This is a genomic window from Bradyrhizobium erythrophlei, assembly GCF_900129425.1.
GTDB classification, from domain to species: domain Bacteria; phylum Pseudomonadota; class Alphaproteobacteria; order Rhizobiales; family Xanthobacteraceae; genus Bradyrhizobium; species Bradyrhizobium erythrophlei_C.
Window position 1 is genome coordinate 8995489 of record NZ_LT670817.1, and the last position, 96548, is coordinate 9092036.

The window sequence follows — 96548 nt, forward strand, 5'->3', positions numbered from 1 at the left end:
CTCGCCGTTTACGATCTGCTCGACGGCGACCGAAGCAGCCTTTCCCGAGGAGACGCCATTCCTTTCGGAAAACGACACGGCGGTGAACAAGATGATGTCCGGGATGGTGATCAAGCCGACCGGCGACGTCGACCGCGATTTCGTTTCGATGATGACGCCGCACCATCAGGGCGCGATCAACATGGCGCAAGCGGTGCTGCGCAACGGCCACAACGAGCAGATCAGGCGGCTGGCGCAAGAGATCATCGTCACGCAACAGCAGGAGATCGCGGCGATGCGGCTGGCGATCGGCGACCCGTTGCCGCCATCGGTGCCGTCCCCGACGCAAGTATCGGGTTCCTCCCCACGTTCTTCCACAGTGCCTTTCTTGGCGTCATTTCGAAAAGCCGGAGAGCCTCAATGAAGCGCAGCTCTTTGAATTTAGGTATTCTCGCGGGTGTCTGCCTCATCGGGCCAACGGCAGCCTGGGCCGGCCAGGCGCCTGGAGCGGCATTCGATCCGGACATTCCGGTCAGCCATCGCGACCGCGTCTATTCCGCGGACCAGTTTTCCAACACGGTCTCGGTCACCGATCCCGTCGACAACAAGCTTGTCGGCGTCATCCGCCTCGGCGATCCGCAGCCGGGCAATTTCAGCCCGCTCTATAAAGGACAGGTTCTTGTGCACGGCATGGGGTTCTCGCCGGACCACAAGACCATTGCGGTGGTTTCGATCGGCAGCAACTCGGTGACCTTCATCGATACCGCGACCAACGCGGTCAAGCACACCACCTATGTCGGCCGCTCGCCGCACGAAGCGTTCTTTACGCCCGATGGCAACGAGGTCTGGGTCACCGTCCGCGGCGAGGACTATGTCGCCGTGCTCGACGGCCAGAATTTCGCGGAGAAGTCCCGTATCAAGGTGCCGGCCGGACCGGGCATGCAGATTTTCTCGCCCGACGGCAAATACGGCTATGTCTGCTCCTCTTTCAATCCGGAGGCGGTCGTCATTACCGTTGCCGATCATCAGATCGTCGGCCACGTCAGGCAGGACAGCCCGTTCTGTCCGAACATCGCCGCCACGCCCGACGGCAAGCAGGTCTGGATGACGCTCAAGGACACCGGCCGGACCATGGTGTTCGACGCGCAGCAGCCGTTTTCAGTGCTGAAGTCGATCGATACCGGTCCGATCACCAACCACGTCAATTTCGCCCGCAATGCCGGCGGCACCTTCGCCTATGTAACGGTCGGCGGACTTAACGAGGTCAAGGTGTTTCGCACCGACGACTTCTCGCAGGTGGCGACGATCCCGGTCGGCAAGCTGCCCCATGCGGTCTGGCCATCCGGCGACGGCAGCCGGGTTTACGTCGGACTGGAAAATGCCGACGGAATCGCGGCGATCGATACCGCCACCAACAAGCTGATCGCGACCAGCCAGATCGGCCAGGCGCCGCAAGCCATCACCTATGTTCCCAATGCCGTTCCGGAAGGCGATGGCACCCAGGGGCTGCAGCCGCTCGAATTGGCGGGCCGCGCCACGCATCTCGTGCTTTCCCCTGTTACCGGCGGAAAGGCGGAGGGAAACGCGGACAATGCTCCGACCAGCGTGTCGCTGTTCGATCAGGGATTGACCCAGATATTCCAGGCATCCGCCACGGGCTTGCAGCCGAAGATGCCTTACGTGCTGGCGCTTTCGAGCGAACCCAACGGGAAAGGCAGGCTGGAAGTGATCGCTTCCTTCATGACCAATCCGGCGGGTTCGGCAATCGTAAATACCGTGGGACCGATCCGGCAGATCGTGCAGGGAGAAGGGCAGATGCCGCGGCGTTATCTGGCGATCGCGGAAGGTAGTCCAGACAAGCCCGGTCCCGTCGTGCAGGTTCAGTTGAAATAGCGAACGCCGGCCATGGCGCAAATCGCCGGGCCGGTGCGAGTGTGGAGGATAGATACAGATTATGGGCATTGTCCGTTTTGCGTTGCGATTTCCGCACACGTTCTACGTGGTCGCCGCCCTGATCCTGTTTCTGGGCATCGCCGCCATCCGGTCGATGCCGACGGATATCTTTCCGGAAATCCGCATTCCGGTGGTGACGGTCATCTGGCAATACACCGGCCTCACCACGCCGGAAATGGAACAGCGCGTCAGCACCTACAGCCAATATTCCATCAGCGCCAACGTCAGCGGCATCAAGAACATGGAAGCCCAGACCTTGGACGGTCTGTCGGTCCAGAAGCTCTACTTCCAGCCCGACGTCAATCTCGACCTCGCGATTGCGCAAGTCGTGTCCGCGACCAATTCGATTCGCGCGCTGATGCCACCCGGGATCGAGCCGCCGATCATCGTGCAGTACAATGCGTCGAGCGTTCCCGTGCTGCAGCTCAGCCTCAGTTCGGACAGCCTGAACGAGCAGGAGCTCTACGATTTCGGCATTTACCACATTCGCCAGGAACTGGCGCCGGTTCCCGGCGTCACGCTGCCGACGCCGGCCGGTGGCAAGTATCGGCAGATCATGGTCGATATTGACCCCGACAAGCTGCTGTCCCGGGGACTGACGCCGCTCGACATCGTGAATGCGGTCAATACCCAGAACCTGACGCTGCCGTCGGGAACCGCGAAGATCGGAAACACACAATACACGGTGCGAACCAACGCCACTCCGGCGACGATCGATGATCTCAACAAGATACCCGTCAAGTTCGTCAACGGCGCCACGGTCCTTTTGAAGGACGTGGCGCAGGTACGCGACGGAGCGATGGTGCAGCAGAACATCGTGCGCGAGAACGGCCACCGCTCGGTCTTGCTCAGCGTGATCAAGAACGGCAACGCCTCCACGCTGGCGGTCGTCAACGGCGTGAAGCAGGCCCTGGAGGCGTTCCGCCCCGCCGCGCCGGCAGGCATGCAGATCAACGAGTTGTTCGACCAGTCGGTTTTCGTGACCAGCTCGGTCAACGGCGTGCTGCGCGAAGGCGCCATCGCGGCTGCCCTCACCGCGCTGATGATCCTGATCTTTCTCGGTTCCTGGCGCTCGACGCTGGTGGTCATGATTTCAATCCCGCTGGCGATCCTGTCGTCGCTCGTCGCTCTGTACTTTCTCGGCGAGACGCTGAACACCATGACGCTCGGAGGCCTTGCGCTGGCGGTCGGCATATTGGTCGACGATTCGACCGTCACCATCGAGAACACCCACCGTCTGTGGACCGAAGAGCACATGCCGCTTCCCGAGGCGACGCTGCACGGCGCCGCCGAGATCGCAGTGCCGACGCTGGTTTCGACTCTCGCCATCAGTTGCGTGTTCACGTCGGTGGTATTCCTCGATGGGCCGGCCAAGTACCTGTTCACGCCACTTGGACTTGCCGTCGTATTTGCGATGCTGGCTTCCTACGGATTGTCGCGGACCCTGACGCCGATTACGATCGGCCTGCTGCTCAAGAGTGAGCGTCACGGCACTGATGACGGGACCCCGGCAGGCTTCTTCTCGCGGATCTCCGCCGGTTTCGACCGCGGCTTCGAGCGTCTGCGGGATGGATATAAGAAAGTCCTCACCACGCTGCTTCGGCGACGGGCCATCGTGCCTGTCGTCGCCGTGTTGATACTTAGTCTCGGCGCAGTGATGTTGATGCTCGTCGGTCGGGATTTTTTCCCGCTCATCGACGGCGGCCAAATCCAGCTTCACGTTCGCGCTCCCGCCGGGACCCGCATCGAAAGCACCGAGGCGATATTCCAGAAGGTCGAGGACAAGATCCGCGAAGTCATTCCGGACAAGGATCGCGCGCTCATTATCGACAATATCGGGCTGCCGGCGCGAGCCTACAATCTGGCATTCGCTGACGGTTCCACGATCGGAATCAACGACGGTGTCATCCAGGTCCAGCTGAAGGAGGGCCACAAGCCGACCGCCGGTTATGTCAAGACATTGCGTCAGGTGCTGCCCGCCGCGTTTCCCGAAGACACGTTCTACTTCCAGGCGGCCGACATGGTAACGCAGATCCTGAACTTCGGACTGCCGTCGCAGATCGACGTCCGGACAGTGGGCTCCGATCCGAATAACCTGCCATTGGCAAAGAAACTCCGTCAGCGCCTTGCCGCGATTCCCGGCATTGTCGACGCGCACCTGCAGCAGGAAGTCGATGGTCCGGCTTTCTACGCCGACATCGACCGGACCCGCGCCGCACAGCTTGGCCTCAATGCCAGTACGGTGGCCACCAACATCAATGTCAGCCTGAGTTCGTCGGTGCAGGTGTCGCCCAATTTCTGGACCGATCTTAGTTCGGGCATTCCGTATTATCTTGCCGTGCAAACCCCGGAATACAGAGTCAACTCGCTGAATGCGCTCAAGAACACGCCGGTTTCGACCTCGCTGGCGGTCAGCGGCCAAGTCGTCCCGGGCATGCTAAGCAATGTCGCGACGTTCAAGCGGGACAAGGTTCCAACCAATTCCAACCAGACCAATATTCAGGAGGTTTATGACGTCTATGCCAGCGTGCAGGGCCGCGATCTCGGTGGTGTCGCAGCCGACATCAAGAAGGTGACGACGGAGCTGCAGAAGGAACTGAAGGCCGGCAATTCAATTCAGGTGGTCGGCCAGATCCAGAGCATGAATGACTCCTTCCGGAACCTGGGCATCGGGCTCTTGTTCGCCGCCGTCTTCGTCTATCTGCTGATGGTGGTGAACTACCAGACCTTTGGCGACCCGTTCGTCGTGATCCTGGCGCTGCCGGTGACGCTCTGCGGGATCGTCACGATGCTGTTCATCACCGGCACCACGCTGAACGTGCCGTCGCTGATGGGGGCGATCATGGCGGTTGGCGTCGCTTCCGCGAACTCGATTCTGCTGGTGACCTTCGCGCGCGAGCAGCAATTGAAAGGACATTCCGCCTTCGAGGCCGCGATCAGCGCCGGTCACACCAGGATCCGTCCCGTGCTGATGACGGCGGCGGCGATGATCGTCGGCATGATCCCGATGGCGATCGGCGGCGCCGGCGAGGAGCAGAACGCCGCGCTTGCCCGCGCTGTCATCGGCGGCCTGCTTTTCGCGACGCCGACAACATTGCTGATCGTGCCTTACCTGTTCGCCATGCTGCGCAAAGGCAACGACGGAAAGCCTCACCATGGCGTATTCGAGGAAGTTCCACAATGACCGAGACCAGTGTACGGCCGGAGAGAGAAGCTGTTAAAGGCCGGGATAATCCCGGCACCGATCGCGTCGTTGAGCTACCGAACACGACGCCCCCCAAGCGGCGACGTCGTTACGGCGGCGCGCTGCTCGGCGCAAGCGCGCTGCTGTTGCTGGTGGGCGCCCTTGGAATAGGCGGCTGGCGCCATTACCAGGCCGAACTTGCCGTCGCTGCCACCACCCACCAGATCCAGACCGCTGTTCCCGACGTTCAGGTGGCTGCCGTCCGCGCCGGCGACGACAAGATCACCGTCACCTTGCCCGCGACGACCACGGCGTTTGAGGCGGCGAATATTTTCGCGCGCACCAGCGGCTATATCGAAAAGCGCTATGTCGATATCGGCGATCGGGTCAAGGCTGGCGCGCTGCTGGCGGACATCACCGCTCCCGAGCTCGACCACCAGATCACGCAAGCCCAGGCGACGCTGGCCCAGAACCAGGCTACATTGCAGCAAACACAGGCGAGCCGTGATCTCGCCCAGGTCACCAACTCGCGCGACAGCAATCTCGTCAAGCAGGGTTGGCTCACGCTGCAGCAGGGCGACAATGATCGCCTGACCCTGCAGGCCCAGCAGGCGGCGGTCGGAGTGGCCCAGTCGAACATTGCTGCCCAGGAGGCCCAGATTCGAGTCCTCGGGCAGGAGAAGGCCTACCAGCGTGTCGTAGCGCCGTTCGACGGCGTAATCACCCAGCGCAATATCGACAATGGCAGCCTGGTAACGTCCGGATCGACTTTCATGTTCACGCTGATGCATCCCGACGTCATCCGCACCCAGGTGTTTATTCCGCAGGACGAGGCTTTCGGAGTTGGGCCCGGCGTGGATGCGGTGGTCCGCGTTCCCGAGATTCCGGATCGCAGCTTTCCAGGCAAGGTCACGCGGATCGCGAGCGCCCTGCAGCCCGGCAGCCGGACGTTGTTGACCGAGATCGACGTTCCCAATCCGGATGGCGCACTTAGTCCCGGGATTTACTGTACGGTCGAGCTGTATATTCCGCGCAAGACGCCATCGATGATCATACCGGCCGACGCCGTGGTGTTCGATCAGAATGGCCTGCATGTCGCGGTGGTCGAGAACGGCACCGCCCACCTGCAGAAAATCACGATCGCGCGTGACTTCGGCAAGGAAGTTGAGGTGCACGACGGTGTCAAGCCGGGCGATCAGGTCATCCTTAATCCGATGGTGGACCTGGCGGATGGCGCCAAGGTAACGGTGCGCTCGGTGCGCAAAGAGCGGACGAGCTAGATCGGCGCAAAGAAAGGAATTGCGATGCGACGCGTGCTGCTTGCAACGGCCACCTTGCTGCTGGGCGCCCATGCCTGCCTGGCGCAGATCTCCACCATGGGCACCACAGCCATGGGCCTTCCATCGACGCCGGCGGCGATCCAGTCCTCTCCGCTCAATGGCCCGAGCCCGTTCTCGGCGACGACCCAGCCGGGCGCTCCCGGCACCACGCTGGCGCCGGTGCCGCTGGCTTTGAACCCTACGACGCCGGGAACTGTCGTGACCTGTGCCACCCCGTCAGGGCTAATCACGCCGGGAACCCCGGTCGTGGTTACGTCGATGTCCGCAGCGGGCGGCACAGCCGGGACGGCGCCATCGGGATCTGCGACATCGACGATATCAGCATCGCCGCCTGTCTCCCCCGGGTCCACGACCGGCAGTGCGACCGCGCCAACGCCGTTTTTTCTGTCGGCCCAACCAGCTACATCTTTCCTGTCCACAATTCCGGGCTCGACGATCCCGATTCCCCCGACGTTGGCAGTAGCAGCGCCGGTGCTCGCACCACCACCGACGTCTTCCGCGTCCACAAGCACGCCGACGCCATCGACGGCCACGATACCAAGCACGGTTCCGCCATTCATGGCAGGCGGCACAACGACGATGACGACGATGCCATCGACCGCAACGACGCCAGCGGCGTTGGGGACCATTCCCACTCCAATCGTTGCCAGCACGACCGGGATCACTTCGCCAACGGTCCCACTCGGCACCTCATCAACCGTCGTCTGCAGTTCCACGCCGGGAGGTCCGCCGACCAATGGCGCGGCATTGCCACTCTCGACGCCGGAAATTCCGGCGAACCCGCCACCCGGCACCATCCAGCCGGACACAACGGGCGGTGGCGGCACCAGCATCGATCCGACCATGGCCGTGATGCCGACGCCGAATACCTCGGCATGCGCCGAGAGCGTGACAATGAATCTGTCAACGCCCGGCATGATGGCGCCGGCCAACGCCACGGGTGCCGCGGCGACCCCCGGCGTATCGCCCCAACCGGGCTGCTGAGGGGGGAACTCGTTTCGCTACAGACCTCCTGACGCACGCGACGTTCCCGGCCGGTGCGTCAACTCTAAAATGCTATTTAGTGGTGCGGCCGATCTATCAAGCATATCTTTTTAATGAGCGGCCCCACCGCCCTTGCCCCCAAAGGCGGTGGCCGGTTTGGCCGCAGAGCAGACGGCGCCGCCTTGTCTTGTGCCCCCTGAATAAGATGGGCGGCGCCGTCCGGCTCTTAAAGCAACATCCACGATTTGCAGGTCGGTGATATCATGGCATCGGTTTTGGGCAAGCGTACGGTTCCAGGAATGCCGAGTGCGGGCACCGCGAATGTTTTCGCGGCAGTCGAGAATGAGCTGATGGCAAAAGTGCTTTTGATCGAGGATGACGGCGAAACGGCCGAGGAAATTACGGCCGAACTGGCTGATCGCGGTTTTGACGTCGAATGGTCGGCCAATGGAATCGATGGTCTCGACAAGGCGCGGTCATTGCGGCCCGACGCCATGATCGTCGATCGGTTGCTGCCCGGAATGGATGGGCTGACGATCATCGAAGCGCTGCGCAAGGAACAGGTGCGCACGCCGGTGCTGGTGCTGAGCGCGCTCGGTGCGGTGGACGATCGCGTACGTGGGTTGCGGATGGGGGGCGACGACTATCTTACCAAACCTTTCGCGGTGGTGGAACTCATTGCCAGGCTGGAAGCGTTGCTGCGCCGGCCGGTAGAATCGCGCGAGACAACGCTGCGGGTGGGGCAGCTGGAACTCGATCTGATCGAGCGCACCGCCAAACGCGGCGATCGCGAGATCGATTTGCTGCCGCGCGAGTTTCGCCTGCTTGAGTACATGATGCAGCGCAGCGATCAGTTACTGACCCGAGCCATGCTGCTCGAGGAGGTCTGGAACTACAAATTCGTTCCGGCAACCAATCTTGTTGACGTGCATATGGGCCGTCTGCGCCACAAGGTAGACGGGCCCGGCGAGACCCCCATGATCCACAATGTCCGCGGAGCGGGGTTCATTCTTCGCGCCGGGCCATAACATCCAGGTGGCCGGGGGCGATAGGCTGCGGTTGACCTTGAGCAGAGATATCGGGTGACGAAATCCGATGCGTCAACCGCAGTTCATGCGCTCGAACACCTTCCACTGGGCCTTTATCGTCGCCGGGGTGTTCGCGGTCTTCGTCACCGTGCTGTTCGGATTTATCTCCTGGAAGATCGACGACTATCTCACGGCGCGATCCGATCGCGTGATCACAGCGCAAATGGACGGCATTGCCGGCCTGCCGCCCCACCGGCGGCTCGAGGCAATCGATGAGCGCCTGAGGCAGGATCCCCGGGGCGTGCAGCTCGCGGCGATATTTGCCGCCGACGGTCACCGCATCACCGGCAATCTCGAGAGCCTGCCGCCGCATCTGCGGATCGACGGCCCGGCCCAACGCACCGACATCGTCAGGACGGATCGAAACGGCGGAGAGCGCCAGATCGTCCGCGCGATCGGCCGACGCATGCAAAACGGCGACGTGCTGGTGATCGGGCGAAACGTCGATGAAGCCCGCGAAATCTCGCGCGTCGTCGACGAGGCGCTGTCGCTCGGTCTGCTGCCGGCCTTTTTCCTTTGCCTGTTGGCCGGCGCGTGGCTGAGCGTGCGTGCCCAGCGGCGGGTCGAGGAGGTCAACCAGCGGGTCCAGCGCATCATCGCCGGCGATCTGCGCGAGCGGCTGCCGCACCGGACCGTCGACGAGCCGTTCTCGAGACTCGCGATCATCGTCAACGGCATGCTCGACGAAATGGAAGCGATGATCCATGCGCTTGCCAACGTCGGCAACGACATCGCCCATGACCTGCGAACGCCGTTGACACGCGTGCGGCTCGCGCTCGAGCGCGGCCGCAACAACGCAACGACGCCGGAGCAGATTCAGGCCGTCGCGGACAAGGCGATCGGGGGTATCGATCAGTCGCTGGCCATCATCACGGCCTTGCTGCGTCTGGCGGAGATCGAGAACAGCCGGCGGTCCGCGGCCTTCGGCAGCGTTCCGCTGCATGAGATGCTGCGGGAGGTATGCGACATTTACGAACCGATCGCCGAAAACAAAAATATCGCCTTGCGTGTCCGGGCGACGCACCGGCTGACAGTGCGCGGCGACCGGGATCTGTTGATCGAAGCGGTCGCCAACCTGGTCGACAACGCCATCAAGTTTACGCCGGAAGGCGGCAAGGTGGACATCGAACTTCTACGCAGGAATGGCGAGACCGTCGTGCGCGTGACCGATACCGGCCCCGGCATCATCGAACAGGAGCGCGAGGCGGTGCTGCGGCGTTTCTACCGCTCCGACAAGATGCGCAATACGCCGGGCGTGGGTCTTGGACTGAGTTTGGTGGCCGCGATCGTAAAATTGCACGGCTTTCGGCTGGCGATTTCCCCCGGCCCGGGTTGCCGGGTCGAGATCATTTGTCCAGGCCGAGAGGGTGAGAAGGGGCAATTGGCTCGGCTCGCGAAGGACCTGGACGCAAGCTGATCGTTACTATCCGCCGTTCGAACCGGGAATGCGCGCGCGCTGACGATGCTGATCGCGACGATCATCGAATTGTACGCAGCGCCGCGGCGTGCATTCGAGACCCGACCCCGTGCCATTCAACGTGGCGCCCGTATCAACCGGGCGTGAAGAGAATGAAATCGTATTTAATGGAAACCGGTATCGTCCGGCTTATAGTTGTCGCGGATGCACCACCGGGAGCGAGTCATTATCGCTTCATTGTCGATGTGGCGTCCATGCGCTCAATTTCAGTGGAGTGAATCCATGCGCGCACCTTTTCTCGCCATAGCAGTCCTAGGCAGCGCCCTCGTTTCGGGCAATGCCTTCGGCAATGATACTCCGATCAGAGGCCCCGGCTTCACGGTGTACGGTAACGCGCCAATTGGTCATCTGCAGCCTCGCGCCCAGCAGTTTTCTCCGAATTCGCCGGCGGCAGAAACCGAACAAGAGCTGTTGTCGAGGTTCAATGCCCAGCAGCAGAAGCAGGACCAAGAACTCGACAAGAGTTTGAACATCTGCCGCTGCTGATCGCCGTTTCTACAAAACGATGACACATATGAGCTGATCATCCCGACGAACGCCGCGACCCATAATTTTTGCGAGCGGGATAGAAACCCATCGAACGTTGACGGATCTGAATTTGATCGCAGGGGGTTGCCGGACTTACGTCGGCAGGGATGCACCCGAATATCAAGAGCAATCCGGGATTGGCATTTTCTGATTTTTCGAAGCGTGAATCCCAGAGAAGGATCAATGGAGAACCCAGATTATGACCATATCTAAAATCCTCCGGGCGGCGGTATTCCTGTCCATGATGACGGCGACGCCGGTGTTCGCGCAGGCGGCTATCCAGGAGCCCGGCGCGTTCGCATTTTACCATCCCGACGCCGACGTTCTGCACGCCGGCCGGCCCACGCCGGCCGAAACCGGCGGCGCCATGGCGTCGGCGCCGTTCGGCGGCAGCAACGCCTATGCCTCCATGGATAGCGGCGCCGGCTCATCCTCATGCGCCCGGCGTTACCGTTCCTACGATCCGGCATCGGGCACGTTCCTGGGCTATGATGGCAAGCGGCATCCCTGCCAGTGATGCGGCACCGGGAGACGGGAAAGGCGGCAAAATGGGCCGTCTTTTCGCCGTGTAGGCCCAATTATCAGGTTTTTGGGCCCGTCGGACCCGTGGCGGGCGGTATCGCCTGGCGGTGCCACCGCCCCGAGGCCGCCCTCTGAGACATGGGTTGACCCATGTGATGTGTTGCCTTGCCGGGCGGTTGCGATTAAAAGCCCTTCTTCCAATGGAAAGATCAGGCGATGGCCCATAATTTCGCTATCAATGACGACGTTCATCACCAGCTTCAGGGGCCGCAGGGACGCGCCGTCGTCAAGCAGCGCAGCATCTATACCATCGTCACATGCCTGCCGATCGAAGCCGATGGACGCCCGCGCTACCGCATCAAGAGCAAGACCGAGAATATCGAGCGCGTGGTGACCGAGGAGCAGATCAGCCGGCTGGATTGATCCGGCCCCTGTTCGCTTTTGACGTTATCGACATCGGATAGCTTATCCCTTGCTATATCGGGATTAGTGGTGTAGACGCCTCTCATTCGAATAGTCGATTTGCTTGTTGATCGCGCCGAACCGGCCCTACTCCCCAAGACATCGCTGAAATCGGATCAAGCCCGCGCGAAGGTCGTGCGGGCACAGCGCGCGTTTGCGCATCTTGGAGAAACTAAAATGGCTACCGGAACAGTTAAGTGGTTCAACGCGACCAAGGGCTTCGGCTTCATTCAGCCGGACGATGGCGGCAACGACGTGTTCGTGCACATCAGCGCCGTCGAGCGTGCAGGCATGGGCTCGCTCAACGAAGGCCAGAAGCTTTCGTACGAGTCGAAGCTCGACAGCGCGCGCGGCAAGACCAGCGCGGAAAACCTTCGCGCCATGTAAGGCCAGTCGATCAGGAGATTTCCGCGGATGTACCGGGATCTCTCATTCGACAGCGCCCCCGTTTGCCCGGGGTAAGATAAGATGATTGAAGCCCATCGGCGAAAGCCGGCGGGCTTTTTTCGTGGACGGCAGCATGTTTTCCAGGTGGCTTAACGCGGCCGGCGAGCAATCGCTTGCTCCTGGAAGGCGAAGTTGCTGTCCGTTTTACTTCGCCACACGCACCGGATGGGCCAGAGCCGAGCGCGCGAATTTCTTGAGCCCCATCGGCTTCCCGAACAGATAGCCCTGGACCATGTCGAAGCCCATTTCGTTCGCCGTGACAAAATCGGCGCGGGTCTCGACCCCCTCCGCAACGACCCGGGTGCTGTACCCCCTGGCGAGTTCGATGATGTGACGGCAGACCGTCTGTTTCAGCCGGTCGTTGGCGCAGCCGGTGACGAACTGCCGATCGACCTTCAGTTCGGCAAAGGGGAAGGCGTCGAGCCCCATCAGCGCCGGCCAGTCGGCGCCGAGATTGTCGATCGAGACCGCGACATTGTGAAAGCGCAGTTCCTTGGCGGCATCGATCACCAGATCCAGATCTTGAATGGCCTCGGCGCTGCTAATCTCGACGAGCAGTCCGCCGAATGCCGGATGCGCCGGCATCTTCCGGCAGAGATCGCGCACGATTTGCCGGTCCTTGAGAAACGAGACCGGCAGGTTGATCGAAATATCGGTCGCGCTTTGTTGTTGGAGCAGGTAGCGCCAATCCTCCCCAACGCGGTCGATCACGAAATCCGACAGGCGCAGCAAATGCGGATCGTCGTCCGCCGGGATGAAATAGGCGGGCGGGACGACGCCCCAGGTCGGATGCCGTATCCGCACCAGCGCCTCGGCGCCGCTGCGAACGAGGGAACGGGCGTCAATCTTCTGCTGATACCACAATTCGAGCCAGCCGGCGTGCAACGCCTCGGACACGTGGACCGCCGGGCTGGGGGCCGGCTCCCCCGGAAGAAGCGTGGTGACCCGCTCGCGCAAGGTCCCGGCGGCGAATGGCGTGGTTAGCGGGGGCAGCATGGCGAGGCCGTATTCCGCGCCGACCTGCTGCACGGCCCTAACGATGACCGACTCCCGGGCGCCTATGGCAAGAATCTTGCCGCCGAATTTCCGGCGCACCAGTATTTCGAGGATTTTGCCGGCTTCGATCCCATCGACCGATAGTCCGAGGACGATGAGATCCGGAAGCTGAGTCTCGAGAATCATGCCCAGTTCATCGGCCTTTGCGCACTCGCTGGTGACGAAGCCGAGATCTTCGAGCACGTCGGTAAGGAAGGCCCGAAGATGCTTCTTGCTGTCCGCAACGCAGGCCCGAGGTGTCACCTTTCGGCGTCCGAAGGTTTTGCTTTCCGCTGGATCGTCGCCGAATATCTCGCTCGCCATCGCTAATCTCCGCCCCGATGAGACGTTCTTAGCGGCGCGCATGGTTTCAAATATGGAGATTTTAGGCGCAGAGTTGAATTATTCGGGTAACGTTAAACCGCGCAGGAAGAATAAAATTGCTGCAGATTTTGTCTAAAATTGAAATAATCAGATCAAGTCTGGCAGACTTGGGCGACCGTCCGACGGCCGTCGGTTGCGCAAATTGCCTGCCGCCCGTGCTTCGCGGGCGGCAGCGACTAGGATCGAGTTCACGCCCAACAGCGCGCATGAGGCAATGGGCTTTGGGGTTTGATTCGACGCGGCGGTGACGGCGACCGCGGTGTCGCCTATTGCGCCTTCTCGTGCTGCGCGATGCCGACCGCCTTGTAGTCGTAGGTGGGATAGAATTCGGTGTGATAGCTGCCCCAGGCGGTGTTCTCGAAGATGCGGTTGACCTCGCGAAGCCGGGACGCCGGAAGCCGCAGCGTGACGACCTGTCCGATCCCCATCATCACGTACCAGCTAACGACCTCGATGCCGGGCGGCGGAAAGGCTTTGTAATAGCCTTGCTTCTCGAGTTGCGCGTTGAGTTCGCTTAACGGGCGCGACTGGTCGTGCTTCAGGAATATCGTGACCATCACGGCGTTGTCCGCTGTCGGTGCCGCGTTCTCGGTCGGCGGTGTTGCGGTCTGGGCTCCGGCGCCCGAAACGAACGCCAACACGCCAGCCAGCGCCGCCGCGGCTATCAGTAATCGCACCGGCACTGATCCGATCCCTCGACCCATCGCCATCTCCTTTTTGAACGTCTGATTACGTTTGCGGGACAAATTCAGACCGCGATTATCGCAGACCGGCGACACACGTGAACCTGATATCATCGTGATTGATATTCGCCGGAGATGTCCCTGCCGGTGTAGTCGGTCATCAGGGCGGTCGCCGCCAGCGTAATCACCGCGCAGATCGCGATATAGATCGCAATGGCCAGCGACGAGTGAAAGGTGCCGTACAGCCATGTCGCGATCAGCGGCGCGGGGCCTCCCGCGATGATGGATGCGAGTTGATAGCCGAGCGAGGCGCCGCTGTAGCGCAAGCTCCCGGTGAAACTTTCGGCGATCAGGGCGGCCTGCGGACCGTACAGCATGTCGTGCGGCACCAGCGACAGGATCACCGCGAGAAAGATCACCGTTTCCGATCCGGTATTCAGCATACCGAAATAGATGAAACCGAACACGCCGGTCGCCACCGCGCCGATCATGTACATGTTCTTGCGGCCGATGTGATCGGACAGATGACCGAACAGGGGAATCGAGACGAACGACAACATGGCGGCCGCGAGCACCGCCGACAGCAGGAAGTTGCGGGAGACGTGCAATGTCTCGATGCCGTAGGAAAAGATGAAGGCAGTAAAGATGTAGAACGGCGCCTGCTCGGCCATGCGCGCCAGCGCGGAGAGCAGGATTTCCTTGGGATGACGTTTGATGACCGTCAGCATCGGGGTGCGCTCGATCTTGCGTTCGGCGATTAGCTTGCTGAACACCGGCGTTTCCAGAATGCCCAACCGGATGTAGAGGCCGACGCCGACCAGTACGATGCTCAGAGCGAACGGGATGCGCCAGCCCCAGGCCAGGAATTGCTCGCCGGACATTTGACTGAAGGCCAGCACGGCGAGATTCGCCATGAACAATCCGCAGGGCACCCCGAATTGCGGCCAGGAAGCGATCAGCCCGCGCGAGCGATCGTCGCGCGCCCATTCCATCGACATCAGCACCGAGCCACCCCATTCGCCGCCGACGCCGACGCCCTGGATGAAGCGCAGCACGGTCAGGATCACCGCGCCCCAGATGCCGATGCTCGCATAGGTCGGGACTAGCGCCACCGCGGCCGTCGCCAGTCCCATCAGCAGCAGCGTCGCGATCAGCGTCGACTTGCGGCCGATGCGGTCGCCGTAATGTCCGAAAATCGCGGCCCCAATCGGGCGCGCGATAAAGCCGACGGCGTAGATCGCGAACGCCTCGAGGGTCCCGACCCAGGGGTCGGAGTGCGGAAAAAACAGCTTGGCGAAGACCAGGCCGGTGACCGTGCTGTAGAGGAAAAAATCGTACCACTCGATCGCGGTGCCGATAGTCGACGCGACCACCGCGCGCCGAAGCTGGACCTGGTGTTCGCTGGAGGTGAGGGAAATGGCCCTGTCGGCGTTGGATGTTGCCATGAACGTTCCCTCCGGCAGCGGCGCCCCCAATGCCCTGTGAATGGTTTGGCTAGGGAACTTGCGACCACGCATCCGGGTTCCAGGCGGCGGCGCGGGAATCGCAAAAATACCGGCGCCGGCCGGGCTCGGGCGCGGCCAGGCTGCAGCGATCCCGGCAGCGTTTACGCCGCCGAATGTGAAACATGTCACATCCGGCCGGAGGGTTCGGCGCTATCCATCAAGCGGCCGGGGCCTCTTGGCATTGAGGACAGGACACATGACAACGCGGCGGATGGTGTATTGGTGGTTCAGGTTCGTCGTCTCAGGACGATTTATCGAGACATTTCTGAACTCGCGGCGCGCGAAGCGCTCGTGAAGATTTTACAGCGGAGCTTCGATCGAACGATCGCCTCTTGCGGATGACGATCGCAGGTTCGCTTGCCACGCGCGAGAATTCCCGGGCTGGCCGCAGCTTCTCGCATTAGCCGCTCCCCCGCTGAGGGCGCCGTGTCATCCCGAAGCGCGGCTGGGCTCGAAAAATCGCAGAAATCGACCGGTCCGGCGATAAAACCGATCAAAGGGTGGGCTTGCCCCGCAGGGACGGGCTGTGAGATGACCCTTGGGGATCTCACACAGGTGCTTTCATGACAACAAAGAAAACTCCGGAAACGCTCCGCAGCGCGCGCTGGTTCGCGCCCGACGACCTTCGCGCCTTCGGCCATCGCTCGCGCGCGATGCAGATGGGCTATGCGCCGGAGGAGTGGAAGGACCGGCCGGTGATCGCGATCCTCAACACCTGGTCGGACGCGCAGCCGTGCCATATGCATTTCAAATCGCGGGTCGATGACGTCAAGCGCGGCGTCCTGATGGCCGGCGGCTTTCCGATGGAATTGCCGGCGCTGTCGCTGTCGGAATCGTTCCTGAAGCCGACCACCATGCTCTACCGCAACATGCTGGCGATGGACGCCGAGGAATTGCTGCGCGGCCACCCCGTCGACGGTGTGGTGCTGATGGGCGGCTGCGACAAGACCACGCCGGGCCTGCTGCTCGGCGCGACCAGCATGAATCTCCCCGCCATATATTTGCCGGCAGGCCCGATGCTGCGCGGCAACTGGAAGGGCAAGACCTTGGGCTCGGGCTCCGACGCCTGGAAATACTGGGATGAGCGGCGGGCCGGGAAAATCTCCGGCAAGGACTGGGTCGACGTCGAGGCCGGCATCGCCCGCAGCTACGGCACTTGCATGACCATGGGCACGGCCTCGACCATGACCGCGATTGCCGAATCGATCGGCATGACGCTGCCGGGGGCTTCCTCGATCCCGGCCGCGGACGCCGGCCACATCCGTATGGCGTCGGAATGCGGTCGCAGGATTGTGGACATGGTGTGGGAGGACCTGACGCCGAAGAAGATCCAGAGCCGGAAAGCCTTCGAGAACGCGATTACGGTGGCGATGGCGATGGGCTGCTCGACCAACGCGATCATTCATCTGATCGCGCAGGCGCGCCGCGCCGGCCAGGACATCGGGCTCGACGATTTCGAGATCGCCAGCCGCAAGGTACCTGTCATCGCCAACGTCCGGCCGAGCGGCGACAAATATCTGATGGAGGATTTCTTCTATGCTGGAGGATTGCCGGGGTTGATGAGCCGGATCAGGGATCATCTGCATCTCGATGCCATGACGGTGACCGGCAAGACGCTCGGCGAGAACATCGCGGGCGCCGAAGTCTATGACGACGACGTGATCCGCACCGTGGCCGACCCGATCTACGCCGAGGGCGCGCTGGCAGTGCTCAGGGGCAACCTCGCGCCCGACGGCTGCGTCATCAAACCCTCGGCCTGTGAGCCGCGCTTTTTAAGGCACACCGGCCCGGCGCTGGTGTTCGACGATTATCCGGCGATGAAAAAGGCGATCGACGATCCCGAGCTTGACGTCACAGCCGATCATGTCCTGATCTTGCGCAATGCGGGTCCGCAAGGCGGGCCCGGGATGCCGGAATGGGGCATGCTGCCGATCCCGACCAAACTGGTGAAGCAGGGCGTGCGCGACATGGTGCGGCTGTCGGATGCGCGCATGAGCGGCACCAGCTACGGCGCCTGCATCCTGCATGTCTCGCCGGAATCGTTTGTCGGCGGCCCATTGGCGTTGGTGCGGAACGGCGACAAGATTACCCTCGACGTCGATGCCCGCACCATCAATCTCGACGTGCCGGAAGCCGAGCTGGCAAAACGCCGCGCCGCATGGAAAAAGCCTGAGCCACGTTACGAGCGCGGCTATGGCTGGATGTTCAGCAAGCACATCAAGCAGGCCAATGAAGGCTGCGATTTCGATTTCCTCGAAACCGGATTCGGCGCGCCGGTGGACGAACCGTTGATTTATTGAGCCCGATCGTCGTTCCGGGGCGCGCGCCAGCGCGAACCCGGAACCTCGAGATTCCGGGTCTGGTGCTAACGCACCATCCCGGAATGACAAGACCCTGGGATAGAAAAGCCATGACAAAACTTTCCGACGCGACCCGCGATAATTCAAAACCGTCAGCACCGCCACAGTCGCCACCGCGCTCTACAAGCGCGGCTACCGGATCCAGATGATTCAGGACGTGCATCCGCTGGGTCCCGATCAGCCGACGCTGGTCGGCGAGGCGTTTACGCTGCGCTACATGCCCGCGCGCGAGGACCTCAACAAGGTCGAGGTGTTTTGCGACCGCTCGCACCCGCAGCGCAAGGCCATCGAGGATTGCCCCGTGGGCGCGGTGCTGGTCATGGACAGCCGCAAGGATGCCCGCGCCGCGTCGGCAGGCGCCATTCTGGTGACGCGGCTGATGCAGCGCGGCGTCGCCGGCGTGGTCACCGACGGCGGCTTTCGCGATTCCGCCGAAATCGCCAAGCTCGGTTTTCCTGCTTATCATCACAGGCCGAGCGCGCCGACCAACCTGACGCTGCATCAGGCGATCGAGATCAACGTGCCGATCGGCTGCGGCGACGCGCCGGTATTTCCCGGCGACGTCATCCTCGGCGACAGCGACGGCGTGATCGTGATTCCCGCGCATCTCGCCGACGAAATCGCCAACGAGGCTTTCGAAATGACCGCGTTCGAGGATTTCGTCACCGAAGAGGTCCGCAAGGGCCGCTCGATCTTCGGGCTTTATCCCGCGACCGACGAGCAGACGCTCGTGGGGTTCGCCGCGTGGCGGAAGAAGACGGGAAGGTAGTTTCTCTCAGCAGGTCGTCCCGGCGAACGCCGGGACGACGACAGATTTTTGAGCGGGCTACGAAGCGGCCATCCCCACCGCCCACAATGCAAAGGCATAGGCGATGGCGACTTCGTCGAGGCGGTGGAAGCGGCCGGAGGCGCCGCCGTGGCCGGCGCCCATATTGGTACGCAACAGCACCGGGCCGCCTGACGTCATGGTGGCGCGTAGCCGCGCGATCCATTTCGCCGGCTCCCAATAGGTGACGCGCGGATCGGTTAGCCCGGCCATCGCCAGGATCGCCGGATAGTGCTTCGCCGCGACATTGTCGTAGGGAGAGTATGATAAAATGGTGTTGAAGTCGGCTTCGCTTTCGATCGGGTTGCCCCATTCCGGCCACTCCGGCGGCGTCAGCGGCAGGGTGTCGTCGAGCATGGTATTGAGCACGTCGACGAACGGCACCTCGGCGACGATGCCGGCAAACAATCCGCCGGCGCGGTTGGCGACCGCGCCCATCAGCATGCCGCCGGCGCTGCCGCCATGGCCGACGATGCGTTTGGCGCTGGTGTAGCGCGCATCGATCAGCGCCCGGCCGCAGCTTGCGAAATCGTCGAAGCTGTTGGTCTTCTTGTCGCGCTTGCCGTCGAGATACCAGCCCCAGCCCTTGTCCGAACCGCCGCGGATATGCGCGATCGCATAGACAAAGCCGCGATCGACCAGCGACAGCCGGTTGGCGGAAAACGACGCCGGCATCGCCATCCCGTAGGAGCCGTAGCCGTACAGCAACAGCGGCGCGGTGCCGTCGCGCACGAGATCCCGGCGGTGCAGAATCGAAACCGGCACCCTGGCGCCGTCATGCGAGGTCGCTGTGATCCGTGTGGTGACGTAGTCGGCCGGGTTGTGGCCGGAGGGAATTTCCTGCCGCTTGCGCAAAATGCGCGTGCGGCTGGCCATGTCGTAATCATAGACTTCCGACGGCGTCGTCATCGACGAATAGGAGAAGCGCAGATTGGTCGTGTCGAATTCGTAGCCGCCCATGGTGTCCAGCGAATAGGCCGCTTCGGCGAACGCGATGTCGTGCTCCTTGCCGGTCGCGAGGTCGCGGATAATGATCGCGGGCAGCGCGTTGGCGCGCTCCAGCCGCACCAGATGACCGGCGTAAAGCTCGATGTCGATGACATAGACGCCTTCGCGGTACGGGATCAGGTCGCGCCAGTTGGCGCGCGCGGGCGCGTCCAGCGGCGCGGTGACGATCTTGAAGTCGATGGCGCCATCGGCATTGGTGAGAATGAACAGCTCATCGCCACGGTCGGCGACCGAATATTGCACGCCCTGTTCGCGCGCGGCGACAAGGCGCGGCGGCGCATCGAGATCGGCAATATCGATCAGCCGCTGCTCGGAGGTTTCGTGGTCGCCGCCGGCGATCACGCAGAAGCGGCCGCTCGAGCTTTCATGGATATGCGTGAACCAGCCGGCGTCCTGCTCTTCGTAGACCAGGACATCGTCCGCCTGCGGCGTGCCCAGGCGATGACGCCAGACCTGCATCGGCCGGTGGTTGTCGTCGAGTTTTACGTAGAAGAACGCCGTGGCGTCCGCGCTCCACACCACGGCGCCGTCGGTTTCCTCGACCAGATCGTCGCGGTCCGCGCCATCAGCCCAGTCGCGCACCCGGATCGAGAAATATTCCGAGCCCTTGATGTCCGCGCTCCACGCCTCGAGCCGGTGATCCGGCGAATGCCGCGCGCCGCCGAATCTGAAATATTCCTGATTTTCCGCAAGCTGGTCGCCATCGAGGATGATCTCGGTCTCGCCGCCGTCGCGCGCGGAGCGGCCGAACAATTCATGCTGGCCGCCGTCGCGGAATCGCCGGAAATACGCGAAAGGGCCGTCCGGCGCCGGCACGCTGGAATCGTCTTCCTTGATCCGCCCGCGCATTTCCGCAACCAGCGTCTTTTGCAGGGAAGCGGTGTGGCCGAGCAGGCTTTCGGTGTAATCGTTTTCGGATTCGAGATAGTTTCGGATATCCGCGTCCAGCACCGAGGGATCGCGCAGCACTTCCTGCCAGTTTGGGTCCTTCAGCCAAGCATAGTCGTCGACCACGGTGATGCCGTGCCGCGTGAATGAATGCGGCCGGCGCGGCGCCACCGGTGCCGGCTGGGAAATCTTTGGGTTTAACGTTGGTGTCACTCGGTCCTCATTCACTCTTCGGAAAACGCCGCCACTTTGCATATTGGGTCCCAAGGCACGGATTGCCAGAACCGCCGCCCATGCGCCAGAGGCGCGCGCGGCTTGTTGACCCGCGGGTTGTATGGTTAGGCTTTCCGGCCAGCGCGAGGGTCTGACGCCAACGCAGCCCACGGAATCGGGCTTTGCAGGGGAAGCCCGTCATGCCCGGCCTTATGCCGGGCATCCACGTCTTCCCTTCAATGGCGCAAAGGACGTGGATGGCCGGGACGAAGCCCGGCCATGACGGGAAAGCTGAGACTGGGAACCGATGCTCTTCAATTCCTACGCGTTCATTTTTCTGTTCCTGCCGATCGCCTTGCTCGGCTATTTCGTGCTCGGCCGGGTCGGCAATCTGGCGCCAGTAATATGGCTGGCGCTGGCGTCGCTGGCGTTTTACTCGGTCAGCAACTGGCAGTTCGTGGCTCTGCTGCTGGCGTCGATCGCGTTCAATTATGTCATCGGCTGGCTGTTGATTTCAAAGCATCTGCGCCCCGGCCCACGATTTGCGGTGCTGACGGTCGGGGTCGCGGGGGATCTTCTGGTGCTCGGCTATTTCAAATATGCCGGCTTCCTGGCCGCCAACCTCAACGCGCTGTTCTCGACCGGCCTTACCGTCAACATTCTGCTCCCTGTGGGGATCTCGTTCTACACATTCACCCAGATCGCGTTCCTGGTCGATGCCTACCGGGGCCAGGTCGCGCATTACGCGCTGCCGCATTACGCGCTGTTCGTCAGCTATTTTCCGCATCTGATCGCGGGGCCGATCCTGCACCACAAGGACATGATCCCGCAGTTCGAGCGCGCGGAATCAAAGCGGCCGGATCCGCATCTGATCTTGTGCGGCCTGATCATTTTCGCGATCGGCCTGTTCAAGAAGACCTGCCTCGCCGACGGCATCCAGCCGCTGGTCACGCTCGCCTTCGGCCCGGCGCCCCCCTCTTTCGATCAGGCCTGGATCGGCGCGCTGGCCTATACCTTCCAGCTTTATTTCGATTTCTCCGGCTATTCGGACATGGCGATCGGAATTTCCCTGATGTTCGGCATCTTCCTGCCGCTCAATTTCAATTCGCCCTACAAGGCCCAAAACATCATCGATTTCTGGCGGCGCTGGCACATGACGCTGTCGCAGTTCCTGCGCGACTACCTCTATATCCCGCTCGGCGGCAACCGGCGTGGCCGCGTGTTGCGCTACGTCAATTTGATGGTGACGATGGCGCTTGGCGGCCTCTGGCACGGCGCGGCCTGGACCTTTGTCGCCTGGGGCGTGCTGCATGGCGTCTACCTCTGCATCAATCACGCGTGGAACAATTACGGCCCGGCGGTGGCGCCACGCTTCACGCGGCTCGCTAACCTGGCCGCGTTCGCTCTGACGTTTTTGGCGGTTGTCGTGGCCTGGGTATTGTTTCGCGCCGACAGCATGGCGTCGGCGATCTCGATCCTGACGAAGATGGCCAGCCCCTCGCAGATCGTGCTCGGCCGCGTCGAAATGGCTTACAGCGTATTCATTGTCGCCTATGCCGCGCTCGCCTGGCTGGCGCCGAACACGCAAACCATCATGGGCTACGACCACACCAATCGAACCGTCGGCGAGGCGCTCGGCCGATGGCAGAAGCGCCCGGCCTTCCTCTATGCCACCGCCGCCGTGCTGGCTTTCGGGATTCTCGGAATCCAGCAGCACAGCGAATTCATCTATTTCAGGTTCTGATGACGGGTCCGGCCAAGAATCTGCTGCGGTTCCTGGGCGCCAGTGCGCTGGTCATGCTGGCGGCGGCCGCGCTCAATTTTGTCGTTGATCCGCTGCAGCTGTTTCGGCCGGCGCGGCTGTTTGCCGCGATGTATTCGCCCGACAGCCGGATGCAGGACGCCGGACTGATCCGCAGCCAGGACTTCGACACGGTATTCATGGGCACCTCGCTGGCGATTCACTTTCGGCAGAGCGATATCGATCGCGTGCTCGGCGTCCACTCGCTGAAGCTGGCGATGACCGGCTCGGACTCCCACGAGCAAAGTTTTGTCGTTGCCGCAGCGCTGCAGCGACATCCCAGGCGCGTGATCTGGCAAATCGACGACTGGATCTTCCGTGATGCGCCGGAGATCGACAGCGACGTCTATATTCCCGCCGATCTCTACCGGAGAAATATCAGGGGCGTCGCGGGATATCTTTTCAGCGGCGCGATGGCGCGGGAGTCGGCGTGGATCCTGGCTCGGTCGATTCCGCCGCTGGAGCCGGTGGTGGCGCGGCTGACCAACGGCGTCATGTTCAAATTCCCGATCTCCCGCGTCGACGACATCAACACCCTTCGGCCCAATGTCGACGTCGCCGAGGCCTATAACGCCAGGAGAGCGATGACTTCGTTTTCGAACGTCACCGCGCTTTCGCACCGCGGTTTTCTGGCCGACGGATACGATTACGACGCGATGGTCCGAAACTTCGAGCGCGATGCCGTTGCCCTGGTCGAAAAATATCCGGACGTCAAATTCGACTTTTATTTTCCGCCCTATTCGATCCTGCAATGGGCGGCGATGCGGGACGCGTCGCCGGCGACGCTGAAGATCGTGTACGACTTTTCAGGCTATATCAGCCGGCGGCTGGCGCAATTTCCCAATGCCAGCCTGCATGATTTCCGCGAGGCCGAGGAAACCACGCACGACCTGAACAATTATGCCGACGTGGTTCATCATTCGCCGGTGGTCGACCTGAGAATTCTGGGCTGGCTCGCGGACGGAAAATACCTCGTCGACCGCGCGGCGCCGACGGCCCCGCTCGACCGGCTCAAGGCGCAGGTCGAAGCGTATCGGGTGGGTGACGTTGGGCGGTAGCGATCCTGCATCTCTTCGTTCAAAGCGAAGTGGTGCGAATGGATTATTTCGTCATGGCCGGGCTGCGCGCGAAGCGCGTCTTCGCGCAGATGTCCCGGCCATCCACGTCTTTTCCGCGGGCTGCACCGTCAAGACGTGGATGCCCGGCACAAGGCCGGGCATGACGAGATTCTTCAGAGCGGTAGCCCGATTACCTCATCCTGAGGAGCGCGCGCTGGCGCGCGTCTCGAAGGATGAGAGGGCTCCGGCCTTCATGGTTCGAGACGCGCAAGATGCGCTCCTCACCATGAGGAACGAACGGCGGCGCTAGCCTAATTCCTCAACCTTGTCCCGGTATTGGCGCCGAACATCGGGATCTGGTTGACGGCGAGCACCACCGCGAAGGTGATGACCAGCATGGCGATACCCAGCACCGAAATCGCGGCGAGATCGCCGCTTTCGTTGAGATCGTAAATCAGCACGGACAGCACCTTGGTCTGCGAGGTGAACAGTATGATCGCCGCCGACAATTCGCGCATCACGCCGATGAAGATGAAGCACCAGGTCGCAATCACGCCGGTGCGCAACAGCGGGGCTGTGATCTGGCGCAGCGACTGCAGCCGCGTCGCGCCGAGAATGCGGCTGGCGTCCTCCAGTTCGGGATGGATGGTGGCGAACGCCGCCTGCAATTGCTGATAGGCCGACGGCAGATTGATGGTCAGGAACGCGATCAGGAGGATCCAGAGCGTGCCGTAGAGCACGAAGGGCGGCCTGGTGTAGCTGAGGAACAGCCCGACGCCGAGCACGATGCCGGGCACGGCGACCGGGGCGGTGGCGAGAAAGCCGAGGATCCGCGAGCCTGCGATCACGCGCCGCGTGGTGACATAGGCAATGACCAGCGCGAGCAGGGTGCCGATGGTCGCGGTCGCGGTGCCCAGGATCACGGTGTTCTTGAGCGCGAGTTGCGTCGAGGACAATTCGGTGAACACGAACACGACGTTGTGCAGCGTCAACGTCGACGGCGTCACCAGCGTGGTCGCGTTCGGCGAGAACGCGGCGTTGAGGAGTGCGAAATACGGCAGGAACACCGGGCTGAGCAGGATCGCGAGGCAAAACGCCAACGCCGGCCAGCGCCACCCGCCCATCTCGACGCGGCGCGGCGCGCCATATTTGCCGCCGACCACCGAATAGCCGCGGCGGCCCAGAATGAACTTCTGTGCCTGCAGCAGCAGGATGGTCAAAACCAAAAGCGGCACCGCGGCGGCGGCGGCCAGATCGAGTTTCGGCGGGTACTGGAACAGGCTCCAGATTTTTGTGGTCATGGTGTGGAAGCCGGCGGGCAGTGCCAGGATGGCCGGGGAGCCGAACAGGGTCATGGCCTGCAGAAACGCGATCAGGGCGCCGGCGACCAGCGCCGGCAGCGCCAAGGGAATGGTGACGCGCCGCGCCGTGGTCCAGGCCTTGCCGCCGAGGATGGCGGAGGCGTCTTCGAGTTCGCCGGGCATATTGTCGAGCGCATTGGCGACCAGCACGAACACGAAGGGGAAGGTGTAGCAGGAGATCACAAAGATGATCCCGGTCATCGAATAGATGTTGAACAGATGCTCGTCCGACTCGGCGCCGGTCACGAACCGAAACAGCTGATTGAGCAATCCGCTGTTGGGCGCCGCCAGCAATTCCCAGGCGATGGCGCCGAGAAACGGCGGCGTCACGAACGAGGCGGTGACCAGCGCGCGGATGAACTGCCGCCCCGGCATGTCGGTGCGCGACACCAGCCATCCCATCGGCGCCGCGACCAGGCAGCACAGGAAGGCGGACGTGGTTGCGATGATGGCGGTGGTCATCAGCGGATCGAGGAAATCCGGATCGGTGAACAGCGTGACGAAATTCTGCAGCGTCAGGTGATTGGCCTTGTCGGTGACGCTGTAGACCGCAAGCCAGGACAGCGGCAGTACGATCAGCGCGATCAGACACGCCGCGAACAGCCACAGCACCGGCTTGGTCCAGTCGAACTTGCCGCGCGTGCCGTCGATGGTGGTCGTGATGGTCATGCTGTTCTCAATCTTTGATTTTGCGCGCACCGCTTGGGGTGTTCTCCTTCCCCCGCCGATGATGCGTTCCCTCCCCCCTTGTGGGGGAGGGTTAGGGAGGGGGGTGAGCCGCACACACCGAATTCGCGGCTACCCCCCTCTCCAGCTCTCCCCCACAAGGGGGGAGAGGGCAGAGCACGCCTGATGGCTGCCATTCGATGTCCAATCGACGAGTACACTCGCTTCTTGGCCGCGGGTGTTGTCGTCATTCCGGGGCGCACGAAGTGCGAACCCGGAATCTCGAGATTCCGGGTCTGGTCCTTTGGACCATCCCGGAATGACGAGCAAGGCTCACACCCGAAACAGCTTGGCATAGCGGGTCTTGATCTCTTCGGTCATTTTCTCGACGCCGGCGGCGTCTTCTTTCATCAGCTTGATGTCGGAGATCTTGCGGCGGCCCGGTTTCGACTGCACCTGCGCATGCACCGAATACTGCGCCGTGAAGTCGATGAAGAATTGCTGGGTCTCCCTGGTGTGCAGCCAGGCCTGGAACAGCCGGGCGGCGTTGGGATGCGGCGCGCTCACGAATATGCCGGTCGGACCCGAGATCGTCGGTGTTCCCTCCGTCGGGTACACCGGTTCGACCGGCTGGCCGGCTTCCTTCAGCAGCACGATGCCGTAATCGTTGCCGTCGGCCATGACAGCGCGCTCGCCCAGCGAAAGCTTCTTCGGTGGATCGGTCGACGACTGCACCTGCATCACGCGCTGCTTCGACAGCTTCTCCAGATAATCCCAGCCGAATTCGCGGACCAACTGGAAGGTCGCCGTCATGATGGTGCCGCTATAGGCCGGATGGCCCTTGACCATCTTGCCGGCCCAGCGGGGGTCGAGCAGGTCGGCGAAGCTTTTGGGGGCGTCGTCGGGCTTCACGAGATTGGTGTTATAGGCAATCGATGACAGCCAGATCCGGGACGTTGCGGACATCCCGTCGGGATCGCGATATTCCGGCATGAAATGCTGCGCGATATCCTCCGATACGAACGGCGCCAGCCAGCCGTTTCTCTTCCACGTAATGAAGTGCGAAGCGTCAGAGCTGTTGATCACGTCGGCGGCGTGGATGTTGCTCGCGAATTCCTGGTCGACCCGCTGAAACAGCCGTTCCGAGCCTGAGCGCTCGACCTGCACCTGGATATCCGGATATTTCGCCTCGAAGGCCTTGCCGAGCTTCTCGCCGACCGGCAGGTCCATCGCGGAATACAGGATCACCTTGCCTTCCTTGCGCGCCGCGTCGATCAGCGCGGGCGTGATCGCCGTCGGCTCCGGCGCGGCGGCTTTCAGCGGGGCGGCGAATACCGTAAGCCCAAGCGCGGCCGAGCCTTTGACCAGGTCACGTCGGCTTATGGTCTTTCGCATCGTGCAGGCTCCCTGAGTCTGTGTTGAATTGGAATCATTACCGCTCATGGTTCGAGACGCGCGGCGTCGCCGCGCTCCTCACCATGAGGATCCGGAGCTCGCCGTGAGTACCTCCGGACCTCATCCTGAGGAGCGGCCACCTGGCCGCGTCTCGAAGGATGGCCGCGAGTCCGCACGTTGCGTCCATCCTTCGAGACGCTTGCTTCGCAAGCTCCTCAGGATGAGGTCCGAATCCTTCACACGCTCTGAGGCGCGCTCGGCGGCGCAATTGCGCCGCTGGCTCGCGCGCGTCTCGAAGGATGACGCCGCCCGACGAGAAACGCCTATCGGCTCGCCTATTACACATGAAAAATCTTCTGATAGCGCGCCTTGATCTGTTCGCTCTGCTTTTCCGCGCCTTCGGCGTCTTCCCGCATCAGCTTGATGTCGGCGAGCGGCTTGCGGCCCGGCTTCTCCTTGACCTGCGCATGCAGCGAGCGCAGGCCGCCGGCCTCGATCACGATCGCCTGCGCTTCCGGGCTGAAGCAGTAATTCTGGAACAGTTTTGCCGCGTTGGGATTCGGCGCCGCCTTGAAGATGCCGTTGGGACCGATGATGAAAGGCGTGCCCTCGGCAGGATAGATTGTCTCGACCGGCTGGCCGGATTCCTTGAGCAGGAAGACATTGTATTCGGTACCGTCGGCCATCACGCTGCGCTCGCCGAGCGAAAGCTTCTTCGGCGGGTCGGTCGCCGACTGAACCTGCATGATGTTTTGTTTGGCGAGATTCTCGTAGAAATCCCAGCCGATGTCGCGGACCATCTCGAACGTCGCGGTCAGGATCGTTCCGCTGTAGCCGGGGTGCGCCTTGACGATCTTGCCCTTCCATTTGGGGTCGAGCAGTTCCTTGAAGCTCGCCGGCGCCGCTTCGGCCTTCACCAGTTTGGTGTTGTAGGCCATTGGGCTCAACGTGGCGCGAAAGCCGGCATAGGTGCCGTCGGCGTCGCGGTGCTCGGGCTTGTAATGCTTCGCCACGTCCTCGGGCACGTAGGGCAGCAGCATGCCCTGCTTCTTCCAGGTCAGCAAATGGGAGGCGTCGGACGAATTGACGACGTCGACCGCGTGGACATTGCTGGCGTATTCCTGGCCGATGCGCTGAAACACCCGCTCGGCGCCGGTCCGCTCGACCCGGACCTCGACGCCGCCGAATTTCTCCTTGAAGGAGCCGGCGATTTTTTCCGCGACCGCAAGATCGATCGCGGTGTACCAGACCACCTTGCCTTCCTTCTTCGCCGCCTCGATCAGTTGCGGCGTGATTGCCTCGGCCGGCGGCGCCTCGGCGCGAACCGGAGACGCGAACACGGTGCCGAGCGCAAGCGCGGTCGAGCTCCTGAGAATGTCGCGTCTGGAAAGTCCTTGTCTCCGCATCGCGTGCTCTTCCTTCGTTTGTTGCTATCGGCTCAGCGCGCGGCAGCGTTCCGGCGGCAAAGTGAGCCAGACTTGGGTGCCCCGGGGAACCGGGCTCTCGGTCGATGTAACGATGCGCAAGGTCGTACCATCAGGCGTTTCCACCATGTAGTCGCGGCTGGCGCCGAGAAAGACCTGGCGCGTCACGGTGGCCTTGATGGTGTTCTCCCGGTTTTGCGGCGCTTGCGTTGAAAGCTGGATGTCGTGCTGGCGGATGGCCACCGCCGTATCCTGGCCCGGTGTGAGCTTCGCGCCCACCACCCGCAAGGTCGCGTCGGCAAACGCGACGTGATTGTCGTCGCGGGCGGTGCCCTTGATCACATTGCTGGCGCCGATGAAGCGGGCGACGAATTCCGATTGCGGCCGGTCGTAGATATCCTCGGGCGTGCCGAGCTGATCGATCTTGCCCGAATTCATCACCGCGATCAGGTCGGCGGTGGTCATCGCCTCGGACTGGTCGTGGGTGACGTAAACCGTGGTGTAGCGGTATTCGTCATGCAGCCGTCGAATTTCAAAACGCATCTCCTCGCGCAGATTGGCGTCGAGGTTGGACAAGGGTTCGTCGAGCAGCAGCGTCTCCGGTTCCACGATCAGCGCGCGGGCCAGCGCCACGCGCTGCTGCTGTCCGCCGGACAATTCGCCGGGATAGCGCTGCGCCAGGATTTCGAGTTTTGTGGCTTTCAGGATCACGTCGAGCTTTTTTGCGATGGTCGCGCGGTCGATTTTGCGCAAACGAAGCCCGTAAACGATATTTTCCGCGACCGTCATGTGCGGCCACAGCGCGTAGCTCTGGAAAATCATCGACATCTTGCGCTGTTCGGGCGGCAGGGTGCGCGCTTTCGACGACACCAGGCGGTCGCCGACATGGATCTCGCCGTCGGAGGGCTCGAGGAAGCCGGCGAGCAGCCGCAGCGTCGTGGTTTTGCCGCAGCCCGAGGGGCCTAACAGGCAGACCAGCTGCCCGTGATCAATCCGCAGCGAGACATCATCAACGACCGCCAACGATCCAAATCGCCTGGTCAGGCCGCGCAAATCAACGGACGCCAATCAAATTCCTCCCTAAACTTGCGCCGTTGTCGGCCTTCTTATTTATCGCTGGATCAATATGCACGAATAAAGCGGCGCCGAAAAGGCTGGCACGCCTAAAGTCTGATGCGCTTGAGCCTGCCACATTCTCCAGCAAGAGAAGAATGTAAAGAAGCGGTGCCAGTCGCAACGCCCTCTCCCCTTGCGGGAGAGGGCATCACAAGCGCCAACCACAAATTCAGTGGGGTGAGGGGTTGGCTCAGCGGACAAATAGCCCGCGGATAGAACCCCTCATCCGGCAGCCTTCGGCTGCCACCTTCTCCCGCAAGGGGAGAAGGGAACAAGCACTGCTTATGCCCCCACATTTTCGCCGAGCCAGTCGATAAGAGAAGAATGTAAAGAAGCGGTGCCAGTCGCAATGCCCTCTCCCCTTGCGGGAGAGGGCATCACAAGCGCCAACCACAAATTCAGTGGGGTGAGGGGTTGGCTCAGCGGACAAATAGCCCGCGGATAGAACCCCTCATCCGGCAGCCTTCGGCTGCCACCTTCTCCCGCAAGGGGAGAAGGGAACAAGCACTGCTTATGCCCCCACACTTTCGCCGAGCCAGTCGATAAGAGAAGAATGTAAGGAAGCGGTGCCGGTCGCAACGCCCTCTCCCCTTGCGGGAGAGGGCATCACAAGCGCCAACCACAAATTCAGTGGGGTGAGGGGTTGGCTCAGCGGACAAATAGCCCGCGGATAGAACCCCTCATCCGGCAGCCTTCGGCTGCCACCTTCTCCCACACGGGGAGAAGGGAACAAGCACTGCTTACGCCCCCACACTCTCGCCTAGCCAATCGATAGCGGCCTCGATGCCGCCCTTGCCGTGCGGGATATTGAGCGCATTGAGGGCGACTTCGATGACGCCGAGGGTTCCCAGGATCATCGGCGCGTTGACGTGGCCCATATGGGCGATCCGGAACGCCTGGCCCTGCAGTTCGCCGATCCCGACGCCGAGCACCACGCCGCATTTCTCCTTGCAATAGCGATGCAGCGCCACCGGATCGTGGCCGTTGGACATGACGACGGTCGTGACCGTGTTCGACCGTTCGGCGGGTTCGGCGATGTTGAAGCCGAGCACCTGGCCCTCGGCCCAGACCGCGACCGCGCGCCGCACCGCTTCGGCCAGCAGGCGATGGCGCAGGAATACGTTTTCGAGTTTTTCATCGAACAGCATGTCGATCGCCTGGCGCAGCGCGAACAACAGATGCACCGGTGCGGTACCGGAATATTTTCGGTAATGCTCGGCGCCTTCGCGTTCGCTCCAGTCCCAGTAGGGTGTGCGCAGTCCTGCCGTCTTGTGCACTTCGCGGGCGCGCGCGTTGGCGGCGACGAAGCCGAGGCCGGGCGGCGCCATCAGGCCCTTCTGCGATCCGGACATCGCGACATCGATGCCCCAGGCATCCATCTCTAACGGCATGCAGCCGAGCGAAGCCACAGCATCGACCATGAACAGCGCCGGATGGCCCGAAGCCTTGATCGCCTTGCCGATCGCTTCGATGTCGTTGATGGCGCCGGAAGCCGTATCGACCTGCACGGCAAGGATCGCCTTGATGGTGTGGTCCTTGTCCAGCCGTAGCCGGGCCTCGACTTCGGCGGGGCGTATCGCGCGGCGCCAGTCGCCCTTCAGCACTTCGACCTCGACACCCATCGCGGTCGCGGCGTGGCCCCAGCCGATCGCGAACCGGCCGCTTTCCAGCACCAGGATCTTGTCGCCGCGCGACAGCACATTGCTGAGCACCGCTTCCCAGGCGCCGTGGCCATTGGCGATATAGATGTAGGAGTGACCCTTGGTCGCGAACAATCTGGAGAGATCGCGCAACAGGCTGTCGGTCATCTCGATCATCTGGTCGGAATAGATGTCGAGCGCCGGGCGGTGCATCGCCCGCAGCACCTCGTCGGGCATGGTGGTGGGTCCGGGGATTGCCAGGAATTCCCGGCCGGCGCGAACGGCCATTTTCGTTATTCCTTGTGGATAGGCTCCGGGAAGGGATGCCGGGGAATGGCGGGAAATTCAAGCCAAGTCTTCGTCATTCCGGGGCGATGCCGACGGGTCCGCGCGCAGCGCGGCGCCGTTGGCATCGAACCCGGAATCTCGAGATTCCCCGATGTGCAATTGCACATCTGAGGTCTGGTCCTTTCGGACCATCCCGGAATGACGGCATGCGCCGGCCTATTTCCTCAGCGCCTCGGCGATTTCCTGCCAGATCTGATCCTTGACCTCGGTCGCGGGCGGACTGGGGAGTACGTCGGCCGGAGTTGTCCGCTTTTGGCACGCCTCGACCAGCCGCAGAATCCACACCTCGCCGTCGGTGTAATAGAGATCGCCGCCGCCATTGCGCCCCGCCACCGTCGGTCCGATGCCGGTCACCTGGTATTTGGCCTCCACCATTCCGGCGGCCTCGAGGTCGGCGGCGAACTGTTTTCGTTCGGCGTCGATATCGGCATCGATATGGTGGGTGATGGCGCCGGTATAGCGGCTGACGCCGACGCTGCGGTCGAAGGTCGCGGCGCCGAGCCAGACCGGCCGTTTTTCCTCGCCCTCGTCGAGCGCCTGCCAGAACCGGACGTGATGGCGCTGATCGGCGCTGCGGCCATCAGGCTTTTCGAACGCGAGATCCTCGCGGCGGCCGCGATAATAGAGATTGCTGACCGGCGCGTCGCGATAGGGACGGTCCAGCACCACGCTGCCGACGATTTCGATCGAGGAGCGAAGCGTCACCGGATCGGCGGGATACCAGCCGGCGGCGTGCATGGCGCACAGCACGTCCCTTTTGTCGCCGACCATGCCGACATTGATCGGATCGCCGGGAATGCCCTGCGCGGTGTAGGTCAGCATCGGCAGCGTCGCGAGGCCCTTCTGGTGTTCGTAATGGCTCCACAATGCCGGCAGCAGCAGATAGGCGCCGGCGGTGTAGATGCCGACGACCAACAGCGTCAGCAGCAAAAACCGCTCCAGCCGCGAACGATCGCGCGGCGGCGCGGAGTGCAGTTGTTCTCCAAGGTCGGCCACGACGCCCCATGCTCACAGATTCACTGGCGAAGTTAGCACATCGAAAAAGCGGCTATCGTCTGGTCTCGCGGCAGCCGGCCGCTTCGGCCTCGTCGACCGAGCAGAACCAGCGCGTGCCCTTGCTGATCTGCATCTTGATCTGCGCGTACCAGCGGCTGGTCGGCTTGTGATAGATGCATTCGCCCGAACTATTGACGTTGCCCTTGATGGTGCAGTCGGGTGAGGGCGCGACCGGTCCCGACGCCGATGCCAGCAGGATGGCGTGGGCGTTCTCGGGCGGCTTGGCGAAACCGAGAATGACGGTCTTCTTGTTGCGGATGCGCCAGTCCCACGGCGCGATGAAGGCGCCCTGCCACATCCCGGCCTTGGCCTCGCGCGCGGCTTTTTCGTCGGCATCGTAGTCGTGGGAGAACCGCACATAGGACAGCGCCCAGCCGTTCTTCACCATCCATTTCTGGATGTCCTCGCCGTCGACCTCGCAGCGCGCCACCGCGCGGCCGCGGCGATCGGTGCGGATGACGTGGCAGGTCCAGGGCTTGTTGTCGGCGTGCTTGATCAGTTCGTCGCGCGCGGCGACGCCGCAGGTCCAGCGCTCGCCCTTGGTGTTGAGGCAAAGCTGATCCACCGACGGCGCGTCGATGCCGCCGAGCCGGATACGGCTGTTGCCGATCTGGACGGTGTCGCCCTCGCGGACCTTGGCGATGCCGGTGATGTCGGCGGCTTGTGCAATGGCCGGCATCAGAAGCGCCAATAGCGCCAGCAGGAATTTCATGAACATGAGAAAGCGGCCGCATTCAATGTGAGGTAGTATCATCATGCCGAGGGATTGTGGTGCGGATTGGGCCACAGCGCCAGCGCTTTGGCGCGGCGCCCGCTTTCAACTTAACGCGATGCCGATAAGGTTCAACCGGCATGATTGTCGACACTTTGGACCGGCATGATCCCCGACAGTTTGGGTTGAGCGGCCTGTTCACCCGGGTCGCGGAGCCGCTCACGAAGCGGAGCGAACCGGGTGAACAGGCCGCGGCGATCGATGAGGCCGATGTCCAGATCGCAGAAGCGCACGATGTGGTCACCGGTCTGGAGCTCAGCAACGCCAACAAGTTCATCCACCAGCGCTTCACCGATGAATACAAACTCGCCTTTCCATTTGATCTCGCCGTTGCCGCGGACGCGACGGACCTGATGATCGGCGTCGTACCAGGGATCTTCCGCGCGCGGCGGCATGGTGCGCGGGGAGCGGCTGTAGAACTCTGCCGGCGGCCGTTGGTCCAGCGCTTCGTGCGGACGTTCCTCGTTGTAATGCTTTCGGAACATGTCAAAGCGGGCCTGCTGCTCGGGTGCGTTGCTGGCTGGCGGGACCGAGGTCTGTGCCTTCAGCGTGCGGTGCATGCGCTCGTGTCGGCCATTCTCCTGCGGCGAGGCGGGATGGATGAAGTGCGGTGTGATGCCGAGCTTCATCCACCAGGCCGACAGCCGGGTGAGACCGCCCGGGCCACGCGAGCCGAACGGCGAACCATTGTCGCAGCGGATCGCAAGCGGCAGGCCATGCTCACGGAAAGCCCGTTCAAAACAGGGGCGAACGCCCTCAATAGTGGGGGCGACAATGCGGAGTTCGATCAGAAAACGGCTGTGACTGTCTGCTACCGTCAAGGGATCGATCCGCCGCTGGTCGCGGGTGCGAAACCAGCCCTTGAAGTCCGTACTCCACTCATCATTGGCGCTCGTCACCGGCGTGCAGGGCCGCCGCTGGTCGAGCGGGCGACGGCGCCGCTTCACCGGCGAGACCAAGCCTGCGCGCTTGAGAATGTCCCCGATCGTCGAGGCGGCAGGCCAGGCGATCTCGGGGGCATCCCGATCAAGCACCGCCAACAGCTTGCGCGGCCCCAGATACGGAAATCGCCGCCGCGCCGCGATCACCTTCTCTGCAATCGCACCGTTCGTGGTCTGCCAACACTGCAAGGGCGCATGCGAGCGGTCCTGAAACCAGGCCGGATCGCCGCTCTCTTTCCGCTTGCGCCATTCGTAAAACGTGTCGCGGCAAATCCCGTAGCGCCGGCACACCTCCGATACGCTCCAGTTCCCGCTCTCGTACTCCAAAAACATCCGAATACGCTCTTCCATCCGACCGGTCTCACTAAATGGCATCGAAGGGTCCTCCCTCCGGCGCATTCTGAAACCTGTCGGGAATCATCCCGGTCTAAAATGTCGGGAATCTATCCGGTCCGTACCTAACTTTTGCTTCTCCCGTCCCCCCCCCCCCCCCCCGCGAAGCGGTGGGGTCGAGACGAGCGAAGCTCGCTTTTAGGGGTCGGGGGTGGGGGTGGTGCGGCATATACTGAAGCAGATATTCCCGCTGACAGACCCCCCACCCCCGACCCCTCCCCGCCACTCGCTGCGCTCGCGGGAGGAGGGGAGTGGCGCTGGATGTCTCCAGTCTCACGGCAGCGGCGGTGAGCTCTCGGGTAAAGGAAACGCAGCCGTTGCTACGTCCCCATCCCTCGCGTCATCGCCCTTCGCGCCAGGGCGAGGCCCATCAGCACGAAGGCGGAGGTGACTTCGGGACCGCCGACCAAAATCCGCGTCGGGGTCTTCATCTTGTTCCATTCATAGGCCTTGAACGGTCCGCGGCGGCCGCCTTCGCCGGTCTGGCTGACGATGCAATGCAGCGCCGGCGTGAAGCTCGCGACGGGCGCGCCGAGATGGCCGAGCGCGATCAGCGCCAGCGCGGCGTCAAACACGTTCATCTCGCCGGTGATCAATTCGTCCTGCACATAGGCCAGCACCCGCGTGCGGATCAGGCCGAACGCGCCGTCGGGGTCGATCGCCTGCTGCGCCGCTATCGGCAGTGCGATGAACGCGGCGTAGCAGCGGCCGAAATAGGCGCAGTACAATTCCGGCAGATAATAGATGTGCGAGCGGGGAAGGCTGAACGCGCCGCTGAGCACCAGCCGCTTCTGAAAGCCGATGATGCGATGCACGGTGTCGAGCCGCTGCGGCGTCTCGATGATCTTCCATCGCACCAGGTTGCGGAAACTGACCTCGAGGATATCGAGGTTGAGCGTCGGATCGAGGTCGTTGCCGAACGGGCGCTCGCCGCCGAGGTTGTCGATCCAGGTGGCGACGCCGCCTTCGTAGTCGATGTTGTCGTTGAGCGGCACCGTCACCAGCGGCTCGTTGACGCCGCCGCGGACCTGGTAGCCGGCGTAGAAATCCAGCAGCGGCTGCTCGAGGATCGGATCGTCGGAGCCGGCCTGGGTCGCCGCCGAAAACGCGCAGGCCGTGGTGTCGCAATCCGGCACGTAGACGCCGAAGCCGAGGTCCTGCTTGATCTGGGCAAAGAAGCGCGAAAACCTGGGATGCGGCAGCGGCGCCAGCGCGGTGACCACGTGCACCGCCGAGCCGTCCTGCGCGCGCACCTCTTCGCGGCTGGTGACCAGGCAAAACTCGACCATCTCCGCGATGGCGCGGCGCGATGTCGCGGCCTGGTCCGGCGAGGCCAGCCCGGTTTCGATGAATCCCAGCAGCGCCTCGGTGAAGAACGCGTCGTAATAGGCCGAGCGATGCCGGATCTGCATCGGCTCCCACATCGGCTCGGCGATCCCCTTCCAGGGCGGATTGATCAGCGCGCGGGCCGGCGAGCGCGCGATGAACACCCGCGCCAGGCTGAACAGCAAAGTCGAGTTCTTGTAGCCGCGCGAATTCAGCCCGGTCAGCGCCATCAAGAGTTCGCGGCCGCCCATGTCGGCGTCGCCGATCAAATTGAACGCGGCATAGGTCGGGATGAAGCCGTTGTCGCCGAACGCGCGCAACAGATGCGAACCGCAGCGGCGGATCACGGCTTCGATCTCGGCCGGCTCAGGCGGCCGCGCGGGCGCTTCACCCGGCTTCGGCTGCGGATGCGACAGCTCGATCGTATCCACGAGATCCGCCACCGGCTGGCCGATCGCGGCCCAGTCGGGAGCCTCGTCGTCGCGCGCATGAATCAGCGCCTCGCGCAGGCGTTCCAGCCGCGACGCGTCGTTGAGCTCGGCGAGCCCGGTCCGGCGCAGCAGCGGGCGCAGCGCCGGATTGCCGAGCGCGGTCCGATAAAACTTGGCCAGATGCTGGTCGCCGCCATGGTGCCTGCGCAGCAGGGGATCGCAGACCTCGTACAGCGACGGGCCGTCCTTGCGGGCCGTCAGCGCGCTACAGGCGGCGCCGGCAAAATACTGAAACCCCATGAAATGTCTTTCCGCGCGACGGGATCGCGCGTTCCCCCGGCGGCCAGAACCGCGCCCCCGCGGCGGCCGCCCGCTCCCCCATAACCAGCAAGTGCTTGAAAAACTACACGGATAGCCGGGAAATACAAATGGGACGGGGATCACGGCGGCGGCGAAAGGAAATAAAGGGAACAATCGGGGCGCTGGCGGCTGGGCCAACTGTCCCTAACTACTAAAGAAATCATGAATCCGGCCTGCGGGGCGCCATTCGCCAAACCGGGTTGCCGGACGGACGCCGGCGGGTTAAGGCTTCCTTTGTTGCGATGCCGCAATTTGAGCATAATTGAACGACAAACCACCGGGGCCCCCCAAAACCCTAAGTAGCGTAGGCGCGACTAATGTCCGCGTCGTTGACAGTGAACCAGGATTGACCTTCGATGAATGTCAGGCAGTTCAGTATCTCCCGCCGCCCGATCGCCGTCGCTGCGGTTCTTATCGGCATGGTGTCGCTGGCGATCGGCGCCCATGCGGCGCTGAACAAGCGATCGCTCGATGCCGCCAGGGCGGTCGCGACCGCGCAGACCGCCGATGCAAGCAAGCCGGCCTCGCGGATCGCGCTGGTGATCGGTAACGGCCATTATCCCGACGCCAACGCGCCGCTCGGCCAGCCGATCAACGATGCCCGCGCGCTGACGGTGGCGCTGCGCCATCACGGCTTCGACGTCGATGTGATCGAGGACGCCAGCCGGGACGACATCACCCGCGCGGTCGCCCGGCTGAAAGACAAGCTGCGGCCGGATTCCGTGGTGATGCTGTTCTTCGGCGGCTACGGCATCCAGGCCGGCGGCGAGAGCTACATGATCCCGGTCGACGCCGCCATCTGGAAGGAAGCCGACGTGCGGCGCGAGGGCGTCAGCATTGAATCCGTGCTCGACGTGATGAAGGAGCAGGGCGCCTGCGCCAAGCTCGTCATCATCGACGCCTCCAGGCGCAACCCCTATGAGCGCCGCTTCCGCGCCTTCTCCCATGGCCTCGCCCCGATCACCGCGCCCGACAACGCGCTGATCCTGACCTCGGCGACGCCGGGCAAGGTCGCCGACGATTCCAGCGGCGCGACCAGCGTGCTGGTGACCGAGCTGCTGAACAACGTCAAAGAGCAGGCAGCGATCGAAGCTGTCTTCAACAAGACCCGCACCGCCATCTCCCGCGCCTCCGACGGCGAGCAGGTCCCCACCGTCTCCTCCTCGCTCTTGGAAGACGTCCGCTTCGGCACCGACGAAAAGGCCGGCGGGTAGGCCACCCGATAGTTTTGAGATTGCCCGGCGCCACTTGTTCAGTGCCACCTCTCCCCTTGTGGGAGAGGTCGGATTGCATCGTCAGATGCAATCCGGGTGAGGGGTTACGGACTATCGATAGACCTGAACCCCTCTCCCCAACCCTCCCCCACAAGGGGGGAGGGAGCTCACTGCCGTTGCCGCGCGGGGAGCGTTTCACCAGTCCCTGGACAAGCGCGCTGCAGACTACGCTCTGCACATCCACTCCCGCGCTCTCTCGCTTCCGCACCCCGCGCTCTCTCGCTCCCTCCCCCCTTGTGGGGTCGAGACGAGCGAAGCTCGCTCTCTAGGGTCGGGGAGGGGGGTAGCCGCGGGCGACGCTCTCGCGATTGGCCGCGCAGCTCGCCGCAATTCACCTCGCAGCAAACCGCCCCCCGCTACTTCGGCTCCGCGCTCGCCGTCACCGGCCGCACCGGATCGCCTTCGCGCAGCAGCGCGCCGGCGCGGGCGACCACGACGTCGCCTTCGACCAGGCCGTCGCGGATTTCGATCTGGCCGCCGGACATCAGCCCGACCTCGACCCGCCGCGTCTCGACCCGGTGCCGCCGCACCACCTGGACCACGGTGCCGGCGGTGCCGTAGAGCACCGCGGTGAGCGGCACCGCGATGTTGCAGCTTTGCCCGGTCTTGATCATCGCGCGCCCCGACGAATTCACCAGCAGGCGCCGGTTGGTCGTCACGCCGATGATGACCTGGCCGAGCTGGCTGTTGGGCTCGACCGTCGGCGCGATCCGGCGCACCGTGCCGTCGACTTCGCCGGCGCCGACGATCCTGATCCGTGCCGGCTGGTTGACCGCGAGTTTCGGCAGGTCCTCGGTCGGCACCAGCCCGATCAGGTCGAATTCGCTGCGCGCGATGATGGAAAACAGCGCCTCGCCCTTGGCCGAGGCCATCGCGCCGAGCACGGCCGAGGAGGAGGCGATCAGCCCGGCCACCGGCGCCTGCACCTGCACCGTGCCGCCTTCTGGCAGCGTCAGCCGGGCCAGCGTCTGCCCGGCCGTAACGGTGTCGCCGGCATCGGCCAGGATTTCCGCGACCTTGAGGCCCGGCCGCTCCGGCCGCACCATGGTCTCTTCCCGCGCCATGACGATGCCGGAAACCTCGGCGATCGCCGCAAAGCACGCCTTCGCCGCCGTCAGCACCGTGACCGTCGCGCCCTTCGGCGCATCGGCCTCGTCGGCGGCGAGCGCGGGGGAGCAGGCGAGGCAGAGCAGGGCTGCGGTGAGGGGGGCGAGCAGGCTTCGCGAGGGGCCGAGCGGGGGGAGAAGGGGCATCGGAAGTCCTGAGCGGGTGATGCGGGTATGGATAGCAGAAGGGGGGCTGGAGAACCAAGCGGCTTCCGTACGTTTAGGTCACCTCTCCGCTTGTGGGAGAGGATCGGTGTCAGGGAGAGCAGCAAAGATCAGGTTTGCGGGTACAGCGACATCGTCTATCAGCCATTTGAAGTCGGTTTCACTGTCAAGTCTGTCGCCCGCCTCTTGTAAGACTGTTCGACTCTCATTTAATCCATCGGATGCTGCTTTTGAGCGGAGATATGTGCTGGACTTGATGCTTGTGAATCCATGGCTTTTGATAAGCGTATTCGCTACACCCGATTTCCCAACTGCTACTGGGCCACTGAGCAAAAGCAGAAGCTTCATTTTGGCTTTAGCCTATCGAATTCGAGACCATTGCCACGCCAATCCGGATCACTTTCTGCTTTCTGTATAAAGTCGATCACTGCACCAACGTGCGTATTGTCACGTGGATATGGCCCCGGCGGCTTCTCCCCTGTCACTCTCCATTTACACTTAAGAGAACTCAGCATCCGTCTTGCGATGCTTGCATCTTCGTCTGAAAAACAGGAGACGAATGTTTCGTCCGGCAAGTTAAAATCGCCATGCACGAGGACTTCGATCATAGTATTTTCGTGAAGGTGTTTCTGAAGCATCGCGGACTTATCAGCATCAGTGCGGGCAATCGGAATCTGATGCCCTGCGTAATAGCGGCCGTTCGTTCTGGATTCCGGGAAACCCTCTTTGCCGCCGCGCCGCAATTGACGCGTCATTGCTACGTTGAACCGGCACAAGCTGAACGGCACAGCGTCTATTTCGGATGCGGGAATGTTAATCGCGATATGGGGAAAGCCTGCCGCCAGCTTTGCCCGCAAAATGCGTGGTCGGGCGTCGATCGTAAGATGTGAGTAACTGCCGAAGCCTCGGGCTATGTCCTGTCCGTGCGACATAGATCTTAGATGGCGGGTGGTAAAGCCAGCTTTGTGAAGGGACGGCTTGCTCAATATCGACCGCGACCTCGCAATGAAGATCAAGTAATGGAGCGGTGCGTAGTGATGAACGGTCTCGATTCGGTGATCGGCAAGTACAGGCATTCTTCCTCCCTAACGGTGGTAGCATGGTAACGCTAATGCACGCAAGCGTTGGGTAGCCGCCGCCCGCCACCCAGGTATTGATTTTACCAAGCGGTATTGCATGTGGCGGCGTCATGCATTTTGCCCGCCCTACTCTTGCGGGCTGCTTCGACCTCAGGCCCGATCATGCCGCAGACCTCCGGCTGACCGCGATCTGGCTCTTTTATCGTCTTCCGATTTTCCGAAATTCCTCTTGACCGAATCAGTACCCCTGGAATATATCCACGCCGTCCCACCCCTCAGAGGGGCGTATCCGGATCGTCAGAGACGCGGGGTGGGATGCGGTGGACGCGGCAGCGTTAGGCACGCACGTGATGGCAGGGCGGACTTCGGTCTGTGAGCGATCGGCGGCGGGCTGACGAACGGCGCTGATGCGGACAGTGAAGTCGTGTGGTCCTGACGCCTCGACGCCGGCGTCAAGTTTGCGGTGGCATGTCGGCCCGACCGGGCGCGGACACGCGTTGATCCGCAGATGACGGTGACAAGAAAGCCGATCACCGGGGAGAGCGCGATATAAACTGTTAAAACCATTGCGTGCGGGAATGTCGGGTGATTTCCGATGGCTCGCTGTGAATACTCGTGTGCATACTTACTACCCTAGCGCACACGAGGCTGCGGGTGCATCGGGCGCCCGGCATTCCCCACGCCCTCTGATCTCTTCAGGGGCGGAACGTTCCCAGCATGACTCGGGCCTGCGCCGCGAGATCGCGGAGGTGTGCCTGGATTGGCGTCATTGCGAGGAGCGATAGCGACAAAGCAATCCAGCTTTCTTTGTTGCTGCTCCATGGATTGCTTCGCTGGCGCTCGCAATGACGGGTGCTGCAGCGGCTGTTTGAAAATCCGTCGCCATTCGCTCGGTGCCACCTCTCCCCTTGCGGGAGAGGTCGGATCGCATCGCCAGATGCGATCCGGGTGAGGGGTTACGGACTATCGATAGAGGTTCAACCGGCATGATTGTCGACACTTTGGACCGGCATGATCCCCGACAGTTTGGGTTGAGCGGCTTGTTCACCCCGGCCGCCGGAGCCCTCACGAGGCGGAGCGAACCGGGTGAACAGGCCGTGCCGGTTGACGTGCGCGTCAGCCGGCGTTCACCGATTAAACAGCTGCCGCAGCAGGTCGTTCATTGGCTGACTGTCCTGCGATGGCGGCGGGGGCGGGTCGCTTTGCGGCGCGGGCGGTGGGTTAGGCTGGGTCTGCGACGGAAGGCTGCGGCTCTGTCCAAGACCCTGCTGCAGCAAGTTGCCCAGGGTCTCGCCGAGCGTGCCGCCGAGCGGTTGATCGGACTGCCCGCCACCGCCGAACAGGCCCTTGCCCATTTCCTTGAGCTTGGCGTAGGCGGCGTCGGGATTGTCCGTTATCCCGGCGATATCCGGATAGATCCGCGGATCGGCCCACGGGCCGTCGATCATCACGGGGATGCCGAGCCCGACCGGATCGGACGAGCGGCCCTGGCCTTCCGTGGTCATCACGAGCTTCGGCTCGACCTGGAACGCCAGCGTCTGCGCGGCCAGATCCACCGTGCCGGTCCCGGTCACCCGCACCAGCGGTCCGACCAGGTTGAGATCGCTGGTCGTGGCCTGGCCCTTGTCGATCCGGAACGAGGCCGACAACTGGGTCAGGTCGGTCGCCTGCTCCTTGGCCTCCGGCCATCCCGACAGGGGGCTCGCAGCCAGCGAGCGGATCATCTGCACGACGTTGAGGCCGCGGATGGCGCCGTCCTTGAACACCGCGAATACGGTGCCGGACAGGTTCGACATGACAGCGCGCTGGCTGGAGCCCGCCGAACGCACCGCCAGTTTCGCCTGCAGCTTGCCGTCGAGCTTGTCGAAATCGGCGACGCTGCGCAGCAGCGGCAGCGCGCGCACCCCGATGAGGTCACTGGTCAGCGCATAGGTCGGGTTGCCGCCGGACACATCGACGATCAACTGGCCGTTGGCCTGGCCGCCATAGGCGCCGAGATTGGAGAATGCGATCCGGGCGACGCCTTGGGCCAGCGCCGAGTCGATCGCGACCGGCGCCAGATGCGCCTCGCCGATGTTGAGTTCGGCCGCGGAAACCCTGGCCTGGACGTCGACATAGTTCAGTCCCCTCAGGTCGATGGTTTCGTTGCTCCAGGGATGCGGCTCCGATGAAGCCTGTGTATTCGGCGAACCCTGCGAACCCTGCGCGCCGGAACCGGCCGGCGTCTGGGCGGTCGCGACGTCGAGCCGCTGGAAGTCGAGATCGAGTTTCACCAGCGGCTTGCTGGCGAGATCGACCGAGGCCCAGCCGTTGAACGCGCCGTCGCCGAACGTCCCGGTCACGCCGTTGATCATCACCGCCGTGCCGTTGAGCCGGGCCTCGGCCTTGGCCGTCAGCGGCGCCTGCAGCAGGCCGGCGGCCTCGAGCGTAAGTTCGACCGGTATGTTCTGCCGCTCCACCGGCGGAGCCGGCGCGGTCGCCTTGATCTGGAATTTCAGCGGATGCTCGCCGGCGCGCGCACTGCCGTTGACCTTGATGTCGCGGTCGGCGCCGACAGACGCGACGGCGTTGATGCCGTCGATGCGGGTGTCGAAGCGGTCGCGCAGGTTGGAAAATTCGATCGCGCCGTCGGTGACGGTCACCCGATCGATCGCGAGCGCATGGGCGCCGGACTCGCCGGCGGACGTCGGCGGCCTGGGAGATGATGGCGTGGGCTCCCGAACGCGTTCGCGCAGCAGCGGCACCGACAGCACCGGGCGCGCGATCGCAAGTTCAGTGATCTGCGGATGGCCCGACCACACGCTGGACAACGTCATGTCGGCCCGGACGCTGCCGACCGTCACGCGGCTGGACGTATCGCGGTCCTTCGGCGCTTCGAGCGTGACGTCGTTCAGCGTCACGTTCAGCGACGGCCAAAGGCCGATCCTGGTCGCGCCGGCAATGTTCAACTGGTACCCGGTCTCGCGCTCGACGCGCTCCCGGATCGCCGAAGTCAGGAAGCCGGAGGGGATCCCGATGATCAGGAGCAGGGCTGCGATAACGATGACGGCAGCGACGGCGGCGCCGGCGATTTTCAGTGCTCTCATGACGACTTTCCAAAGCGGGCACGCGGCATCAGGCCAGGTCGGGCGCTCAAGGCAGCGGCCTTTGCTTGAGCTTATCCCGGAAGCGGAAACGGCTCAAAGCCGCCCGCATCATCCAGGGGTGCTGCAAAGTTATGTGACTTATGACACACTTCGAAGGCGGCCTGAATTTTGCGAACCGCTCCTTTGACGAATTAGCTCTGGAAGGCATTGCAATGAGCAAAGCGGCCGAATTTGCGGTCATTCTGAAGATGAATCCGATGTTCGCCGACCTGGGAACCGACGAACTGGCGCGGATCTCCGGCCTTTGCCACACCGAGCATCTCGGCTCGGGCGAGCTGTTGTTCCAGAAAGGCGATGCCGGCGACGCCCTGTTCGGGGTCCGCCGCGGCCAGATCCGGATCGAGACCGGCGCCTCCGACGGCAGCCGCCTGACCCTGAATTTCATGGGTCCCGGCGATCTCTTTGGCGAGGTCGCGGTGCTCGACGGCCAGAGATGCACCGCCGATGCCACCGCCGGCGAGCCCACCGAATTGTTCGTGCTGCGGCGCGAGGATTTTCTGGGCCATCTCGAACGCGAGCCGAAGGTCGCGATCAAGATCATCCAGCTATTGTGCCAGCGGATCCGCTGCCAGAGCGAACGGATGGAGGAATCCGTGCTGCAGCCGCTGCCGGTTCGGCTGGCGCGACGGCTCTGCGCGCTGGCATCCGATTTCGGCTCGGAAGTTCGCATCTCGCAGGAGCAGCTCGGCGTCTTCGTCGGCGCCGCCCGCGAAAGCGTCAACCGTCAGCTGCAGCTCTGGCGCAGGGACGGCATTCTGGACCTTCAGCGCGGCCGGATTTTGCTCCTGAACACGAACCGGCTGACGGCGGTGGCGCGGAACGAGTAGGGGCAGAGGCGCCATCCATGTCGGGGACAATTATGATACAAATCACTGCTGCATGCTGCGGCAAGCAGCGCGACTTCCTCATGTCAGGGTTGCACAGGGTCCTAACCAGGGAGGATGACCATGGTAACTTATGTCGTGCTTGCGAATTTCACCGACCAGGGAATCCGCAATGCCAAGGATTCTCCGAAGCGGGCAGATGCCTTCAAGCAAATGGCGAAGACGTTTGGAGTGACCGTGAAAGAAATCTTCTGGACGCAGGGAAGGTATGACATCGTGACAATCCTCGAAGCGCCGGACGAGGCTTCCGCCCTGTCGCTTAACCTGAGCCTTGGCGCGCTCGGCAACGTCCGCACCGAATCGTTGCGAGCTTTCTCGGCAGCGGAGATGGCGACGGCTGTCGGCAAGATGATCTGACAACGGCTGACGCCGGCGATTACTGGATCATCCGCTTTCGCGGAGGATGACAGCAGTGAATGTGTGAGAGCCCCACCCCTCACTCCGCCGCGGGCGAACGCACGATGGTCGGCGGTGGCGGTTTGTGATCGGCGGAATGATCGGCCGGCGGGTGCTCGGTATCGCCGCTTTGGGCCAACAGCTTCTTGCCGAAGCGCCAGAACAGCGTGCCGATGTCGTCCATCATCATGAACATCGCCGGCACGAACACCAGCGACAAGACCGTGGAGAACAACAGTCCGCCGATCACGGCGAGTGCCATCGGCGAGCGGAATTCGCCGCCGGCGCCGAACGCCAGCGCCGAGGGCATCATGCCGGCGACCATCGCGATCGTGGTCATGACGATGGGACGGGCGCGCTTCATGCCGGCGTCGATGATCGCCGCGTCGCGCGCCACGCCTTCGCGCATCGATTCCACCGCGAACTCCACCAGCATGATGGCGTTCTTGGTGACGATGCCCATCAGCATCAGGATGCCGATCCACACCGGCGTCGTCAGCTGCTTGCCGGTCAGCAGCAGCGCCATGATCGCGCCGCCGATCGAGAGCGGCAGCGAGAACAGGATGGTGATCGGCTGCAGGAAGGTACCGAACAGCAGCACCAGCACCGCATAGACCATCATCAGCCCGGCGGTGATCGCGGTGGCAAAGCCCTCCGACAATTCGTTGAGGCTTTCGGCATCGCCCGACGGGCTCACCTTCACGCCTTTGGGCAGGGTTTTCATGACCGGCAGGTCGTAGATCTTCTTGGTGGCGTCGCCGAGCGCTGCGGTGCCGACGAGGTCGGCCGCGACGGTGGCCTGACGTTCCCGATCATAACGGTTGATGCTGGTCGGGCCCTGATCGAGCTTGATGTCGGCGACGACCGACAGCGGCACGCCGCCCTTCTCGCCACGCACGCCGAGCGGCACCCGCAACTGCTCGAGCAGGGGCAGGTCACCGCGCGCGGAGTCCTCGAGCTGCACCCGGATCGGCACCAGCCGGTCGCCGGCGTCGAATTTTGCCAGCGCCGGACCGACGTCGCCGATCGTGGCCACACGGATCGTCTGTGACAGGCTTTCGGTGGAAACGCCAAGCCGGGCGGCGAGATCGGCCCGTGGCTGGATCCGCAATTCGGGCCGGTCCAGCGAGGTTTCGGAAATAACATCCGAGATCAGCGGAATCCGCTTCATCTGGTTGGCGAGTTCGCTGGCGACGTTGGCGACGATGTTGCTGTCCGCGCCCGTTACCACCAGCGACACCGCGCGCAAACCGTTTTCGTCGAGGAACCAGTAGCGGATATCAGGGACGTTTTCGAGCTCGCGGCCGATCTCGAGTTCGAGTTCGCGCTGCGTGATCTTGCGCTGGGTTTTCGGGGTGTAGTTGATGATCAGCGCGGCGCGGCGCACCTCGAACGTGCCCGGCGGCACCCGGCCGCCGTCGACGAACACGCTCTCGACTTCGGGCCGCTTGCGCAGCCGCGCGACGATTTCCTCGGTCACCTTCTCGGTATAGGCGAGCTGGGATCCCGGCGGCAGTTCCATCGCCAGCAGTGAGCGCGCCGTATCCTGTGCCGGCAGGAAGCCCTGCGGCAACAGCGTGATGCTCCAGATCGAGGCGGCGAAGATGCCGAAGCCGATCAGCACGGTGATGAAGTGATGTCGGACCGACCAGGTCACGAGCCGGGTGTAGGCGTGGAATGCGCGTCCCGGCGACGGATCGTCATGTTCGTGATGCTTCAGGAAATAGGCGGCCAGCATCGGCGTGACGAAACGCGCGGCCAGCAGCGAGAAGAACACCTGCACCGAAACCGTGATGCCGAACTGCTTGAAGAATTGCCCGGCGATCCCCGACATGAAGCTTGCCGGGGCGAAGATCGCGATGATGGTCAGCGAGATCGCGATCACGGCGAGGCCGATTTCGTCGGCGGCCTCCAGCGCGGCGCGATAGGGCGACTTGCCCATCCGCATATGGCGCACGATGTTCTCGATCTCGACGATGGCGTCGTCGACAAGAATACCGGTCGACAGCGTGATCGCGAGGAAGCTGACCAGGTTCAGCGAGAATCCCAAAATGTCCATCGCCCAGAACGCCGGGAAGATCGACAGCGGCAGCGAGATCGCGGCGATCATGGTCGCCCTGATATCGCGCAGGAACAACAGCACAATGATGACGGCGAGAATGGCGCCTTCGAACAGGGTCGAGATCGCGGCCTCGTAATTGCCTTTTGTAAACTCCACCGAGGTGTCGATCAGTTTCAGGTCGACGTCGGGATAGGCGATTTTCAGCGCGTCGATGCGCTTCTGCACGGCGGCCGCGACCACGACGTCGCTGGCGCCTTTGGAACGCTTGATACCGAGCGCCACCACCGGTTCGCCATTGAAGCGCGCAAACGTCCGGCGGTCGGCGATGGTGTCGGTGACGGTGCCGAGATCGTCGAGCCGCACCTCGCCGCCGCCGAACAGCGGGATCATGGTTCCCGCCAGATCGTTTAGCGTCTTGGCGCCGGCCAGGGTCCGGATCGCCTGATCGTTCTTGCCGATTTCGGCCCGGCCGCCGGCGAGGTCGACATTGGTGCCGCGCAGGCTTTGGCTGACATTGACCGCGGTCAGGCCCGCGGCCTGCAGCCGGTCGGGGTCGAGCGAGACCAGAATCTCGCGCTCGACACCGCCGATACGCTCGACCTGGGCGACGTTGCGCACGCCCTGCAAAGCGCGTTTGACGACGTCGTCGACGAAATAGGACAGCTGTTCGGGAGTCTTGCCGGGCGAGATCGCGGCATAGGTGACGATCGGCAGGCCGATGACGTCGACGCGCTGGATCAGCGGCTCGGTGACATTTTGCGGCAGGTTTGAGCGCACGCGGGTAACGGCGTCCTTGACGTCGTTCAGCGCGCGGTCGGTGTTGGTCTCAAGCGCGAACTGGATCGTCGTCAGCGACAGCCCGTCGGTGATCGACGATGAAATGTGCCGCACGCCCTCGACGCCCGACACGCCGTCTTCGATCGTCTTGGTGACCTGCGATTCAAGTTCGGCCGGGGCGGCGCCGAATTGCGAGACCGCGACCGAGATCACGGGGATGTCGGCGCTGGGCAGTCGCGTCACCGCCAGCTTGGTGAAGCTGACCCAGCCCAGCACCAGCAGGATGATCGAAAATACGATGGAGGGCAGTGGATTTCGGATCGACCATGCCGAGATATTCAGAGCCATCAGCGTACCCGCGTTCGATCGAGGTCCTCGGCGAACGTGGTCTTGATCTGGTCGCCGTCATGCAGCGAGGAGCCAGCGTCGGCCACGACGGTTTCGCCGACGTCGAGGCCTTCAAGAATTTCCGTCGAGGTGTCGGACACCAGCCCGACCTTTACCTTCCGCGTCTCAACCGTATTCCCTTTGACCACCTGGACCGTCAGATGGTCAATGGCGGTGCGCGGAATCGCCACGCCGCAACTGCGCTTGGCGTCGATATTGGCGCGGGCGAACATGCCGACCTTGAGCGAGGGGTTATTGGTGAGCGTGATCCTGACATGGCCGAGCTGGGTGGTGCGATCGATCTGCGGTGAGATCAGCCGCACGCGCCCCACCAGATCCGGCGCATTGTCCCGGCTGATCCGCACCGTGGCGCCTGGATTGAGCTTCAGCACGTGGACGGCGGGCACTTCCGCATCCAGCTCGATTTCGTTATTGACGGAAATGCGGAACATCGGCCCGGCCTGCGGCGAGGCCGGTGCGCCCACCACGGTCCTGACCTCGGTGACGAGGCCCGCGGCCGGCGCGCGCAACGACACCGGCCCCGGCGACGATCTTCCGGGCTGCGCCGGCGGCGCCGTCAGCCGGGCCAGTTCCTGATTGTCGGTGACCATGTCGCCTTCGCGGACCAAGACATCGGTAACCTTGGAGCCCTCCTGGTCAACCCCGACCACCGCCTCCCGGCGCGGCACGATAAATCCGGTGACCCGCACCAGGTCGGAGAAACAGGCATTGGTGGCTTTGGTCACGACGACCAGGGCGGTGCTCGGCGTTTCCTTTTCCTCGACGCGCGGACGATGCTCAATCCAATACCATCCGCTCCCCAGCACGGCCACGAAGACCACCGCTAACGCAGGCTTGAGGTATTCGGAGAGGTTCATCGCCGGATCAATCCAGGGCTAGCGTCGGGTGGAACGTTGAGGCGTCATTGCGAGCGAAGCGAGGCAATCCAGACGGCGTCATTCCGGGATGGTGCGCTAGCACCAGACCCGGAATCTCGAGATTCCGGGTTCGATCCTTCGCGTCGCCCCGGAATGACTAAAGTCCGGATAGCTTCGTCACGTCGCTCCCCGCGATGACGAGAAAACGTCCCGCAGGGGTGCGGGACGCAGTGTAGCGGCAAAACTCTCAGCGCCACAACCGGTACACTTCACCGTTCACTTCGACGCGGTGGCCTTGTTCGCCATGTTGACGACCTGCACGCGGCGGTTGACTTCCGCCATCGGATTGCTGGGGTCCTTGAGCTTGCTCTTGCCGTATCCGACGGTCACGAGGTCGGTGCCGGCAATGCCGAATTTGTCGGTCAGATAACGCTTGATCGAGTCGGCGCGGCGCTCGGAGAGGTCCTGGTTGTAAGCCTCGCCGCCGGCGGCGTCGGTATGACCGGCGACGATGAAGGTCGAGCCCTTCAGATCGGGATTGGTCAGCGCGCGGCCCAGCGCCTGGACCGCGGGCAGCGATTTCGCGCTGATGTCGGCCGAATTGTAATCGAAGGTGATTTCCAGGTCGATATTCGGCTTGTCCTTGGCGATCGTGGCGATCTCTTCGCGCTCGGTGACCGAGAGCGAACGCGTGGTCCGGTTGCGGATGGTCTGAACGAAACGGCCCTCGGCCGCGGTGGCCGCCGGATTGGTCTCGGTCTGCGGGACCACCGACAGGCCCCGCGTCAGGGGCTTCTTGGCCGGAGGCGCTAGCGCCTTGACGATCTGATCCTCGGTGACGTCATCGGCGGCGACCGCTTTGGCCATGCCAAAGGAAAGTGCGGCGCCGATGGTCAGAAGCGAAACGATCGCGGCAAGACCTCTCCTTCCAGAAATTTTCGACATTGCCAGTCCCTCCTGCGCTGCCCGCGCAATTCCAATGGATTTTGCAAACAAGCCGCCGACAAAATGGTCGCGGCGCCCTACTCGTAGGTATCTGGCGCCGGCTCGGGGGTTCAGGCCGCCGCCCGCCTTCACCCCAAATTACCGTCAATGCACCCCGTAATCGGCGAATTCCTTGACAATATTCGGATCCATGGCCTTGGCATTGGATATATCCAATTCGCCCTCTGAAATTGAGCCGTTGCGCTGCTTGGCAAGGCCGCGCCCGTACAGCGACGAGGTCAATCTCGGATTGATCCTGAGCGCGGCGTCAAAATCGGCGATCGCGTTTTTTGCGAGCCCGCTCTTCAGGTTAACCAGGCCACGGCTGTCCAGCGCGTCGACGAAATTGGGGCGCAGCCGCAGCGCCTCGTTGCAATCCTTCAAGGCCGCCTGCAGATCGCCAATGACCGCGCGCGCCCAGCAGCGGTTGTTGAAGGCTTCGACGTCCTTGGGGTTCAGCCTGATCGAGTCGTCGAAATCCCGGATCGCGAGGCTGTACGCCCCCTTGCTGGCATAGACCTGTCCGCGCCGATAAAGCGCGTTGGCGTCGTCGGGATTGTCGGCAAGCTTGGCGGTCAGTGTTTTGATGGTCGGGTCATCGGCGAGCACTACCGCTGTCGATCCGTCGTTGTTGTCGGCGGGCTTTTCAACGGGAGCAGCGGGGACGTCGACCGGCTTTAGTGGTGGAGGGTTGTAGCGCGGCGGCGGCGGAAGCACGGGGTCGGGGATCGGCTGAACCGGCTGCGGCAGCGTCGCCACCGCCGGACCGGGCGGCCGCCCCGTCGCGCCGGGGATAAAGGAAAAGTCCTCGGCCAGGGAGGAGGAAATCCACGGCACCTGCTCGCTGCGGGAGGCGCGGGTGACGCCGACGCGGGTCCGATTCAGCGTCTCCTCGGCCATCAGATCGGGAACGCGGATTTCCTTGAGCAGCTCCTGCACGAACAGGCTGTGATCGCCGCCATTGTCGGAGACGACCGAACTCAGCGCCGCCGAATACATCACCAGCGTTCCGTTCGGCGCAATCACCGGGGCGAGGCCGGCGGAAAAACTTCGGAACCGGCGCTCGAACGGATTGCGCCTGGACGCATCGATCAGCGCAATCTTGACGCCAGCGCCGCGGTTGTTGATTTCGCCCAGCACGGTTTCCAGGCTTATGCCGTCGCGGCGCACATCCGGTTCGGTCCAGATCTGGGCATCGACCGGGATCATGTAGCTCTGGCGGGAGGACTGAACGCCAAACCCGCTGAAGAAAATCAGCGCGACCGAGCCGGGCTTGATGCGGCCATAAAGCTTGTCGAAGGCGCGACGCATCGCCTCGCCGGTCAGATTTTCTCCGACCTCGACGCTGAAGCCGTAGCGCTTGAGCTCATCGGCGACGTCGCGGGCGTCGTTGATGGGTTCCTTGAGCGGCGCATCGGCGTCGGGATATTTGGCGTTGCCGATCACCAGCGCATACCGTTCCGTTGCGAAGGACGGAGCAATCGGCGCGACCGACAAAATCAATCCCACCAGCAATGCGAGGCGAATTCTCATGAAATAGCGGTCCAACCGACAAGGCGCCGACACCAGCTCGCGCCTCGGCGACCTTACTCTACGCAAACCGCATTATCAAACCGGGCTCGCAAGCCCTGTCAACTGTTCGAAAGGCCGCCACCGATCCCGTCAATTAACCGTTCCATCGCCCGGCGCTAACCGCGAAGTTTGACCTTTCGACATGATGATGGCTTGGTGCGGAGATCGGCTGATCGCAACCAACAAAAGTGGAACCGATGGGAAACGCCTACGAAATCTACGCGCTGCGCTATGCGACGATGTCGCCGCGCACACCCCACCTCAACTATCTCGTGCCGGATCCGCATGAGACCACCGGTGCGGACCTCGACTATTTCGTCTGGCTGATCAGAGGCGGCGGCCGCGAGATTCTGGTCGATACCGGCTTCAACGCCGCCGAGGCACAGTTGCGAAATCGCAAGCTCACGCTCAATCCGGTTGAGGCGCTGGCGCGGTTTGGGGTTAGGGCCGACGACCTCAAGGACGTCGTCGTCACCCATCTGCATTACGACCACGCCGGCAATCTCGATCTGTTTCCGAACGCGCGATTTCATCTGCAGGACCGCGAGATGAGCTTTGCGACCGGGCGCTGCATGTGCTTCGGGGCGCTGCGCCATCCGTTTTCGGTCGAGCATGTGACGCTGATGGTCCGCCATGTCTTCAGCGAGCGCGTCACGTTTCACTCGGGGGATGGCGAAGTCGCGCCCGGCGTGACGCTGCATCGGGTCGGTGGCCATTCCGACGGCCTGCAGGTGGTGCGGGTCGAGACCGCGCGCGGGCCGGTGGTGCTGGCATCCGATGCCGCGCATTACTACGGCAATCTGCACCGTCGCAGTCCGTTTCCGATCGTCTACAACATCGGCGACATGTGCGTGGGCTGGGAAACCGTCGAGCGGCTCGCAGGCCACCCCGACCGCATCATCCCCGGTCACGATCCTGTTGTCAGCGAGATCTATCCGCGCGCCAGCGACAAGGTCGATGCCTTTGCCCTGCATTTGCCGCCGTCGCGCTCGTTCGCGGGCAAGCCGTGATCAGCCGCTTTCCCGGACTTACGCCGACCCGCAGCCGCGCGGTCGTTCACGACGGCCTTGTGTTCACAGTGGCGGTCGCGCCCGATCCGGTTACCTCCTCGATGTACGAGCAGACCGCAAAGGCTCTCGCCCGCATCGACGAAAGCCTCGCGCTGTGCGGCTCGGACAAGAGCAGGATCCTCTCGGCCATCGTCTACGTCACCGACATCAAGCGGAAAGACGAGATGAACCGCGCCTGGGATGAATGGGTCGATGCCAGCAATCCGCCGATGCGGGCCTGCATCGGCGTCGATCTTGAACCGCCGCATATTGTGGAGATCGTGGTGACGGCTGCGCAGTGAGCGATGGTGCTTGCCCTCATCCTGAGGAGCGGCGTCTTCGCCGCGTCTCGAAGGATGGCGACATAAACGCTGCTCATGGTTCGAGACGCGCGCAAGAGCGCGCTCCTCACCATGAGGGAGCACGTGTCAATACGCCTCCGTCTTGCTCGCCTCCTCGCTGGTCTGCACCAGATCGAGACCTTTCTCGATCTTGCCGAGCAAGCGCTCAAAATCCTTGCGCTCCTGCGCGGAGAGGCAGGACAGGATGTCCTGCTCCTTGCGCTTCAGGAGCGGGATCAGTTCGTGGTACAGCGCCTTGCCCTTCCGCGTCATGCGCAGCGCGAACTCGCGGCGGTCGTCTTCATTCTCGACGCGTTCGACCAGTTGCCGCGTCATCAACGCGGTGACGGCGCGGCTGATGGTGGATTTGTGGGTCCGGGTGCAATGCGCAATGTATTGGGCGCTGCACGCATCGTCGCGGAAGCCTAGTGTCGCCAGCACCCGCCATTCCGGAATGTCCAGTCCATAGCGCGCGTGATATTCGGTCGACAGCGCGGCCGAAACCTCGGCCGCCAGCCGATTCAGCCGGAACGGCACAAATCGGAACAGGTCGAGCGTGGGGCTTCCTTTGGACGCGTTTTCCTGGCGCGAACCGGCATCCACTTCGCTTGAAAACGCTTTTGGCAAAAACCGCTCCAATGGGAGTTGACGTGGAAACGCCGGAGGCGTTTAGATAGTTGCAGATGCGACTATCTTAAGCCGGGCGCCGTCCCTTGGCCAGAGCAACGTTAAGCGCATGACGCAGCAGTCCAGAGCCCAGTTCGGTTATCGCCGCCACGTCGACCAGGACCGGGCCGGCGCCAATACGGCTGAACACCCTGTTGTGGTGGTCGGCGCCGGGCCGGTCGGGTTGTCGCTTGCGATTGATCTGGCGCAGCGCGGTCAGCCCGTGGTGCTGCTCGACGATGCCGACCGGATCGGCGAGGGTTCGCGCGCGATCTGCTTTTCCAAGCGCTCGCTGGAATACTGGGACCGGCTCGGCGTCGGCGGCCGCATGGTCGACAAGGGCGTGGTGTGGAGCGTCGGCAAGATCTTTCACGGCGCCTCGCAGCTTTATCAATTCAATCTGTTGCCGGAGCAGGGCCACAAGCGGCCCGCCTTCATCAACCTCCAGCAATTCTACGCCGAAGCCTATCTCGTCGATCGCGTCCAGGAGCTTGCCGCGATCGATTTGCGCTGGCGCAATAGGGTGTGCGGGCTGGAACAACGTAACGACCATGTGGTGCTGACGGTGGAGACGCCGGACGGCCCCTATCGGCTGCGCGCGAACTATGTCGTCGCCTGCGACGGCGCGCGGTCGTCGTTGCGGCAAATGGTCGGCGCGGAATTTGCCGGGAAGGTGTTCGAGGATCAATTCCTGATTGCCGACGTCCGGATGACCGCGGAATTTCCGACCGAGCGCTGGTTCTGGTTCGACCCGCCGTTTCACACGGGACGTTCGGCACTGTTGCACAAGCAGCCGGACGACATCTGGCGGATCGACCTGCAACTCAACCCCGACGCGGATCCCGCGGTGGAGAAGGCGCCCGAGAATGTGCGGCCACGGATCGCGCGCATGCTCGGGCACGAGAAATTCGAGTTCGAATGGATCTCGCTGTACAAATTCCAGTGCCGGCGGATGGAGAGATTCATCCACGGCCGCGTGATCTTTGCCGGTGACGCCGCGCATCAGGTCTCGCCGTTCGGCGCGCGCGGCGCCAATTCCGGGCTGGAGGACGCCGAGAACCTGGCCTGGAAACTGGACCGCGTGCTGCGGAAGAGTTCGCCGGAAATCCTGCTCGAGAGCTATCACAGCGAGCGCAGTGCGGCGGCCGACGAGAACATCCGGGAGTCGACCCGCTCGACCGATTTCATGGCGCCGACCTCTCGCCAGGAAGCGCGCTTGCGAAGGGCGGTACTGTCGTTGGCGCGGGAGACCGAATTCGGCAAGCGCATGATCAATGGCGGACGGCTCTCGGTGCCCTCGGTCTATGATTCGCCGCTATCGACCGAGGATGGCGATGCGTGGCGCAGTGGGCCGCGGCCTGGCGCTTCCATCCCCGACGCGCCGGTCGGTGGGAGCAGCGGCAAGCTGGCGTTTCTGACCGAAGCCTTCATCCAAACGGGCACGCGGTTCACGCTGCTCGAGTTCAGCAACGGCGCAGCGGTTGATTTGCCTGATGGCGTCGGCGTGATCCGCATTGGCGGCGATGACGGGCTTTCCGATCCCACGGGGTTGCTCGGGGCACGTTACGATGCCGAGCCCGGCACCGCCTATCTGTTGCGGCCCGACGGTTACGTCGCCGCGCGCTTCCGTCACCCGACCCGTGCTGCGCTGGACGCCGCGCTGGTGCGTGCCGCCGGCATCAACTGAGGCTTAGATCATGGCATTGTCGACCAGTTCGAATTTCGCCAGGCCCGACGACGCATTTCGCGCGGTCGTCGAGGCGCACCGCGGATTGACCGACGAACAGAGCGCCGATCTCGATACGGCGCTGGTTCTGATCCTTGCCAACCACATCGGCGATCTCGTCGTGCTGCGCGAAGCGATTGCGCTGGCGCAACGCCGCATGGTCGAGGCGAGCCAGCAGCAACAACAGCAACAATAATCGTATGAACATGGTTAAAAGCGTCATTGCGAGCGAAGCGAAGCAATCCATCCAGCCAGGACAAAGCTGGATTGCTTCGTCGCTTCGCTCCTCGCAATGACGGGGATAGACTCAGCGTTGTCACACAGGGAATTGAATCGATGGCCAAGGGTTTTGCTTCCACGACCGACATGGCGGAGAAGAAAGTCACCTTCTCCGAAATCGGCACCGATCTCTACGCCTTCACCGCCGAGGGCGATCCCAATTCCGCTGTGATCGTCGGCGACGACGGCTGCATCGTGTTCGACGCCCAGGCGACGCCGGCGATGGCCAATAAGGTGATCGAGCGGGTCCGCACGGTCACCGACAAGCCGATCAAGTATGTGGTGCTGTCGCATTATCATGCGGTGCGGGTGCTCGGCGCGTCCGCCTACAAGGCGCAGGCGGTGATTGCGTCTGCGGAAACCCATCGGCTGGTCGAGGAGCGCGGCCAGCAGGACTGGGATTCCGAATACGGCCGCTTTCCGCGGCTGTTCCAGGATGCCGAAAGCATCCCCGGCCTGACTTGGCCGACGCTGACGTTCGAAACCGACATGTCGATCTATCTCGGCAAACGCGAAGTGCGTTTGATGTCGCTCGGCGCGGGACATACCTCCGGCGATATCGTGGCGTGGGTGCCTGATGCGGAAGTGATGTTTTCGGGCGACCTGATCGAATATCATTCGGCGTGTTATTGCGGCGACGCGCATTTGCGCGAGTGGCCGGCGACGCTGAACGAAATCCGCGCGTTCAATCCCAAGGCGATCGCGCCGGGACGCGGCGACGCCCTCAAGGGTGTGGCCACCGGTCGCGACGCCATCGCGATGACGCGCGATTTCGTCACCTCGCTCTATGGTGCTGCGGAAACCGCGGTGGCCAGGGGCCGCAACCTCAAGGAGACGATGGCGGCAGCGCGCGAGGTGATGGATCCGAAGTTTTCGAGCTTTGCGATCTACGAACACTGCCTGCCGTTCAATGTCTCGCGCGCCTTCGACGAAGCATCAGGAATTGACGACCCCGTGATCTGGACCGCTGAACGCGACCGGGAAATGTGGGCCAGCTTGCAAGGAGGATGACCATGAACATCAATACCTCGCCTGACGTAGTCAGCCGCAGTTCGGTCAACATTACGCCGGGCTACATGTCCGGCTTCGGCAACAGTTTTGAGACCGAGGCACTGCCCGGCGCGCTGCCGATCGGGCGCAATTCGCCGCAGCGCTGCGCCTACGGGCTTTACGCCGAACAGCTGTCGGGCTCGCCGTTCACGGCGCCGCGCGGCAGCAATGAACGCTCATGGCTGTATCGAATCCGGCCGTCGGTGCGGCACTCCGGCCGCTTCAGCAAGGTCGATGCCGGGCTGTGGCGTAGCGCGCCTTGCTTTGAGGCCGATCTGCCGATCGCGCAATTGCGCTGGGATCCGACGCCGATCCCCAGGGAAGACATGACGTTCCTGCAGGGTGTGCAGACCATGACCACGGCGGGCGATGCCAACACCCAGGCCGGCATGGCCGCGCACGTGTTTCTGATTACAAAGTCGATGGTCGATCAGCATTTCTATAATGCCGACGGCGAGATGCTGTTCGTGCCGCAGCAGGGCAATTTGCGTTTCGTCACCGAATTCGGCCGGATCGATGCCGAGCCCGGCGAAATCGTGGTGATCCCGCGCGGCGTCAAGTTCCGCGTCGAGATCACAGGCGTTCCGGCGCGCGGTTATCTCTGCGAAAATTACGGCGGCGCCTTCACGCTGCCGGAGCGCGGGCCGATCGGCGCCAACTGCCTTGCCAATGCGCGCGACTTCCTCACGCCGGTGGCGGCCTATGAGGACAAGGACACGCCGACCGAATTGTTCGTCAAATGGGGCGGACAGCTGTTTTCGACTCAATTGCCGCATTCACCTATCGATGTGGTGGCGTGGCACGGCAATTACGCGCCGTACAAATACGATCTGCGGACCTTCGCGCCTGTCGGCGCCATCAGCTTCGACCATCCCGACCCCTCGATCTTCACGGTGCTGACGTCGCCGTCGGAAACCGCGGGTACTGCCAATATCGACTTTGTGATTTTCCCGGAGCGCTGGGCGGTGGCGGAGAACACCTTCCGTCCGCCGTGGTATCACATGAACATCATGTCGGAATTCATGGGGCTGATCTACGGCGTCTACGACGCCAAGCCGCAGGGCTTCACGCCCGGCGGCATCAGCCTGCATAACATGATGCTGCCGCACGGCCCGGACCGCCAGGCCTTCGATCACGCCAGCAATTCGGAATTGAAGCCGGTCAAGCTGACCGGCACCATGGCCTTCATGTTCGAGACGCGCTATCCGCAGCACGTTACCGCGCATGCGGCGAACTCGTCGACGCTGCAGGATGATTATGCGGACTGCTGGAAGGGGCTGGAAAAGCGGTTCGATCCGAACCGGCCGTGAAGTTTCGCTTACCCTCCCCCTCCAGGGGAGGGTGAAACACAAACTCAAATTTGGAAAACCATGCCCCACCCCAACGATCCCACCCTTCGCTCTTTCGTACCAGTCGATCCGGCGTCGGACTTTCCGATCCAGAATCTGCCCTACGGCGTGTTTTCGACCACGGACGGACTAGCCCCTCGCGTGGGCGTCGCGATCGGCGATCATGTGCTCGATCTGTGGGAGCTCGAGCAGGACTGCCGATTGGAAGTCGGCGACCTCGGGGTCTTTGCGGCGTCGACGCTGAATCCCTTCATGGCGCTGGGCCCGAAGGTGTGGTCGCGCACCCGCGCGCGGATCAGCGAGTTGTTGCGTCACGACAATCCCGAACTTCGCGACAATCCGCATCTGCGCCAACGCGCGCTGGTGCCGATGGCGCAGGTGAAACTGCATTTGCCGATCGCGGTCGCCGGCTACACCGATTTCTATTCGTCAAAAGAGCATGCCACCAATGTCGGCGTCATGTTCCGCGGCAAGGACAACGCCTTGCAGCCGAACTGGCTGCATATGCCGATCGGCTACAACGGCCGCGCCTCGACCGTCGTGGTGTCCGGCACCAAAGTGCGCCGGCCGCGCGGTCAGTTGAAGCCACCGAGCGCGGAGCAGCCGAGTTTCAGGCCCTGCAGGCGGCTCGATTTCGAGCTGGAAATGGGCGTCGTGATCGGACAATCCTCGCCGATCGGCGAGAGGCTCAGCGAGCGGCAGGCGGAGGACATGATCTTCGGCTTTGTGCTGTTGAACGACTGGAGCGCGCGCGATATCCAGCAGTGGGAATACGTGCCGCTGGGGCCGTTCCAGGCCAAGGCGTTTGCGACCTCGATCAGCCCGTGGATCGTTACTCGCGAGGCGCTGGAGCCGTTTCGCGTCCATGGCCCCGCACAGGAGCCGGTGCCGCTGCCGTATTTGCAGCAAAAGCAGCCGAACAATTACGACCTGGAACTCGATGTCGCCCTGCGCGCCGAGCAGATGAATACGCCGGTGCGGATCTGCCGCACCAATTTCAAATACATGTACTGGTCGTCGGTGCAGCAACTGGTGCATCACGCCTCGTCCGGCTGCGCCATGAATATCGGCGATCTCCTCGGCAGCGGCACCATCAGCGGCCCGGAGAAGCAGCAGCGCGGCAGCCTGCTGGAAATCTCCTGGAACGGCACCGACCCGCTGGAGCTGGCGCGCGGCATAAATCGGACGTTTCTCGAAGACGGCGATTCCCTCAGCATCGGCGGCCGCTGCCAAGGCAACGGCTACCGGATCGGCTTTGGCGAAGTCGAAGGCACGATTCTGCCGGCGACATGATTCGTCGACAACAACTTCATTCCGTCATTGCGAGCGCCAGCGAAGCAATCCATGGGGCGGCAAGATGGATTGCTTCGTCGCGTCACTCCTCGCAATGACGGTGATCATCATTCAGCGCTCTTCCGGCGGAATATCCATGATTCCTGCGGAGAAGGCCGCAACCTCATCGGGGCCAAACGACAGATGCACGCGCTTGTCCGACGGGGGACGCTTGGCGACCGATAATCCCGGCCGCCACTCCGTTGCCGGCCGGATCGGCCGCGGGGCAAAACCGCCGCCGCAGTTCGGGCACACATTGTGAAGCTTGTGCTCGGCGCAGTCCGCGCAGAAGGTGCATTCATAGCTGCAGATGCGCGCGTCCGTCGCGCGCGGCGGCAGGTCCTTGTCGCAATATTCGCAGTTCGGCCGAAGTTGCAGCGCCATGGTGGCCTCGTAGGTTAGAGCCCGAGTCTGAACGAATTTCCTGTCAGATGCCGCCACAAATTCGGCCCACCTCTCCCCTTGTGGGAGAGGTCGGATCGCATCGTCAGATGCGATCCGGGTGAGGGGTTAGGACTATCGATGGACCTGAACCCCTCACCCCCACCCTCTCCCGCAGGGGGAGAGGGAGCTCACCGCCATCGCTGCGACATACAGCCATTCAACGTGATAGAGAATGGGCAAACAGCATCGCAAACCGGAATCCAAATTCGAATGGCGAATCTCCCTCGATTTCAGCCATGCGCGCTATCGCGTCAACTCCTTGAGCGGCAGCTTTGAGCTTTCCTTCAATCGATCCAGCACGATCGACGAGCGCACATGGGCCACGCTCTGGTGCGGCATCAGCACGTTGTTGACGATGTCGGACAGGCTTTTCAGGTCGCGCAGCACGGCCTTCAGCAGATAATCGGCATCGCCCGTGAGCGAATAGGCCTCCTGAATATCGTCGACGCGATTGACCAGCGCGCGAAACCGTTTGGCGTTGTCGGGCGAATGGGTCGCCAGCGTAATGTGGATAAAGGCGATGACGCCAAAGCCGAGCGCTTCGCTCGCGAGGTCGGCGTGATAGCCCGAGATCACCTTGTCTTCCTCCAGCCGCATCCGCCGCCGCGAGCATTGCGATGCCGACAGGCCGGCGATGTCGGCCAATTGCTGATTGGTCAACCGGCCGTCATCCTGCAAGGCGCCGAGTATTTTGAGGTCGAAGGCGTCAACAGATATCATGCAATAATCTCTCACTGATGCACGGATCATGCGCAATATAGCGGAAAAGCCATTCCTTTGCACACACATTGCGGCTTCGGCGACCGAATATCTATCGCCCTCTAGAAATCAAAGGAGACCAGCCATGGGTCCATTTCCGCACGACGCGCCGCCGGCGACCGTTAGCGCCGACAATCCGATGGGAACCGATGGTTTTGAATTCGTCGAATACGCCCATCCCAAGCCGGCAGAACTGCACGCGCTGTTCAAGCTGATGGGCTATGTGGCGGTCGCGCGCCACCGGACCAGGAAGATCACGGTCTATCGCCAGGGCGATATCAATTATCTGGTCAATGAAGAGCCCGGCAGCCACGGCTTTGCCTTCGTCGCCGCGCACGGCCCGTGCGCGCCATCGATGGCGTTTCGCGTGGTCGATGCGAAGCGCGCATATGAACGCGCGCTGGCACTCGGCGCGGAAGCCGCCGATATTCCCGCCGCGCAAAAGGCGCTCGATGTTCCCGCCATCAAAGGCATCGGCGGTAGTCTGCTTTATTTCGTCGATCGCTACGGCGCCAGGGGTTCGGCCTACGACGCCGAGTTCGAATGGTTCGGCGCCAAAAATCCGAGGCCGGAAGGCGCGGGGCTGTTTTATCTCGACCACCTCACCCACAACGTCCATCGCGGCCGGATGGATGTCTGGACCGGCTTCTATGAAAGGCTGTTCAACTTCCGGCAGATTCGCTTCTTCGATATCGAAGGCCGCGCGTCGGGCCTGTTCTCGCGGGCGCTGACCAGCCCTGACGGCAAGATCCGGATCCCGATCAACGAGGACGCCGGCGATTCCGGTCAGATCGAAGAATATCTCAATGTCTATCGCGGCGAGGGCATTCAGCACATCGCCTGCGGCGCCAAGGATATCTACCGGACGGTCGAGGGTTTGCGCGAGGCCGGCCTGCCGTTCATGCCCGCGCCGCCGGAGACCTATTTCGAGAAGATCGATGCGCGGCTACCCGGCCACGGCGAGGACGTCGCCCGGTTGAAGCGCGACGGCATCCTGATCGACGGCGAAGGGGTGGTCGACGGCGGCCACACCAAGGTGCTGCTGCAGATTTTTTCCGCCAACGCGATCGGACCGATATTCTTCGAGTTCATCCAACGCAAGGGTGACGACGGTTTCGGCGAGGGCAATTTCAAGGCGCTGTTCGAATCGATCGAGGAAGACCAAATCCGCCGCGGCGTGCTGAAGGTGGACGACGCGGCGTAGATCAGTGTCATTCCGGGGCGACGCGAAGCGTCGAACCCGGAAGCTCGAGATTCCGGGTCTGGTCCTTCGGACCATCCCGGAATGACGACGGAGTTTTACCTTCGCGCCCGCCACTCTTCCGTGAGTTTGCCGATATCCGCCGTTGCCGCGTCCCTGATCGCTGACGGCGTGCGCGAGAAACGCGGTGCCGGTGCGGGCTGGGTGACGCCGTGGCGGCTGACAAAAGTCTCGCGGGCCGCCATGTGGGGATGCTCGGGCGCTTCCGACATAGTCAGGACCGGCGCGAAGCAGATGTCGGTGCCCTCCATGATCGCGCACCAATCGTCGCGGGTCTTGCTCTTGAATACCCCCACCAGTCTTTGCTTGAGCGCGGGCCACGCCTTGCGATCCATCTGGGAATCGAAGTCGGCATCCGTCAGCCCGGCGTGCTGGCGCAACAGCGTGTAGAATTGCGGCTCGATCGAGCCGATCGAGATGAACCGGCCGCAGGCGCATTCATAGACGCCGTAGAAGTGCGCGCCGCCGTCGAGGAAATTGCTCTCGCGCTGCTCGGTCCAGCGGCCGGCGGCCGCCATGTCGAAGAACATCGACATCAGCGACGCCGCGCCGTCGCACATCGCGGCATCGACCACCTGTCCCTTGCCCGATTTCTGCGCTTCGAGCAGTGCCGCGAGCACGCCGACTACGAGGTAGAGCGCGCCGCCGCCGAAATCACCGACCAGATTGAGCGGCAGTACCGGCTTTTCCGCGGTGCCGATCGCGGCCAGCGCGCCGGTCACCGAGATATAGTTGATGTCATGGCCGGCCGCCTGCGCCAGCGGGCCTTGCTGTCCCCATCCGGTCATCCGGCCAAAGACGAGACGCGGGTTGCGCGCCAGCACCACGTCCGGCCCGAGCCCCAGCCGCTCCATCACGCCGGGACGAAAGCCCTCGATCAGGGCGTCGGCGTTGGCCAGGAGATCCATGACCTGCGCGATCGAAGCCTTGTCCTTGAGGTCGAGTTCGACGACCTTTCGCCCGCGCCCGGCCACCGATTTCAAATTCTTCCTGGCGCCGACACGATCGAGCGTGACCACCTCCGCGCCCATGTCCGCCAGCATCATGCAGGCAAACGGGCCGGGTCCGATGCCGGCGAACTCGACAATGCGGAAGCCGGTCAGCGGCCCGCCGGCGCGCGCCGGTGCAGCCTGGGTCTGGGCGGAAGAGGTCATTGTACCGGTCACGTCAGATCCATTTCGCATTGTCTTGTCGAATGCCGTGCTGGCGAAAATTGTCAGCCCTTGCGGGGAGAGTAGCAAGCGCCGTTTGACCCAAATGTGGCCAAATGCAGTGCGGCGCGCATTGCTGCGCGCCGCTCGCGTTGATCCAGTGCGAAGCGCGATCAGCCGGCCTCGGTCACCGCGCGCTGCGCCATCACCTTGATCAGATTGGCGCGGTAGGCCGACGAGCCATGGATATCCGTCAGCAGGCCGTCGGCGGAAATCGTGACGCTGTCGAGCGCGCTTGGCGACCAGTTGGCCTTCAGCGCCGCTTCGATGGCGGGCACTCGCATGACGCCGTTTTGCGATGCGCCGGTGGCGGCTACTCTGATATCGCCGGCCTTGGTCTTGACCACGAATACCCCGGTCAGCGCGAAACGCGAGGCGGGATGGCGCATTTTCGAATAGCCCGCCTTGGCCGGAATCGGAAACACGACCTGGGTGATGATCTCGCCGTCCTCGAGCGCGGTGCTGAACAGGCCCTTGAAGAAATCGTCAGCCGGGATCGAGCGCTTGTTGGTCTTGACGGTGGCGCCGAGGGCCACCACGGCGGCGGGAAAATCCGCCGCCGGATCGTTGTTGGCGATCGAGCCGCCGATGGTGCCGCGGTAACGCACCTGGGGATCGCCGAGCACCGAAGTGAGGTGCACGATCGCCGGGATCGCCTTCTTGGCGTCGGCGCTCTCAAGAATGTCGAAATAGGTCGTCGCGGCCTTGATCGTCAGCGCGTCGGCCGACAGCTCGATACCGACCAGTTCCTTGATCTTGCCGAGATCGATCACGTCCGACGGCGAGGCCAGTCGCTGCTTCATGACCGGGATCAGGGTGTGGCCGCCGGCGAGATATTTCGAGTCCGAGCCCTTGCCGAACAGCGCGACGGCTTCGTCGACGCTGGAGGGGCGATGATAGGTTGTCTCGTACATGACGTTGCTCCCTGTTTTCCTTTTGGCCCTCTGCGTCATTCCGGGATGCGCGCCGCTTGCGCGCAGACCCGGAATCTCGAGGAGTTCAACCGTGTTTCAGATCCCGGGTTCGACGCTTCGCGTCGCCCCGGAATGACGAATCATCACCCGTGAATGGCTTGCCACACCCGATCGGGCGTCGCCGGCATTGCCAGTTTGTTGTTGCCGATCGCATCCGTGATGGCGTTGATGACGGCGGCGGATGCGCCGATCGCGCCGGCCTCGCCGCAGCCCTTGACGCCGAGCGGATTGCCCGGGCACAGCGTCGTGGTGTGCGACAGTTTGAACGACGGCAGGTCGTCGGCGCGCGGCATGGTGTAATCCATGAACGACGCGGTCACGAGCTGGCCCGAGCTATCGTAAACCGCGCCCTCGAGCAGCGCCTGGCCGATGCCCTGGGCGAGGCCGCCATGGACCTGGCCCTCGACGATCATCGGATTGATCAGCCGGCCGAAATCGTCAGCGGCGACGAAATTGACAAAGCTGGTCTTGCCGGTGCCGGAATCGACTTCGAGCTCGCAGATATAGGCGCCGGCCGGGAAGGTGAAGTTGGTCGGATCGTAGAATGCCGTCTCCTTGAGGCCGGGCTCCATGCCGTCAGGCAGGTTGTGCGCGGTGTAGGCGGCGAGCGCGACCATCGGCAGCGCGATCGACTTGTCGGTGCCGGTAACCTTGAACTCGCCGTTTTCGATCACGATGTCATCTTCGGAGGCCTCAAGCTGATGCGCGGCGATTTTCTTGGCCTTGGCTTCGACTTTCTCCATCGCCTTGATAATGGCGGTACCGCCGACTGCGATCGAGCGCGAGCCATAGGTGCCCATGCCGAACTGCACCTTGTCGGTGTCGCCGTGGACAATCTGCACCTGGCTGATCGGAACGCCCAAGCGTTCTGCAATCAGCTGCGCGAAGGTGGTTTCGTGACCCTGGCCGTGGCTGTGCGAACCGGTGAGGATTTCGATGGTGCCGACCGGGTTGACACGGATTTCCGCTGACTCCCACAAGCCAACGCCGGCGCCGAGGCTGCCGACCGCCTTGGATGGCGCGATGCCGCAGGCCTCGATGTAGCAGGAGAAGCCGATGCCGCGGAGCTTGCCGTCCTTTTTGGCCTTCTCCTTGCGCGCCGGGAAGCCGGCGTAATCGATCGCCTTCAGCGCGGCGTCGAGCGAGGCGCCGAAATCGCCGACGTCATAAGCCATGATAACGGGAGTCTGGTGCGGGAAGCTGGTGATGAAATTCTTGCGGCGCAATTCAGCCGGATCGACCTTCAACTGCCGCGCCGCGGTTTCCATCATGCGTTCGACCAGAAAACTGGCCTCCGGGCGGCCCGCGCCCCGGTAGGCATCGACTGGGGTAGTGTTGGTATAGACGCCCATCACCTCGGCATAGATCGCCGGGATATTGTACTGGCCCGACAGCAGTGTCGCGTAGAGATAAGTCGGCACCGACGACGAGAACAGCGACATGTAGGCGCCGAAATTGGCGTGGGTTTTGACCCGCAAGGCCAGGATCTTGTTGTCCTTGTCGAACGCCATCTCCGCCTTCGAGACGTGGTCGCGCCCGTGAGCGTCGGTGAGGAAGGCTTCGGAGCGGTCACCGGTCCACTTCACCGGGCGCCGCACCTTCTTGGAGGCCCACAGCGCCACCATCTCTTCCGGATAGATGAAGATCTTGGAGCCGAAACCGCCGCCGACGTCAGGCGCGATCACCCGCAGCTTGTGCTCCGGCGCGATATTGTAGAATGCCGACAGCACCAGCCGCGCCACATGCGGATTCTGCGACGTGGTGTAGAGCGTGAAATGTTCCTCGGCGTCATTGTATTCCGCGATCGCCGCGCGCGGCTCCATCGCATTCGGCACCAGGCGATTGTTGGTGAGGTCGAGCGACACCACATTGGCGGCCTTGCCGAAGGCGTCCTTGACCGCGGCCTCGTCGCCGATATGCCAGTCGTAGACCACGTTGCCCGGAGCCTCCGGATGCAGCTGCGGCGCGCCCGGCTTGATCGCCGCGGCAATATCGGCCGCAGCCGGGAGTTCTTCGTAGGTTACCACGACGGCTTCCGCCGCATCCCTGGCCTGGTTCTTGGTCTCGGCGATCACGACCGCGACCGCCTGGCCGACGAAGCGCACCGTTTCCGGCGCCATCGCCGGCCACGCACCCATCTTCATCGGGGTGCCGTCCTTGGAGGAAATGGCCCAGCCGCAAATCAGATTGCCGACCTTGTCATCGACGATCTCCTGTCCCGTCAGCACGCCGACCACGCCGGGCATTTTCATCGCCGCGGAGGAGTCGATGCTCTTCACTTTTGCATGGGCATGCGGGCTGCGGATGAAATGGGCATGGGTCATGCCCTGCAGCTTGATGTCATCGACGTAGCGGCCCTTGCCGGTGATGAAACGCCGGTCTTCCTTGCGCACCACGCTGGCGCCAATACCTTCAACACCCATCGTATTTCTCCCTGCCGGAGTTTTGTTTTCCGCCATTTCCATCGAAATTCGGCGGTCTCGAATAGAGCAGTCGGTCGTCTGGCGCAGCTATTCCGCCGCTTGCGCGACACTCATGCGGGCGGCGGCGTCGAGCACCGATTTCACGATATTGTGGTAGCCGGTGCAGCGGCAGATATTGCCCTCGAGCTCGCTGCGGACGGTGTCCTCGTCGAGCTTGCCACCGTAGCGGGTGACGATATCGATCGCCGACATGATCATGCCCGGCGTGCAGTAACCGCACTGCAGCCCGTGATTGTCGCGAAACGCGGCCTGCATCGGGTGCAACTCGTCGCCCTTCGAAATGCCCTCGATGGTGGTGACATTGGCGCCGCTGGCCTGTCCGACCAGCACCGTGCATGATTTGACCGCCCGGCCATCGATATGCACGACGCAGGCGCCGCATTGGCTGGTATCGCAGCCGACATGGGTGCCGGTCAGGTTCAGATGATCGCGCAGGAGATGGACAAGGAGGGTCCGGTCCTCGACGTCAGCCGAGACCGCCTTGCCGTTCACCGTCAATTTGACTGTAGACACGCCTGGTACCTCCCGATTGCTTTTGATTGGTCTGATTAGAAGCACGGGGACGGGACTTTGCAACTGGGAAATTGGTCGCGGAAGTCATTGTGATGTCGTCCGGGGGAGGGGCGAGGTCCACCACGCCGACGCGTTCCTGATGATTCGCGGTGGTCATCTCGACGTCAGTCTGCTCGGCGCCTCCCGTAGGTCCCGAGGCCAGGGCGGCGTAGGTGTTCCTTTTGCTCGTCATGCCCGGTTGTGCCGGGCATGCACGACTATGGGACCAAAGAACAAGAAAGACGTGAATGGCCGGCAAAAGCCCGGGCATGACGGTGATTTGTCCGCGCTCCGAGCGGCCTCTCAGGGACCCACCGTAAATTTACTGCCTCTTATCCATTCTGCCATAGGTTCCCGCACCGGAGCCGGGGCTCACGTCCCCGGTTCTCTTGTTTTTCTGAAAGAAGACGGGGGTTCGGGGTGGAATTGTCGACGCGTGCCAAGCCACTATCGAGATTGCCAAGACTCCCGACCCTGCGCTTTCGCACCAAAGTCATGCTCGGCTTTACCATCGTGCTCGGCATCTCGGCTGCCAGCATGGGCATCGCCTATCTCGGATTTGAGCGCGTCTCCGCCGGCGTCGCGACTTACCGGAACAGCGTCTCGGAGGCTGATCTCGCCCGCAATATCGACCGGGAGCTGATTTCGTACCGGGCGCTGGCGCAATATTACGTGGTCACCGGAAAGGAAAACGATGCCAAGGCGGCGCTGAGCGCCGAGAGAAGCCTGAAAGACGCCATCGATCAATCGATGAAGGGCACTACAAATCCGGCGCGGCTTGATCAGATCACGCGGCTGGCCCGGGAATTCCGTACCTTCACCAAGATTTTTGCCGATATTCTCGGCGTCAAGCGCGACAACGCGCTGGTGGCGCAAAATGCGCTGACGCGCAGCGGCAACATGCTCCGTTACAAGCTCGACGATCTCCCCAGCAGCGCCAGCGACGCCGAGCTTTCGGCAGTCGAATTCGGCGCGAAAAAAGTCACCGAGCAATTCCAGGCGGTAATCGCGCTCGCCAATACCTTCGTCATCGACTCCGATCAGGCGGTCGCCACCAGCGCACTGGCGCGGCTCAAATTCGTCGAAAACGCGCTGAACGCGATATCGTCCAGGGACGAGAAGATCCTGCAGGCCATCAAGGAGGTCGCCGCGCTGTTGGAAGAATATCGGCAAGCGCTGAACAAGCTGATCGCGAATTCGAAATCGGTCGATGAATTGACGGCCGAAATGGCCGACTCGGCGGCGGCGATCGTGCAGGGCGCGAGCGCGATGAAGACGGACCTGCTTTCCGACCAGCAAAGACTTGAGTCCGAATCGGATGCGATCGTTGGCGAGACCGAGCGCCTGATCGTGATGCTGGCGGCCGGCGGCTTCCTGCTCGGCGCAGCGCTGGCCCTGATCCTGGGCAAGGGAATTTCCCGTCCGATGACGGCGATGTGCAACGCGATGCACGAACTCGCCGGTGGCAATTTCGAGGTCGTGCTGCCCGGCCTTGGCCGCAAGGATGAACTCGGCGAGATGGCCGGCGCGGTGGAAGAGTTCAAGATGCAGGCGATCGCCAAAGCCGAACGCGATGCGGCGGCGCAGGACGCCCAGAACAGAACGAGCAGTGCGGCGCGCCGCACCGAGCTCATTCGCTTCGCCGATGATTTCGAAGCAGCGGTGGGCGCCATAGTCTCGAACGTTTCGGCATCCGCGGTCCAGCTCGAATCGGCCGCCGGGACGCTGACGCGAACCGCGGAAACCACGCAAGGCCTGTCCAGTCAGGTCGCCGGCACATCGGAACAGGCGTCCAGCAACATCCGTTCGGTGGCCGCCGCGACCGAGGAGCTTTCCGCTTCGGTCGATGAAATCGGAAGACGGGTGCACGAATCCAACCGGATCGCGGAAGCCGCAGTGCTTCAGGCCCAGCAGACCGATGCGCGCATCGGCAAATTGTCGCGCGCCGCGGGGCAGATCGGTGACGTGGTCAAACTGATCACGGCGATCGCCGAACAGACCAACCTGCTGGCGCTCAATGCGACCATCGAAGCCGCGCGCGCCGGCGATGCCGGCCGGGGCTTTGCCGTGGTCGCCGCCGAGGTCAAATCGCTGGCCAGCCAGACCGCGAAGGCGACTGACGAGATATCGTCGCACATCCTGGGCATGCAGGGGGCGACCCAGGAATCGGTCGCGGCCATCAAGGAAATCGGCGGCACGATCGCGCAGATCTCGAACATAGCCTCGACGATCGCAAGTGCGGTGGAGCAACAGAGTTCGGCGACCCAGGAAATCGCCCGCAGCGTTCAGAACGTCGCCCAGGGCACCCATGAAGCCGCCGCCAATATCATGCAAGTCAATCGCGGCGCCACCGAAACCGGGTCCGCCTCCGAGGAGGTGCTGAATTCGGCAAAGACGCTGTCGACCGAGAGCACCCGCTTGCGCGAGGAACTCGACCGCTTCATGGCGAATATACGCGCAGCGTAATCCGCGCTTCCCCTCGCTGTCGCCCCGGCCTCGAGCCGGGGCCGATACTCACCGATGTTCGAATTATTGCAGGGCTGGAGCGGCTGAATTACCTCGCACGGCAGAATTATGGTTCCCGGCTCAAGGCCGGGACGACGTTGCGGATTATTCGCGCCCAAACGCCCGCTTCAGCTCATTCTTGGCGCGCTGCAGCCGGTCGCGCTGGGTTTTCGGCAAGGTCTTGCCGGCGCGGTTGATATAAAAAGTCAGCATCGAAAGCGCCGAGCGATAGGCGCCGGTCTTGCGGCGCGAACTGCGTTCCGCTGAACGCTTGAGCGAAGCCGCAATTCGCTTGGGATCCCGCAACGTAAAGACACCGCGTTTTAGATCGAGCGCGTCGCTCCCCTGGGTGACGCGTTGTGACCAGCGCTTCGGCGACGGCTTCTTCGCTGCGGATTTTCTGCGCGCCGGACTTGCCTTCCGGGCGGGCGTCTTTCCTTTGCAGGCGGTCTTGCGCGCTGTCGTCTTGCGCGAATGCGATGCTTTAGGTTCGGCCATGGCCTACTCCATCTTGCCGTCGAAAAACGGTAACGGGCCTGATCGGTTCCTTGCCGCAATGCGGGAACTCGCCCCTTGCGAGGACGTTGATGAAGGCGGCCAGCACGAGCACCCGTCATCAAGCCTGGGAGCCCTGGAACAGCATATTTCAGGGCATTTTTCATTGGCTCAACCCATGGATAGGCAGCCATTGCAGCGCAATTCGTCATCGGATCGCGGCGTCGCCGTTGTGCCCGCCGCGGTGCCAGTTCCCGGGCCTCGCAACGACGATCGCACCATCGAAACCAGCATTCCTTCGCGTCTCGACGCCCTCGGTTGGAGCGGCTTCCACACCCGCGTCGTGCTTGCGCTGGGGATCACCTGGATTCTCGACGGGCTGGAAGTCACGCTGGCCGGCGCGCTGTCCGGCGCATTGAAAGAGAGCCCGACGCTGCAATTCACCAATTTCGACGTCGGATTTTCCAACAGCGCCTATCTCGCGGGCGCCGTGCTCGGCGCGCTCGGGTTCGGCTGGCTCACCGACCGGATCGGACGCAAGAAACTGTTCTTCATCACGCTGGCAGTCTATCTGGCCGCGACCGCCGCGACCGCGCTGTCCTGGAACCTCGCGAGCTATGCCTTGTTTCGGTTTCTCACCGGCGCCGGCATCGGCGGCGAATATACCGCGATCAATTCGACGATCCAGGAACTGGTGCCGGCGCGCTATCGCGGCTGGACCGACCTCGTGATCAACGGCAGCTTCTGGATCGGCGCAGCCGTTGGCGCGACCAGCGCGATCGTCCTGCTCGATCCGCACCTGATCGGTCCCGATCTCGGCTGGCGGCTGGCCTACCTCACCGGTGCCTGTCTCGGCCTCGTGGTGTTTGTGATGCGGATGTGGATCCCGGAAAGCCCGCGCTGGCTGATGATTCACGGCTATCCCGATCGCGCCGACGCCATCGTTGCCGAGATCGAGCGATCGGCCACGGGACATGCGCAAGAGCCACGGCAACATGCCCTTCCGAAAATCAAGCTGAGAATGCGCGATCATACTCCGCTGCGGGAGGTGGCGCACACGCTGTTCTCGCTGTATCGCCAGCGTTCGCTGGTCGGTCTGGCGCTGATGATCGCGCAGGCGTTCTTCTACAATGCGATCTTCTTCACCTTTGCGCTGGTCCTGACCGAATTCTACGGAATCGCCGCCAGCCAGGTCGGCTGGTACATCCTGCCCTTCGCGGCCGGTAATTTCCTTGGACCTCTGGTGCTTGGCCGGCTGTTCGACACGCTGGGGCGCCGCGCGATGATTACGCTGACCTACGGAGTGTCGGGCGTGCTGCTGGCGCTCTCCGGCTATCTGTTCTCGATCGGGGTGTTGAGCGCGCAGACACAGACCATCGCGTGGATGGTGATTTTCTTTTTTGCGTCGCCGGCCGCCAGTGCGGCGTATCTCACCGTCAGCGAAACCTTTCCGCTGGAGGTCCGGGCGCTGGCGATTGCCCTGTTCTATGCCGTGGGAACGGGAATTGGCGGCGTCGTCGGTCCGGCTCTGTTTGGCGCGCTGATCGACACCGGCTCGCGCAACAGCGTTTTCGCGGGCTACCTGCTCGGATCGGGGCTGATGATCGCGGCGGCCGGCATCGCGTGGCGTTACGCCGTCGCGGCCGAGCGCCGGACACTGGAATCGATTGCACGCCCGCTGGCCTTTGTGGAGTAGAATGAAAATGAGACAGGACTTGATAGACCGGGATTTGGCCGACGTGCCATTACAGGAAGACATCCCATTGCCCCAGACGGCCTCGCCGAAGCTGGTGGCGGGCGAACTGGCGCAGCGGTTGGGCGATTGCGCCGTGCTGCTCGACATCGACGGCACGCTGCTCGATCTGGCGCCGACGCCGCGCGAGGTCTGGGTGCCGCCGGGCCTTGCGGAAACCCTCAACCGCCTGCTCGAGAAGACCTCGGGCGCGCTCGCGCTGGTCAGCGGCCGTTCGCTGAACGACATCGATCTGATCTTCGCCCCCGAACAATTTCCGGCGGTCGGAGGCCACGGTGCGGAAATGCGAATCTCGATCGACAGCGAATCGGTCGCCACCCATGCACCGCCAATGGACAAGGAATTGAAACGCCGCCTCGCCGCCATCGCCAAACTCAGCCCGGGCATTCTGCTTGAAGACAAGGGCTATTCGCTGGCGCTGCATTACCGGCTGGCGCCGCATGCCGAGAAGGCGATTTACGAGGCGGTGTCGCTGATCAGGGCCGATCTGCCGAACGCGCCGATCGAAGTGCTGCCGGGAAAATGCGTCTGCGAGATCAAGCATTCCGGCTTCAACAAGGCATCCGGCGTCCTCGAACTGATGACCCACGACCCCTTCAAGGGCCGGCGTCCGATTTTTATCGGCGACGATGTTACCGACGAGAGCGTGTTTGCCATCATGCCTGATCTGGGCGGCCTCGCGTTTTCCGTCGGCCGGCGTGCGCAGGGCGTGGCCGGCCATTTCGACGAACCGCGCGACGTGCGGGCGTGGCTTGCGCATCTCGTCGATGACGATGCTGCGGCAAAACGATGAAGCTTGTTCCCGCAAGCAATGAACACGCGAATACCGCGCTTCTTTGCGGTGGAAAATCCGGTTCCATTCTGCTCAGCCTGAATTTGGTTTCATTTGGTTGAAAGGGTGACGAGGAACCATATTGATGAATGGCAGTTAAACGTGCGGGCGTCACTCCAGGAGGGGACCTGTGAACCTCGTCGTCGTTTCAAATCGTGTCGCGCGCGGCAAGGCCAACGAACCCATGACAGGGGGTCTCGCGGCCGCGCTGCTGCCGGTGGTGGAGAAGTCCGGCGCGATTTGGGTAGGTTCCAGCGGCCGGGTTCGCGAGGGCGCCCAGAAGGAACCTTTCGCCGAAATTGAAGCATTGGGCGCCGGTGCGCTGGCCATGCTGGATTTGCCGGCCGCGCATTACGGCGGCTATTATGAGGGTTTCGCGAATTCGGCATTGTGGCCGGCGCTGCATTCACGAACCGACCTGATCCGCGCCTCCCAGGAAGACTATCTGTCCTATCGCGAAGTGAACGCCTTCATGGCGCGGGCGCTGTTGCGATTTGCAAAGCCGGAGGCGGTATTCTGGGTTCAGGACTATCATTTCCTGGCTCTGGGCGCGGAACTGCGCGATCTCGGCGTCACGCAGCCGATCGGGTTTTTCCTGCATACGCCGTGGCCGGCGCGCGCCGTCATCGGCGGGGTGCCGCATCATCGCGAATTGGTCGAGGCGATGCTGGCTTACGATCTGATCGGATTCCAGACCCAGGACGATTGCGAAAATTTTCTGTCCTATGTGCAGTCGGATCTGGGTCTCGGGGTTCAGGACGGCGTCGTCGCCTCACGCCACGGCCGCTCGCATGTCGCGGTATTTCCGATCGGCATCGATCCCGAAAAGTTCGCCGTCCAGGCCGCCAAGGCCGTCTCCCACCCCGATGTGTCGCGGCTGCGGCGCAGCCTGAACGGCGAGAAGCTGGCGATCGGCGTCGATCGGCTCGACTATTCCAAGGGACTGGTCAACCGCATCAACGCCTTTGACGAGATGTGGACCTTGCACCCGGCGCTGCGGCGGACGGTGTCGTTGCTGCAGATCGCGACCCCGTCGCGCGGCGCGATCGAAGCCTACGGCAATCTGCAAAACGAACTGGCGAAGCTGATAAGCGACGTCAATGGCCGCCATGGCGAAGTGGACTGGACCCCGATCCGCTATCTCAACAAGGGTTTCAGCCAAACCGTGCTGGCAGGGCTGTATCGCACCGCCCAGGTCGGCGTGGTGACGCCGCTGCATGACGGGATGAATCTGGTCGCCAAGGAGTATGTCGCGGCGCAAAACCCGGCCGATCCCGGTGTGCTGGTCCTGTCGAAATTCGCAGGCGCTGCGAACGAGTTGGATACGGCGCTGCTGGTCAATCCTCACGATATTGACAGCATGGCTCGGACTATCGCGACCGCGCTGTCGATGCCCTTGACCGAGCGACGCATGCGCTGGGAAGCGATGATGGCGAAACTCCGCGCCGGCACGATTCAACAGTGGTTCGCCGATTTCGTCGACGCGTTGGAGGAGGCTCAGAGCGACAAGGCGGCGACAGAGCCGCTGGTGCCGGAGCCGCCGACCCTGTGGCCGCTGCGCTCGGTCAATTCCAGCACGCGGTTTTAACGACGGTATTCCGCGGATGCAGGCCTGCGCCCGAAACGGCGCGCTCCAGAAGCGGCGATCGCGGCGACAGGAATCGAGAGCCGCACCGCCCGATCGACAATCATATCCTGCGGACTGATTTGAAGCGACTGTCAATCGTCGTTCCGTAAGCCGCTTTCGGTTCAAACCCTCGCCATGCGAAGCCGACCCGGCGGCCGGAATGCCAAAAATACCAAGTTTATTCAACAGCTTGCGGAAATATCAGCGGCCGCGGCTGCTCTCCCTTGCCAAACTCGTTCCGCCCCTTCAAGAGAGGGCATCCGGAGAGATGGCCGAGTGGCTTAAGGCGCACGCTTGGAAAGCGTGTGTGCGGGAAACCGTACCGTGGGTTCGAATCCCACTCTCTCCGCCAGTCAAGCGAAATTAGCCATAAGCGGCGGTCCGATCTCGCCACATGCTAAGTCTGATCTGCCCCCCCCGGAAGCAGACCTACGGTGTGTCACATGGATCGAGCGAGCCTCTCAAAGGCAAAGGTCACACGTTCGAATCGTGTCGGGTGCGCCATGACCGCCGAGGTCTGCTCCGGACGCATGGGTTGCGGTTTATACCGCAGACATAGGCAACATTTTTGGCCCGAAAGGGTTCGAAAGCGGTTCGAGCCTGCAAGGCTCATCATCGACCCTTCCAAAGCGCAATGCGCTTCGAACGGAAGTACGCTATTTGCGTGGAGTTCGCGGTTGATTGCGACGCGAAAAATCAATTACCTGAACATTCTCTCCCATTGAAGACACGTCCTGTTGGACGTGGTCATCAACGGACACGCCAAATTGTTTCGCCATAACGAGCCGCCCGGTCGGATCGTGGATCTCTAAATCTGCAGCGTCGGTGATATCGATCGCAACGATACCGCGTGGGGGATCCGTTGTTTGCCGCCCGTACGCAAATGGGTAGATGGCAAGGCGCGAATCATCAGCGTTGGTGAGCGCAGTGCGCGCCAATAGCTTGAGCGGCATCCGCAAATAGTCCCAGTTGTTGACCAGAGCGACCCAAGCGCATCTCTCCTTTAGTACGCCGTTTATAAGTGAGCCCGACACCGGGTCGCGAGCCGCAAATACGCCGAGGCTCTTCACTATATCGACGACATGCGGACCCGTTCGCAATTGCACAAGGAGACCGATTTTCCCCCCATCTATCCTGACGAGATTCATGGTTGATCCGCTCAGCAGGGATGCACTGATCGCAACTTACTCGTAGCGTACCCGTAGACACTCCGGTTCTTCCTATCAAATTCCAAATGAAGCCGGGTCGCGAGAAGGCGCCGACGAGACCCCCAACAGAAGGCCGGCATTGCGGCCCGCGACCTCGATGGAAAAACCCGGAGGTTGCCTAATCGAACCCTTTGGAACGCCGAGCGGCATCCGACCTGGGCGCCTTGACCGATTTTTCTCCAATATCAAAGCAAGATTCGGAGTGATCCCGTCTTTCGGAAGCGCAATGTTCTTCCCATACAAGTACCGCTTATCGGGAGAGGCGAGGTGCTGATTTCTGAATTTCATGCGGTGATTGAATCACGCGGGGATGGGCTCCATCCAATGCTAAAAGCTCTCCTTGTTCGCCAGGCAATAGAGATGACGAGACTGGTCGACGGGATGTTGCAGGTGGGGTCAGGCGCCGCCTCTGAAACATCGCTCCAGGAAAAGCGATGCGATCCCGTCGTCCATCTGGGCCAGAAACTTACCAGGGACGCTAACGCGCCGAGCTGATGCTTCGGGCGCGATTGCGATAGCACAAAGGAAAGCGTTGATGACAGGTAGTGATCTTCTCTCGCTTGACAGAGTTGAGCTCGAACGCCGGCGAGCGCTTTCCAGGTTTAGAAACACACGCGAATTCGAGCGCAAAAAACTTCTTACGAGATTGCTGCGCGCGGAGCAGCGTGCTGTACAACTAAGGCAATGGATTTCTGGGATCGCGAGCAGCGAGGAGATCCCCGAACACTCCGATCTGGGCAGATTGCTTACCTGGACCCGTGCCGAGCTGATGAATTTGGAGAACAGCATCCATCCTTCAAGCATTGCTGATGCGCTGCGACAGTCGAATCTTTTCCCGGAACACGATGAACTTCATGATCCTCTGGGTGATCCGCCGCCGCAACGACCCTGGGGACGCTAGGTAAAGGTCGGTCGGTTTCGTCGATGAAGGCGGTCCTTGCGCGCACAAATCGAAAAACAACACTGACGCCGCTGCCAGATGGGGCCGACCGAGCGCGGACGCCCGGCGCAAGGCAAGTCATCAGAGCTCCGACCAGTTCACGCTATGCGGGTGATCATCGCCTTCCCAAGACGATAGGTCTCGCCTGTGTACAAGCGGAGCTGAATATCTCCGTTCTCGAGCATATGCCATTCTGCATAGCCGTCGGCGACGAGTCGGCGGAAACAGGTCATCACGAGTGCCTTCGCCGGATCGGCGTGGACGAGGCCCCCGATCGCATCGGACGTCGCGTCGGTGCCGCACGGCTTCTCACACTCGGTCCTGGCGTCGAATGCACCGCGAGGAAACATCGTCTGAAGCGTTCCTTCCGCCGGTCGATCAGTGTCGGCGATCACCAGCGACTTTCAATAGGTACGCGTCGACCACCTGAATGATCGAGTCCGTACAGGCGAGACCGTGACCCGAGCACTCCGAATATTGTTTTCAAACTCGAACAAACCGATCGTTGGATGGGTGGGTTGCGGCCACGAGTGGCGGCGATGTTCAGGTGCCTTGGGAGGCTTCCCGGTCGAGCAGGGCGCGTTTGCGTCGGACACCCCAGGCATAACCCGAAGGCGAACCATCTTTCCGAACGACGCGGTGGCAAGGAATAGCGACGGCGAGATTGTTCGCCGCGCACGCGCCGGCGACCGCGCGCATGGCATTCGGGAAGCCGATACGGTGCGCGATCTCCGCATAGGAAACCGTTTCGCCGACGGGAATCTCCCGCAGAGCCTGCCACACACGTTGTTGAAAGGCGGTGCCGCGAACGTCGAGGGGAAGATCCAGGCCGATCGCCGGCACCTCAACGAAGCCGACTACGCGCGCGACCAGCGCCTCATATTCGCGATCAGCCCCAATGAGATGCGCTTTCGGAAAGCGGTCCTGGAGATTGCGGACGAGTTCGTCCGGGTCGTCTCCCAACAGAATCGAGGCGACACCCTTCCTGCTCGAGGCGACGAGGATGGCGCCGAGAGAGGTCTGCCCGACAGCGAACTTGATTTCCTCGTTCGTGCCCCCGGCGCGGTATTGCGACGGCGTCATGCCGAGCATGTCCGTCGACTTCTCATAGAATCGCCCGCTTGAATTGAAGCCGGCGTCGTAGATCGCTTCGGTGACAGTGTTGCCGGAGGCCAGTCCTTGACGGACCTTCCTCGCACGGTGGGCGGCGGCATATTCCTTCGGTGTCAGCCCGGTGGCGGCCTTGAACACGCGATGGAAATAGCTCGGGCTTCGGCCGATCGCGTCTGCCAATTCCTCCAGCGAGGGCTCCTCCTCGCTCTCCTCGATGATCCGGCACGCCTTCGCCACGAGGGCCGTGTTCTCGCACTCGATCGACGGGCCGTCCGGATTGCAACGCCTGCAAGGCCGGAAGCCAGTCGCCCTGGCGCTTTCCAGGCTGTCGTGGAGCTGGACGTTTTTGGGGTTGGCGATGCGCGAGGGGCACGACGGCCGACAATAGACGCCTGTCGTCGCAACCGAGTACCAGAGGTGGCCGTCGGCTGTCTTGTCGCGCGCGACAATGCGCGCCCATCGAGGGTCATCTGCCACTGATGGAGGCACAGGCTTCAGAGTCTTGGTGGGCGTCGCCGTCATCTTCTTACACGTCTTGTAGGGCCTGCATCGATGATGCCGCCAATTGCCGCCGGACACACTCCGATCTTTGCTTTCAAATCCACGTGCGCGCGCCCCGGCCGGATGATACCGAAAAACGCGCTCCCTGGCCTGAAGCAGCAGATTCCGATGTGGAAGAGGTCAAAGGCGCCAGGTGCGTAGCCGATGCCGATCATGGCAGTGGTATCCTATTTCGAAGGTGGATTTCACGATCTATCGGGGTGACGGGGACGGCACGCTCAGTTCCCTGCTTCTCCGTTCCCTGCTTCGTGATCCAACATTGGAGCAGCGATTGGAGCATTGGAACCCGGATTGCCTAAAGCCAATGAGGCCCGCACGGGGACGTGCGGACCTCATTCAACGACCGAGGCGAGCCGCCACTTTCGGCGGTCGCGCTTCGATCAGGCGGCTTTCTTGATCAGCCCAATCTGGGTCAGCGCGGTTAAGCCGTCGTCGAGGCCGATCTCCTCGGCGATCTTGCCGTTGATCACCTTCAGCACCGTGGTGCCGGTGAAGTGCATCTTGCGACCAGTCGCAGCCGGGAGACCGCCGATCAGGAAGTCATTGAAGGCCGGACCCGTATGGGTGCCACCCCCTTCCCACTGGCCAACGACGTAGTCGCCTTCGGCGATCAGATCTGCCGTGCCCCAGAAATTGAGATCGGGGAATGCGGCGCGGAAATCGGTCATGAACGCCTTGATGTCGTCGCGACCGCGGCGGGGTTCATGCAGCGAGTACTTGAGCAGCATGTCCGGCGCGGCGATCTCATCGACGACTCCGAGATTGACGCTCTTGCCCCAGAATTCGGTAAACCAGCGACCGACAACAGCCTTGTTGTCTTCTTCCTTGCTCATTGGAATGGCTCCTCCTGATTTGTCTCGTGAGGATCACCGGCATCGGCCGATGATCTCTGCGGAGACTTACCAGTGACCTAGGCGAGCCAAACTCCGGTTCTTGACTTGAAATCGAAAGCCGCGCGAGCCTTCGGATGCTCGCCAACTACTGATCAAGCGAACTCGACGAGAGCACCGGCTCCCTCCGTGCTCAATGCCTTCGGCCAGCCCCGTAATTGGACAGCAATCTCAATTACATAAGAGTTCGCAGTTTGTTCTGAGTCGCGCGTCGCAGGTCTTGTCTCCGGACCCGGCGGAGAAGGTCCCATTCCGCTTGCGATCTCGCCCGTCTGCTTCGCTCTATCACCGCGCTGGTAGGACAAAGATTTGGCCGGGATGAATCAGGTTCGGATTGCGGATCTGCTGTCGGTTCGCCTTGTAAATGACGGCGTAGCGCGTGCCCACACCATAGGTCTGGCGGCTCAGGCGCCAGAGGCTGTCGCCGCGGGAGACGGTGGTGGTCGCGATCTTCGGCACAACCACCGTGGAGGGCGAGCCTCCAACTGGCGGAAGGTTCGCCACGGCCGCCAGCCGCGGCTGCGCGGAGGCACTGTCCGGCCGCTTGGCGGCTGTGGCCGGCGCCGGCTCCGACGCCGCGACCATCGTGTCGGGAACGTTGAAGGGTACCTCGGCGCGTGCGCGCACCGCGCCGGAATTAGGCTCCACCTCGTCCAGCCGGACGCGGTAGCTGCCGGGTGCGACACCTTGATTGATCGTGACCGCAAAACGTCCATCCGCGCCGGCCGTCACTGACGCAACGAAGGTATCGTTGAGATAAAGCCTCACCGCGCCGCCGGGGCGCGCGCGACCGCTCGCATGGAACTTACCGCCTGGCTCGATCTCGACCGATTCCACAACCACCGCGCCGGCCATCGACTTTGGCGCAGGCGGTTGCGACAGCACAACGGTAGGTTTGCCGGGCGTCATCAGCGCCACGACTGGCCGGTCAGTCGGCCCCGGCTCAATCGCTACCGCCACGCTCTGCCTGGACGTGGCCTCCTTGCCATCCGGCTGCCGGGATCGCAACGTCAGATCGTAAGTGCCTGAGGGAAACCGGGGCGGGACCATGACGAATTGTCCGGATTGATCCGCGACCACGCGATCATGCAACTCGCCGTTGCGCAGCAGTTCCACTGTTGCGCCCGGCGTCGCCCGGCCCGCGATTACCGCTTCGCCGGTCGGCTCGATGCGGGCAATGTCGAACGTCGGCACGCCGTCGTCGCTGTCCGGCGCTACGGGCGATCCGGCCAGCGCAGCCGCCACCGCGCCTGCTTTTGCTTGCGCCGCTGCAAGCGCGTCCGGACCCTGATCTTGCGCGCCCGATGCCGGCTTTGAAACCGCCGGCGCGGCGGTTGCGGCCTTGGTTTCAACCGGCGGCTCGGGACGGAAGTGCTGGATCGCGAAGACAAGCGCGATAGCACAGGCCGCAACAGACGCCAGCAGGATCATTCGGCTCATCGACGGGGCGGTCATGATGTTCGTCCCTCGGCGGAACGTTACCTCGTCGGCATTATACAGCGTTTTCCGGCCAAGTGGGGACCGGTTCTGCGCGCCAAGGGAAGGGGAACCAACTTGACCGGCTCGGTGATCGAGCCATTTTCGTCGCAGATAAAGCCTTGGAAGCGGTCTCTGAGCAAGCTTCAGGACCGGATGAACCGTCTGGGACCCCGCGTAAGACGGGGCCTGGATCCGAGTTTCAATCACTCTTAGCCGAACGTCGTTGGTGCCGATCCAGGCGGAGTCTTTGCGCTTTCAAGCGCTTTATCTCGTCATCAAGCGCATCAATTTTCTCGGTGAGCCGCGCATTCTTGGATTTCGGCGGATCGGCGCCGCGCAGTTTTTCCAGCACCTTCTCAACGGAAAGTTTGGGTGTTTCAGCCATGATAAACCCTCATGTCCAGGCGACAAGCGTTCAGACGATGGCTCCGCCAAATCGGGGTACCAGCCACGGCGACAAAGTCGTCCGAAACCCCTGAGCGGCGTGTGCGAGGCTTGCTGCATCAGATCCGGCCACCCATTGATCCAGATCAACATGCCTTGAGCCGCGGAGATTTTTTCTACGCCGAATGTCCGCCGACCCCAGGGCGGACGACTGTCTTCTCAAAACTTCGGCCGGCGCTCCATTCCTGGCTCCAGCCCACGTCGGCGACGTCAGGAACCGCACACCTCTGACGACGGTCAAGCAAGGAGGCGGCCAACACCATGAACGCCCTGTTGAAGGAAATCCGTCAAACTCCGTTGCTCTGGATGTTGATATTTGTGCCTGTCGTGCTGGTCGCCGCAAGGATTGTGCCCGCGGCTCACACGCTTCTGTTTGTGCTCGCTGTCCTCGCCATCATTCCGCTTGCCGCCCTTCTTAGTCATGCAACCGAATCCGTCGCCGAAAAGACGGGTGACGCGATCGGCGGCTTGCTCAATGCGACGCTCGGGAATTTGACGGAGTTAATCATCGCCGTGACCGCGCTGCATGCCGGAGAGTACATGCTGGTGAAGGCGTCGATCGCGGGCGCTATCGTTGCCAATGCGCTTTTCATGCTGGGAGCTTCCTTTCTGCTGGGCGGACTGCGGTACCACGTTCAGGAATACAATCGCGCCGGCGGAAGGATGTATTCGGGGCTGCTGTTGATGGCGACAATTGCGCTCCTCGCTCCGGCGGCGGTCTCCGAACTCGATCTGCCGCGGGGCGAGTTGATGGCCCAGAACCTCAGCGCCGCCATCGCCATCCTGCTCATCGTGGCATACGGATTGAGTCTGCTTTTCTCGCTGAAGACGCACAAGGAATTCTTCGCAAGCGAAGGTCATGGCGAGACGACGGAGGCGAAGTGGCCGATCAACCTCGCGGTCGGCACGCTAGTTGCTGTTACGGTCCTGGTGGCGCTGGTAAGCGAAATCTTCGTTGAGTCGGTGCAAAAGGCGGCGGCGACGCTGGGGATGAGCCCGGCTTTCGTCGGGTTCATCATCGTCGCACTCGTCGGCGCTGCAGCTGAAATGGCCGTGGCATTTTCTGCCGCGCGCAAGAACCGGCTGGATATGAGCGTCAGCATAGCGCTCGGAAGCGCTTCGCAGATCGCGCTGTTCGTGGCACCGGTACTTGTGCTCCTCAGCTACGTCGTCGGGCCCAAACCGATGGATCTGCAATTTTGGCCGGGTGCAGTGACGATGGTGATGATCGCTACCGTGACGGCCACCTTCATCACCAACAGCGGTCGTTCGGCGTGGTTCATTGGGGCTCTGCTGGTCTTCATCTACGTCATATTCGCCATGACGCTCTATGTGGTTCCGCCGGGAGCGCACGGACCGGTGTGATGCCGTCGCGCCTGGCGTCCGGCTGCTGTTCAGCGCAGGGGAAGTGGGCGCTTTTGGATCAATGCGAGGCCGATGGTCTGCGCTGGAAACGGTCTCTCTCTAAGCGAGCTTCAGTTCCAGATGGACTATCTGGGGATCCCGGCGCGAGCCGGGTCTGAAGCCGAACCTTCCGAATACTTTTAGCATCGCCGCGTTTTCGGGCAGAACTTCCGCGGTCAATTCCTGCAGTCCGGCATCGCGTGCGATCTTCACGAGATGGCGCATCAGGATCGAGCCGACGCCACGCCCCTGCCAGGCGTCGATGACGACAAATGCCATCTCGGCTCGTCCCGGCTCGAAAACGATATACCTGCCGCCTCCGACGATGGCCTTGCGGTCGGCTTCATCTGCCAGCGCGACGATCGCGACATGATCTTTGAAATCGATGTCCAGGAAGAAGGCGCGCTCCTTGTCCGAGAAGTGGTGCTTCATGACGAAGAAACGGCGCTGCAGCGATTGTGCGCTTGTCTGTCCGATCGCAGCGAGCATGTCAGCCTCATCCTCCTGCCGAAGAGCGCGGATTTCAATTGGACTGCCGTCGCTGAGAAGCTCGCGTACGGTGTAGTTGGTGGCCTCGGACATTGGGCCTCCTGTGCGGACAACGAGGCGTCGGCCTCGATCGGCGTCCGCCAATGGAACCTGGACCGGCTTGCGGTCGCTTGATCTGGATCAAGACTATTGCGCGAGAGCGATGGGTAGCTTGACGGAAAGCATGACAGCTCTCAGATGAAGGCGAGCCCTTGAAAACTGTTCGCCAGTACTTGCTCGGAGACGACGTCATCCAGCTTGCGATCCGGCTCGGATTGCTCGCTTTCCTGATCTACTGGACGTTCGTTCTGATCCGCCCCTTTGTGCCGATCCTGGCCTGGAGCATCGTCCTCGCCGTCGCGCTCTATCCCATCTTTGGTCTCCTTTCCAGGATTCTCGGCGGTCGCCCGAGGCTCGCTGCGGTAATTCTCACCTTAATCAATCTCGGGATCGTCATCGGGCCGGCGACCTGGCTCGGGTTGAGCGCGGTAGACGGGGTGAGGGAACTCGCCGAAAAACTGAGTACCGGCGATCTGACGGTTCCTTCACCACCAGGTCAAATCAAGGATTGGCCGCTCATCGGTCCGCAGCTCCACGAGTTCTGGAATCAGGCCTCCAACAACATTCGGGCGGTTTTGCGCGAGGTCGCTCCCCATCTGAAGCCGTTGGCGGGCACTATGCTTACCCTTGCAGGCAATGCCGGCGTGGGAACGCTCAAGTTTCTTTTGTCTGTGGCGTTGGCCGGCTTTCTCTTTCCCAACGGGCCGCAGCTGGTGGCGGCTGGCAGGCGCTTCCTGTCCCGGGTAGTGCCCGAACAGAGCGAACATTTCCTTGAATTGGCGGGCGCGACCATACGCGCGGTATCCCAGGGCGTTATTGGCGTCGCAATTATCCAGTCCTTGCTGGCCGGTGTCGGCTTCAAGCTGGCAGGCGTTCCCGGCGCCGGCCTATTGGCCTTCGCGGTCATGCTCCTCACCATCGTGCAGATCGGTGCGGCAATCGTCCTGCTTCCAGTGATCATCTGGATCTGGATCGACAAGGATTTCACCACGGCGTTCCTGCTGACTCTGTTCCTGGGCATCGTCGGTGTGCTCGACAACGTATTGAAGCCGCTCGTGATGGGGCGTGGCCTGACCACCCCGACACTCGTCATCTTCATCGGGGTGATCGGGGGAACGCTCGCACATGGAATTGTGGGCCTGTTTATCGGGCCAATCATTCTGTCGGTAGCCTGGGAGTTGACGGTGGCCTGGATCGGTACCGATCGCGCGAGGCCGGCATCATTGCCAGGGTGATCGCCGAACGTTGACTTAAATCAACGTTCCCTGGCGCGTGGCTCCTTGAATGAAGTGTACGACAGTGAGGTCTGGACATGTCGACAGACAATGCAACGGCGCCGGGCGGTCCATTGTCAGGACTTGTCGCCTCGGCCGTGGAATACATGCTCGATGCCGGACAACGGAGCGTTCTGTTCCTGGATGTCATGCGTCGGCGCGGTGACCAGTATCGGGAACACGTTGCCCAAACCGCGCCGCATGTTCTGCAGTATTCGGCCGAGCTGATCGTCGATGGCCGCAAGCTGGATGAACCGGTCAATTATGCTCTCGTTCGCATTATTCCGCCCAAAGGCGTCGAAATCGATCTCGGCCGGCGACCGTTCATCGTGGTCGATCCGCGCGCCGGGCATGGTCCGGGAATCGGCGGGTTTAAGGCGGACAGCGAAATAGGCGTCGCGATGAAAGCGGGTCATCCCTGCTATTTCATCGGCTTCCTGCCGGAGCCGATGCCTGGTCAGACGATCGAGCGCATCGCCCGCGCCGAGGCCCTGTTCATCGAGAAAGTAATCAGCCTCCATCCGCAAGCCGACGGCAAGCCGTGCGTGATCGGCAACTGCCAGGCCGGCTGGGCCGTCATGATCCTGGCGTCGCTGCGGCCGGAACTGTTCGGACCGGTCATCGTTGCCGGCGCGCCGCTTGCCTATTGGGCGGGCGTCCACGGCAAATACCCGATGCGCTATTCCGGCGGCCTGCTGGGAGGAAGCTGGCTGACCGCGCTGACCAGTGATCTCGGGGGAGGCAAGTTCGACGGCGCCTGGCTGGTGCAAAACTTCGAGAACCAGAATCCGTCGAATACGCTGTGGACCAAGCAATACAACGTCTACTCAAAGGTCGATACCGAGGCCGAGCGATACCTCGAATTCGAACGTTGGTGGGGCGGACATGTCAACCTCAATGCCGAGGAGATCCAGTTCATCGTCGATGAACTCTTCGTCGGCAACAATCTCGCTGCTGGCCGGATCAAGATGTCTGACGGTCAGACAGTCGATCTGCGCAATATCAGATCGCCGACACTGGTATTCTGCTCCAAGGGCGACAATATCACACCACCGCAACAGGCGCTGAACTGGATCCTCGATCTCTACGCCGACGTCGATGAAATCAGGGCCTACGGGCAGACGATTGTCTATACGGTTCACGAAAGCGTCGGTCATCTCGGCATCTTCGTTTCCGGCGGCATCGCCAAAAAGGAACATGCGGAATTTTCCAGCAACATCGATCTGATCGACGTCTTGCCGCCCGGTCTCTATGAAGCAACGTTCGAGGCCAAGGGCGCCGATACGACGAATGCCGATCTCGCCGTCGGCCAGTGGGTAATGCGCTGCGAGGCGCGGACGCTGGACGACATTCGTGCCATGGGTGGCAATTCGCCCGAGGATGAGCGGCGGTTTGCCGCCGCCAAGCGCGTATCGGAGATCAACCTCGCCGCCTACCGGAAGTTCCTCCAGCCCTGGATCAAGGGTTTGGTGACGCCGCGGATGGCGGAGTCGATGCGCAATCTGCATCCGCTACGGCTCCAATACGAACTTTTCAGCAGCCGCAATCCCTTCATGCCCGCGGTGGTGTCGCTGGCGGAGAAGGTGAGCGAGGATCGCAAACCTGTCTCGAAGGACAATCCGTTCATGGCGTTCCAGGAGCAGGTCTCCAAGCAGATCGTTCATGCGCTCGACAGCTGGCGCGATTCGCAGGAGGCGCTCAGCGAAGCGATCTTCCTTGCCGTCTATGGCTCACCGACGGTTCAGGCGGCCGTCGGAATTGATCCGCAATCGGCCCCATCGCGCCGGCAGGAGATGTCTGCTGCGCACCGTGAAATGCTGCAGAAGCGGGTCGCCGAGCTGAAATCCAGGATTGGCGAGGGCGGCCTTCGCGAAGCGGCGATTCGCGGCCTGCTGTATGTAGGGTCGGCGAGGGGAATGGTAGACGAGCGCAGCCTCGAAGCGCTGCGTAACCTTCGCCGCAAGGACACCAGTAAGCGGCTAACGCTGACCGAGTTCAAGATGCTGGTCCGCGAGCAATTCTTCATGCTTCTGCTGGATCAGGAGCGAGCGCTGGCTGCAATACCGAAGCTATTGCCGGATAATGAAAGTGAGCGCCACGCAGCGTTCACGGCGATTCGCGAAGTGCTGTCCGCAAGCGCCGCCATCTCGGGTGAGGTCGCCAGGCGCCTGAAGCGTGTCGCCGAGTTGTTCGGCGTGGATGCAATGGGAGTGCCGGAGAGCGCCTCGAATGTTGCCCCTTTCGACCCAAAGGCGAAGGCGTCGTAACGCCAGAGCCTAAGAGAGCTGCGCATTCGATAACGCCAGGAGGGTAGCGTCGTTTTGCTAAACCTACGCAAAGTTCGAATTCGCTTGAAATCTTTGTCCGCAAAGCAAAGGAACGCAATGGCCGACTCCGATCGGGCGCACGCCGCGCCGCCGAGCTTAGCGAAACACTGATACGCAAGTTTTACCCTGCGCGCCAAGAATTTGGAATTTCGCGCCATGCGGCGAAGTCGTTACTTGACCTGGATCAAGCCGTTGGTTGCGGCCGTTACGTTTGCTGTCCACACGGGAGGCCCCAATGTTGGACCCTACAGATGTTATAATGGCTGCCATTCGTTCGGCCTTTGTCAGCTATCCAAAGGAAGGCGATTCGGATTGGAGAAGCCCCAACTGGATAATGCCGGAGGAATGCGAGCATCTAACTAGAGTGGTCATCCAGGAACTGGAAGCAAAAGGCTTTCAGATCGTGAAGAAGCAACCTGACACACCGTCTTGAAATTGATACCGGCCTGCGGGCCGAAGGACGAGAACTTGCTTATGCTTTGGCGCCTGATCTGTCTCATAGCCGGCTTGACAACGGTCGATAAACTCGCGTCGTCGATCAGATAGGCTCGTCAGTCGACGACGTGATATCCGCCGTCGATATAAATGGTGTCGCCAGTAATAAGCCGAGCCGCGTCATGAGCCAGGAACGCCGTTGCGGCGCCGACGTCTTCGATGCTCACCAGGCGGTGCGCCGGCGCCTTGGTCTTCGCCTTTTCAAGCAACTTGTCGAACTCGGGGATGCCGGAAGCGGCCCGTGTCGCAAGCGGTCCCGGGGAGATGGCGTGTACGCGAATGCCTTTGGGACCAAGCTCGGCGGCTACGTATCTCACTGCGCTCTCAAGAGCAGCTTTCGCCACTCCCATGATATTGTAGTTCTTCACCACCGTCCGGCTACCGTAGTACGTCATCGTGAAGAGGGTGCCGCCCTTTTTCATCAAGGGCTCCGCCAGTTGGGCCATTCGAAGGAACGTCCAACACGAAACCTGCATGGTGGTCAAAAAGCCCTCCAGCGGCACGTCGACCACCCGCCCATGCAGCGCATCCTGTGGCGCGAACGCGATCGAATGCACGACGAAGTCGAGCTTCCCCCACTCCTTTGATATCCTGTCGAATACGGCCTCCATTTGGCCGGGCATACGAGCGTCGAGCGGCATCACGATTGTGGCCTCCAACTCGCGGGCCAGCGGATCCACGTGCTTTCTGGCCTTGTCGTCCAGATAGGTGACGGCCAGATCGGCCCCGAACGCGCGGAAGGCTGCGGCGCATCCCCACGCGATCGACCGTTCATTCGCTATACCTACCACCAGTCCCTTTTTCCCCTGTAGCAGCTTGGCCTTGACCGCTGGAATTAACCGAATCTTCCCATTTCCGGTCAGATCGACAGGATCGCCGCGAACATATCTTTCCGCGGCCTGCTTCAGCGTGGAGAAGGCCTGGCGCCGATCCTTGGCCTCCGCAGTCCGCGCTATTTCGCGGCCGTTGACGACTAGCTGTCCCTCGCCCCATGGAGCGACGTTGATCTCGAAGCGATCACCATCCACGGCGGCGAAGAATTGCTGGATCGTTGCCCCTTTGCCCACGGCGAGTTCCTCGTTGGGCACCCAATTAGCTTTTGTCAGCGGCATGGAGGTTACCTTTCCTGCAGCGAGTTGCCGAACGTGTTGTGCCGCTTGTGGCGCATCCGAAGATCCGCTCTGGCGGCTACTTCATGATTGATCTTTGCCCTGAATAGCATTGCTCCTTCCGCTCTTGCCGAAGGCGGTGCGATAGATGATCCAGTACATTGCGCCGACGAGGCCGGCACCACCTACGATGTTGCCGAGCGTGACCGGTACAAGATTGTGAACGATGCCCGCCATGGTTATGACCGACGCGTCGAAGTCGGGAGGGACGTTGCCTGTTCGCGTCATCAACCAGGCCAAAGGCAGGAAATACATGTTGGCGACGCAGTGTTCGAAGCCGGCCGCTATGAAGGCTGAGACCGGAAATATCGCCGCAACAATCTTGTCGGTGACCGACCGGCCGGCATACGCGAGCCACACCGCCAGGCAAACGAGCAGGTTACACAAAACTCCCTTGAAGAATAACGTCAAAGCGTCGGGTTGGATCTTGGCAGCGGCCGTATTCAAGACTGACAGGCCGATGCGGCCTCCATTCATGTCGAGATGATGCGAAAGGAAGACCAGAACCACAAGTCCGACGGCGCCGATCAAGTTACCGAAATAGACAACGACCCAGTTGCGCAGCATCTCCTTCGTCGACACATCTCCGCTCGCCCACGCCATCACGATCAGATTGTTTCCCGTGAACAGTTCGGCTCCGCCAACCAGGACGATTACCAACCCGAGCGAAAACGCCATTCCGCCCATTAAACGCGCCGTGGCGAAGCTCAGGTCCGCGTCGCTGACGATGATGGTATAGTAGAGCGCCCCCAGTCCAATGCTGCCCCCTGCGATCACCGCCAGCATCAATGAAGCCAGAAAGGGAAGGTTGGTCTTTTTGACTCCGACTTTCTCGATAGCCTCCTTGATCTCGGCCGGGCTGTACGCATTCAAATTGAAGATGGGTGGTTGCGGCGGAGATGCCCGATCAGCCATGCTGTGTCTCCTGTGCCCGGTCCAACCTTCTGGCGCGCCTGGTAAGCGACCTTCAAAGGGATCGCCGATCCACGACATCCCGATCATGAAGCGCAAGGCCTCGGTTTTTGATCGGTCACCTAGCCGCCGCCGCTCCCAATCATGAGGAGACCCACGATCTGCACTGCGATCACCTTCACCAGCGTCATGGAGGGAAAGATCATGGCGTAGCCGATGTCGGGCCGTTCGGTGGGCGCCATTTTGGTCGAATAGACGAGAATAGCCGGATTTCCGGTGGCGCCTGATGCCACGCCGACGAGATCGTCGTACGGGATTTTCAGAACGTAGTGGCCGACCAGCAGAACGATGAATACCGTCGTCAGAAGAACCGCAACACCGATAAAGAGCATGGTAAAGCCGGATTCCGCGACGGTTCGAACAAAGGGCTGCCCTGCGTTGACGCCGACGGTGGCGAGGAACATCGCAAGTCCGAAGTTTCGCAACACGATGTTCGCTGGTAACGGCATGGTCCAGAGCATGGGGCCCGTGCGCCGCAATTTGCCGAGGATGAGGGCGACGATCAGCGGTCCCCCTCCGATACCGAGCGTCACCACGCCGACTCCAGGAATCGGAATCGGAATAAGCCCGAGCAAGACACCTAAGACCATTCCGATTCCGAGCGAGACGTAGCTGAATTCGGCCGCAGCCTTGATCGTGTCGCCAAAGTGGCGCCGAATCTCCTCCTTTCGGTCGGGAGGCGTCAGGACCCCGATCCGGTCGCCGAATTCGAGCATCAGATCCGGCGCCGGCACGAGGTCCGCATCATAGCGACGTACATGCAATAGGTGGGTCGGATAGCCGGCCGGCATGGGAAGACTGGCGAGGGGTACTCCGACCACGCTGGCCTTCCCGACAAAGACTCGAATGTAATCGAGGTCGGCGCGGTCGCTGGCCAGGCGGCCAGGCTCCAGTTTTCCAAGCGTGGCGGCCGCCTTGGCAATTTCTTCATTCCGATCCGCGACCACGAGAATGGCATCTCCGGCGGACAAGACAGTATCGGGCGCAGGAACGAAGTTGTGGCCGCCCTTTCGAACCATCGTGACCTGCACGCCGCTGAGCGGCCCCATCGTCAGCTCGTCGAGTCTCTTTCCGGAACAGCCGTCGCCGATCGCAATTTCGCCCATGTGAAACCGCTGCACCTTAGGCGGAAATTTCGGCTTTACGACCCGGGTCATGAAGTAGATGCATAGGATCGGGCCGATGACCCCGAACGGATAGGCTATGGAATAGCCGATCGAGGGATCCTTGTTCTTCATGACGTCGAGCGCCGCCTGGAGCGAGGCGGTGCTGGTCATCGATCCGGCGTAGATGCCGAGCGTATGTCCGATCTTGATGCCGAAAATGTGCCCGAGCCCAAGCGCAACTAACAAGCTCGCTATGCACGCGACGAGCGCCAGCAGATTGTACTTCTGCCCGACGCCGACCATGCCTTCGAAGAACTGCCTGCCGTACAGAATCCCGATCCCATAGAGGAACATGATCAGTCCGGTCAGCCCGATCGGTCCCGTGATCTGGGCTTTGGGTGCGAACGCCCCGATGGCAAGGCCCACGAAAAGAACGGCGCCGACGCCGAGGGAAAATCCCCCGATACTGATCTGACCAACCAGATAGCCCAATCCGATCGCGAGAAATGCCGTCAGTATCGGCTGACTTCCAATGATCTCGCGAGCAAGGTCCAGCATGTTTGTTCTCCCCGGAACCGGTTGTCGTCAACGCACCTGACATCCCGCCGCGCGGAACTGTCCAACGACCCGATTCACCAAGTCCCGGCTGGCAGTCGGGGTATTGAGAAGCTTGTAGTCGAGCCCCATCGCCTTCCACTTGAAGGAACCCATCTGATGGAACGGCTGTACCTCGACCCATTCGACGTTCTTCATCGGCGCGACGAATCGAGCGATGCCGTCGACGTTGGCGGGATCGTCGGTCTCGCCGGGGACGAGCGTGAAGCGCACCCACACCGGCTTGGATAGCGAAGCCAGGCGCTCCGCGAAGCGCAGGGTCGGCGCGAGATCGCGACCTGTCACCCGGCGATAGGTGTCGGGATCCGAGCTTTTGATGTCGAGCAGAACGAGGTCGATCGCCGACAGGTACGAATCATCCGCACGATCGCCCAGGAATCCCGAAGTTTCGATAGCTGTATGCAGGCCCATTTCCTTGGCGCCGGCGAAAATTCGCCGGGTAAAGGCAAGCTGCACCATCGGCTCGCCGCCCGATATCGTCAGGCCCCCGCCAAGACTTAGAATTGAAGGTGCGAAGTCGCCCAGGCGACGGAGCACCTGATCGATCGACACGTAAGTGCCGTCCTTGAGGTGCCAGGTGTCCGGGTTGTGGCAGTATGTACAGCGCAGGAGGCATCCCGAGACGAAAAGCACGACGCGCAGACCAGGCCCGTCGTAGCGCGACGAGGTCTCATAGGAATGGCAATACCCGAATGAGCCCGCTTCGTCCTTGATCTCGTCTTCATCAGGGGCGTCGGGCGAAATCCCAACCCGGAGGTCATAACGACTGCCGGGCTCGAGCGGCTGCACCGTCGACATCGTGGGCCTCGAATCAGATTTGGCCGTGGAAAGTACGGCTGATCACATCCCTCTGCTGCTCCGGTGTCAGGCGAACGAAGTTGACGGCGTAGCCCGACACACGGATCGTGAGCTGCGGGTATTTGTCGGGATTCTTTATTGCGTCCTCGAGCGTCTCCCTGTCGATCACGTTCAGATTCATGTGGAAGCCGCCCCGCTCGAAATAGACGTCGAAAGCCTTGACGGCCTCATCCAGAAGCTCGCCTTCGGACAAATGCGCCTTTTGAGGAGCGATCGAGACGGTGTAGCTGATGCCGTCCTGTGCGTCCTTGTAAGGAAGCTTTGCGACGGACAGGCAAGAGGCGAGCCAGCCGTGGCTGTCCCGGCCGTGCATCGGATTTGCGCCTGGCCCGAACGGCTCGCCTTTCCGGCGGCCGTCGGGAGTATTTCCCGTAGCCTTGCCGTACACCACGTTCGAAGTGATGGTGAGTACGCTTTGGGTGTGCGTCGCGTTGCGGTAGGTCGGGTGTTTTCGTATCTTTCCCATGAAGCTTGTGACGATGTCCGACGCGATTCGATCGACGCGGTCGTCGTTGTTGCCGAATTGCGGCGTCGCCTTGTTCCCTTCGTTCTGATAGTCGACCACCAACCCGGTCGTCGCATCGCGGGTGGCACGAATCTTTCCGTACTTGATCGCACTCAGGCTGTCGGACACCACCGAAAGGCCGGCGATTCCGAACGCCATCGTTCGCAGGATGTCGCGATCGTGAAGCGCCATCTCCAGACGTTCGTAGAAGTATTTGTCGTGCATGTAGTGGATGCAGTTCATCGCATGCACGTACGTGCGCGCCAGCCACTCCATTGTTGTGTCGAACTTGGCCATCACGTCATCGTAGTCAAGGAAGTCGCCCATGACCGGCAGCGTCTGGGGGGCGACTTGCTCGCCTGATATTTCGTCGCGGCCACCATTGATCGCGTAGAGCAGCGCCTTTGCGAGGTTGACGCGGGCGCCGAAGAATTGCATCTGCTTGCCGAGACGCATTGCCGAGACACAGCAGGCGATGCCGTAATCGTCCCCCCAGAACGGGCGCATCAGATCGTCGTTCTCGTACTGAAGGGCGGACGTGTCGCGGCTGACCTTGACGCAGTAGCGCTTGAATGCCGCCGGCATGTGGCTCGACCAGAGAACTGTGATGTTCGGTTCGGGCGCCGGACCGAGGTTGTATAAGGTGTGCAGCATGCGGTAGCTGCTCTTGGTCACCAGGGCGCATCCATCCAGATCCATGCCACCGACGCATTCGGTCGCCCAATAGGGATCGCCGCTGAACAGCGCGTCATAATCAGGCGTGCGCAGGAACCGGACGATCCGAAGCTTCTGCACCAATTGATCCCAAAGCTCCTGCGCCTGCGCTTCGTCCAGAGCACCGTTCTTCAGGTCGCGCTCAGTATAGATATCCAGGAAGCTCGAGATGCGTCCGATGGACATCGCCGCCCCATTGGCTTCCTTGATTGCGCCTAGATAGGCGAAATAAGTCCACTGAAAGGCTTCCTGCGCATTCGCGGCGGGCTTCGATATGTCGCAGCCGTAGAGCTTCGCCATCGAGGCCAGGTCCTTGAGAGCGCGCATCTGCTCGGACAGCTCCTCGCGCGACCGAATGATTTCGTCGGTCGGCCACATGTCGTCGATCTGTTCCCGCTCGGTACGCTTGGCCTCGAGGAGCCGGTCGATCCCATAGAGAGCCACGCGCCTATAATCGCCGATGATCCGCCCGCGCCCGTAGGAGTCTGGAAGGCCGGTAATGATCCCTGATCTTCGGCAGTTCATGATCTCCGGCGTGTAGGCGTCGAATACGCCGTCGTTGTGCGACTTTCGATATTTCGTGAAAGCCTCATGAACGCGCGGATCGGGATCGAAGCCCGCGGCCTTGAGGCCCGTCTCGACCATCCGGAGCCCGCCGAAGGGAAAGATCGCCCGCTTGAAGGGCTGGTCCGTCTGCAGACCCACGATCACTTCGTTCTCGCGATCGATATAGCCGGGCTTGTGCGCCAGCAACGTCGAGGGATTTTGAGCATCGACGGCAAGCACTCCCTTCTTCCGCTCGTCCGCGAAGTAGGGCTGCAGTTTCGCCCAAACGGCCATCGTGCGCTGCGATGGTCCTGTCAGAAAGTCCTCGTTTCCCGTGTAAGGTGTGACGTTCCGGACGATGAAATCGCGAACATTGATGGAAGTGGTCCATTCCCCGGGCCGAAAGGCGTTCCAGCAATCGCCGGCGTCGGCTTGCTTCCGCAGAGCTGCACTTGCCTTCATGGTAGCTCTCCCAGTTGTATTCAATGGTTGCTTCGACGCGCCGGCGATTGATCCAGAACCGCCGCAATTCGTGCGTGAGACGGGCCCGAGCATTGTACCCCTGGCTGTCCGGTGTTTGATCTATGTCAAGCCAAAGAGACGGCACCTCAGCCCAACATCTCCCAAGCTAGGCCGCCCCAAACGATAGAAGCTTCGGATACGCATTGCATTTCAATGAAGCCGGACCGTCGATGTCGTTTGGGCGTCAGGCCGAAATTTGTGAAGACAGGATGAGCCGAACCATTGACCTAGATCAAAAACTCCTTGGTGAACGGCGCGCGTGATCCAAAGGACCGGGAGCGACACCATGACCGTCATGCCAGCCGATCCAGTCGAGACGCACTCAGCCAGCAAATATGACCGTCTGATCGCAGCGGCCCAAGCGGTGCCACCGGTGCCGACCATTGTCGTGCACCCTTGTGACGAAACCTCATTGCGCGGCGTCGTCGACAGTGCGGCGGCCGGTATCATCCGGCCGGTGCTGGTTGGACCCGAACAGAAAATCAGGGATACGGCCAGCAAATTCAGCCTCGACATCTCCGGATTCGAGATCGCCGATGCGGCGCATAGCGAGGATGCGGCGGCGAAGGGCGTGGAGCTCGTTCACGCTGCCAAGGGCGAAATGCTCATGAAGGGCAGCCTTCACACCGATGAACTGATGCGGAGTGTCACAGCGAAGGTGGGCGGCTTGCGCACCGACCGGCGGATCAGCCATGTGTTCGTGATGGACGTGCCCGCCTATGCCGAGACCCTGTTTGTAACGGATGCAGCCATCAACATCTTTCCCGATCTCGATGCCAAGCGGGACATTATCCAGAACGCCATCGATCTTTATACGCAAGCCGGCTTCGGCAAATCGCCGCGGGTGGCGATCCTGTCGGCGGTCGAAACCGTTACCTCCAAGATTCCATCCACGATCGAGGCGGCTGCGCTCTGCAAGATGGCGGATCGCGGGCAGATCACTGGCGGCTTGCTCGACGGACCGCTTGCTTTCGACAATGCGATCGACGTGGAAGCAGCACGGATCAAGGGAATCAAGTCCGAGGTCGCCGGGCGGGCGCAGATCCTGCTCGTTCCCGACCTCGAATCCGGCAATATGCTGGCCAAAAATCTGGCCTACTTCGCCAAGGCGGATAGTGCCGGCATCGTGCTCGGCGCCCGGGTGCCGGTTGTTCTGACGTCGCGTGCGGACTCGGCGCGGGCGCGAATGGCTTCCTGCGCGGTGGCCGCGCTCTATGCGCATGCAAGGCGCCAACATGCTCCAACAGTTGCCGCGTGAACGCCATGGACACGATCCTCGTCGTCAATGCAGGTTCCTCAAGCGTCAAGTTCCAGATCTTTTCGGTCGAGGGAGAGGGGCAGGTCCGGCGGCAGATCAAGGGCCAGATGGATGGCATTGGCAGTCGTCCACGACTGCGGGCGATCGGTGCAGACGGCGATCCGCTGGCCGACCGCGCCTATCCGATCGAAGCGATCCCGGACGTTCCGGCCGCGATGAGTATTGCAGGCGAATGGCTGCGAAACGAGATTCGCATCAACCCGATGGCTGTCGGTCATCGCGTCGTACATGGCGGATCCGACTATGACCGGCCGGTGCTGATCGACCATGGCGTGGTAGCCCGGCTGGAGCGTTTCATTGCGCTTGCTCCGCTGCATCAGCCGCATAATTTGGCGCCAATCCGCTCGCTTCTGACTAATTATCCAACCCTTCCGCAGGTAGCCTGCTTCGACACCGCGTTTCACCGCACGCATGACGCCGTCGCGGACTACTATGCAATCCCGCACCAGCTTCATGCCGAGGGTATACGCCGTTACGGATTTCATGGTCTGTCATACGAATATGTAGCAAAAACCCTGCCCCAAATTGCGCCCGAGATCGCCAAGGGCCGGGTGATCGTCGCGCATCTCGGTAGCGGCGCCTCCATGTGCGCGCTGAAGAAGGGACACAGCGCCGAGAGCACCATGGGGTTCACCGCCCTCGACGGCCTTGCGATGGGAACGCGCCCAGGGCAAATCGACCCCGGCGTCGTGCTGTATCTGATCTCGGAAAAGGGGATGTCGGCGTCCAACGTCCAGAGTTTCCTCTACCGCGACTGTGGATTGAAGGGACTCTCAGGCATCAGCAACGATATGCGCGAACTGGAGGCGAGCGAAGATCCCAAGGCGAAGCTGGCGATCGAGTATTTCGTCTATCGCATCGGCCTCAACGCCGGCATGCTTGCGGCCGCGTTGCAGGGGCTCGACGCTTTCGTCTTTACAGCCGGTATCGGCGAAAACTCGGTACGTATCCGGGCGCGGATCGCCGATCAGCTGGCTTGGCTTGGTGTGACGCTCGACCCAGCCGAGAATTCCCGTCACGCGCGACTGATATCCCGCTCAGACAGCCGCATTCCGGTCTACGTCGTGCCGACCGACGAGGAGCAGATGATCGCGCGGCATACATTATCGCTGCTGTTGAACCGGCCGTCGTTCAACCCAGGCCATAAG

At 62.2% G+C, this 96548-nt stretch carries 77 protein-coding genes, 1 tRNA gene and 1 pseudogene (1 of these 79 running past the window's edge); 37 read left to right on the top strand and 42 right to left on the bottom strand.

The features are described 5' to 3' along the window. The 4 genes from B5527_RS42805 to B5527_RS42820 form a co-directional block, all read left to right on the top strand. Positions 1 to 403, top strand: the 3' portion of a protein-coding gene (locus B5527_RS42805; protein ID WP_079606871.1) for a DUF305 domain-containing protein. It extends 113 nt beyond the left edge of the window; the window shows 403 of its 516 coding nt (coding positions 114-516); its start codon lies off the left edge, out of view; the stop codon is at positions 401 to 403. Continuing rightward, on the top strand, positions 400 to 1872 hold the full coding sequence (locus B5527_RS42810) for a YncE family protein (RefSeq protein ID WP_079606872.1): 1473 nt from the start codon (positions 400 to 402) through the stop codon (positions 1870 to 1872). The genes B5527_RS42805 and B5527_RS42810 overlap by 4 nt, the downstream gene beginning before the upstream one ends. Positions 1873 to 1933: 61 nt before the next feature. Next, positions 1934 to 5116, top strand: coding sequence for an efflux RND transporter permease subunit (locus B5527_RS42815; RefSeq protein ID WP_079606873.1), 3183 nt, complete (start codon positions 1934 to 1936; stop codon positions 5114 to 5116). Beyond that, positions 5113 to 6396 carry an efflux RND transporter periplasmic adaptor subunit gene (locus B5527_RS42820; RefSeq protein WP_079606874.1) on the top strand — a complete coding sequence of 428 codons (1284 nt, stop codon included), beginning with the start codon at positions 5113 to 5115 and terminating at the stop codon, positions 6394 to 6396. The genes B5527_RS42815 and B5527_RS42820 overlap by 4 nt, the downstream gene beginning before the upstream one ends. On the opposite strand, the gene B5527_RS42825 is transcribed toward B5527_RS42820, so the two are convergent. Next, complete coding sequence (locus B5527_RS42825) at positions 6393 to 7373, bottom strand: hypothetical protein (protein WP_154072811.1); 981 nt, start codon at positions 7371 to 7373, stop codon at positions 6393 to 6395. The two genes, B5527_RS42820 and B5527_RS42825, sit on opposite strands and share 4 nt — an antisense overlap. Positions 7374 to 7790: 417 nt before the next feature. Here B5527_RS42825 and B5527_RS42830 point away from each other — a divergent pair, with 417 nt between their 5' ends. From B5527_RS42830 to B5527_RS42855, 6 genes are all read left to right on the top strand, one after another. Next, on the top strand, positions 7791 to 8468 hold the full coding sequence (locus tag B5527_RS42830; protein ID WP_079607929.1) for a response regulator transcription factor: 678 nt from the start codon (positions 7791 to 7793) through the stop codon (positions 8466 to 8468). A 67-nt stretch (positions 8469 to 8535) separates the two neighbouring features. Continuing rightward, the gene (locus tag B5527_RS42835; protein ID WP_079606876.1) at positions 8536 to 9945 is read left to right on the top strand and encodes a sensor histidine kinase; all 1410 of its coding nucleotides are present in this window, start codon (positions 8536 to 8538) and stop codon (positions 9943 to 9945) included. A gap of 282 nt (positions 9946 to 10227) precedes the next feature. Then, complete coding sequence (locus B5527_RS42840) at positions 10228 to 10491, top strand: hypothetical protein (protein WP_079606877.1); 264 nt, start codon at positions 10228 to 10230, stop codon at positions 10489 to 10491. A gap of 241 nt (positions 10492 to 10732) precedes the next feature. Beyond that, the gene (locus B5527_RS42845) at positions 10733 to 11050 is read left to right on the top strand and encodes a BA14K family protein (protein ID WP_079606878.1); all 318 of its coding nucleotides are present in this window, start codon (positions 10733 to 10735) and stop codon (positions 11048 to 11050) included. Between the two features lie 221 nt (positions 11051 to 11271). Beyond that, entirely contained in the window at positions 11272 to 11478 is a 207-nt protein-coding gene (locus tag B5527_RS42850) for a hypothetical protein (RefSeq protein WP_079606879.1), read from the top strand. A gap of 216 nt (positions 11479 to 11694) precedes the next feature. Further along, entirely contained in the window at positions 11695 to 11904 is a 210-nt protein-coding gene (locus B5527_RS42855; RefSeq protein ID WP_079607930.1) for a cold-shock protein, read from the top strand. Between the two features lie 204 nt (positions 11905 to 12108). On the opposite strand, the gene B5527_RS42860 is transcribed toward B5527_RS42855, so the two are convergent. From B5527_RS42860 to B5527_RS42870, 3 genes are all read right to left on the bottom strand, one after another. Next, a complete protein-coding gene (locus B5527_RS42860; RefSeq protein ID WP_079606880.1) occupies positions 12109 to 13323 on the bottom strand; it encodes an EAL domain-containing response regulator in 1215 nt (404 codons plus the stop codon). A gap of 326 nt (positions 13324 to 13649) precedes the next feature. Then, complete coding sequence (locus B5527_RS42865; RefSeq protein WP_425305052.1) at positions 13650 to 14060, bottom strand: hypothetical protein; 411 nt, start codon at positions 14058 to 14060, stop codon at positions 13650 to 13652. Positions 14061 to 14176: 116 nt separating this feature from the next. Beyond that, positions 14177 to 15511, bottom strand: a complete 1335-nt coding sequence (locus B5527_RS42870; protein WP_079606881.1) for an MFS transporter — start codon at positions 15509 to 15511, stop codon at positions 14177 to 14179. Between the two features lie 623 nt (positions 15512 to 16134). Here B5527_RS42870 and araD point away from each other — a divergent pair. Next, positions 16135 to 17871, top strand: a complete 1737-nt coding sequence (araD, locus tag B5527_RS42875; protein ID WP_079606882.1) for an L-arabinonate dehydratase — start codon at positions 16135 to 16137, stop codon at positions 17869 to 17871. Positions 17872 to 17981: 110 nt separating this feature from the next. Further along, positions 17982 to 18700, top strand: a pseudogene (locus tag B5527_RS42880) (ribonuclease activity regulator RraA). Positions 18701 to 18757: 57 nt separating this feature from the next. Here the strand turns inward: B5527_RS42880 and B5527_RS42885 are convergent. Then, positions 18758 to 20866 carry a S9 family peptidase gene (locus B5527_RS42885; protein ID WP_245332450.1) on the bottom strand — a complete coding sequence of 703 codons (2109 nt, stop codon included), beginning with the start codon at positions 20864 to 20866 and terminating at the stop codon, positions 18758 to 18760. 307 nt (positions 20867 to 21173) lie between these two features. On the opposite strand from B5527_RS42885, the gene B5527_RS42890 reads away from it, so the two are divergent. Further along, positions 21174 to 22610, top strand: a complete 1437-nt coding sequence (locus B5527_RS42890; protein ID WP_079606884.1) for an MBOAT family O-acyltransferase — start codon at positions 21174 to 21176, stop codon at positions 22608 to 22610. Beyond that, entirely contained in the window at positions 22610 to 23725 is a 1116-nt protein-coding gene (locus B5527_RS42895; RefSeq protein WP_079606885.1) for a hypothetical protein, read from the top strand. The genes B5527_RS42890 and B5527_RS42895 overlap by 1 nt, the downstream gene beginning before the upstream one ends. Before the next feature lie 311 nt (positions 23726 to 24036). Here B5527_RS42895 and B5527_RS42900 read toward each other — a convergent pair whose 3' ends face one another. The 9 genes from B5527_RS42900 to B5527_RS42940 form a co-directional block, all read right to left on the bottom strand. After that, on the bottom strand, positions 24037 to 25755 hold the full coding sequence (locus B5527_RS42900) for an ABC transporter permease (protein ID WP_079606886.1): 1719 nt from the start codon (positions 25753 to 25755) through the stop codon (positions 24037 to 24039). A 330-nt stretch (positions 25756 to 26085) separates the two neighbouring features. After that, complete coding sequence (locus B5527_RS42905) at positions 26086 to 27147, bottom strand: ABC transporter substrate-binding protein (protein ID WP_079606887.1); 1062 nt, start codon at positions 27145 to 27147, stop codon at positions 26086 to 26088. Between the two features lie 338 nt (positions 27148 to 27485). After that, positions 27486 to 28553: an extracellular solute-binding protein gene (locus B5527_RS42910; protein WP_079606888.1), complete on the bottom strand. Its 1068-nt coding sequence runs from the start codon at positions 28551 to 28553 to the stop codon at positions 27486 to 27488. A 24-nt stretch (positions 28554 to 28577) separates the two neighbouring features. Next, positions 28578 to 29639, bottom strand: a complete 1062-nt coding sequence (locus tag B5527_RS42915) for an ABC transporter ATP-binding protein (RefSeq protein ID WP_079606889.1) — start codon at positions 29637 to 29639, stop codon at positions 28578 to 28580. A gap of 788 nt (positions 29640 to 30427) precedes the next feature. Then, complete coding sequence (locus B5527_RS42920; RefSeq protein ID WP_079606890.1) at positions 30428 to 31615, bottom strand: pyridoxal-phosphate-dependent aminotransferase family protein; 1188 nt, start codon at positions 31613 to 31615, stop codon at positions 30428 to 30430. Positions 31616 to 31831: 216 nt separating this feature from the next. Then, on the bottom strand, positions 31832 to 32671 hold the full coding sequence (locus tag B5527_RS42925) for an LssY C-terminal domain-containing protein (RefSeq protein WP_079606891.1): 840 nt from the start codon (positions 32669 to 32671) through the stop codon (positions 31832 to 31834). 52 nt (positions 32672 to 32723) lie between these two features. Further along, positions 32724 to 33449, bottom strand: a complete 726-nt coding sequence (locus B5527_RS42930; protein ID WP_079606892.1) for a thermonuclease family protein — start codon at positions 33447 to 33449, stop codon at positions 32724 to 32726. 125 nt (positions 33450 to 33574) lie between these two features. Continuing rightward, complete coding sequence (locus tag B5527_RS42935) at positions 33575 to 34795, bottom strand: integrase core domain-containing protein (RefSeq protein ID WP_245332352.1); 1221 nt, start codon at positions 34793 to 34795, stop codon at positions 33575 to 33577. 362 nt (positions 34796 to 35157) lie between these two features. Then, positions 35158 to 36894 (bottom strand): hypothetical protein, encoded by a 1737-nt coding sequence (locus tag B5527_RS42940; RefSeq protein WP_079606894.1) that lies wholly within the window; start codon positions 36892 to 36894, stop codon positions 35158 to 35160. Positions 36895 to 37310: 416 nt separating this feature from the next. Between B5527_RS42940 and B5527_RS42945 the strand changes: the two genes are divergently transcribed. Continuing rightward, positions 37311 to 38168, top strand: coding sequence for a caspase family protein (locus B5527_RS42945; RefSeq protein ID WP_079606895.1), 858 nt, complete (start codon positions 37311 to 37313; stop codon positions 38166 to 38168). A gap of 416 nt (positions 38169 to 38584) precedes the next feature. Here B5527_RS42945 and B5527_RS42950 read toward each other — a convergent pair whose 3' ends face one another. The 3 genes from B5527_RS42950 to B5527_RS42965 all read right to left on the bottom strand — a co-directional run bounded on the left by B5527_RS42950 (position 38585) and on the right by B5527_RS42965 (position 43664). Further along, entirely contained in the window at positions 38585 to 39481 is an 897-nt protein-coding gene (locus B5527_RS42950) for an efflux RND transporter periplasmic adaptor subunit (protein ID WP_079606896.1), read from the bottom strand. A gap of 362 nt (positions 39482 to 39843) precedes the next feature. Further along, the gene (locus B5527_RS42960) at positions 39844 to 40575 is read right to left on the bottom strand and encodes a hypothetical protein (RefSeq protein WP_079606898.1); all 732 of its coding nucleotides are present in this window, start codon (positions 40573 to 40575) and stop codon (positions 39844 to 39846) included. A 1130-nt stretch (positions 40576 to 41705) separates the two neighbouring features. Beyond that, entirely contained in the window at positions 41706 to 43664 is a 1959-nt protein-coding gene (locus tag B5527_RS42965) for an AsmA family protein (RefSeq protein ID WP_079606899.1), read from the bottom strand. 212 nt (positions 43665 to 43876) lie between these two features. On the opposite strand from B5527_RS42965, the gene B5527_RS42970 reads away from it, so the two are divergent. Together B5527_RS42970 and B5527_RS42975 are read left to right on the top strand one after the other, a co-directional pair. Further along, positions 43877 to 44551 carry a Crp/Fnr family transcriptional regulator gene (locus B5527_RS42970; protein WP_079607932.1) on the top strand — a complete coding sequence of 225 codons (675 nt, stop codon included), beginning with the start codon at positions 43877 to 43879 and terminating at the stop codon, positions 44549 to 44551. Positions 44552 to 44671: 120 nt separating this feature from the next. Beyond that, entirely contained in the window at positions 44672 to 44965 is a 294-nt protein-coding gene (locus B5527_RS42975; RefSeq protein WP_079607933.1) for a GYD domain-containing protein, read from the top strand. A gap of 79 nt (positions 44966 to 45044) precedes the next feature. On the opposite strand, the gene B5527_RS42980 is transcribed toward B5527_RS42975, so the two are convergent. From B5527_RS42980 to B5527_RS42995, 4 genes are all read right to left on the bottom strand, one after another. Continuing rightward, entirely contained in the window at positions 45045 to 48191 is a 3147-nt protein-coding gene (locus tag B5527_RS42980; protein WP_079606900.1) for an efflux RND transporter permease subunit, read from the bottom strand. Next, on the bottom strand, positions 48191 to 49108 hold the full coding sequence (locus B5527_RS42985) for an efflux RND transporter periplasmic adaptor subunit (protein WP_079606901.1): 918 nt from the start codon (positions 49106 to 49108) through the stop codon (positions 48191 to 48193). The genes B5527_RS42980 and B5527_RS42985 overlap by 1 nt, the downstream gene beginning before the upstream one ends. Before the next feature lie 276 nt (positions 49109 to 49384). Continuing rightward, positions 49385 to 50053, bottom strand: a complete 669-nt coding sequence (locus B5527_RS42990; RefSeq protein ID WP_079606902.1) for an OmpA family protein — start codon at positions 50051 to 50053, stop codon at positions 49385 to 49387. A 144-nt stretch (positions 50054 to 50197) separates the two neighbouring features. Continuing rightward, a complete protein-coding gene (locus B5527_RS42995) occupies positions 50198 to 51625 on the bottom strand; it encodes a caspase family protein (RefSeq protein WP_079606903.1) in 1428 nt (475 codons plus the stop codon). A 236-nt stretch (positions 51626 to 51861) separates the two neighbouring features. Between B5527_RS42995 and B5527_RS43000 the strand changes: the two genes are divergently transcribed. Both B5527_RS43000 and B5527_RS43005 read left to right on the top strand, forming a co-directional pair. Beyond that, positions 51862 to 52674, top strand: a complete 813-nt coding sequence (locus B5527_RS43000; protein WP_079606904.1) for an N-acyl homoserine lactonase family protein — start codon at positions 51862 to 51864, stop codon at positions 52672 to 52674. After that, positions 52671 to 53015, top strand: a complete 345-nt coding sequence (locus tag B5527_RS43005) for a RidA family protein (protein WP_245332451.1) — start codon at positions 52671 to 52673, stop codon at positions 53013 to 53015. Before B5527_RS43000 ends, B5527_RS43005 begins: the two co-directional genes overlap by 4 nt. 126 nt (positions 53016 to 53141) lie before the next feature. Here the strand turns inward: B5527_RS43005 and B5527_RS43010 are convergent, their stop codons facing one another. After that, complete coding sequence (locus B5527_RS43010; RefSeq protein WP_079607935.1) at positions 53142 to 53657, bottom strand: MarR family winged helix-turn-helix transcriptional regulator; 516 nt, start codon at positions 53655 to 53657, stop codon at positions 53142 to 53144. 133 nt (positions 53658 to 53790) lie between these two features. Between B5527_RS43010 and B5527_RS43015 the strand changes: the two genes are divergently transcribed. From B5527_RS43015 to fahA, 5 genes are all read left to right on the top strand, one after another. Beyond that, positions 53791 to 55407: an FAD-dependent oxidoreductase gene (locus B5527_RS43015; protein WP_079606905.1), complete on the top strand. Its 1617-nt coding sequence runs from the start codon at positions 53791 to 53793 to the stop codon at positions 55405 to 55407. 10 nt (positions 55408 to 55417) lie between these two features. Then, positions 55418 to 55642 carry a DUF2783 domain-containing protein gene (locus tag B5527_RS43020; protein ID WP_079606906.1) on the top strand — a complete coding sequence of 75 codons (225 nt, stop codon included), beginning with the start codon at positions 55418 to 55420 and terminating at the stop codon, positions 55640 to 55642. Between the two features lie 140 nt (positions 55643 to 55782). Further along, positions 55783 to 56736 carry an MBL fold metallo-hydrolase gene (locus B5527_RS43025; RefSeq protein WP_079606907.1) on the top strand — a complete coding sequence of 318 codons (954 nt, stop codon included), beginning with the start codon at positions 55783 to 55785 and terminating at the stop codon, positions 56734 to 56736. Between the two features lie 2 nt (positions 56737 to 56738). Next, a complete protein-coding gene (gene hmgA / locus B5527_RS43030) occupies positions 56739 to 58085 on the top strand; it encodes a homogentisate 1,2-dioxygenase (protein WP_079607936.1) in 1347 nt (448 codons plus the stop codon). Between the two features lie 60 nt (positions 58086 to 58145). Then, on the top strand, positions 58146 to 59417 hold the full coding sequence (fahA, locus tag B5527_RS43035; protein WP_079606908.1) for a fumarylacetoacetase: 1272 nt from the start codon (positions 58146 to 58148) through the stop codon (positions 59415 to 59417). A gap of 111 nt (positions 59418 to 59528) precedes the next feature. On the opposite strand, the gene B5527_RS43040 is transcribed toward fahA, so the two are convergent. Together B5527_RS43040 and B5527_RS43045 are read right to left on the bottom strand one after the other, a co-directional pair. After that, positions 59529 to 59840, bottom strand: coding sequence for a DUF1272 domain-containing protein (locus B5527_RS43040; RefSeq protein WP_079606909.1), 312 nt, complete (start codon positions 59838 to 59840; stop codon positions 59529 to 59531). Between the two features lie 303 nt (positions 59841 to 60143). After that, on the bottom strand, positions 60144 to 60620 hold the full coding sequence (locus B5527_RS43045) for an Lrp/AsnC family transcriptional regulator (protein ID WP_079606910.1): 477 nt from the start codon (positions 60618 to 60620) through the stop codon (positions 60144 to 60146). Positions 60621 to 60744: 124 nt separating this feature from the next. Between B5527_RS43045 and hppD the strand changes: the two genes are divergently transcribed. Continuing rightward, positions 60745 to 61863 (top strand): 4-hydroxyphenylpyruvate dioxygenase, encoded by a 1119-nt coding sequence (gene hppD / locus B5527_RS43050; protein ID WP_079606911.1) that lies wholly within the window; start codon positions 60745 to 60747, stop codon positions 61861 to 61863. A 95-nt stretch (positions 61864 to 61958) separates the two neighbouring features. Here the strand turns inward: hppD and B5527_RS43055 are convergent, their stop codons facing one another. The 4 genes from B5527_RS43055 to B5527_RS43070 all read right to left on the bottom strand — a co-directional run bounded on the left by B5527_RS43055 (position 61959) and on the right by B5527_RS43070 (position 67101). Beyond that, the gene (locus B5527_RS43055; protein ID WP_079606912.1) at positions 61959 to 63074 is read right to left on the bottom strand and encodes a CaiB/BaiF CoA transferase family protein; all 1116 of its coding nucleotides are present in this window, start codon (positions 63072 to 63074) and stop codon (positions 61959 to 61961) included. A 170-nt stretch (positions 63075 to 63244) separates the two neighbouring features. Then, positions 63245 to 64045, bottom strand: a complete 801-nt coding sequence (locus B5527_RS43060) for an FAD binding domain-containing protein (protein WP_079606913.1) — start codon at positions 64043 to 64045, stop codon at positions 63245 to 63247. Between the two features lie 143 nt (positions 64046 to 64188). Then, complete coding sequence (locus B5527_RS43065; protein WP_079607937.1) at positions 64189 to 66528, bottom strand: xanthine dehydrogenase family protein molybdopterin-binding subunit; 2340 nt, start codon at positions 66526 to 66528, stop codon at positions 64189 to 64191. An 87-nt stretch (positions 66529 to 66615) separates the two neighbouring features. Next, positions 66616 to 67101: a (2Fe-2S)-binding protein gene (locus B5527_RS43070; protein WP_079606914.1), complete on the bottom strand. Its 486-nt coding sequence runs from the start codon at positions 67099 to 67101 to the stop codon at positions 66616 to 66618. 465 nt (positions 67102 to 67566) lie between these two features. Here B5527_RS43070 and B5527_RS43075 point away from each other — a divergent pair, with 465 nt between their 5' ends. Next, a complete protein-coding gene (locus B5527_RS43075) occupies positions 67567 to 69606 on the top strand; it encodes a methyl-accepting chemotaxis protein (RefSeq protein WP_425305122.1) in 2040 nt (679 codons plus the stop codon). 144 nt (positions 69607 to 69750) lie between these two features. Here the strand turns inward: B5527_RS43075 and B5527_RS43080 are convergent, their stop codons facing one another. Then, a complete protein-coding gene (locus B5527_RS43080; protein WP_079606916.1) occupies positions 69751 to 70143 on the bottom strand; it encodes a DUF3175 domain-containing protein in 393 nt (130 codons plus the stop codon). Between the two features lie 175 nt (positions 70144 to 70318). Between B5527_RS43080 and B5527_RS43085 the strand changes: the two genes are divergently transcribed. The 4 genes from B5527_RS43085 to B5527_RS43100 all read left to right on the top strand — a co-directional run bounded on the left by B5527_RS43085 (position 70319) and on the right by B5527_RS43100 (position 74704). Continuing rightward, positions 70319 to 71836: an MFS transporter gene (locus tag B5527_RS43085; RefSeq protein WP_079606917.1), complete on the top strand. Its 1518-nt coding sequence runs from the start codon at positions 70319 to 70321 to the stop codon at positions 71834 to 71836. A 7-nt stretch (positions 71837 to 71843) separates the two neighbouring features. After that, entirely contained in the window at positions 71844 to 72686 is an 843-nt protein-coding gene (otsB, locus tag B5527_RS43090; RefSeq protein ID WP_079607938.1) for a trehalose-phosphatase, read from the top strand. Positions 72687 to 72855: 169 nt separating this feature from the next. After that, positions 72856 to 74313 carry a trehalose-6-phosphate synthase gene (locus tag B5527_RS43095; RefSeq protein ID WP_079606918.1) on the top strand — a complete coding sequence of 486 codons (1458 nt, stop codon included), beginning with the start codon at positions 72856 to 72858 and terminating at the stop codon, positions 74311 to 74313. A 301-nt stretch (positions 74314 to 74614) separates the two neighbouring features. Further along, positions 74615 to 74704: transfer RNA gene (locus B5527_RS43100), tRNA-Ser, on the top strand. A 304-nt stretch (positions 74705 to 75008) separates the two neighbouring features. On the opposite strand, the gene B5527_RS43105 is transcribed toward B5527_RS43100, so the two are convergent. Continuing rightward, positions 75009 to 75500, bottom strand: a complete 492-nt coding sequence (locus B5527_RS43105) for a hypothetical protein (RefSeq protein WP_079606919.1) — start codon at positions 75498 to 75500, stop codon at positions 75009 to 75011. 595 nt (positions 75501 to 76095) lie between these two features. Here B5527_RS43105 and B5527_RS45120 point away from each other — a divergent pair. After that, on the top strand, positions 76096 to 76461 hold the full coding sequence (locus tag B5527_RS45120) for a hypothetical protein (RefSeq protein WP_154072814.1): 366 nt from the start codon (positions 76096 to 76098) through the stop codon (positions 76459 to 76461). 137 nt (positions 76462 to 76598) lie between these two features. Here the strand turns inward: B5527_RS45120 and B5527_RS43110 are convergent, their stop codons facing one another. The 6 genes from B5527_RS43110 to B5527_RS43130 all read right to left on the bottom strand — a co-directional run bounded on the left by B5527_RS43110 (position 76599) and on the right by B5527_RS43130 (position 80928). Continuing rightward, positions 76599 to 76895: a hypothetical protein gene (locus tag B5527_RS43110; RefSeq protein WP_079606920.1), complete on the bottom strand. Its 297-nt coding sequence runs from the start codon at positions 76893 to 76895 to the stop codon at positions 76599 to 76601. 148 nt (positions 76896 to 77043) lie between these two features. After that, positions 77044 to 78135: a bifunctional DNA-binding transcriptional regulator/O6-methylguanine-DNA methyltransferase Ada gene (gene ada, locus B5527_RS43115; protein WP_079606921.1), complete on the bottom strand. Its 1092-nt coding sequence runs from the start codon at positions 78133 to 78135 to the stop codon at positions 77044 to 77046. After that, entirely contained in the window at positions 78132 to 78329 is a 198-nt protein-coding gene (locus B5527_RS45125; RefSeq protein WP_154072815.1) for a hypothetical protein, read from the bottom strand. Before B5527_RS45125 ends, ada begins: the two co-directional genes overlap by 4 nt. Before the next feature lie 225 nt (positions 78330 to 78554). Continuing rightward, positions 78555 to 79007 carry an ester cyclase gene (locus B5527_RS43120; RefSeq protein WP_079606922.1) on the bottom strand — a complete coding sequence of 151 codons (453 nt, stop codon included), beginning with the start codon at positions 79005 to 79007 and terminating at the stop codon, positions 78555 to 78557. A 342-nt stretch (positions 79008 to 79349) separates the two neighbouring features. Then, positions 79350 to 80519 (bottom strand): LysM peptidoglycan-binding domain-containing protein, encoded by a 1170-nt coding sequence (locus B5527_RS43125; RefSeq protein ID WP_079606923.1) that lies wholly within the window; start codon positions 80517 to 80519, stop codon positions 79350 to 79352. Positions 80520 to 80742: 223 nt separating this feature from the next. Further along, positions 80743 to 80928, bottom strand: coding sequence for a hypothetical protein (locus B5527_RS43130; RefSeq protein WP_079606924.1), 186 nt, complete (start codon positions 80926 to 80928; stop codon positions 80743 to 80745). Positions 80929 to 81248: 320 nt separating this feature from the next. On the opposite strand from B5527_RS43130, the gene cax reads away from it, so the two are divergent. Beyond that, a complete protein-coding gene (gene cax / locus B5527_RS43135; protein WP_079606925.1) occupies positions 81249 to 82352 on the top strand; it encodes a calcium/proton exchanger in 1104 nt (367 codons plus the stop codon). 99 nt (positions 82353 to 82451) lie between these two features. On the opposite strand, the gene B5527_RS43140 is transcribed toward cax, so the two are convergent. Next, positions 82452 to 82973 (bottom strand): GNAT family N-acetyltransferase, encoded by a 522-nt coding sequence (locus B5527_RS43140; protein ID WP_079606926.1) that lies wholly within the window; start codon positions 82971 to 82973, stop codon positions 82452 to 82454. 158 nt (positions 82974 to 83131) lie between these two features. Here B5527_RS43140 and B5527_RS43145 point away from each other — a divergent pair, with 158 nt between their 5' ends. The 3 genes from B5527_RS43145 to B5527_RS43155 all read left to right on the top strand — a co-directional run bounded on the left by B5527_RS43145 (position 83132) and on the right by B5527_RS43155 (position 87013). Next, the gene (locus tag B5527_RS43145) at positions 83132 to 84214 is read left to right on the top strand and encodes an AI-2E family transporter (protein WP_079606927.1); all 1083 of its coding nucleotides are present in this window, start codon (positions 83132 to 83134) and stop codon (positions 84212 to 84214) included. A 77-nt stretch (positions 84215 to 84291) separates the two neighbouring features. Beyond that, on the top strand, positions 84292 to 86520 hold the full coding sequence (locus B5527_RS43150; RefSeq protein WP_079606928.1) for a DUF3141 domain-containing protein: 2229 nt from the start codon (positions 84292 to 84294) through the stop codon (positions 86518 to 86520). Between the two features lie 295 nt (positions 86521 to 86815). Further along, the gene (locus B5527_RS43155) at positions 86816 to 87013 is read left to right on the top strand and encodes a hypothetical protein (protein WP_079606929.1); all 198 of its coding nucleotides are present in this window, start codon (positions 86816 to 86818) and stop codon (positions 87011 to 87013) included. 118 nt (positions 87014 to 87131) lie between these two features. Here the strand turns inward: B5527_RS43155 and fabI are convergent, their stop codons facing one another. From fabI to pflB, 5 genes are all read right to left on the bottom strand, one after another. Further along, a complete protein-coding gene (gene fabI, locus B5527_RS43160) occupies positions 87132 to 87920 on the bottom strand; it encodes an enoyl-ACP reductase FabI (protein WP_245332809.1) in 789 nt (262 codons plus the stop codon). A gap of 348 nt (positions 87921 to 88268) precedes the next feature. Then, a complete protein-coding gene (locus tag B5527_RS43165; RefSeq protein WP_245332452.1) occupies positions 88269 to 89246 on the bottom strand; it encodes a formate/nitrite transporter family protein in 978 nt (325 codons plus the stop codon). Positions 89247 to 89278: 32 nt separating this feature from the next. Beyond that, positions 89279 to 90880, bottom strand: a complete 1602-nt coding sequence (locus tag B5527_RS43170; protein ID WP_079606932.1) for an aspartate:alanine exchanger family transporter — start codon at positions 90878 to 90880, stop codon at positions 89279 to 89281. A gap of 27 nt (positions 90881 to 90907) precedes the next feature. Continuing rightward, on the bottom strand, positions 90908 to 91735 hold the full coding sequence (gene pflA / locus B5527_RS43175) for a pyruvate formate-lyase-activating protein (protein ID WP_079606933.1): 828 nt from the start codon (positions 91733 to 91735) through the stop codon (positions 90908 to 90910). A 13-nt stretch (positions 91736 to 91748) separates the two neighbouring features. After that, the gene (gene pflB / locus B5527_RS43180; protein ID WP_079606934.1) at positions 91749 to 94022 is read right to left on the bottom strand and encodes a formate C-acetyltransferase; all 2274 of its coding nucleotides are present in this window, start codon (positions 94020 to 94022) and stop codon (positions 91749 to 91751) included. 346 nt (positions 94023 to 94368) lie between these two features. Here pflB and B5527_RS43185 point away from each other — a divergent pair, with 346 nt between their 5' ends. Then, complete coding sequence (locus tag B5527_RS43185; RefSeq protein ID WP_338065080.1) at positions 94369 to 95340, top strand: phosphate acetyltransferase; 972 nt, start codon at positions 94369 to 94371, stop codon at positions 95338 to 95340. Between the two features lie 5 nt (positions 95341 to 95345). Beyond that, on the top strand, positions 95346 to 96548 hold a 1203-nt coding region (locus B5527_RS43190), incomplete at its 3' end, for an acetate/propionate family kinase (protein WP_079606935.1).

Coding starts and splice junctions, on each gene's coding strand:
- B5527_RS42810 (WP_079606872.1), top strand. CDS start 400: ATGAAGCGCAGCTCTTTGAATTTAGGTATTCTCGCGGGTGTCTGCCTC.
- B5527_RS42815 (WP_079606873.1), top strand. CDS start 1,934: ATGGGCATTGTCCGTTTTGCGTTGCGATTTCCGCACACGTTCTACGTG.
- B5527_RS42820 (WP_079606874.1), top strand. CDS start 5,113: ATGACCGAGACCAGTGTACGGCCGGAGAGAGAAGCTGTTAAAGGCCGG.
- B5527_RS42825 (WP_154072811.1), bottom strand. CDS start 7,373: ATGCCGGGCGTTGACAGATTCATTGTCACGCTCTCGGCGCATGCCGAG.
- B5527_RS42830 (WP_079607929.1), top strand. CDS start 7,791: ATGGCAAAAGTGCTTTTGATCGAGGATGACGGCGAAACGGCCGAGGAA.
- B5527_RS42835 (WP_079606876.1), top strand. CDS start 8,536: ATGCGTCAACCGCAGTTCATGCGCTCGAACACCTTCCACTGGGCCTTT.
- B5527_RS42840 (WP_079606877.1), top strand. CDS start 10,228: ATGCGCGCACCTTTTCTCGCCATAGCAGTCCTAGGCAGCGCCCTCGTT.
- B5527_RS42845 (WP_079606878.1), top strand. CDS start 10,733: ATGACCATATCTAAAATCCTCCGGGCGGCGGTATTCCTGTCCATGATG.
- B5527_RS42850 (WP_079606879.1), top strand. CDS start 11,272: ATGGCCCATAATTTCGCTATCAATGACGACGTTCATCACCAGCTTCAG.
- B5527_RS42855 (WP_079607930.1), top strand. CDS start 11,695: ATGGCTACCGGAACAGTTAAGTGGTTCAACGCGACCAAGGGCTTCGGC.
- B5527_RS42860 (WP_079606880.1), bottom strand. CDS start 13,323: ATGGCGAGCGAGATATTCGGCGACGATCCAGCGGAAAGCAAAACCTTC.
- B5527_RS42870 (WP_079606881.1), bottom strand. CDS start 15,511: ATGGCAACATCCAACGCCGACAGGGCCATTTCCCTCACCTCCAGCGAA.
- araD (WP_079606882.1), top strand. CDS start 16,135: ATGACAACAAAGAAAACTCCGGAAACGCTCCGCAGCGCGCGCTGGTTC.
- B5527_RS42890 (WP_079606884.1), top strand. CDS start 21,174: ATGCTCTTCAATTCCTACGCGTTCATTTTTCTGTTCCTGCCGATCGCC.
- B5527_RS42895 (WP_079606885.1), top strand. CDS start 22,610: ATGACGGGTCCGGCCAAGAATCTGCTGCGGTTCCTGGGCGCCAGTGCG.
- B5527_RS42900 (WP_079606886.1), bottom strand. CDS start 25,755: ATGACCATCACGACCACCATCGACGGCACGCGCGGCAAGTTCGACTGG.
- B5527_RS42905 (WP_079606887.1), bottom strand. CDS start 27,147: ATGCGAAAGACCATAAGCCGACGTGACCTGGTCAAAGGCTCGGCCGCG.
- B5527_RS42910 (WP_079606888.1), bottom strand. CDS start 28,553: ATGCGGAGACAAGGACTTTCCAGACGCGACATTCTCAGGAGCTCGACC.
- B5527_RS42920 (WP_079606890.1), bottom strand. CDS start 31,615: ATGGCCGTTCGCGCCGGCCGGGAATTCCTGGCAATCCCCGGACCCACC.
- B5527_RS42930 (WP_079606892.1), bottom strand. CDS start 33,449: ATGTTCATGAAATTCCTGCTGGCGCTATTGGCGCTTCTGATGCCGGCC.
- B5527_RS42935 (WP_245332352.1), bottom strand. CDS start 34,795: ATGGAAGAGCGTATTCGGATGTTTTTGGAGTACGAGAGCGGGAACTGG.
- B5527_RS42940 (WP_079606894.1), bottom strand. CDS start 36,894: ATGGGGTTTCAGTATTTTGCCGGCGCCGCCTGTAGCGCGCTGACGGCC.
- B5527_RS42945 (WP_079606895.1), top strand. CDS start 37,311: ATGAATGTCAGGCAGTTCAGTATCTCCCGCCGCCCGATCGCCGTCGCT.
- B5527_RS42950 (WP_079606896.1), bottom strand. CDS start 39,481: ATGCCCCTTCTCCCCCCGCTCGGCCCCTCGCGAAGCCTGCTCGCCCCC.
- B5527_RS42960 (WP_079606898.1), bottom strand. CDS start 40,575: ATGCCTGTACTTGCCGATCACCGAATCGAGACCGTTCATCACTACGCA.
- B5527_RS42965 (WP_079606899.1), bottom strand. CDS start 43,664: ATGAGAGCACTGAAAATCGCCGGCGCCGCCGTCGCTGCCGTCATCGTT.
- B5527_RS42970 (WP_079607932.1), top strand. CDS start 43,877: ATGAGCAAAGCGGCCGAATTTGCGGTCATTCTGAAGATGAATCCGATG.
- B5527_RS42975 (WP_079607933.1), top strand. CDS start 44,672: ATGGTAACTTATGTCGTGCTTGCGAATTTCACCGACCAGGGAATCCGC.
- B5527_RS42980 (WP_079606900.1), bottom strand. CDS start 48,191: ATGGCTCTGAATATCTCGGCATGGTCGATCCGAAATCCACTGCCCTCC.
- B5527_RS42985 (WP_079606901.1), bottom strand. CDS start 49,108: ATGAACCTCTCCGAATACCTCAAGCCTGCGTTAGCGGTGGTCTTCGTG.
- B5527_RS42990 (WP_079606902.1), bottom strand. CDS start 50,053: ATGTCGAAAATTTCTGGAAGGAGAGGTCTTGCCGCGATCGTTTCGCTT.
- B5527_RS42995 (WP_079606903.1), bottom strand. CDS start 51,625: ATGAGAATTCGCCTCGCATTGCTGGTGGGATTGATTTTGTCGGTCGCG.
- B5527_RS43000 (WP_079606904.1), top strand. CDS start 51,862: ATGGGAAACGCCTACGAAATCTACGCGCTGCGCTATGCGACGATGTCG.
- B5527_RS43015 (WP_079606905.1), top strand. CDS start 53,791: ATGACGCAGCAGTCCAGAGCCCAGTTCGGTTATCGCCGCCACGTCGAC.
- B5527_RS43020 (WP_079606906.1), top strand. CDS start 55,418: ATGGCATTGTCGACCAGTTCGAATTTCGCCAGGCCCGACGACGCATTT.
- B5527_RS43025 (WP_079606907.1), top strand. CDS start 55,783: ATGGCCAAGGGTTTTGCTTCCACGACCGACATGGCGGAGAAGAAAGTC.
- hmgA (WP_079607936.1), top strand. CDS start 56,739: ATGAACATCAATACCTCGCCTGACGTAGTCAGCCGCAGTTCGGTCAAC.
- fahA (WP_079606908.1), top strand. CDS start 58,146: ATGCCCCACCCCAACGATCCCACCCTTCGCTCTTTCGTACCAGTCGAT.
- B5527_RS43040 (WP_079606909.1), bottom strand. CDS start 59,840: ATGGCGCTGCAACTTCGGCCGAACTGCGAATATTGCGACAAGGACCTG.
- B5527_RS43045 (WP_079606910.1), bottom strand. CDS start 60,620: ATGATATCTGTTGACGCCTTCGACCTCAAAATACTCGGCGCCTTGCAG.
- hppD (WP_079606911.1), top strand. CDS start 60,745: ATGGGTCCATTTCCGCACGACGCGCCGCCGGCGACCGTTAGCGCCGAC.
- B5527_RS43055 (WP_079606912.1), bottom strand. CDS start 63,074: ATGACCTCTTCCGCCCAGACCCAGGCTGCACCGGCGCGCGCCGGCGGG.
- B5527_RS43060 (WP_079606913.1), bottom strand. CDS start 64,045: ATGTACGAGACAACCTATCATCGCCCCTCCAGCGTCGACGAAGCCGTC.
- B5527_RS43065 (WP_079607937.1), bottom strand. CDS start 66,528: ATGGGTGTTGAAGGTATTGGCGCCAGCGTGGTGCGCAAGGAAGACCGG.
- B5527_RS43080 (WP_079606916.1), bottom strand. CDS start 70,143: ATGGCCGAACCTAAAGCATCGCATTCGCGCAAGACGACAGCGCGCAAG.
- B5527_RS43085 (WP_079606917.1), top strand. CDS start 70,319: ATGGATAGGCAGCCATTGCAGCGCAATTCGTCATCGGATCGCGGCGTC.
- otsB (WP_079607938.1), top strand. CDS start 71,844: ATGAGACAGGACTTGATAGACCGGGATTTGGCCGACGTGCCATTACAG.
- B5527_RS43105 (WP_079606919.1), bottom strand. CDS start 75,500: ATGAATCTCGTCAGGATAGATGGGGGGAAAATCGGTCTCCTTGTGCAA.
- B5527_RS45120 (WP_154072814.1), top strand. CDS start 76,096: ATGACAGGTAGTGATCTTCTCTCGCTTGACAGAGTTGAGCTCGAACGC.
- ada (WP_079606921.1), bottom strand. CDS start 78,135: ATGACGGCGACGCCCACCAAGACTCTGAAGCCTGTGCCTCCATCAGTG.
- B5527_RS45125 (WP_154072815.1), bottom strand. CDS start 78,329: ATGATCGGCATCGGCTACGCACCTGGCGCCTTTGACCTCTTCCACATC.
- B5527_RS43120 (WP_079606922.1), bottom strand. CDS start 79,007: ATGAGCAAGGAAGAAGACAACAAGGCTGTTGTCGGTCGCTGGTTTACC.
- B5527_RS43125 (WP_079606923.1), bottom strand. CDS start 80,519: ATGACCGCCCCGTCGATGAGCCGAATGATCCTGCTGGCGTCTGTTGCG.
- B5527_RS43130 (WP_079606924.1), bottom strand. CDS start 80,928: ATGGCTGAAACACCCAAACTTTCCGTTGAGAAGGTGCTGGAAAAACTG.
- cax (WP_079606925.1), top strand. CDS start 81,249: ATGAACGCCCTGTTGAAGGAAATCCGTCAAACTCCGTTGCTCTGGATG.
- B5527_RS43140 (WP_079606926.1), bottom strand. CDS start 82,973: ATGTCCGAGGCCACCAACTACACCGTACGCGAGCTTCTCAGCGACGGC.
- B5527_RS43150 (WP_079606928.1), top strand. CDS start 84,292: ATGTCGACAGACAATGCAACGGCGCCGGGCGGTCCATTGTCAGGACTT.
- B5527_RS43155 (WP_079606929.1), top strand. CDS start 86,816: ATGTTGGACCCTACAGATGTTATAATGGCTGCCATTCGTTCGGCCTTT.
- B5527_RS43165 (WP_245332452.1), bottom strand. CDS start 89,246: ATGATCGGGATGTCGTGGATCGGCGATCCCTTTGAAGGTCGCTTACCA.
- B5527_RS43170 (WP_079606932.1), bottom strand. CDS start 90,880: ATGCTGGACCTTGCTCGCGAGATCATTGGAAGTCAGCCGATACTGACG.
- pflA (WP_079606933.1), bottom strand. CDS start 91,735: ATGTCGACGGTGCAGCCGCTCGAGCCCGGCAGTCGTTATGACCTCCGG.
- pflB (WP_079606934.1), bottom strand. CDS start 94,022: ATGAAGGCAAGTGCAGCTCTGCGGAAGCAAGCCGACGCCGGCGATTGC.
- B5527_RS43185 (WP_338065080.1), top strand. CDS start 94,369: ATGACCGTCATGCCAGCCGATCCAGTCGAGACGCACTCAGCCAGCAAA.